This window comes from Caballeronia sp. LjRoot29, from assembly GCF_964252755.1.
In the GTDB taxonomy this organism is placed as follows: domain Bacteria; phylum Pseudomonadota; class Gammaproteobacteria; order Burkholderiales; family Burkholderiaceae; genus Caballeronia.
On the sequence record NZ_CAXUPU020000001.1, the window covers coordinates 402,476 to 486,109 of the forward strand.

The window sequence follows — 83,634 nt, forward strand, 5'->3', positions numbered from 1 at the left end:
TGACGGTGCAGATACGGCGCCTCGAAGAGACGATTGGCGCGCGGCTGTTCGACCGCAATAGCCGCAGCGTTGCACTGACGCCGGTCGGTCGGGACCTGCTGCCGGTCCTGCAAAGGTCGCTCGGCGACATGGAGCAGGTTCTCCACGACGCCCGCGCGCTCAGCGACGGCTCCGCCGGCACGGTGAGGCTGGCGTGCCTGCCGTCGTTCGCCGCAAGCTTGCTGCCCGACCTGATCCAGGATTTCAGGCGCGAGTTGCCGCACGCGTCGTTTCAAATCCGCGATGTGGTCGCGAGCGTCGTCAATACGCTGGTACGGAACGAGGATGTAGACGTAGGACTGACCGGCGGCGATGTCACCGATCCCTCGCTGGAAGTTCTGTACGCGGGTGAGGACCGGCTGTGCGTCGTGTGCCCGGAGGGGCATCCGATGACATCGGGCAAGCGGATCGGCCTGGAGAAGATCGTCCGTTATCCGCTGGTATTGACGGCGGCGGGAACGAGCGTGCGAGCGGTGGTTGACGCCGCGTTCGAACTCGCGGGCTACGCGCCCGTACCGACCTGCGAGCCGACCTACATGATGACGGCGGTGGCCATGGTTCGTGCCGGGCTCGGTGTGACCATCCTGCCGCGTTCAGCGCGCGAGGTGCGCGCTGAACCGGCGCTGGTGGCTAGGGTTATCGATGAACCGAGTTTCGTGCGGCCCATCGCGCTCGTGAAAAAACGCGGGCGTACATTGCCGCCGGTGACAGAGGCGTTTGTAAGCTTGATCGTGAAAGGGCTCGGGGAGCGTGAAGAACATAACTAACGCACGTAAGCGAACACCGCCAGCGCCGCCATGACCGTGATCGCGCCGCCAATGCGCGTCGCGATCTGCGCGAACGGCATCAGCTCCATGCGATTGCCACCCCAAAAAACAATACGGCGGCAAGCTTGCGCGTGCCGCCGTATGGTGCGCTTGAAACATGCTGTCTCCAGGCGCCGACCTTGAGGCCTTGCCGCTTACTGCGGCTGGCCCTTGTCGTTGGTACCCATGGCCGAAGCGGCTGCAGCAGCCGATGCGCCCTTCGCGTGCGATGCCTTGTCTTGCTGATGCAACGTCGTACCGCCTGTGCCCGACGCAGCCTTCTTATGCTTGAAATGCGGCAGATGCGGTTTCGGTTCTTTCGGGCTGACAGGAGGCTTGCTTTCGTCCGTCTTCGGACCGCCGCCGCCACCAGCACCTTGAGCCATTGCCGCACCAGCGAACGCGAAAGCGAGCGCACCAACCATTGCAATTTGCGAGAACTTCTTCATTACCAATCTCCCTGGAGTTGTGAATCGATTGCAGCACCGCATTGTTGTTCGAAATGCATGGAATTTCAACGAATTCAGAATATTCCTAGCGAAAATTGGTCTTGGCGAGTTCCACGATTTCGTCGCCGCGACCGTTCAGGATCGCTCGCAACATGTAGAGGCTGAAGCCTTTTGCCTGCGCCAATTCCACTTTGGGCGGCATCGCGAGCTCGTGCTTTGACGTGACGACATCGACGAGCGCCGGCCCCGGATAAGCGAAAGCCTTCTGCAGAGCCTCTGCGATGTCTTCCGACTCCTCCACCCGGATGCTGAATATGCCCGCTCCCTGGGCAATGGCCGCGAAGTCGGTTTTGGCCAGATCGACGTTGGTATCGAGGTAACCGGCGGCCTTGAGCTCCATCGAAACGAAGCCGAGCAGACTGTTGTTATAAACCACCACTTTGATCGGCAGATCGAGTTGGCGGGCGCTGAGCAAGTCGCCGAGCAGCATCGACAAACCGCCGTCGCCCGAGAGCGAGACCACTTGCCGCCCCGGATTTGCGCCCTGTGCGCCGAGGGCCTGGGGCATCGCATTGGCCATGGAACCGTGGTTGAACGAGCCGTGAAGCTGGCGTTTGCCGTTCATCGTGAGATAACGCGCCGCCCAGACGGTCGGCGTGCCGACATCGGCGGTAAAAATGGCGTCTTCCGATGCGGCTTCGTTAATCAGTTTCGTCAGGTATTGCGGGTGAATCGGCTTGCCGGGGCCGGACGGCGTGGCGAGTTCATCGAGTCCCTTTCGCGCCTCTGCGTAGTGCTTGCGGGCGGTATCGATGAACTTGCGGTCGGTCTTGCGCGTGAGTTTCGGCAGTACGGCCGCGATCGTCTCCTTGACCGTGCCGACCAGTCCGAGCGCGAGTGGTGCACGCGCGCCGAGCTTCGAGCCGCGCCAGTCGACCTGGATGATCTTGGCGTCGGTGGGATAGAACGGCCGGTAGGGGAAATCGCAGCCGAGCAGCAGCAGCGTGTCGCACGACATCATCGCGTGGTAGCCGGAGCTGAAACCGATCAGCCCCGTCATGCCGACGTCATACGGGTTATCCCATTCGATGAACTGCTTGCCGCGCATCGCGTGGACGACCGGTGCGCCGAGCGCGTCCGCGAGTGCGACCACCTCGTCGTGCGCGCCCGCAGTGCCGCTGCCGCACATCAGCGTCACCGCGTCCGAACCGTTCAGCATGGCCGCGAGACGGTCTATATCGATGTCCGAGGGCAGGATGGTCGACGGCCCCGTGGCCGACCAAGCCGGCTTTTCCGCGGGCGCGTCGCTCAGTGCCACGTCGCCGGGCAACACGATCACGGCAACGCCGCGCTCTTCGATCGCCGTGCGCATCGCGCGGGCGAGCACGCGGGGGAATTGCGCGGCGCTCGCCACCAGTTCGACGTAGTGGCTGCATTCCTTGAACAGCGCGGTGGGGTGAGTTTCCTGGAAATAGCCCAGCCCGATTTCCGTCGATGGAATATGCGCGGCAATCGCCAGCACCGGCTGCTGGTTACGATGGCAGTCGTACAAGCCATTGATCAGGTGCAGGTTGCCCGGGCCGCAACTGCCGGCGCACACGGCAAGCTTGCCCGTCGATGCCGCGTCAGCGCCCGCTGCGAACGCCGCCACTTCCTCGTGGCGGGTGTGCATCCAGCGGATGGAGCCGGCCTGGTCGAGGCTATAAGCGAGCCCGTTCAGGCTGTCGCCCGTCACGCCCCAGATGCGCTCGACGCCCGCTGCCGCCAGCGTCCTGGCCAAAAATTCCGCAACCGTGTTTCTTGCCATGTCCTGCTCCTTGGATGGATAAGCGAATCGGAGTGGTCGATCGGAGGCCGGGTCGTCAGCATCCTTTCGTCATACACGTGCAAAAACAGATCAAAACAGGTGCAAAGGGAAAAGCATAAACGTGATGGAGCGGATCAAATATGAAAAAACCTTAATCGACATGCTTTACGAATGGCCGACGACGGCGGTTGAAGGATGTTCGTGCAGCGTTCAGGCACGAAGGGACAAACGTCGAGCTCGGCGTTCTCCGCGCGGGATAGAAACACGCTGGTTGCTAGAATGTCCGTCCCCTCTCCCCGCCTGAGCCAAGAACCGCCCCGATGGATCTCGAACGCATTCTCTTCACGCAGGGCTTCGGCTCGCGCCGCCAATGCCGGGCGCTCGTCGCTGACGGCCGCGTGTCCATCGCGGGCTCGCCGTGTACGAATGCCGCCACCGATATCGCATCCGACGCGCTCCCGTCGTTCGAGTTTCAAGTCGATGGCGCTCAATGGCTGTATCGGGAAAAGGCATATCTGGCGCTGAACAAACCACCGGGCTACGAGTGTTCACGTGATCCGCAGCATCATCTGAGCGTTTTTCACCTGATACCGCCGCAATTAACGGAGCGTGGCGTGCAATGCGTGGGACGTCTTGATCAGGACACGACCGGCCTTCTGCTCCTCTCCGATGACGGCGCGTTCGTGCATGCGTTCACATCGCCGAAACGCAAGGTGCCGAAGGTATATCTCGCGACCACGCGCCATCCGTTAGACGATGCTCAACTCTCGGCGCTTCGCAACGGCGTGTTGCTGCATGGCGAATCACAGCCAATCGCAGCCGTTGGCGCAGAAAAGCGCGACGAGCGGGAACTCGAGCTCTCGGTGCTCGAAGGCAAATACCATCAGGTGAAGCGGATGGTTGCAGCGGCGGGGAACCGCGTGGAGCAATTGCATCGGGAGCGTATTGGCGGTTTTGCGCTACCCAATGATCTGACCGAGGGCCAATGGCGCTGGCTGGACGATGCAGACCTCGCGATGCTACGGCAAAGCTGACGCGCGTCGTGCGTCATGTTCGCAAGACCACGCGCTGCATCCATCCGATAGTGGCAAGCGTAAAGGTGGTATCCCTCTGTTTTAAATACCTATGCCCCAACAACAAAAACGCCGCATCGTGACATTCGGTCTTGCCAGTCTTGGCGCTGCGGCGCTCGCCGCGTGCAGTCCCGTGAAGCTTTTGAACGCCACGATTCCGTCGAGTGGCTACAAGAAAACATCAGCCATTGCGTACGGCAGCGATCCGCGTCAGGTGCTCGATGTCTACGTGCCCACCGCCGCGGCAAGTACTCAACCGCGTCCGGTCGTCGTGTTTTTCTACGGCGGAAGCTGGCAAACCGGCGATCGGGCCAATTACCTGTTTGTCGCGCAAGCCTTGACGTCGCGAGGCTACGTGGCGGTGCTGCCGGATTACCGCACGTATCCGGAAACAGCGTTTCCTGGTTTCGTTAACGATGCCGCGTCCGCCACGCGCTGGACACGCGACCACGCACACGAATTCGGCGGCGATCCGTCGCGGCTTTTTGTAATGGGCCATTCCGCAGGCGCTCATCTGGCTGCGCTGATCGCGACTGATCCGCGATACCTCGCTTCGCAATCGATGTCAAAAGCCGACTTGCGTGGGATGATCGGCCTGGCTGGACCTTACGATTTCCTGCCGCTCACCGATCGCACGCTATTCGATGTCTTCCCGGCAAACACGCGCGCCGAGAGCCAGCCGATCAATTACGTCACAGGCCACGAGCCGCCGATGTTCCTCGCCGCCGGCACCGCCGACACCGTCGTCGATCCCGGCAACACCGACCGTCTGGCGGCCGTGTTGCGCAAACATGGCGACTCGGTGGAAGTGAAGCATTACGACGGTTTCGGCCATGTGCGAATTGTCTCGGCGCTGGCGTTGCCGCTGCGGGGAAGCTCGACGGTGCTGGCGGATTTATCGTCGTTCATTGACTCGCAATAAGCGCCCGATGAGCGCCCCGATAAACGCCATGAATCGCACCGCGCCAATTCAATAGGTGTTAACACAATACGTTGGCGCTGCACTGCAGCATGCCTTTCTTACGACGGAAATCTATACTGCTTTCACGACTATTAAAAGAAGCAGGAGGGCCACCATGGCCGCTCACATGACCATTGCAATGATTGCGTTCGTGGCAGTCAGCGTGTTGTTTATCGTCGGATTGGGGGTGACCATGCATCTGCGCCATCGCTATCAGCCCAATCTGATTGGTGCGCTTATCGGGGCCTTGCTGTGCTTTATCCTGCTGGAGACGCTACCGGTTCTGATGTGACGGCGGAGTGAACGTCCTGCTTGCTCAGGAACTCGCGCAGGAAGTCGTCGATGCTCGGATAACGCAGCGCGTAACGCATCTCGTCTCGCAGCCGGGCGTTCTGCAAACGTCGCGATTCGCGCATGAACGAGAGCATCATGGGCTCGAGTTGCGCCTCTGCCTGCTCGCGTGAAACGCGAGGCGCGCGTGGCAATCCGAACGCATCGGCAACCAGGTCGAAATAATCGCCCATGCGCAAGTCGCTATCGTCCGATGCATGCACCACGCGCTGCGGCAGCGCCCGCCGGATCGCGAGCACGAGAATGGCGGCGAGATCGTCGGCGTGGATATGGTTCGTGTAGACATCGTCGGCAGGCGCCAGGGCCGGCGTTCCCTTCTGCAGCCGTGCCAACGGCAGGCGGTTGCCGGCGTAGATCCCGGGAATCCGCACAATCGATGCACTCATCACACCGCGCCGGGTCGCACCGCGCAATTGCGTTTCCGCCGATACCCTCCGTTTCGCGCGCGCGTTGTCCGGCCTGACCGGGCGAGTCTCGTCGATCCACGCCCCGCCGCAATCGCCGTAAACGCCGGACGTGCTCGCATAAATCAGGCGGATCGGCGCCCGGCGAGCGACGGCGCCCCAAACCCGGTCGGGTACAATAGACGCACTTTTTATGGGCCTGGCGTGCGCGTTGATACCCATTCTGGCCGCCGCTGGCATGCTGCTTTTGAAGGTCGCGCGAAACCATCCGCGCCACCCTCGCTGACGAGCCACGGCGCTGGTCGCTTCGCGCGCAACGGACCGTCGCGGCGCACTCAGCGCGGCAATCAGCGCGCGGGTCCTGCTGTCGTCGTCGCCGGTTTTCTGGGGTGGCGCGAGATGCAGCACCGTGGATGCAAGACCGGCCAGCCGTCGCAGGCTGCGGCGCTCGTCCAGGTTGCCGATCAACGGCGTTGTGCCGGCTGCGCGCAGCTCGGCGGCGCGCGCCGGTTGACTTGAAAGTGCGATCACGCGAGGTGCGTCAGCACGGTGTGCGAGAAGCGGCACGCAACGCAGGCCGACATCGCCGCAACCGGCAATCAGCACACGCGCGCGGCGTAGTTTTCGAGTGGCGATCATGCTGTCGATTGTAGCCGCGACAGCTTTTGCATTTGTTTCATTCAACTCATCCAGGATCTATGGCTTTCAACGTTACGCTCCGGCAAAGCGGCCGGCAGTTCCAGGTAGAACCCGACGAAGCGGTGCTGCTCGCCGCCCTGCGGCAGGGCATCGGTCTTCCCTACGGCTGCAAGAACGGAGCCTGTGGTTCATGCAAGGGCACGATCGTCTCCGGCGAAGTCGAGCAAGCGCCGCATTCGTCGTCGGCGTTGTCCAACGACGAAAAAACCCGCGGCATGGCGCTGCTGTGCTGCGCGACGGCCAAGGGCGACCTGACGGTCGACGTGCGCGAAGTGGCGGGCGTAGGCGACATACAAGTCAAGAAGCTGCCTTGCCGCGTGAATGCGCTTGAGCGCAAGGCCGCCGACGTCATTGAACTGAAGCTGCAATTGCCGGCCAACGAACGGCTGCAATACCTGGCCGGCCAGTACATCGAATTCATCCTGAAGGACGGCAAGCGCCGCAGTTATTCGATGGCAAGTCCGCCGCACCACGAGGGCCCGATCGAACTGCACGTTCGCCACATGCCCGGCGGCACCTTCACGGACCACGTGTTCGGCCCCATGAAAGAGCGTGACATCCTGCGCTTCGAAGGCCCGCTTGGCACGTTCTTCCTGCGTGAAGATTCAGAGAAACCTATTGTGTTGCTGGCTTCCGGCACGGGCTTCGCACCGATCAAGGCGATCATCGAACACGCGGTGTTCAAGAATTTGAACCGGCCGATGACACTCTATTGGGGCGGCCGCCGTAAGCAAGACCTGTACATGATGGACATGGCGGAGCAATGGGCGAAGGACGTGCCGAACTTCTCGTTCGTGCCGGTGCTGTCGGAACCCGATGCAACCGACGCCTGGACCGGCCGCACCGGCTTTGTTCATCGTGCTGTCATTGAAGATCTGCCAGACTTGAGCGCATATCAGGTGTACGCCTGCGGCGCGCCGGTGATGGTGGAATCCGCGCAGCGTGATTTCACGAGCCACCACCGTTTGCCGGAGGACGAGTTCTACGCCGATTCGTTCACCAGCGCGGCGGATCTCGCTAATCCGGTATGAATGCGCCGGTTTAAACGTACTTCCGCAAGTTGAGAGCGTGGCGGCTCGACAAAAAAATCGGGCCGCCATGGTTTACACGCAGGAACTTCGTATCGTATTCTTCGCGAATGCTCAAAATTTACGCCACTCTTCGACGTCGCTCGCCGCTCCCTTAGGGATGCCGCTGGCTCGTCACGGATTGGCGCTTGAGTTTTCGAACCAGCGCACACTTCGCCACTATGAAGCCACGGAATTCCGTGGCTTTTTGCATTGTGGGTTCGGTTTTTTATCTCGCCGCTTTTTTTACTTGCTGTTTTCGTGGAGCCCGCCGTCATGAATTTCCAAGAGTATCCCGTCGAATCGCTGATGTTCATCACGAACCGTCCTGAGATCGTGTTCACGCACGGCAAGGGTTCCTGGCTCTACGACAACAACGAGAAGCGATACCTCGACTTCATCCAGGGCTGGGCGGTGAATAGTCTGGGTCATTGCAACGACGGCATGATCGAAGCCATGGACAAACAGGCGCGCACGCTCATCAATCCGTCGCCGGCGTTCTACAACGCGCCGATGGCCCAGCTCGCCGGTTTGCTCACCGCGAATAGCTGCTTCGACAAGGTGTTCTTCGCCAACAGCGGCGCCGAAGCCAATGAAGGCGCGATCAAGCTCGCGCGCAAGTGGGGCAAGAAATTCAAGGGCGGTGCGTACGAGATCATCACGTTCGATCACAGCTTCCACGGCCGGACGCTGGCGACCATGTCGGCGAGCGGCAAGCCGGGCTGGGACACCATCTATGCACCGCAAGTGCCGGGCTTCCCGAAGGCTGACCTGAACGACATCGCGTCGGTGGAAAAACTCATCACCGATAAAACCGTCGGCGTGATGCTCGAACCTATCCAGGGCGAAGGCGGCGTGATCCCGGCCACACGCGAGTTCATGCAGGCATTGCGCGCGCTGACGAAGAAACACAACCTGCTGATGATCGTCGATGAAGTGCAAAGCGGCTGCGGCCGCGCCGGCACTTTGTTCGCGTATGAATTGTCGGACGTGGAACCGGACATCATGACCCTCGGCAAGGGCATTGGCGGCGGCGTGCCGCTGGCCGCGTTGCTCTCGACCAAGGAAGTGGCGTGCTTCGAACCCGGTGACCAGGGCGGCACGTACAACGGCAATCCGCTGATGACAGCAGCAGGCTTCTCGGTGATTTCGCAACTGACCGCGCCGGGCTTCCTCGAAGGCGTGCGCGAGCGTGGCGAATACCTGAAGGCGCAGTTGTTGCAGCTATCGGAAGAGCGCGGTTTCAACGGTGAACGTGGCGAAGGTTTGTTGCGCGCGTTGCTGCTCAATAACGACAACGGTCCGAAGATTGTCGAAATGGCACGTGACATGGGACCGGATGGTTTGCTGCTGAACGCCGCGCGCCCGAACCTCTTGCGCTTCATGCCTGCGCTGAACGTGACGAAGGACGAGATCGACCAGATGATGTCGATGCTCCGTTCCGTGCTGGACGCGCTGTGATTATCCGGGTCTTCGATGAGCGCGACACGCAGGACGTGCTCGCGCTCTGGGCACAAGCGTTTCCGGAATACGCCGCGCCTGGCAAACCACAGCGTGATCCGCGTTTATCGATTCGAAACAAGCTCGCCATGCAGCCGGAGTTTTTCTTCGTCGGCATGCTGGAGGAGCGTCTGATCGGAACGGTGATGGTGGGTTACGACGGGCACCGCGGATGGATGTATTCGCTCGCAGTTGCCGAGGATCAACGCGGTAACGGTTATGCCCGCGCGCTGGTCGAGCACGCGGAACGCGCGCTTGCTGCTATCGGGTGTCCGAAGCTGAATCTGCAGATCATGGCGAACAAGCCTGAAACGAAGGCGTTTTACGCGAAGCTCGGTTATCAGATGGATGAAGTGGTGAGCTTCGGCAAGCGGCTTTGATCACGCATTAAACTGAAAAAGCCGCATGCCCTTCTTCAAAGGCATGCGGCTTCTTCATTCATCAATCTACGATCCTACTCACCCAAGTAAGCAGCCCGCACCTTTGGATCGTCCAGCATGGTCTTCGCGTCACCCGACATGGTGACCAGACCCGAATCCATCACATACCCGCGATTCGCCGCCTGCAACGCCAGCCGCGCGTTCTGCTCAACCAGCAGCACCGTCAGTCCTTCGCCCGAAATCTCGCGCACCACTTCGAAGATCTTCTCGACCATTATTGGCGAGAGACCCATCGACGGTTCGTCGAGCAGCAACAACTTCGGCCGCGACAACAGCGCACGCGCCATGGCCAGCATCTGCTGCTCACCGCCCGACAACGTGCCCGCATACTGCGACGCCCGCTCTTTCAGCCGCGGAAAGAAGCCGAACATGCGGTCGGTGTCCTTGTCGATCTCGTCCTTGTCGTTGCGCAAGTACGCGCCCATCTGCATGTTTTCAAGAATCGACATGCGCGCAAAAATACCGCGTCCTTCCGGCACCATCGCGAGGCCGCGCTTGAGCAATTCATGCGACGGCACACCCTTGATCGACTCGCCCATATATTCAATGTCACCCGCCGAATACGCCTTCAGGCCCGTGATGGCTTTCATCGTGGTCGTCTTGCCTGCGCCGTTCGCGCCGATCAGCGTCACGAGTTCGCCCTTGCCCACTTCCAGGTCCACGCCCTTGACGGCGTGAATGCCGCCATAGCTGACCTGCAGTCCCTTGATCTTCAGCATTGCTGCGCCGTTGGCGCCATTCGTCGTAGCCATCAGTGAACCCCTGCCCCGAGATAAGCCTCGATCACCTTCGGATCCTTCTGCACGTCCTGCGGCAGACCCTCGGCGATCACCTTGCCGTAATCGAGCACCGTCATCCGGTTGCACAATCCCATCACCAGTTTCACATCGTGTTCGATCAAGAGGATCGTGCGGCCGTCGCTGCGAATCTTGTCGAGCAGGCGCGTGAGCTCGACCTTCTCCGTCGCGTTCATCCCGGCTGCGGGTTCATCGAGTGCGAGCAGCTTCGGATCGGTGGCCAGCGCACGCGCAATTTCCAGACGGCGCTGGTGTCCGTACGACAAGTTGCGCGACGTGTAGTCCGCGTATTGCAGCACGCCCACGTACTCCAGCAACTCCAGCGCACGCTCCTTGATTTCCTTCTCTTCACGACGCTCGGACGGCGTCTGCAACACCGCGCCGATCAGCCCGTGCTTCGTGCGCACGTGGCGCCCGACCATCACGTTCTCCAGCGCCGTCATGCCGCCGAAGAGACGAATGTTCTGGAACGTACGCGCAATGCCCGCCTTCGCCACCTGATGCACGGCGGTCGGCGTGTACGGCGTACCGTCGAGCACGAACGTACCCGAATCCGGTGTGTACAGACCCGTGATCACGTTGAAGAACGTGGTCTTGCCTGCGCCGTTCGGGCCGATCAGGCCGTAGATTTCGCCTTCCCTGATTTCCAGGCCAACTTCGGCCAATGCCTGCAAGCCGCCGAAGCGCTTGTTCACGCCCTTCACGGACAGTCGAATGGGTTTATCGCTCATTGTTTTTTCTCCGCTCTATCGGGGCTCAGGCGCGAACCGGCTTCTTGCCAGCGCGCTTCGCAATCTTCGCGATCTTGTCTTCATGTTTCGGAGACGGCCACAGGCCCTCCGAGCGATACAGCATGATCAGCACCATCGCGAGACCGTAGAGCAACTGGCGGATGACTTCGGTGTCCACGATCTGGTGACCGAAGATGAAGTTCTGCAGCGGACCCATGGTCGAGCGCAGGAATTCGGGGAACACGGCCAGCAGCACCGCGCCCAGGATCACGCCCGGAATGTGGCCCATGCCGCCGAGCACCACGCAGGCCAGCACCACGATGGATTCCCAGAACGTGAACGATTCCGGCGAGACGAATCCCTGGAACGTACCGAACATCGCGCCCGACAAACCGCCGAACGACGCACCCATCGCGAAGGCCAGCAGTTTCACGTTACGGGTGTTGATGCCCATCGCCTTGGCGGCGATTTCGTCTTCGCGGATCGCGGCCCACGCGCGGCCAATACGCGAATGCTGCAAGCGTACGCACACGAAGATCACGAACAGCGAGCACAGCACGAACAGGTAGTAATAGTTGTAGACCGAGGGGAAGTTGAACCCGAACAACGAATGGGACTTCGATAAATCGAAGCCGAACAGCGACACCGGATCCACCCCGGTAATCCCCTTCGGGCCATTCGTGATGTTGACCGGACGATCCAGGTTGTTCATGAAGATCCGGACGATTTCCCCGAAGCCCAAGGTCACGATAGCGAGGTAATCGCCGCGCAGACGCAACGTTGGTGCACCGAGCAACACGCCGAAGGTGGCCGCCAGCGCCATCGCGCACGGCACGATGATCCAGAACGGCGTGTGCAGGCCATTGGGAAACAGATGCGCGATCCACTCGAACTGCGTGGTCAGTTGCGGCGACGACAGCAACGCAGCCACGTAAGCGCCCACCGCATAAAACGCGATGTAGCCCAAGTCCAGCAGCCCGGCAAAACCCACCACCACGTTAAGGCCGAGTGCCAGCATCACGTACAGCATCGCGAAGTCGAGCACGCGGACCCAGTAGTTGCCGCCGGCCGCGCCGATCAGCATGGGCGCGAGGATCACGAGCGCGGTCACCAGCACCGTGACGGCGTAGTTCTTCGCGGTCTTTTTTTCAGGGATGAGCGTGGTCGACGGCTCGATCGGTTGAATTGAAGTCATGCTTGGTCTCCCTGTTTTAAGCGCGATCTGCGACACGTTCGCCGAGCAAGCCGGACGGACGGAACACCAGCACGATGATCAGCACGATGAACGCGAACACGTCCTGGTAGTTACTGCCGAACACGCCCCCGGTCAAATTGCCGATATACCCGGCACCGAGCTGTTCGATCAGGCCGAGCAGCACGCCGCCGACCATTGCGCCGCCCAGGTTGCCGATCCCTCCCAGCACCGCCGCCGTGAACGCCTTCAACCCGGGGATGAAGCCCATGTAGAAGTGCGCATTGCCGTATTCGGAGGCGATCATCACACCGGCGAGCGCCGCGAGCGCGGAGCCGATCATGAAGGTCGCCGAGATCACGAAATTAGGGTTGACCCCCATCAGGCTGGCGACGCCCGGGTTCTCGGCAATGGCGCGCATCGCGCGGCCGAGTTTCGTCTTGTGCACGAGCAGCAGCAGGCCGCCCATCACGATGAACGCCACCACGATGATCACGATTTCCGTCATCGAAATCACAGCGCCCGGACGATCGGCTGTGGCGGTGATCACGTTGATCGGATCGGTTGGCAGCAGCTGCGGGAAGGCCAGCGGATTGCGGCCCCAGATCATCATGGCGATGGTCTGGAGAAGAATCGATACGCCGATCGCTGTAATCAAGGGAGCCAGACGCGGCGCGCGGCGCAAAGGCCGGTAAGCCACGCGTTCGATGGTGTAGCCGACCAGCGCACAGACGACTGCGGCGACCAGCAGCGCGATGACCAATACCAGCGATAACGGCAATCCTGGAAAGTGGTTCTGCATGACGCCGATGGCGGACAGCGCGACCATGGCGCCGACCATCAGCACGTCCCCGTGTGCAAAGTTGATGATGCCGAGAATCCCGTACACCATCGTGTAACCCAACGCGATGATGGCGTAGACGCTGCCAAGCACCAGCCCGTTGATAATCTGCTGGATGAAGATATCCATTGAAGGCTCCTTAGCCCGTGCGACTAGATTTACGCTTTATCGCTGGCCGATAAACCGAAGGGAAGAAAAAAACGCAACCGCACCGCGCGTATTTGAAAAAAAACTCTAAAACGTCCGAAAGTAACTACGTATCGAGGGGTTGCTCAACCAAATGTGCATTCGCCGCACGGCGCTGCAGCACAGGTTTACGGCGTAACGACGTCAATGACGTTCTTCTTGTTATCCTTGAAATCGATTAGCGTGATTGCACCACCGCCTTTCAGATCGCCCTTGTCATCGAATGCAATGTGTCCTGTCAGGCCGTTGAAATCCGTCGATGCAATCGCTGTAAGCACCTTTGGCGCTTCAATCGAATTCGCGCGCTTCATGGCATCGACAATCACGTACACCGCGTCATAGGTGAACTGCGCATAGCCCTGAAGCGGCAAATGAAAACGAGCTTCGTAGCGCCCGGCGAAATCCCCGCCCTTGTCCAGTTTCGACACGTCAGTACCGAGTTCCGAGCACACCACGTTCGGCGCTGCGTCGGCCGCGAGCGTGGCGATGTCGGTGGAACACATGCCGTCGCCGCCCAGAATCTTTGCCTTGATGCCCATTGCCGCGGCCTGCTTGGCAAACGGTCCGCCGGTCACGTCCATGCCGCCGAACATCACCGCGTCGGGCTGGCTGCGCTTGATCTTGTTCAGGATCGCCTTGAAATCGCGCGCTTTGTCGGTCGTAACTTCGTGCCCCGTGATGTGGCCGCCGCCAGCGACCACGGCTTTCGCAAACTCGTTCGCGAGACCCCGGCCGTAGAGCGTGGCGTCATCGACGACCACGATTTTCCGCGCGTGCAACGTCTTCAGCGCGTAGGTCGCCAGCACCGGCCCTTGGCGCGCGTCCGTCGGCACCACGCGGAACGTCGTTTTGAATCCTTGCTGCGTGAACGTGGGGTTGGTCGTCGCGCCGGAGATCTGCGCCACGTTCGCGTCGCTATAGATCTTCGATGCTGGAATTGACACGCCCGAGTTCAAATGACCGACGACCGCCACCACGTGATCGGCCACCAGTTGCTGCGCCGCCGCGATCCCTTTCTTGGGATCGGCTGCGTCGTCCTGCGTGTCCAGTTCGAGATGGATCGCGTGTCCGTCAATAGTCAGGCCCTGCGCGCCTATTTCTTCGATAGCGAGCCGTGCGCCGTTTTCGTCGTCCTGCCCGAGATGAGCCAGCGGTCCGCTAACGGGCGCAACGTGGCCGATCTTGACCACCGTGGCGTTGCTGGCCGGTGCGGGCGCGGACGCCGCAGCCACTGACGCCGCCGACGCTTGCGAACCCGATACGGCCGGCGCACTTGCCCCAGCGCTCGACGACGCTGCCGCCGAGGCTTCCGACACCGCCGACGCCCCCGCGGCCGGCTCGTTATCACTCTTTTTGCCGCATGCCGTTGTCATCGCAACCGCAGCCGCGATGGTCACGGCAAAGCCAAACTTCATTCGCATTCAGTGGGTCTCCGGCGCCTTGAAAAGCTGGTGTTTCCAGCCCTTCCGGCTTGGAACGCGCGCATTGTAACTCGGTTTTTGAGACGTGCAATATTGTTCAGCGACAGGGGTTTTCCTCCATTGCAACCCGCTCCGCAGCCTCCGGCGGACATCTCGGAGCAACCCGGTTGCGCCCCGCGTCGGTGCGCAAGTTGCACCATCGGTTGGCATCGTGGGTAAACACCGATGCTTTGCATGGCCTAGGCGACGCCGCAAATTTCCGGAAACGCACTTTCATGGTGCGAGTGCAAAATCAGCCGGTCAATCCGGTGGTTCTCGTAGCGAGCTTCGGCGGGGCACGTGTGGGCGGGATTTTTTTGCGGCGCGTCGGCAGCGTTTTTGCCGCAGACAAAGAAAAGGCCGCGCCAACGTGAATTGGAACGGCCTTTAATACAATTTTTGGTTGTCGCCTCTATCAAGGAGCAACGTTCGACGCCTCGAAACCGGTCTGTCAGCCCGGCAGCGTCAGCCCACGCGGCAGCGGAAAGGAAACCGTCTCTTCGATCCCTTCCAGCGGACGCACGTTTCTCACGCCCAGCTCCCGCAAGCGCGCGATCACGGCCTGCGCGAGCACTTCCGGCGCCGATGCGCCCGCCGTCACGCCAATGCGCTTTTTCCCTTCCACCCATTTCGGATCGATTTGCGTGGGCGAATCAACCATATACGCTGGAATGCCGCGCTTTTCAGCGACTTCGCGTAGCCGGCTTGAGTTCGAACTGTTCGGGCTGCCCACCACGATCACCACATCGCATTGAGGCGCGAGAAACTTCACCGCGTCCTGACGATTCTGCGTGGCGTAGCAAATATCCTGCTTCTTCGGCTCTTTCACCGACGGATATTTCGACTTCAATGCACCGATGATCGCGGACGCATCGTCGACTGACAGCGTGGTTTGCGTGACATAGGCAATCCGGCCGGGGTCCGCAAGCGCGAGCGCTTCCACGTCCTCAATGTCTTCCACCAGATGCATGCCTTCGCCGCTCTGCCCCATCGTGCCTTCCACTTCGGGATGGCCCTTGTGGCCAATCATCACGATGTCGAAGCCTTCCTGGCGCATCTTCGCGACTTCCATATGCACCTTGGTCACGAGCGGGCAGGTGGCGTCGAACACGCGCAATTTGCGCGTTTCCGCTTCCGAGCGCACCGCCTTCGACACGCCGTGCGCGCTGAAAATCAGCGTACTGCCTTCGGGCGCGTCGGCCAGGTCTTCAATGAACACGGCGCCTTTCTTGCGCAAATCCTCGACCACATAGGCGTTGTGCACGATCTCGTGGCGTACGTAGATAGGCGCGCCGAACAGCGCGATGGCCCGCTCCACGATTTCAATTGCACGATCGACACCGGCACAGAAACCGCGCGGCTGAGCGAGGAGAATTTCGACATCGAGAAGGGTGTCAGTGGAGCTCATGGCTACAGAATTCCGATGATTTTCACTTCGAACGCCAGCGCCTGGCCGGCAAGCGGATGATTGAAATCGAACAGCGCGGAGGTCTCGCCGACCTCCTTGAGCACGCCCGCGTAGCGGCCACCGCCCGGCGCATTGAATTCGACCAGATCACCGGGAGAAAAATTCTCGCCGATCATCGCGTTCTGACGCAACGTGACCAGCGACACCCACTGCAGCATTTCAGGATTGCGCTGACCGAACGCCTGGCCAGGCATCAGCCGAAAGGTCGAATGGTGGCCCACCTTCAGACCAAGCAGAATGTCTTCAAGCGGCGGCGCGAGATGGCCGGCGCCTAACAACAGCGTAGCGGGCTTGTCGGCGAACGTGCTGACAATGTCCGATCCATTCTCAAGCGTAAGCCGGTAATGAAGCGTGACATGCGAACCGGGTTTCACCTCGGAAATATCAATGATGCTCATGTTTGATCGTGGTAGCCGTAAAAGCCTGAATTACCTTCTCAACCGGTTCCGCCGTCCGATAAAAGGCCGGGCGTCCGAACAGGACGCCGTCATGGCGAAAGCTTGGCCAGCAAACGGGCGCCGCATCGCCGGAACCAACAGCCTCGGGGCGCAAGCCGCCAAACGGGCGCTCAGGGAATTGCCAAACCGCCATTGTAAGCCACAGTGCGACCGCGTCGCCTCCCTCCCATCAACGCCTTGGCTCAACAGGGAACGGCGCAGTCAGCCGCCAATTTCGACAATCTTCCCGCCGTTGCACGCGAGCCGGAGCGTGACATGAACGCCCGACTCGAACTGGTGCTAAACAACGCACCCTATCCCGCCGATGCACTCCTCGCCGCGGAGCTTCACGCACAGATCGCGCCTGCCGTCATGCGCATGCTCGACTGGCCTGCGCGTGACCGTCCGCGGGAACGCCTGTTAAAACTGGGCGCTCAGACGTTATCGGACGCCGAGTTGCTGGCGCTGTTCCTGAATACCGGCCGCCCGGGCATGACGTCCGTTGACGTGGCGCGCGACCTTCTGATCCGGTTCGAATCTATTAGAGGCGTGCTGGGCACGACCGCGACGGAATTACGCAGGTTTGGCGGTATCGGCCCGGCCAAGGCGGCGCTATTGCTCGCGGTCTCCGAGCTATGCCAGCGTTCGCTCGCGGAAAAAACCCGCGACCGGCCCTTGCTGGACGCTCCGCAGGCGGTGGAAGACTATTTGAAATGGCTGATCGGCACGCGGCCCAACGAAGTGTTTGTGACCCTCTTTCTCGATATCAAACATTGCCTGATCACGGTGGACGAATCGGCGAAGGGATCCATCTCGCGTGTTGCCGTCTATCCGCGGGAAATCGTGCGGCGGGCGCTCACATTAAATGCGGCCAGCCTGATCGTCGCGCATAATCACCCCTCCGGCGGCGTCGAGCCGAGCGCCAACGACCGCAGGCTGACGCGGGTGCTGCAGGACTCACTCGCGCTGATCGACGTCCGGCTGCTGGATCATCTGGTGGTGGCATCGAACGAGGTTTTCTCTTTTTCGCGACAAGGATGGATGCCGGCTTAAGGCGAATCGCGGCGCGGCCGAAGCCGCTTCGCAACCTGGATTGCGCTGATTTAATAGCCAGCCAGCCGCAAAACCCGGCAAAACCAGCGCTGAATGGGGCTTCGCAAGCGGAAAACCGCATGAAACCTGCACCGGACCGGATAACCGGATACCTTGTCCGGTACCAAAAAGAGTTGATTTTGCTGGTTTTTTGCGGTTAGAATCTCGGTTTGCTTCTTTCAACCAACCTGTTCCGAGCGTACGCGGTCATCATTTCGGGCAAACCTCTCGGTAGCCCGAAGCGGTCCCAAATGTATCTGGCGTTCGAACTCAGAATTAAAGCGTATTAGGAGTGCTCTCATGGCACGTGTATGCCAAGTAACCGGGAAGGGGCCGATGAGCGGCAACAACGTTTCCCATGCGAACAACCGCACCAAGCGTCGTTTCCTGCCCAATCTGCAAAATCGCCGCTTCTTCGTTGAAAGCGAAAACCGCTGGGTTCGTCTGCGTCTCTCGAACGCCGGCCTTCGCCTGATCGACAAAAACGGCATCGACTCCGTGCTCGCAGATCTGCGCGCACGTGGCGAAGTCTAAGGAGCACGAACATGGCCAAGGGCGCACGCGACAAGATCAAGTTGGAATCGACCGCAGGTACGGGTCATTTCTATACGACCACGAAGAACAAGCGCAACATGCCGGAAAAGATGGCGATCAAGAAGTTTGATCCCGTTGTCCGCAAGCACGTTGAATACAAAGAAACCAAGATCAAATAAGATCCGGTCTCTTTCGCTACGGTTTTACAAAAAGCCTCGCTCACGCGAGGCTTTTTGCTTTTGCGCCGTCGTTTTTGGCACTCGGTCTGCCTGGGCCCGGGCTCGCCCTGTTCGCCCTACTGACCAAACGGCCAAGTGAGCGCATGACCTGACACGCGTTATCCTTACTGCCCGGACTTTCCCATGCCATCGGCGTGAATCCGTAAAGTCGCGGCGGACAACTATAAACGGAGACGTGGCGGGATGAATTTCGACGTGGCAATCATCGGTAGCGGGCTGGCAGGCTTGAGTGTGGCGCTGAATCTGGCGGACACGCGGCGCGTTGCCATCCTCGCCAAACGTGGCGTAAGCGAAGGCGCCAGCGATTGGGCGCAGGGTGGTATTGCGGCGGTACTCGACTCCGCCGATAGTATCGACAACCACGTTCGCGACACGTTGATTGCCGGCGGCGGCTTGTGCGACGAGGCGGCCACGCGGTTTATCGTGGAAAACGGGCGTGCGGCCATCGAATGGCTGATCGGCGAAGGCGTGCCGTTCACCAAGGACCTGTCCGCCGAGCTCGGTTTTCATCTGACGCGTGAGGGCGGCCATAGCCATCGGCGGATCATTCATGCCGCCGATGCAACCGGTCACGCCGTGGTCACCACCCTCAACGAGCGCGTGCGCAATCATCCGAACATCACGGTGCTCGAGGATCATCACGCCATCGACCTGATCACGTCCGAGCGGCTCGGCTTGCCCGGGCATCGCTGTCATGGGCTTTATGCACTCGATCTCACGAGTGGACGTACCGTCACCATTGAGGCGCCGCATACCGTGCTCGCGACCGGCGGCGCCGGCAAGGTGTATCTGTACACCACCAATCCGGATACGGCGACAGGCGACGGCATTGCCATGGCGTGGCGCGCCGGCTGCCGTGTATCGAACATGGAATTCATCCAGTTCCATCCGACTTGCCTGTTCCACCCGTACGCGAAGTCGTTCCTGATCTCGGAAGCGGTCCGTGGCGAAGGCGGCATCCTGCGCCTGCCTGACGGAACGCGATTCATGCCCGCCCACGACGAACGCGCTGAGCTTGCACCACGCGACATCGTCGCCCGGGCGATCGACTTCGAGATCAAGAAACGCGGCATTGACTGCGTGTATCTCGACATCAGCCATCAGCCGGAAGTGTTCCTTCAGGAGCACTTCCCTACCATCCTCGCGCGCTGCCGCGAGTTCGGTATCGATATCACGAAAAAGCCGATTCCCGTCGTGCCCGCCGCGCATTACACCTGCGGAGGCGTCGTCACGGACCTGGCCGGCCGCACCGATCGTGCGGGGCTTTATGCCGTGGGTGAGACATCGTGCACGGGGCTTCACGGTGCGAACCGGTTGGCGAGCAACTCTCTGCTCGAGTGCCTGGTGGTCGGGCGGGCAGCAGCGCAAGCCATGGAAGAGGACGGCTTCGCCGCCCGCGCCCATGCACCCTTGCCTGCCTGGGATGAAAGCCGCGTCTCCGATCCGGACGAGGAAGTCGTGGTCGCGCACAACTGGGACGAGTTGCGGCGGCTGATGTGGAATTACGTCGGTATTGTGCGTACCGATAAACGGCTTGCACGCGCGCAGCATCGGATAGCGTTGCTTCGTGACGAGATTCACGAGTACTACGCGAACTTCAAGGTAAGCCGCGACTTGCTTGAATTGCGCAACCTGGTTGATGTCGCTTCGATGATCGTGGAAAGCGCGTGTTCACGGCGCGAAAGCCGGGGTTTGCACTTCAGCCGCGACTGGCCGGAGACCTTGCCGAAGGCGTTGCCAACTGTGTTGACGCCGCCGGTTGTGAGGCGGCGGGAGATCTAAACTGCGCGCGGTCGATTGCGGTCAGGTCATGCCGAACGCACCACGTCCAGCGCGCATTGCACCAGTTCCCGCATCAAGGGCGTGACACGTGCGGCGCGAGCTTCGTCGTAGGCATACGGCCGCGTCTCTTCCATATACGTCACCTGCGACAACTCAAGCTGCACCGCGTGAATGCCATCCTGCGGCGCGCCGTAATGTCGCGTGATGTAGCCGCCCTTGAAGCGGCCGTTCGCCACCGCCGTGTAAGCGCCCTGCTTGACCACCAGCGCTTCGAGCCTCTCTGCCAGACCCGCTGCTGCGCTCTCTCCACCCGCCGTGCCGAAGTTGAAGTCGGTCAGTTTGCCATCGAAGAAACGCGGCACGTGCGAACGGATGGAATGCGCTTCCCACAACAACGCCTTGCCGTGCGCTGCTTTCAAACGCGCCAGTTCTTCGGTCAGCGCATCGTGGTACGGCTGCCAATATTTTTCCCTACGATTGGCGATCTGGGCTTCCGAAGGCGCAGCGCCCGCAGGATATAACGGCTCGCTGTTGAAAGTATCGACGGGACACAGGCCGGTCGTATCACGTCCCGGATAGAGATTCGCCCCGTCGGGCGGACGGTTCAAGTCGATCACGTAACGCGAATTCGCGGGCACGAGGATCGACGCCCCCATCTCCACGGCGAACGCGTAGAGACGTTCGAGATGCCAGTCGGTGTCGTCGACTTCACGCGCGATCGGCGTCATGGTGGCGGCTATGTCGGCGGGAATCTGCGTGCCGGCATGGGGAATTGAAATCAACAGCGGCGCGCTGCCGCGCTTCAACGTAAAAACTCGATCGGTCACAGGCTACGTCCTTTATTTGAGCAATCCGGCCAGCGTGTTTCGATACCGCCCGAACGACTCTCCTTCATCGCGATGCCGGCGCGCCTCGACCACGACCTTCCCGCCGACGCTCACATCGAGCACCGGCGTCTCGCCATGTTCGCAAAACACCACGCCCGATAACCACGCGTCCGGCGCATGCCCGGCGATCGCCGGATGGTCGGGATCGAGCACGATGAAGTCCGCCCGGCGCCCCGTCTCCAGCACGCCGACCGCGCGACCGGTGGCGCTGGCGCCGCCTTGTGTGGCGGCATCGAAGAGACGATCGGCGACATGCGTTTGTTCATTCGACGCCAGCACGTTGCGCTCGCGTCGTGTCAGCCGTTGTCCGTATTCCAGCAGGCGCAGTTCGGAGCGCCAATCGACTGCTATGTGGCTGTCCGAGCCGAGCCCAAAACGTCCGCCATCGTTGAGATATGCATGCGCGGGAAAAATGCCGTCGCCGAGATTGGCTTCGGTTGTCAGGCACAAACCCGCAACGGCGCGACTCGCGGCCATTGCGCGGACTTCGCCCTCGTCTACATGCGTGGCGTGTACGAGGCACCAGCGTTCGTTCACATCGAAATTATCGAGAAGCCAGCGCACGGGCCGCGCTTTCAGCGTGTCGAGACAGGCATCAACTTCAGCCGTCTGTTCAGCGATGTGAATGTGCACCGGCGCGTCGGGAAATGCGTTGTCGAGTCCGCTGAGCAAGCGGCCCAGCGACTTCTTCGATACCGCGCGCAGCGAATGCGGCGCAACGCCATATCGAAGGTTGCCATTTTCGGGCTGCATCGAGCGCAGTGAAACGAGGGTGTCGAGCAAACTTTCCGGCGTATGGACAAAACGCGCCTGGCCGGATGTTGGCTCACGCTCGCCGAAACCGCCGTATTGATAAAGCACGGGCAACATCGTCATGCCGATGCCGGTTTGTGCCGCGGCATCGACCACGCGAGCGGCCATCTCCGAAGGATTTGCGTAGGGCTCGCCATCGGGCGCGTGATGCACGTAGTGGAATTCGCAGACCGACGTGTACCCTGCCTTCAACATTTCGATGTAAAGCCAGCGCGCGATATCGCCAATACTGTCCGGCGAAATGCGCGCGGCAAACCGGTACATCAGGTCGCGCCAGCTCCAGAAACTGTCAGTCGGATTTGCACGATATTCGGTGAGCCCCGCCATCGCGCGCTGGAACGCGTGCGAGTGGAGATTCGGCATGCCGGCGAGCACCGGGCCTTTGGCTTTATTTACGCCGGCCGGTTGCGCGCTGTCCGGCGTCACGGCGACCAACGTGCCGTGATCGTCCCATTCGAGCAGCACGTCGCGACGCCAGCCATCGTGCAAACGCGCGTGCTCGGCGAACAAGCTATTTCGTGTCATCGGTTAGTCCGTTTATCGATAGTCACAGCGCCGTGGCGCACGACCAGCGCGCAGCGATCAAGGCCGGTCCAGTACGCCAGCTCCGCCAGCGAGCCGATATCCCACGCAACAAAATCCGCCTTCGCGCCGATGCTGATCTCGCCGTTCACATCGGCATGACCAAGCGCTTTTGCGCCATGACGCGTCACGCCCGCGAGCACTTCCGCCACCGATAAACGGAACAACGTGCAGCCCATGTTGAGCATAAGCAGCAGCGACGTGCTCGGCGATGTCCCCGGATTGCTGTCGGTCGCAAGCGCTATGGGCACGTCGTGGCGCCGCAGCAAGTCGATCGGCGGTAACTGTTTTTCGCGGATGAAATAGAACGCACCCGGCAGCAACACGGCGACGGTGCCGGCTTCGCGCATCGCGACTGCACCGGCTTCGTCGAGGAATTCGAGGTGATCGGCAGACAGCGCGTGATGCTTCGCCGCGAGCGCCGCGCCGCCCATCAGCGACAATTGCTCGGCGTGCATTTTCACCGGCAGATTCAGTGTCGATGCCGTGTTGAAAACGCGCTCGGCTTGCTCGAGCGTGAACGCAATGCGCTCGCAGAAGACATCGACGGCATCGACCAATCCTTCCGATGCAAGCGCCGGCAACATCTCTTCGCAGACATGGGCGATGTAGTCATCGGCGCGGCCGGCATATTCCGGTGGCAACGCGTGCGCGCCGAGGAACGTTGTGGCAATGGTAACCGGCCGCGCCGATGCAAGCCGTCGTGCGACGCGCAGCATCTTGCGTTCGGTGGGAATATCCAGCCCGTAACCCGATTTGATTTCCAGCGCGGTCACGCCTTCGGCAAGCAATGCATCCAGCCGACGCAGCGATTGCGCGAAGAGTTCGTCTTCGCTCGCGGCGCGCGTGTTGCGTACCGTCGACACAATGCCGCCGCCGGCCTTCGCGATGTCTTCGTAAGTCGCGCCCCCAAGCCGCATCGCGAATTCTTCCGCGCGATTTCCCGCGTAGACGAGATGCGTGTGGCAATCGACGAGACCCGGCGTCACGATCCGCCCTTCAAGATCGTGGCTGGCGGCTCCGGCAAACGCGGAAGGCATGTCAGCTTCAGCGCCGAACCATTCGATCCGTTCGTCGCGCACGACAATTGCCGCGTTTTCCAGCACATCGGCGGGATCGGCACGCGCCGCGAGACGCGCGTTGCGCCAGACCTGCACGCTGTTATCGGTCATGTCAGCGGTCCTTTGAAACGATACGAGCGTCGATCAAAACCGCGCCTTTCGAAACCGGTTCGACGTTTAACGAAGAAAGCTCACCAGCCTCGAAAACAAGCGCATCGCCCGGAGACAGACGCTCGCCATCAACCGCGAATTCGCCGAGCGCACAGACCAGCACAACGCTTCCCTGCTCCACGCTCAACGCTTCAGCATCACGCCGCACCGTCACGTTCCCCGACACACGATCGCGCCTCAACATCAGGTTGAAATCGCGCGTCGGACCGTGCGGCAACTCTGCCGCTATCTTCGTTTCACCCGCGAACGCGAGTGAATCCCAACGCGCAAGAACATGCCGCGGACCAACCGCATCGACGAGCACCATCTCCGTGCCCTCGATCAATGTCAGCACGCGATCAATGCCCTCGAACACCGAGAACGCCCCCGCCTCCGATACATCCGCCACGCTCACGCGCCAGTCGAATGCATCGAAGGCCGCACCGGGCGGCGACGCAGCGATCTCGCGCGTCGCGCCACCGCCGTTTTTCCACGGCACGGCCTTCAGATCGGCCGCGCGAATAATGCTGAAGGCCGCCGTCATGATCAGGTCGTGATGAACGGCAGATCGAGGCCGAAACGCTTCGCGCATTCGATGGCTTGCTCGTAACCGGCATCGCCATGACGCATCACGCCCGACGCGCAGTCGTTCACCAGCACGCGCGCGAGACGCTTCTGGGCTGCATCGGTACCGTCGGCAACGATGACCATGCCCGCGTGTTGCGAATAGCCCATGCCAACGCCGCCGCCATGATGCAAGCTGACCCACGTCGCGCCGCCCGCGGTGTTCAACAACGCGTTGAGCAACGGCCAGTCGGAGACGGCATCCGTGCCGTCCTTCATGCTTTCCGTTTCGCGATTCGGGCTGGCGACGGAACCCGTATCCAGGTGATCGCGGCCAATCACGATCGGCGCTTTCAGCTCGCCGCTCTTGACCATTTCATTGAATGCGAGACCGGCAACGTGACGCTCGCCGAGACCCAGCCAGCAAATCCGCGCCGGCAAACCCTGGAACGCGATGCGATCGCGCGCCATGTCGAGCCAGCGGTTCATGCCTGCGTTGTGCGGGAACAGCTCTTTCAGCTTGGCGTCGGTCTTGTAGATGTCTTCCGGATCGCCGGACAACGCAACCCAGCGGAACGGGCCCTTGCCTTCGCAGAACAACGGGCGGATGTATGCCGGAACGAAGCCGGGGAAATCGAACGCGTTTTTGACGCCATCGTCGAAAGCGACTTGACGCAAGTTGTTGCCGTAATCGACGGCGTGAATGCCCATTGCGTGGAAATCGAGCATGGCCTGGACATGCTGGGCGCACGAGCGTTGCGCGGCGGCCTTCAGTTCAGCGTGCTGGGAAGGATCGAGCGACGCTGCGCGCCACTTTTCGAGGCTCCAGCCAGCCGGCAGATAACCGTTGATCAGGTCGTGCGACGAGGTTTGATCGGTGACCAGATCGGGTTTGATATCGCCTGCTTTTGCGCGGCGCACGAGTTCCGGCAGCACTTCGGCGGCGTTGCCCAGCAGCGCGATCGAAATAGCCTCGCCAGCGGCGGTGTGCTGCTTGATCAGTTCAAGCGCGTGATCGATGTCCTTCGCTTGTTTGTCGACGTAACGCGTGCGCAGACGGAAATCGATACGCGTCTGGTCGCACTCAATATTCAGCGATACCGCACCCGCCAGCGTCGCCGCCAGCGGCTGCGCGCCGCCCATCCCACCCAACCCAGCGGTCAGGATCCAGCGGCCCTTCCAGTCGCCGTTAAAGTGCTGCCGCGCGGCTTCGACGAAGGTTTCGTACGTACCCTGCACGATCCCCTGGCTACCGATGTAGATCCAGCTGCCGGCCGTCATCTGGCCGTACATGAACAGGCCCTTGCGGTCGAGTTCGTTGAAGTGTTCCCACGTCGCCCATTTCGGCACGAGGTTCGAATTCGCGATCAGCACGCGCGGCGCGTCGGCATGCGTCTTGAACACGCCAACCGGCTTGCCCGACTGAACCAGCAGCGATTCATCGCTTTCCAGGCGTTGCAGCGTTTCGAGGATTTTGTCGAGACATTCCCAGTTGCGGGCAGCGCGGCCTATACCGCCATAGACCACCAGCTTGTCGGGGTTCTCGGCGACCTCGGGATCGAGGTTATTCAGCAGCATCCGATACGGCGCTTCGGTGAGCCAGCTCTTGCACGTAAGCTCGGTGCCGCGCGGTGCGCGCAGGGGACGCGGGTTGTGGTTTTTCATCAAAGCACTCCTCGGACAGGATGGTGAACATTCGGTATCTTGCAGCCAATTCCTCGGGGCGTTTCAGCCAGCGATGGAGCTCGGTCGGCGAGTTGTATATACAAGTCTGAATCAAAACAAATCGGAGTGCAAGCGGCGTGCAATCGATTCGGATAGGGGTTTACTTGAACGTGCCGCGTAGCTCGGTATAAAGCGGCTGGCAGAGGTCGATCCCGCGTAAAAGCTGCGGGATCGATGTCAACTGCGATTACCAAATCTGTCTATACAAGACCTGTTAATTAAAATTCGGCGTCGCTTCGTGGACGAACGCCCACGCCGCGGCAATATCGCCTGCCAGTGGCCGGTCGTCCTTATATTGGGAAATGACCGCCCGGACGCTCCTATAAATCGCGTCGGTTCGAGGCGCGCGCGACAGCTCGGCCGGCTGAAGGTCGTATGCCTGGGTCGCGGCCAGCAACTCGATCGCGAAGATGCGCTCGGCATTGGCGATGATTTCCAGCGCCTTCAATGCAGCCGGCGTCGCGTGGCACAGATGGTCCTCCTGCAAACCGGAAGTGATGCCGCCATCCAGGCTCGCGGGCATCGCGAGGCGGCGATTGTGGGCGACCAATGAAGCCGCCGTGTATTGCGCGATCATGAAACCGGAACACGTGCCGCCGCTGTCGGCGAGAAAAGCGGGCAAGCCGCTGACCAGCGGATTCACCAGACGGTCGATGCGCCGCTCGGCCATTGCGGCGACCTCGGCCACCGCCGTGCTCAGACTGTCCATGGCCAGGCCGATGGACGCGCCCACCGCATGCGCCTGCGAAAACACGCGCGGCGACGCAAGCGTGCCGGCGACCACGGGGTTATCGGTGACGGAAGCCAGCTCGCGATTCACCACTTCCGCCGTCGTCGCGAACACATCGCGCGCCGCGCCGTGAACGTGGGGAATGGTCCGCAAGCTCAACGGGTCCTGCGTCTTGCGTCCGAACGACGCCGCGATGATGCCGCTGTCGGCAAGCAGTGCCCGCAGATGCGCGCCCACCGTCGACAATCCCGCCGATATGCGCAGCGCAAGCGAATCGGCATCGAAGGCGGCCGCTTGACCGCGCAGGTTCTCGAACGACATCGCCGAAATGGTGTCGGCCCATTCGAGCAACCGCTCGGTGCGCGCCAGCGCCAGCGAAGCGAGTCCCGTCACGCAAGGCGTGCCGTTGACCACGCTCAAGCCCTCTTTCGCCTCGAGCACGAGCGGTTCGCACGCGAGGCGCTGCATCGCGCTGGCCGCGCTCATGCGGCTGGAGTCGTCGCGGACAAACCCTTCGCCGATCAGCACCAGCGCGATATGCGCCATATGGCTCAGATACCCGACCGAGCCGAACGCCGGGACTTCGGGTATCAACCCGCTGTCGAGCAACGTGACGAGCAGCTCCACGAGCTCAAGGCGCACGCCGGAATGCCCGTGCGCGAAGTTGTTCACGGCAGCCGCGATGATCGCGCGCGTCTCTTCGCGCCGCAGCGGCTCGCCCACGCCCACCGCGTGACTCATCAGGATATTGCGCGACAACGCGCGCTGTTCCGACGGCGACACGACCACATCGCACAGCGCGCCCACACCGGTGTTCACGCCATACGCGCGAATCCGGCGCTCGACGATCTGCTCGACCAGCGCGCGCGCATGGTCGATCCGCGAACGTGCGTCCGGCGATAAAACCAGCGGTGCGCCGTGCGCAATCTGCGCGACGCCACGCCAGTCGAGCGGTTTGTCGATACACACGGACGCGCGCGAGCGCTCGTTGCCGCAATCCTCACTCAAGTCCAAGCCGATGATGATGGGATTAACTGAATCAATCGATGGCGTTGGTGAAACTGAACTGGCAAGCACGTCAACCTCGCGGATTTAGTTAGCAGTACGGGAATGATGACTCGACACAAACTGCTGGAAGCGTTCCGAGCAGCGGCCGTTGAACAGGTCGTCGGGCGCGCCTTCGGCATCGACTTGTCCTTGGTGCAGGAACATCACGCGATTCGACACGTGCCGCGCGAAACCCATCTCATGCGTGACGACCAGCATGGTCCGGCCTTCCTCGGCGAGCGCGCGCATCACGCGCAATACTTCGCCGACCAGTTCCGGATCGAGCGCGGACGTGGGTTCGTCGAAGAGCATGACCTTGGGGTGCATGGCCAACGCGCGCGCAATGGCGACACGTTGCTGCTGACCGCCCGACAGATGCGCGGGATACGCATCGCGTTTCTCGTAAAGACCGACTTTCGTCAGCAACTGCTCCGCCTCTTCAAGGCACTCGGCACGCGTGCGTTTCTGCACGCGCAACGGACCTTCAATCACGTTCTGCATCACCGTCATGTGCGACCAGAGATTGAAACTCTGGAACACCATGCCGAGCTGCGAACGAATGCGATCGACTTGTTTGCGATTGCCTGGCTGCAGGCGGCCATCGCGGCCACGCTTCATTTCGATCGCTTCACCCGCGAGTTTCACTTCGCCGTCGTCGGGTGTTTCCAGCATGTTGATACAACGCAGGAAAGTGCTTTTGCCCGAACCGCTCGCGCCGAGGATGGAGATCACATCGCCTTCGTGCGCATCGAGGGAAATGCCCTTGAGCACGTGCGCGTCGCCGAAGGACTTATGGATGTTGGTCGCGGACAGCGCAATGGAGGTGCTGGTGTTCATGAGGTTTTCTCCCTTGGATTCAGGAATCGATGTGCTGGCTGTCGGGGACAGCCGCCGCTTTGAGCGTGACCGGGGACGAGGATGAACGCTTCTTCGGCGCGGCAGCGTTGCGATCGCGCAGATGCGGCGAAAGCTTCTTTTCGAGCATGCCGAGCGCCCGCACGATAATGAAATTCAGCACGAGATAGATAGCCGCCGCGCAGATGAAGACTTCCATCGTCCGATAGGTCCGCTGGATGATCTGCTGTGCGATGCCTGTCACATCCCAGACCGTGACAAGACTCGCGAGCGCCGTCGATTTGACGAGCAGCACGGCTTCGGTCGAGTACGCCGGCAATGCGTAACGCAGCGTGATAGGCGCAATGATCCGGCGCAACACGGTCCAGCGCGACATGCCAACGGCGAGCGCCGCCTCGATCTGCCCGTGCGGCACCGACTGCAAACCGCCACGAATAATTTCGGCGGTATATCCGGCTGTGCACAACGCAAGTGAGACAATCGCGCACACATACGGCACGCGCAAAAGCGGCCAAAGGAAGCTCTCGCGCACGGCTGGGAACTGACCCAGACCGTAATAAACAAGGAACATCTGGATCAGCAGCGGCGAGCCGCGGAACACGAGGATGTAGCCGCGCGCAAAACGGTTGAGCGCCCAGTTCGGGCTCACCCGCATCGCGACGATCACAAGGGAAAGCAAACCGCCCGCGATCAGCGAGGCGAAGAACAACCCGAGCGTGGTGGGGACAGCAGCTAACAGTTTCGACAACGTATCGCCGAGAAATTCGAAATCGATGTTCATGGTCGGATTCGCTTGGGGAACGTATTAATGGCTCAGAAGCTCAGTGCCGCGCGAGCGTGCCGCGAAATGATCGACCGATGCGTGCTTCGGCGCGGTCGAAAACGCGGTTCGACAGGCTGGTAAGGATCAGGTACATCGCCCCGCCGACCATATAAAACGTGAAGTATTGATGCGTCGATCCGGCCGCAACCTGGCTCGTGCGCATCAGCTCGGCGAGTCCGGTCACGGCGATCAACGCAGAATCCTTGAGACTCAGTTGCCAGACGTTGCCGATACCCGGCAACGCGAACCGTATGACTTGCGGGATCAGCACGCGGCGCCACAACGTTGCCGTCGACATGCCGATAGCCCGCGCCGCCTCGATCTCGCCACGCGAGACCGCGAGCACCGCCGAGCGATACACCTCGGCTTGATACGAGCCGGAAATCAGGCCAATGGCGAGCGCGCCGACCACGAAAGGCGGCACGCCGATGAACCCATCGGCACCAAAAAAGTGGCCGACGGCGGTCATCACCGACGAACCGCCGAAGTAGAAGAGATAGATGATCAGCAGTTCGGGGATGCCGCGAAAAAGCGTGGTGTAGGCATCGCCGATAATTCTTAGCGTGCGGCTGCGCGACAGCTTCGCGGCGGCGACCATTGCACCGAACACTGCGCCGACGGCCAGCGCGGCGATCGTCAGCACCACGGTCATGAGCAGCGCGAGCAGCAAGGTGGGGCCCCACCCTTGCTCGCCGAAACCAAGTAGTTGAACCAGACTCATCATTTATCTCCTGCGGTGATACATCGTCGAGCGCGTTCGATTTTTTGATTCGCGCTCGCCAAACATCAGTCAATCAGCAACGCATCAAGGCGTGGCGTCGACCTTCAGCCATTTCAGAGAGAGGCGCTTGACCGTGCCGTCGGCGAGTGCCGCCTGGATGCCCTGGTCGAATTTCGCCTTCAAGTCCTTGTCGGACTGACGGAATGCCAGCGCTTCGCCCGGACCCCAAACCGTTCCGGCAATCTTTGGACCGGTGAACGCGAGACCCTTGTTTTCCGGCTTGGTGAATGCCGAAGCCCAGTAGGTGCTGTCGTCGAACGCGACGTCGATACGGCCTGCGACCAGATCGAGGTCATGCTCGGGCGCAGTCTTGTATTCGCGGATGGTCGCCACGTCCTTGAAGTTCGTATCGATGAACTTGGTGTAGACCGTGCCCGACTGGATACCGATGGTCTTGCCCTTCAGCGCGACACGCAGTGCATCGACGGTGGCTTTGTCGTGCGCAGTGTCGCCCGTCAGCTTGACGGTCTGGCCTGCACCGGGCTGCTTGGCGAGCGCGGACGCGTTTTGGTCGGCTGACACGAAAGCGGCGGGCGTCGATGCATACGGTGTCGAGAAAGCGATGATTTTCTCGCGTTCCGGCGTGACCGAAATGGCGTCCATGAGCACGTCGAACTTGCCTGCTTGCAGGCCGGCGATCATGCCGTCCCAGTCTTGCGTCACCAGGTTGCACTGGATCTTGATGCGGGCGCAGACGTTCTCGATCAGTTCCGGCTCGAAGCCGCCGAGCTTGCCGCCGGGAAGCGTCAGGTTCCACGGTTCGTACGCGCCTTCGGTGGCGATCGTGACGGATTTCCAGTCTTTCGCCTGGGCGCTGGCAGCGCCGAGAGCGATTACACCAACGGCCACCGATGCAGCCAGCCGGGCGAGCAATTTCGTTTTGCCTGTCATTGTTGAGCCACTCTTTCCACGAAGGTTGTTGGACCAAGTGGCGAACGCCAACTTGTATATACAAGCATGGCGTGAACAAAAAGGACTGGCAACGGTTTTTTCGCCTAAGCGAGAGAACTTAGGGAAAATACCGAGACGCTTGATGGATATGGCTTACAGAGGTGTTACTGGGGTCAATGCGGGGAATCTGCTGAACGTTCAGTCAATTCTTTGAGAGATTTCTCAAAGTTGTCTAGACACGGCAGTTGGTGAGAAGGACGGCGATTGGGTACTTTGGGTCACACGGCCGCAGTCGGAAGTGCGCTTGAGCCAGCTATTCTTTTAATCATATTGGCCGGCTCAAGCAACCGTAAGTGGCGAAAGTTGCGCCGCGTTAAGGCTACGGCTTACTCAAGCCGCATCGAATAATCGGTGGCCCGCACATCCTTCGTCAGCGCGCCGATCGATATCCGGTCCACGCCGGTTTCGGCAATCGTTCTCACGGTATCGAAGTTCACGCCGCCCGACACTTCCAGCACCGCCCGGCCGCCGGTTAGCCGCACGGCATCGCGCATGGCATCGAAGGCGAAGTTATCCAGCAGGATCGATTCCGCCCGATGCGCCAGCGCCGTTTCAAGCTGTTCGAGCGTCTCCACTTCAATCTGGATCGGCACGCCGGCGTTCAACGCGAGCGCCGCGTCCATCGCCGCGCCCACGCCGCCCGCCGCGGCAATGTGGTTTTCCTTGATCAGGATGCCGTCGTAAAGCGCCAGCCGCTGGTTCGCACCGCCGCCCACGCGCACCGCGTACTTCTGCGCGAGCCGCAAACCCGGCAAGGTTTTGCGGGTATCGAGAATCCGCGCCCGCGTCCCCTCGATTGAATCCACATAACGACGCGTCGCCGTCGCCACGCCGGACATCATCTGCAGGAAGTTCAGCCCATTGCGCTCGGCAGTCAGCAGCGCGCGCACCGGGCCGTGCAGCACGACCACGGGCGTATTGGCGACCATCCGCGCCCCTTCGCGATACAGCCATTCCACGCGTATCGATTCATCCACCCGGCGCATCACCGCCTCGAACCATGGAACGCCGCATAACACCGCCTCTTCGCGGACGATGATGCGGGCCGTACGCCGCACGGTGGCGGGCACGAGCATCCCGGTCCGGTCACCATCGCCGACGTCTTCAGCCAGCGCGTCAGTGACGTTGCGCTGAAGCGCCTGATCGAATGCAACGCCGTACGACGCCCGGATTTCTTCGAGCAAGGGAGAAACCAACTGACTTGCCGCCACTGCCACCTTCTCCACCATCACGCCGCTCCTACGTTTGAAAACAACGAAACATCCCTCGCCAGGTCCCCGCTCGCCTGCACGCGCTTCTTGTGACGCGCGGCGAAATCGAGCATTCGGTCGATTGGCAAGCGTGCGCGCGCCGCGATCCGCGAATCAACGAAGATCTCGTTGTGGCCGCGTTCAAGCACCTCCGCCAGATTCCCCAGGCCGTTCATTGCCATCCACGGGCAATGCGCGCAACTCTTGCAACTCGCGCTGTTCCCGGCCGTTGGCGCTTCAATGAACTCCTTGTCCGGCGCCGCAAGCCGCATCTTGTGCAGGATCCCGAGATCCGTCGCGACGATAAACCGCTTCGCCTCAAGCCTCACCGCCGCGTCGATCAATTGTGTTGTGGAACCGACCACGTCGGCGAGCGCGACCACCGCTTCCGGCGATTCCGGATGAACGAGGATTTTTGCATCGGGATATTCGGCGCGCAGCAGATCGAGTTCGATGCCCTTGAACTCATCGTGCACGAGACATGAGCCTTGCCACAGCAACATATCGGCGCCGGTTTTCTTCTGGATATAACCGCCCAGATGCCGGTCGGGCGCCCAGAGGATTTTTTCGCCGCGCGCGTGGAGATCCGCAACGATCTCCAACCCGATCGACGATGTCACCATCCAGTCCGCCCGCGCTTTCACAGCAGCGCTGGTGTTCGCGTACACCACGACCGTGCGGTCGGGATGAGCGTCGCAGAAAGCAGAAAACTCGTCAGCGGGACAACCCAGGTCGAGGGAACAGGTCGCGTCCAGATCAGGCATCAACACGCGCTTTTCCGGGCTGAGGATTTTCGCGGTCTCGCCCATGAAACGCACGCCGGCCACGATCAGCGTTTGCGCCGCATGGTCGCGCCCGAAACGCGCCATTTCCAGCGAATCCGCCACGCAACCACCGGTTTCATCGGCGAGTTCCTGCAGCTCGGCATCAACGTAGTAATGCGCTACCAGCACCGCTTTCTCGCGGACCAGCAACGCTCGAATGCGCTCCTTCAACTGGCGCTTTTCCTCACGCGAAGGGGCGTCCGGCACTTTCGCCCACGCCTGTCCAATGCCGCACGTCAGTCCCTGCGGCCGATCGTACTCGACGCTTTTAATTGCCTGCTCCATCGCTGCCTCGTCTCCATGTCTTCCAAATACACCGCGAATTCTGCGTCCCAAAACGCAAAAACCCCGCCAGAGCGGGGTCTTGTGACGTCGTCAAATTTTAACGGATATCGATGACGAAGGTCGGTGCTGTAAAGCCGTCAGGCATAGCGACGCAGGCGTGAAGCAAAGTCCTGCAGCGCCTTGATCCCGCTTTGCTCGGCCCGATGACACCAGTCCTGCAGTTGCGCGAGCAGTTGTTCGCGCGACGCGTTGGAGCGATCCCACATGGCAGCCAGATCCTGACGCAACTCAATATACGTGCGCAGCTTGTGGTTGTCGGAGAAAAGCGCCGGCAGTTGCTGGCGTTGCGGCTCGTCCAGACCCGCCTCTTCCTTGTGCGCCCATTTGCGGGCACCGCGCATCAACTGGTACTTGTCCGCGGATCCGCCTTCTTTCAGCTTCGACAATTCCTGACGATACGCCCGCTTGAGCGCCTTGCCGTAACGCGCCATCACTTCGTAGCGATTCGACAGCACGGCTTGCAACGTGTCGTGATCGAGCACCGGCTTGGACGCCGACAGACGCGGCGTAGGCGCAATCTTCTTGACCTTGGCCAGCTTGAACGCCGACATGATGCGGATGTACATCCAGCCGATATCGAATTCGTACCACTTGTTCGACAGCTTCGCCGACGTAGCGTACGTGTGGTGATTGTTGTGCAGTTCTTCGCCGCCGATCAGGATGCCGAGCGGGAAGATGTTCGTGCTGGCGTCAGCGGAATTGAAGTTCCGGTAACCCCACCAGTGCGCCAACCCGTTCACCACACCAGCCGCCCAGAACGGAATCCAGATCATTTGCACGGCCCACACCGACAGCCCGACAAAGCCGAACAGCGCAACGTCGATCACCATCATGATGCTAATACCGAGAATGGGATAACGCGTATAGACGTTGCGTTCCATCCAGTCGTCTGGCGTGCCGTGACTGAACCTGCGCAAGGTTTCCTCGTTCTTCGCTTCCGAACGGTAGAGTTCAGCGCCTTGAAGCAGGACCTTCCAGATGCCGCGCGTTTGCGGGCTGTGCGGATCTTCCTCGGTCTCGCACTTGGCGTGATGCTTACGGTGAATCGCGGCCCATTGACCGGTCAGCATGCCCGTGGTCATCCAGAGCCAGAAGCGGAAAAAGTGGCTGACGACCGGATGCAGTTCCAGCGCGCGATGCGCCTGGCAGCGATGCAAATAGACGGTCACGCCGATGATCGTGATGTGCGTCATCACGAGAGTGAACACCACGATCTGCCACCACGAGAGGTTGAGCAGTCCGTTGGCGAGAAATTCAAGCGATGAATTCAGCAAGGCAATTTACCTGGAAGGCGGAAAAAATTAGCCGAACGAAAACAGGATCGACGGCTGTTGGGTACATGAAAGAAACATGCATCTGGTTCGACGGCATTTTACGCCATGCGTTCCAAGTCTTTGTGTCGATTAGGGAAAATTTTGATTTCGCGCAGGGTCAACAGGAAATTTGACCGCTAAATCGCGTCGCTGTTTAGTGCGGTAAACACGAATTTCCCGCTTTTGAAAGCTTTGGCCGGCGATTGAACGCGTTTCCACCGGCCAAAGCGAGCAGACTTTACTTATTCCTCAGTGGCTTCCCCAGACGCTTCCACAACTGCGGCTTCCTTGGCGGCAACCGGCAACCGTTCAAGTACGGCGGCAAAGAAACCGTCTGTGCCGTGCTTGTGCGGCCACAGTTGCAAATAGTCGCCTGTATCGAGGTCGATACGCTGCTCAGCCAGCACCTCACGTGCCGGAACCAGCTTGAAGCCGGGGTGCGTCGCGAGAAACTGATTGACCACGCCTTCGTTTTCCGCTTCCAGCATGCTGCACGTTGCGTAGACGAGACGGCCGCCCACCTTCACCAGCCGCGCCGCGCTGGTCAGGATGGACAACTGCTTCGGCGTCAGTTCGGCCACCGATTCCGGCGACTGGCGCCATTTCAGGTCCGGATTACGCCGCAGGGTGCCGAGTCCGGAACACGGGGCATCGACGAGAACACGGTCAATCTTGCCGGCCAGGCGCTTGATCTTGGCGTCGTGTTCGCTGTCGATCAACACCGGATTCACATTCGACAAACCGCTGCGAGCCAGGCGTGGCTTGAGTTTCGCGAGCCGGCGGTCCGACACGTCGAAGGCGTAGAGACGGCCCGTGGAACGCATCATTGCGCCGAGCGCCAGCGTCTTGCCGCCCGCGCCCGCACAGAAATCGACGATCATCTCGCCGCGCCGGGGCGCGACCAGCGAGCACAAAAGCTGGCTGCCTTCGTCCTGCACCTCGATCCAGCCATCCTGGAACGGCTGCAGACGCGTCAACGCCGGCTTGCCGTCTACACGCACGCCAAACGGGGCATACGGCATTTCGCCTGCATCAATACCCGCTTCGGTCAGCGTCTTGATAACCAGCTCGCGCGTGGCCTTGATCGGGTTCGCGCGCAGATCGAGCGGCGCCGGGTAATTCAGCGCGGCGGCGAGCAACGCCAGCTCTTCAGTGTCGAAGCGCTTCGTCATGGCGTCGTAGATCCACTGCGGCAAATTGGTCCGCACCCGCACCGGCAAGCTGCCCGGATCGATCTTCGAGACCTGGTTGAGCCACTGGTATTCATCGGCGGAAATGAAAGGCTTTACCGCCGACAGACCTGCCGTCTGCATCAGGCCCAGCAAGGCGAGACGCCGCGCGAGGTTGCCGCTGCCGCTTTCGGCGAGATGCGAAAACTCCATCTTCCGGCGCAACACGGCAAACACCGCTTCGGCGATCACGCCGCGTTCGTTGTGACCAAGCTTCGGATGCGCGCGGAAAAAGCGGCTGGTGGCCGCGTCCGCTGGGCCGCTGAAGCGCAAAACGTCAGCCAGCAACGTCTCCGTTTGTCCTATCAAAAATCCATGAAGCCTCATACGCCCTCCCCGGCAATGTCGGCAAAGAGCCATTGCGGCTCTGGTGGCGTGAGCACGACACGCTCGCCGTCGATGGCCAAACGCCCTTCGACGAACCAGCGCACCGCGCGTGGGTAAATAATGTGTTCGACCGCCAGCACGCGCGAAGCGAGCGCTGCGGCGTCGTCGCCGGCCATGACCGGCACCGCGGCCTGCGCGACGATGGGACCATGATCCAGCGTTGGCGTGACAAAATGGACGCTCGCGCCGTGCACGCGCACGCCGGCATCCAGCGCCTGCTGGTGGGTTTTGAGCCCCGGAAAGCACGGCAGCAGCGACGGGTGAATATTGATCATGCGGCCCGCGTAACGCTCGACGAAAGCATCGGTCAGTACGCGCATGAAGCCCGCGAGCATGACGAGATCCGGCTCGAAGCCGTCGATACTGCGTGCAAGCGCCTGATCGAAGGCATCGCGCGTGGTGAAATCACGGTGATCTACAACTGTTGCTGGAATCCCGTTCGCCGCCGCGAACGCAAGCCCGGCGGCGTCTGGGCGATTCGATATGACAGCGGCCACCTGCGCCCGCCAGCCTTCGCGCGCGCAAGCCCGCACGACGGTTTCCATATTGGTTCCCCGCCCGGAAATCAGGATGACGATTTTTTTCATCCACGGATTTTATCATTCGATGCTGTCAAAACCCGGCGAATCCGCCCGCCCCACAGTGCGCCCGGCCTCCGTCCTGTGCTGTGAGCGTTTATAATCGAACGCTTTGCGGCTTTGCCAGCCTCGCGCTGCGTGAGCCCTGCAAGACCGCATTTGGCTTGTTTTGAGCCCATTTAACCGCTAACCGCCGACCCAACCGATATCGTGAGAGTCTTTCGCGGCCTACCCAATGCCGAAAGCCGCGCGCCCTGTGCGCTGACCATCGGCAATTTCGACGGTGTCCACCGTGGCCATCAGGCGCTGCTCGCCCATGTGCGAGCCGCCGCGGACGCCCGCGGCCTGCCGGTCTGCGTGATGACCTTCGAGCCGCATCCCCGCGAATTTTTCAATCCCGCCGGCGCGCCGCCGCGCATCGCCATGTTGCGTGACAAGCTTGAAGCGCTGCGCACGAACGGCGTGGATCGCGTCGTAGTCGAACATTTCAATCACACCTTCGCCAGCCAGCCGCCCGATACGTTCGTCGAAAACGTGATCGTGAACGGGCTGCATGCGCGCTGGGTGATGATTGGCGACGATTTCCGCTACGGCGCCAAACGCGCGGGCGATTTTGAATCGCTGCAACTGGCCGGACACAAACACGGCTTCGAAGTCGAACAAATGGCAACGGTCGCGGACCTGAACGGCGCGCGTATTTCGAGTTCGGGCGTGCGGTCGTCGCTGGTCGCGGGCGATCTCGATGCCGCCCGCCTCGCACTCGGCCGCCCTTATGTGATTAGCGGCCACGTGGTCCACGGGCAAAAACTCGGCCGCGATCTGGGCTTTCCCACGCTCAACATGCCGATCGCCCACAAGCGGCCGGCGCTCGCGGGCATCTTCGTCGTGCTTGTGCATGGACTCGGACCCGACCCGCTGCCCGGCGTGGCGAGCCTCGGACTGCGCCCGACCGTCGACGATTCCGGCCGCGTGCTGCTTGAAACCTTCGTGCTCGACTGGCATGGCGACGCGTACGGCAAGCTCGTGCGTATCGAATTCCTGAAAAAGCTGCGCGACGAGGAGAAATACGTGGACCTCGAAACCCTGACGGCAGCCATAGCGCGCGACGTGACCAACGCCCGCGCGTATTTCGCTGCAGACGTGAACTCAAGTGGCCGCGACAGCGGTTTCGCCACCTCGGCCACCGACCGAATTAGGTGAGCGCGTGGCGCCGGGTGCTTGGCATTTTCATCAAGCCCCCGACGCGCCGCCCGCTGCCTCGCTAAACACGCACCTTCGAGCCCGTTCCCGAGCTTGTCCGCTTGGAACCGCCGCCTCACCGCCGCATCATCGAATAGATATCGAGTCATCCATGAGCAACAAGAAAGAAGCCAAGCCCCAGTCGAAGTATCCAGTCAACTTGCTGGATACACCGTTCCCCATGCGGGGTGACTTGCCCAAGCGCGAGCCGCAATGGGTGCAGGAATGGCAGGACAACAAGATCTACGAGAAGATCCGCGCCGCCAGCAAGGGCCGCAAGAAGTTCATCCTGCATGACGGCCCGCCGTATGCGAACGGCGACATCCACCTCGGCCACGCGGTGAACAAGATCCTGAAGGACATGATCGTGAAGGCGCGCAATCTCGCGGGCTTCGACGCGGTCTACGTCCCCGGCTGGGATTGCCACGGCATGCCCATCGAAATCCAGATCGAGAAGCAGTTCGGCAAGTCGCTGCCGGCACGCGAAGTGATGGAAAAAGCACGCACCTACGCGAGCGCGCAGATCGAAAAGCAGAAGCTCGGCTTCCGTCGTCTCGGTGTGCTCGGCGATTGGGACAATCCGTACAAGACGATGAACTTCACCAACGAAGCGGGCGAAATCCGCGCGTTGGGGAAAATCCTTGAGAAGGGTTATGTGTATCGCGGGCTGAAGCCGGTGAACTGGTGTTTCGATTGCGGCTCGGCGCTCGCTGAAGCTGAAGTCGAGTATCAGGACAAGGTCGATCCGACTATCGACGTGCTGTTCGCTTTTGCCGAGCCGGAAAAGACCGCGCAGGCGTTTGGCCTTGCCGCGTTGCCGAAGCAGGAAGGCGGCATCGTGATCTGGACGACGACGCCATGGACCATCCCCGCGAACCAGGCGCTCAACGTGCATCCGGAGATTGTCTATAGCCTCGTCGATACGGAAAAGGGTCTGCTGATCCTGGCCGCTGACCGCGTGGAAGAATGCCTGAAGCAATACGGCCTGACGGGTTCGACTATCGCGACCACGACGGGTGAGAAACTGAGCGGCCTGCGCTTTCATCATCCGCTGAGCGCGGCCCACCCTGGCTATAAACGCACCGCGCCCGTGTATCTGGGCGAGTACGTGACGACCGAAAGCGGCACGGGGATCGTGCATTCATCGCCGGCGTATGGCGTGGAAGACTTCGTGTCGTGCAAGGCGCATGGCATGACGGACTCGGACATCATCGGCCCGGTCATGGGCGACGGGCGGTATATCGAGTCGTTGCCGTTATTCGGCGGATTGTCGATCTGGGAAGCGAATGACCAGATCGTGGAAGCGCTGCGCGGCGCGAAGTCCCTGCTGAAAACCGAGCACTACAAGCACAGCTACATGCACTGCTGGCGCCACAAGACGCCGATCATCTATCGCGCGACATCGCAGTGGTTCGCGGGCATGGACGTGAAGCCCAACGATACGTCCCGAACGCTGCGCGAAACCGCGCTGGAAGGCATCGAGAACACCGCGTTCTTCCCTGCATGGGGCAAGCAGCGTTTGTACAGCATGATCGCGAATCGGCCGGACTGGACGCTCTCGCGTCAACGCCAATGGGGCGTGCCAATGGCGTTCTTCGTCCACAAGGAAACCGGCGACCTGCATCCGCGAACGCTGGAGCTGCTGGAAGAAGTGGCGAAGCGCGTGGAGGTGAGCGGCATCGAAGCGTGGCAAACGCTTGATCCGGCGGAATTGCTTGGCGACGAAGCCAACATGTATGAGAAGAATCGCGACACGCTCGACGTGTGGTTCGATTCCGGCACGACGCATTGGCATGTGCTGCGGGGCTCGCACAAGGATTCGCTGCAATTTCCGGCGGACTTGTACCTGGAAGGCTCGGACCAGCATCGCGGATGGTTCCATTCGTCGCTGCTCACCGCGTCCATGCTAGATGGCCGCCCGCCGTACAACGCGCTGCTCACGCACGGCTTCACGGTCGATGGCGAAGGCCGCAAGATGTCGAAGTCGCTGGGTAACGGCATCGATCCGCATGAAGTGTCGAACCGGCTGGGCGCGGAAATCATCCGCCTGTGGATTGCATCGACGGATTATTCGGGCGAACTCGCGATCTCCGAAGAGATCCTGAAGCGCGTGACGGAGACGTATCGGCGGATTCGCAATACGTTGCGTTTCCTCTTGTCCAATCTCTCCGATTTCGACTTCGAGCAGCACGCGCGTCCGCTGGAAGACTGGCTCGAAATCGATCAATACGCTGTCGCGCTCGCGCAGAACCTGCAAGACGATGTACTCGCGCATTACGAGAAATTCGAGTTCCATCCGGTTGTATCGAAGCTCGCGACGTTCTGCTCGGAAGATCTCGGCGGGTTTTATCTCGACGTGTTGAAGGATCGGCTCTACACCATGAAGCCCGATTCGCGCGAACGGCGCGCGGCGCAGACGGTGTTGCATCACATCGCGCATGGTTTGCTGCGGCTGGTCGCGCCGTATCTGTCGTTCACGGCGGAAGAGGCGTACAAGGTCCTGCAACCCGGCCACGACACCATTTTCACCGAGGTGTATCACAGCTATCCGCAAGTGCCCGAAGCCGGCGAACTGCTCGACAAGTGGACGCTGATCCGCTCGGCGCGCAGCGACGTCACCAAGGCGCTGGAAGAAGCGCGCACGGCGAATCTGATCGGTTCGTCGCTGCAAGCTGAAGTCGATGTCCGGGCAAGCGGCGCGCGGTACAACGCGCTGAATAGTCTCGGCGATGACCTCAGGTTCGTGCTGATTACATCGGCGGCGCGGTTGGTGAAGGTGGCCAGCGAAGCGGAAGAAGGCGTCGACGTGATTGCATCGACGTATCTGAAATGCGAGCGCTGCTGGCACTATTGCGCGGACGTGGGGGCATCGGCGGAACATCCTGGTTTGTGCGGCCGCTGTATCACCAATCTCTTCGGCAACGGCGAAACGCGGAGCGCAGCATAATGGCAAGAACGATGTCGAAACCCAGTCAAAGCAGTGGTTCACTCGCGCCGTGGTTGGGCGTCGCGCTGATCGTAATTCTCTTCGACCAGTTGTCGAAGATCGCGGTCGCGCGCGTGTTCACGTATGGCGAACCGCATGCGCTCACGCCGTTCTTCAACCTGTTCCTGATCTACAACCGCGGCGCGGCGTTCAGCTTTCTCGCCACCGCTGGCGGCTGGCAGCGTTGGGGTTTCACGGCGCTCGGCGTGGTCGCGGCTATCGTGATCTGCTACTTGCTGAAACGGCATGGCACGCAACGGTTGTTCTGCACGGCGCTGGCGCTGATCATGGGTGGCGCGATCGGCAATGTGATCGACCGGATTGCGTATGGTCACGTGATCGACTTTCTGGATTTCCACGTTAATGCGTGGCACTGGCCGGCGTTTAATCTCGCCGACAGCGCAATTACCATCGGCGCCGTGCTGCTCGTTTTCGATGAGTTGCGGCGCGTGCGCGGAGCGAAGTAACCAGCTTGACGGAGGCATCGTTGGACAACGCAGAACTCGCAGGAAAGCATCTCGTACTTGGGCTGTCAGGCGGTATTGCGTGCTACAAGATCGCCGAACTCACGCGTCTGCTGGTGAAAGCCGGCGCGACCGTGCAGATCGTGATGACCGATGCCGCCACCCAGTTCATCACGCCCGTCACCATGCAGGCGCTGTCCGGGCGTCCCGTGTACACATCGCAATGGGACGCGCGGATTGCGAACAACATGGCGCATATCGATTTGTCGCGTGAAGCCGATGCCATCGTGATCGCGCCCGCCTCCACTGACTTTATCGCCAAGCTAGCGCATGGCAATTGCGACGACTTGCTGTCCACGCTGTGCGTGGCGCGCGATTGTCCGTTGCTTGTTGTCCCCGCGATGAATCGCCAGATGTGGCAAAACCCGGCGACGCAACGCAACGTCGCGCAACTGCGTGCCGATGGCGTACAAGTGCTCGGCCCCGATTCCGGCGCACAAGCCTGCGGCGAAGTGGGCGATGGCCGGATGCTGGAACCATCGGCAACATTCGAGGCTATTTGCGCGTTCTTTCAGCCGAAGATTTTGCAAGGCCATCGCGTGTTGATTACGGCCGGTCCGACGTTCGAGCCGCTCGATCCTGTGCGCGGCATCACGAATCGCTCGTCCGGCAAGATGGGCTTCGCGCTCGCACGCGCGGCGGCCCAAGCCGGTGCAGATGTGCATCTCGTAGCCGGTCCGGTTTCGTTGGAAACACCTTGGGGTGTTTATCGCGAAGATGTGCAGACCGCGCAGCAAATGCACGACGCCGTGATGCATGCCACGCCGGATTCGGACATCTTTATCGCCGTGGCGGCAGTCGCGGATTGGCGCGTGGACCACTTGAGCGAGCACAAGATCAAGAAGACCGCCGACCAGCCGATGCCCTCCTTCACGTTCGTCGAAAATCCGGACATTCTCGCGACCGTCGCACGTCTGCCAAACCCGCCGTATTGCGTGGGTTTCGCGGCGGAAAGCGGGGACCTTGAGGTGCACGGCGAGGAAAAGCGCGCACGCAAGAATGTGCCCCTGCTGATCGGCAATCTTGGACCGCTGACGTTTGGTCTCGACGATAACGAGGTCGTCTTGTTTGAAGCATCCGGTATCACCCGCCTGCCACGCGCCGATAAAAAGCTGCTCGCGAAATTGCTGATCAGCGAGATTGCGAAGCGGGCGCCACGTGGCGGTTCGTTGCTGTCTTAGCTTTTTCCAGAGACCATGACGACGAAACTCTCCGTACTCGATCAAACGCCGGTCATTCACGGCCACAGCACCGCCGACGCAATCGCGGCCACGCTCGATCTCGCCCGTCTTGCCGATGACCTCGGCTACACGCGTTACTGGTGCGCCGAGCATCACGGTTTGCGCGGGGTATCGAATCCGTGTCCCGAGGTTTTGCTCGCGCGTATCGGCAGCATCACCCAGCAAATACGCATCGGCTCGGGCGGCGTCATGTTGCCCTACTACAGCTCGTTCAAGGTCGCAGAACAGTTCCTGATGCTCGAAGCGCTGTTCCCGAATCGCGTGGATCTTGGAGTTGGACGCGCACCCGGCGGCGATATGCGCACGGCGCAAGCGGTGGCCGCGGGCGACTACAATCGCGGCGATATTTTCCCGCAGCAAGTGGGCGAACTCGTCGGCCTGTTCGACGGCACGCTGCCCGAAGATCACCTCGCGCATGGCGTGTTGCTGCAGCCTGAAATTGCTACGCGTCCCGAGTTGTGGATGCTCGGTTCCAGCGATTTCGGCGGTCTGCTCGCGGCGCAACTTGGCATTCGTTTCGCGTTCGCGCATTTTATTAACGCGCAATATGGGCATCGGGTGGCGGAGGCGTATCGCGAGCGGTTTATATCGCGGAATGGGTCAACGCCTTATCTCGCCGCGGCTGTCTTCGTGATTTGCGCCGATACCGAAACGGAAGCAGCCGCACTCGAACGCGCGGTTGATCTACGCCGCGTGCAGATGGCGTACGGGTTGAACATGCCGATTCCATCGATTGCTCAGGGAGCAAATCAGGCGTTCGGCGAACGTGAACTGAGCGTGATTGCGCGGGAAAAAAATCGCAGCATTATCGGCACGCCGGAACGGGTGACCGAACAATTGCATGAACTTCAACAACGTTTCGACGCCGACGAACTGATCGTGCTGACCGTTGCAGGAAGTTATCCGGCGCGTTTGCGCTCGTATGAACTGCTGGCTGAAGCCTTCGAACTCAACAAACAGACTCCATGAAACTCGATATCAAGATCCTCGATGCGCGCATGCGCGACTATCTGCCCGCCTACGCCACGCCCGGCAGCGCCGGACTCGACCTGCGTGCTTGCCTGGATGAAGCCATTACGCTCGAACCTGGCCAGACCGTGCTGGTGCCGACGGGGCTGGCGATTCATATCGAAGATCCGGGTTATGCGGCGGTGATCCTGCCGCGTTCAGGGCTGGGTCATAAGCATGGTGTGGTGTTGGGGAATCTGGTCGGGTTAATTGACTCGGATTACCAGGGCCAATTGATGATTTCTACATGGAATCGCGGCGCGGCGGCGTTCACGCTGAACCCGTTTGAACGCCTCGCGCAACTGGTGATCGTGCCGGTGGTTCAGGCTACGTTTAATATTGTCGATGATTTCGCCCAGAGCGAGCGCGGCGCCGGTGGTTTCGGCAGCACGGGCAAGCACTGAGCTTCTAGCGCGGTATAAAAACCTTATGCGCGGCACGCCGCTGCGTACGTTCGAATGACCTGCCGCACGCGGTCCTGAACCAGCGCGAGCGGCTCGTTTTTGAGCAGACCACGCCGCACCGCCCAATACTGATCCGGCAAGGACTGGCTGAGCAAATTCTCCGGGATGTTCAAAGCGCTGAGGTTATCCAGCAGCTTTTCCGCGGCCGCGTTGATCTCTTGATCGGCCCAGTAATAACGCACGCGATCGCTATAACTGTACGTGCGTAAAACGTGTTGCTGCTCGGCATCGCCGTGATAATACTTTTCCCAGTTAGACGGCTTGCTCAGCATCACGCGCTCGACTACCGCTCGCAGATTGGATCGCTGACTCTCCGAAACCAATTGCGTTTCGATATCCGCTAAAGCGTACAACGCCTCGCGCAAGGCGAACGTCACGCCCGGGCCGACCTTGAGAATACGGAAGCCATCCCGCACCAAAACAGCCAATGCTTCAGGCGTCTGATAATCCGTGGAATGCGCCTCGAAAACCATGCCGGGTAAATCGTCCAGCGCGCTCTTCAACGACTCCGCACGCGATGGCACGTAATCGATCACCTTCGTGTGATCGAACTCAACGCCGGGTTGTACGACCAAAGCGACCACGCGCGACCACGCGTCTTGTATGCCCTGTTCTTGCCACGCTTTTTTGTGGACTAAAGCCGTTTCAATCGCCGCTTCACGCGATGTCGGCTCAACCACTTCCAACTCTTCCGCTGCACCGCCCGGCACCGGGACTTCCGTGCCGATCACATACACCGGACTCACGCTGAGACCTGCACGCTTCACAGCGGCCTCCGCAACCGCGCACAAACGCGCGGCCCTCGAAGCCACCACTGCATCCGACAGCCGCTCGGGGTCATCGGCGCATGACATGCTGGTATCGAGGTGAAGCTTCGTGAATCCCGCCGATGCATACGCATCGATCAACGCCTCGGCGCGTTGCATGGCTTCTTCGGCCGGAAGATGACGCCACGCGTTCGGTCCGAGGTGATCGCCGCCGAGAATCAGATGCTCGTGCGGGAAGCCAACACGTTCAGCAATCCCTCGCACGAAGTCGACAAAATCAGCCGGCTTCATGCCCGTATAACCGCCGTATTGATCGACCTGATTCGACGTCGATTCAATCAGCAACGGCGTCTCGTCTTCCAGCGCCTGCCGCATGGCCGCCTCGAGCACCCAAGGGTGCGCGGAGCAAATCGAATAGATCCCGGCAAGCCACGCCGACGCCGGATGCGCATTGCTCAAACGCGAGACGATCGAATTCATGACATCACTCCGTGGTTGCCGTTGCTAAAAATGCGTCCAGTTCGGCGAACGTCGCGGTGCCTTCCATTGGGCCCTTCACACCGACCGCCCGCGCGCCGCTTGCGCACGCGTATTTCAGCGCGCCATCCACGTCCATGCCCTGCGCGCGGCAACTGATGAACGTCGCGCCGAAGCAATCGCCTGCGCCAGTCGGATCGAGTTCCTCGACCTTGAAAGCGGGTCGATGCGTCTCGCCGTTGGTATCGAAGAAACTGCAGCCCTGCGCGCCGCGCTTGACCACCACTTCCTTTACGCCGCGCTTAAGCAATTCTTCGACAGCGCCCTGCTCCGTTTTAGCGCTCGCGAGCAACGTGACTTCGTGACCGCTCGGTAGAAAGACATCGGTGTAATCGAGGATGAAATCGAGCGCGTCGCGCATCTCCGGAATCCGCAGCATTTCCTTGCGGATATTCGGATCGAAACTCACTGTGCCGCCGTTCGTCTTCACCGTTTCGATAGCCCGCTTCATCGCTTCGATGATCCTGAACGAGAACAGCGACGACCCCATCACGTGAAAATTGCCACACGTCGCGAGCAGATCGTCACGCAAATTCGCCACCGACAACTGCGCCGACGCGCTGTTCGTAATGTTGTAGATGAAATCGCGATCGCCGTCTTCGCGATACGTGACGAATGCGCTGCCGGTAGTCGCGTCCTTCAGCACAGCAATGCCCGAAACATCCACGCCATCAGCGCGCAAGCGTTCGACGTTGAGCACGCCGAAATCGTCATCGCCTACGCAGCCGATCATCGCGCAGGGACTGCCAAGCTTCGCGACCTGATCGATGAAAATAGCCGGTGCGCCGCTCGCGAATGGACCAATGAGCGTGCCTGGTTCGCTAAATCGCTGGCCGATTTTAGTGGCCATGATCTCGACCAGAATCTCGCCCATCGCAACGATGGTGCCGGGTTTTCTGGAGGGAATACCGTTTGAGTTAGGCATGACGTTTCTTCGTTTGGACATCGATATAAAGCGCGATCGGATCACGATGCGTTGCCAGGAAAGCAAAACCAAGATCACTGATTGCGGAATTCAAGAATTCCTTCTTCCCGCCGATGCACGGCTAGTCCGGCTTTGAGAATCAGATCAAGTGTCGGCGGGTCGACGGCGTCATCGAGCACCAGTCCGCCCAGGCGGCTGACGTGACAGAAAGCCTCGCCTTCGCCTTGCAGCGCAGGTTGGTAAGCCACGACGGCACAGCGTTTGGCGTTTTTTAAAGCAGCTTTGAACACGCCTGCAAGACGTGGATCGGCGCACAGCAAATTGCCCTCGCGATCGATACCGGTCGCCTCAAGCACCGCCAGATCCAGCGACAGCGCAGACAGCGAACGTTCGGCGTCCGGGCCAAGCAGCACAGTGGAATCGTCATCCAGCAAACCGCCGGTGAGACGCAATTCGCAGCGCATGAAACGCTGGACGGTCGGCACCATCGCGATGTCGTTAAGCGTTAGCGCCAAGTTTGCGCGGTCAGCGAGCAGCGGCAACAGCTTGTGCGTAATCAATCCCGCGCCGATGAACACCGACGCGTGGTCATCGATAAAATCAGCCGCCATGCGCGCAATCGCCATGTCCGCAGCCTGCCGCGTCGCACTGGAAGCTACGGCCGCCAGCAAATTCTCGCCGGGCCGTTGAGCAACGTAGCGCGCCTTGCCAAACGCCCGGATCAGGTAGCGCTGCTGCTCCAGGTAGTTCAGGTCCGAGCGGATCGTGACGCTGGAAACGTCGAACGCCGTTGCGAGTTCGTCGACCGATACTTCGCCCCGCTTGCGGACAACTTCGACGATACGCAGACGCCGATGGAGCGAATTCTTGTTAGCCAGCACGGGCGACACCACCTTTGCACTTTCGTTTCGAAAGATTTTAGTTTCGAAACGAAAGACGCGCAAAGGGGTTCTGATCGGTGTTTACCCGTGCTTTCGATACCAAAGCAGATAGGTCGCGACAAGAACGACCATGAAGGCCAGCCCATAGACAAGCGTCATGCGGAATTCGCTCGTGAAGGCGGTGGTGATCATGATCGCCGCCATCAAACCCGCGCCGAGCAAACTGCCGAACGGATGCAGGACCATCCGGAAAGACAGCGCTGGTCCGTCATATCGAGCGCGGAAAAACAGGTGCGTGACGAAGATCATCAGCCAGGCGAACATCGCGCCGAAGATGGCCAGCGACATCATCAAACCGAACGCCATCGCCGGCCAGAACGCCGTCAGGATGGTGGCCAACGCAATCCCACTCGTCGATAACGACAGCGCCGCCGTCGGCACGCCGTTCGCGCTCAGGCGCCCGAAGCGCGCCGGGGCGTAACCGGCCCGCGAGAGGCTGAACATCATGCGCGTGGTGATATAGAGCTGGCTATTCATGGCGGAAAGCGCGGCGATCAGCACCACGAAGTTGATCACGCCCGCAGCGTACGGAACGTGCGTCGCGGCCATGACCTTGACGAATGGGCTTTCGTCGGTGCTGGCCTGCGTCCAAGGAACGATCGCGAGCATCAACGCCAGTGTCAGCAGATAGAACAGCACCAGCCGGAATACGGTCGATCGAAACGCCCGCGCCACGGCGCGCTGCGGATCACGCGCTTCGCCGGCCGCGACCGCGATCGTCTCGATGTTCAGATAACTGAAGATGGAAACAATGACCGCGAACCACATGCCCCTCACGCCGTGCGGAAAGAACCCGCCGTGCGCCGTGAAGTTATTCAGCCCGACGCCGGACGACACCGGCGCGCCGTACACGAACACCGCCCCGAGCAAGATGAACGCGACGATCGCCACGATTTTCAGCATCGAAAACGCGTATTCGATCACGCCGTACACCTTGACGCTAGCGGCGTTCACGCCGATCAGCGCGGCGGAAAAACCGACGATCCAATACCAGCCCGGGACGTTCGCGAACCAGTACTTCATGAACACGGCGACCGCGCTGACCTCGGTGCCGACCGCGAACACGACGGCCGACCAGTACGCGTATCGCACGAGATAACCCGCCAGCGGCCCGATATAAAACTCCGCGTACGCGCCGAACGACCCGGACGTCGGATGCGCAACGGTCATCTCGGCGAGCGCGCCCATCAGCAACAACGCGATCAGCGCACCGATCGCGTAACTCACCAACACGCTCGGCCCGGCGAAATCGATCGCGAAACCGCTGCCCAGAAAAAGCCCGGTCCCAATCGCCCCGCCGATAGCAATCATCGACATCTGCCCGGCGGTCAAACTCCGGTGCAGCCCCTTTTCCCGTTCGACGATGGTCTCGAACGATCCACGTTTAAAGCTCAAATCAACCTCTTGAAGTCAATATCCGCAACGAATGCGGACGCAAAAAAGCGAGGCGGCGCGGGAAACTTCCCCGCGCCGCCTCGCCGATGATGACACACCTCAAGCGCGTGTCACCTGACTTCAGTCATCGCTTCCAACCTGGTCACTCAACCTCGACCGCTTCCGGATTCGGATTGCGCGGCACCGGGCTTTCGTCGAACGTGAGCGCGACCTTGTCGTCCTCGTCCACGTCCACCGTTACACGCCCACCCGACATCAGCTTGCCGAACAGCAACTCGTCCGCCAGCGCACGACGAATCGTGTCCTGGATCAGGCGCTGCATCGGCCGTGCCCCCATCAGCGGATCAAAACCGTGCTTCGCCAGATGCGCGCGCAAGCCATCGGTGAAGACCGCGTCGACCTTCTTCTCATGCAACTGATCTTCCAGTTGCATCAGGAACTTGTCGACCACCCGCATGATGATTTCTTCATCGAGCGAGCGGAAGCTGATGATCTGGTCCAGACGATTCCGGAACTCAGGCGTGAACATCCGCTTGATATCGGCCATTTCGTCGCCGGTTTCCCGACGATTCGTGAAACCGATTGCCGACTTCTGCATCGCTTCGGCGCCCGCGTTCGTCGTCATGATGATAATGACGTTGCGGAAATCTGCCTTGCGACCGTTGTTGTCGGTCAGCGTGCCGTGATCCATGACCTGCAGCAGCACGTTGTAGATATCCGGATGCGCCTTTTCGATTTCGTCGAGCAACAGCACGCAATGCGGCTTCTTCGTGACGGCTTCAGTCAGCAAACCACCCTGATCGAATCCGACATATCCCGGCGGCGCGCCAATCAAACGGCTGACCGCATGACGCTCCATGTACTCGGACATGTCGAAGCGGAGCAATTCGATACCCAGCGTGAACGCCAGTTGCTTCGCCACTTCCGTCTTGCCGACACCCGTCGGACCCGAGAACAGGAATGCGCCGATTGGCTTGTCCGTCTTGCCGAGACCTGCCCGCGCCATCTTGATGGCGGCGGCCAATGCATCGATAGACGGGTCCTGGCCAAACACCACGCTCTTCAGGTCGCGATCCAGCGTTTGCAACTTGCTGCGATCGTCCTGCGACACGCTTTGCGGCGGGACACGCGCGATCTTCGAGATGATCTCTTCGATCTCGTTCTTGCCGATAGTCTTCTTCTGCTTCGACTTCGGCAGGATGCGTTGCGCTGCGCCCGCTTCGTCGATTACATCGATAGCCTTGTCCGGCAGATGACGGTCGGTGATAAAGCGCGCCGACAATTCAGCAGCCGCGGACAACGCACCCGACGAATATTTCACGCCGTGATGCTCTTCGAAACGCGACTTTAGACCGCGCAAGATGGCGATGGTCTGCTCGACGGTCGGTTCGGCGACATCAACCTTCTGGAAACGACGCGACAACGCTGCGTCTTTTTCGAAGATTCCACGATATTCCGTGAATGTGGTCGCGCCGATGCACTTCAACTGGCCCGACGACAAAGCCGGCTTCAGCAGATTCGATGCATCCAGCGTGCCGCCCGACGCCGCACCCGCACCAATCAGCGTGTGAATTTCGTCGATGAACAGCACCGCGTGCGGGCGTTCCTTCAACTCTTTCAGCACCGTCTTGAGGCGTTGCTCGAAATCGCCACGGTATTTAGTACCGGCCAGCAATGCGCCCATATCGAGCGAATACACCTGAGCGTCCGCAAGAATGTCCGGCACTTCGCCGCGCGTGATGCGCCACGCAAGCCCTTCGGCAATCGCAGTTTTACCCACGCCTGCCTCACCGACCAGCAGCGGATTGTTCTTCCGGCGACGGCACAGCACCTGCACCACACGCTCGACTTCCAATTCGCGTCCAATCAGCGGATCGATCTTGCCGTCTTTCGCGAGCTGGTTAAGGTTCTGCGTGAACTGCGCAAGCGGCGTTTCCTTTTGCGCAGCCGCGTCTTCCGCTTCGGGATTCGCGTCGCTGCTTGCCTTCGCCGCGTCGCCCGTATTCGTCTTCGCAATGCCATGCGAGATGAAATTGACGACGTCGAGACGCGTCACGCCCTGCTGTTGCAGGTAGTAGACCGCATGTGAATCCTTTTCACCGAAGATGGCGACAAGCACGTTCGCGCCGGTCACTTCCTTCTTTCCATTCGATGTTGACTGCACGTGCATGATCGCGCGTTGAATCACGCGCTGAAAACCAAGCGTCGGCTGGGTATCAACATCGTCCGTGCCGGGCACGGTCGGGGTGTTGTCGTGAATGAAATTGCGCAGGTTTTGACGCAAATCTTCAATATTTGCTGCGCATGCGCGCAACACTTCAGCCGCGGTCGGGTTGTCCAACAAGGCCAGTAAAAGATGCTCGACCGTAATGAACTCGTGCCGCGCCTGACGTGCTTCCATAAACGCCATGTGCAGACTGACTTCCAGTTCCTGGGCAATCATGCTTCCTCCATCACACACTGCAGCGGATGACCCGCTTGCCTCGCGTGGCTAACGACTTGCTCAACTTTGGTCGACGCGATGTCCCGCGTATAGACCCCACAAACTCCCCTGCCTTCGCGATGAACCTTCAGCATGATTTGCGTCGCAGTCTCACGATCTTTATTGAAATGTTCCTGCACGACGAACACGACGAATTCCATCGGCGTGAAGTCGTCATTCAGCAGCACCACTTTGTACATGGACGGCTGTTTCAGCTTTTGTTCCTGCCGCTCCAGTACGGTGCCATCCTGCTTGTTGGGATTGATCGCCATACGCCCATTCTAAACAACTCGGACAGGCTCGCCATCTCGCCAAAACTCCGTTCGCCATATAAGCCGAAACGGTGTCGCCGCACACTTCGCGCAACCTGTCGCTTGCTGAATTCTGCCGGCCCTCGTGACACAGGCCAGCCCTCTTGAAACATCGTTGAATCCAGTATCGCACAGCTCTCAAAAAAACGAATTGTCCACCTGGCCGCGGCCCGACTTGGACGCTCAACCCGCTGCGACTGACTGGGTGACCCTTATAAGAATCGCTCAAGCGAATCAACCGTTCGAAGCAATCGTGCGGCCTGAACTGCGAGCCGCGGCGGTCAAGGGTAATAACCGCCTGCTGCCTGTACTCCTCATGTGCGTCGATTATGCGACTTTTCAAGATGGCGTGCTTGTGCGGCGGGATACGCGCAAAGCGGGAAAAACCCTTGAAATGAGGTCTTTACAACGTCTTTACGACCATCTCAAAATTTTCTTGACACTTGATTTAAGAGATTAAACAATCAAATTGGCACTTTTTTCCGAAGCGTTTCAGGTGAAGAAAGGCCGCGGTGAGCTTGTGAGGAGGGGGCGGTCCACATTGTGGGTTGCCAAGCTTTTCGAGCGTGCTCGTGGTAGCGACGAGAGTGAGAGGGGAAGTGATGTCAACTGGTACGGTCAAATGGTTCAACGACGCGAAAGGCTACGGATTCATCACGCCCGATGAAGGCGGCGAGGATCTGTTTGCTCATTTCTCGGCGATACAAATGAATGGTTTCAAGACGCTCAAGGAAGGCCAGAAGGTCAGCTTTGAGATTGTCCAGGGACCCAAGGGCAAACAGGCATCGAACATCCAGGAATCTGCTGCCTGACCGTTCGATAGCGCGCTGTCCTCGAAACCGGCCGCATGCCGTGACATCGTTCAGATAAACGTTTCTGCGTTATTCGACGGTCGAATGCAACGGCGGGATTCAACGGCCCGAACGCACTTGCGGTCGGGCCGTTTTTCATTGGGACCAAGCCGTTGATGAACCCGGCTAACTACGGTTGCTCGTGGTCAGGCCGAACCTTGCGCGGGCGCCCGCCTTTCTTGCCATTTTCTCGCGACGATGCGGCCTTCGCATCCGACTTGACCGAACCAGCGCGGCTTGCCAAGTGTTTCATCCAGACCTGTGAACCGTAGATCCCGTCGAAAAGCGCGGGCGCATACAAGTCCACGTCGAGTTTTGGGAAGTGCAAGCCCCAACCGGCTGGGGAAATCTCGATCATCTTCAGCTCGGCATCGCTTGCGCCGTCCAGCCCCTGGATCAGGGCAATCGGGACTGCGAGCGTTACACCGTTGTCGAATTCGACCTCTATCTTGGCGATGGAACGACGGTAGCGCGCCTTGACCGCGCAAGGTCCGACGCCTTCCCCACGCTTGCGGGCCGCTGCCATGGACTCAATGGTAATTGCCATGAATATTTCTCCAGGCTCCGCACAGGGTAGGTAGGGACGGCGCGATCAATTTCGCCGTGTGGCGGACGCCGGCATCGGAAACTTTTCCTTTGATGCCGCGTACATCGAGAGGGCCGTCCGGACAGTTCAGATCGAACACAATCTCAAACCCTGCCCTGCACGTGAACGTGAACGTGCGCCGGTCGATGATCTGCGGGGTATATGACCACTCTGAGCCCATTCAGTAGAAGGATGGTGGGCATGGGAAGATCATAAACCTAACCGCTAGGTTTTTTACGTCCGGCCTTTGCCATCGTCAAAAATTTACACTTCAGTTTTCTGACATTGCTCAGCGAACACCGGACTCTCCATCGAAGATCAGTTCACGCCGATCTCATGAAAAAACCCCAGTGAGTCAAACTCAACCGGGGCTTTCCTTGAAGATTTATCCGAACCTACATGTTTTCGATCAGCACCTGCCCAAATCCCGAGCACGAAACCTGCGTCGCGCCTTCCATCAAACGCGCAAAGTCGTATGTCACGCGCTTTGTCAGAATTGATGCTTCCATCGACTTGATGATGATGTCCGCCGCTTCGGTCCAGCCGAGGTGGCGCAGCATCATTTCCGCCGACAGGATTTCTGAGCCCGGATTCACGTAGTCCTTGCCCGCATACTTCGGCGCGGTGCCGTGCGTGGCTTCGAACATGGCCACCGAATCCGACATGTTCGCGCCCGGCGCAATGCCAATGCCGCCAACTTGAGCCGCCAGCGCGTCCGACACGTAATCCCCGTTCAGATTCAGCGTGGCGATCACATCGTACTCAGCCGGACGCAACAGGATCTGCTGGAGGAATGCATCGGCGATAACGTCCTTTAGCACAACGTCGCCGCCCTTCGGGCTCTTGATCTTCATCCACGGGCCGCCGTCGATAAGTTCCGCACCGAACTCCTTCTGCGCCAGCGCATAGCCGAAATCACGGAACGCACCTTCCGTGTATTTCATGATGTTGCCCTTATGCACGAGCGTGACGGTATTGCGATTATGGTCAATCGCGTACTGGATCGCCTTGCGAACCAGACGCTCCGTGCCTTCACGCGACACCGGCTTCACACCGATACCCGACGTGTCCGGGAAGCGGATCTTCGTCACGCCCATTTCTTCGCGCAGGAACTTGATGACCTTCTTCGCCTCTTCCGACTCGGCCGCCCATTCGATGCCGGCGTAAATGTCTTCCGAGTTCTCGCGGAAGATAATCATGTTGACCTTTTCCGGCTCGCGCACCGGCGACGGCACGCCCTTGAAATACTGCACCGGGCGCAGGCAGACATACAGGTCCAGTTGCTGGCGCAGCGCGACGTTCAGCGAACGGATACCGCCGCCAACCGGCGTGGTAAGCGGCCCTTTGATAGAGACGACATATTCCTTCAGCACGTCCAGCGTTTCATCCGGCAGCCAAACGTCCGGGCCGTAGACCTTGGTGGCCTTCTCGCCCGCGAAGATTTCCATCCAGTGGATCTTCTTTTTGCCTGCATAGGCTTTTTCCACCGCTGCGTCGACGACCTTGATCATCACCGGCGTGATGTCCACACCCGTACCATCGCCTTCGATAAAAGGGATGATCGGCCGGTCGGAAACGTTGAGCGAGTAATCCGCATTAACGGTGATCTTGTCACCGCCCGTCGGAACCTTGATGTGCTGATACGGCATGGTCGACTCCAAAGATGGCTGGGCTAGCTAAAACAGAAATGCACAGAATGCGTTCGGAAATTCGGCGAAAAGGCGGAGGAGCGAACGGTGGCCCGGCGATCAGCGCCAATACCGGCGCGGCGCCCGGGCGACCTGAACGGTATTCTAGCCCACGGTGCGCAGGGCTCGCCCGACCCCGGCTTCGCCGCAGTGCAACAAAACGGTGCACGCGTGCGCCGGTCAAAGACCGCCGGTTGATGCCGTTGTCATGATCAGCTACCGTACGATTCATGTCCTGATTTAAGTCTTATATCTTATATAAGAGTTGGGACTTGATGTTTCGGATTATGCATTAATATCGCGCCATTCGCCATAGGCGGATTGCCGCGCTGCGCTTGAGCGGTGCCTCGTTTTTATCGCGTTTTCCTCATTGATCCTCGCCATGCCGCTGCTTGCCCTTAACAAACCATTCGGCACGATCTGTCAATTTTCGCCGCACGAGAAACACCTCTCGCTGGGCGAATGGGTGAAGACGCCCAGCGTTTATCCGGCTGGCCGGCTGGATACCGACAGCGAAGGCCTGCTTCTGCTCACCGACGATGGCGCGCTTCAGGCGCGTATTGCCGAGCCTCGTCACAAGTTGGTGAAACGGTATTGGGCACAAGTCGATGGCGCACCCGACGCGGACGCGCTCAAGCGTCTGGCCGCCGGCGTTGACTTGGGGGATTTCGTGACACGTCCGTGCACCGTGCAGCGCGTTGAACCCGTTGAACGGGTAGACCAGCTTTGGCCACGTAATCCGCCTATTCGATATCGCGCCGCCATTCCGACCACGTGGATCGAACTGTCGATCACGGAGGGACGTAATCGGCAGGTGCGTCGAATGACCGCAGCCGTCGGATACCCGACACTGCGGCTGGTGCGCGTGGGTATCGGTGCGCTGGATATATTCAGTCTCGGACTTGCGCCGGGTGCATCGATGGAACTGGCGCCGCGCGCACCATGGAACGGCATTGGTTAACAAGCAACTGCGAAACAAGCAACTGCGAAACAAACGACGAAGCAACGACGCAACTGCGTTCAACTGAAACAAAAACATTACAAAATCGATTCGCCTTCCAAACGATTATCTCGGCACGATTCCCAAAAACACGTCAACGGACTTCCGGCATGCGGCGTTATTCGCTGCAGATGCCTTAAAACCGCCATCCGGCATTAGCGAAGGACCATAACACCGAGCCAACTTACGAAGGCTTTATGTAAGGTTAAAGCGCTCGCAGCGGGATCGAAGTTTGTTCGAATCCCCTGTCAACCAAAAGGTGGATGGCTCGTTTACCGTCATGACTCCATCGACCGGGTCACAAGGTTAAATCAAACTAAAGCTGAGGATTTACAACATGAACAAATTGATCGCTGCTCTCGTCGCTGGCCTGTTCGCAACGGCTGCATTTGCACAAGCTTCGGCTCCGGAAGCATCGGCTCCTGCAGCAGCTTCGACCGCTCACAAGGCAACCCACAAGAAGTCGACGCATAAGAAGGCTACGCACAAGAAGGCAGCTTCGGCTGCAGCCGCTTCGGCCGCGTCGGAGTAAGTTGGTAATAGATCGCGGTAACGCGACGCTACACCAAGCAGTGCTGCCGCAATAGCGGCATTGAAAGGCAGACACCTGTAAAGGTTTCTGCCTTTTTCTTTGAGTCGTCCGGTTATGTCAACGCGGATCCACGCACGCTCACACAGGCACTTTTTGTCGGCGTGCGCGCGCTCAAGTAACATGCGCCAGTCTTCACTGATTCTTCAGCTAACCGGCTTCATCTCACCAGGAGTTTCGCCGTGCGTCTTCCATGGCCCTCGCCCCGTTCGGTTTCATCGTTTGATCTTGGACGTCTAGTGCGCCGCGCGCTGGTTGCGTTTTCCGTTCCGCTCGTCTCGTTGATTGCAGTCGCGCCGATGGCGGCACACGCCCAACCGCTCGCGGCAGAGCCGGGACAAATGCCACCGGGTGCAAAAAAGCCCGCCGATTTTCCCCACACCAAACTCACCGCGGGCATGTATGTGATCGACGCCGCCGTTGCCGCGAACGATGCCGATCGCGAACAAGGCTTGATGTATCGCACGAAGCTCGAGCCGAATGAAGGCATGCTGTTCGTCTTCAATGAAACGGCCGTGCACTGTTTCTGGATGAAAAACACGTTGATCCCGCTGTCGATCGCGTTTATCCGCGCAGACGGGACCGTCACGGACATCGATGAAATGCAGGCCGAGACGGAAAACAACCACTGCCCGCGCAACAATGGCGTGTACGCGCTGGAAATGAGCAAGGGCTGGTTTGCATCGAAGGGAATTCAGCCAGGCATGCAGATCAAGGGGTTGCCTGCAGCGCAATAACGAGGGCCTCGAGCGCGGGGTGGTTGATCCCCCGACACGCCTCATCCGAAGCCGGCCGCCCGCTCATGCGCGCGCCGGCTTTTTCCTTTTCGCGGCTGAAGGTGCAGCCCCGGTCACGGCCCGGAATGCCGCCCGCGCGTCATCAAAGATTCATCTTTTTCGCGGAGCTGGCAAGAATCCTGCAAAGACCTTGTCGACGCGCTATCCTAATAAACCAGCGAAGCCGTCACACAAGCACGACAAAGCTTCGCTCCGGAGCCGCCGGCCGGGCCATCGTGCCCAGTCCGGGCTGCAAAGCTCCATCCAATCAACAGGAGGTTCAAGTGCCCCGCAAGACTCCCATCGACCGCTATCGGAATATTGGTATCAGCGCTCATATCGATGCCGGTAAGACCACCACCACCGAACGCATTCTTTTCTATACCGGTGTGAATCACAAAATTGGTGAGGTTCACAACGGCGCGGCCACGATGGACTGGATGGAGCAGGAACAGGAGCGCGGCATCACGATCACCTCCGCCGCTACCACGGCCTTCTGGAAAGGCATGGCGGGGAATTATCCGGAGCACCGGATCAACATCATCGATACACCGGGACACGTCGATTTCACCATCGAAGTGGAACGGTCGATGCGCGTGCTCGACGGCGCCTGCATGGTCTATGACTCGGTCGGAGGCGTCCAGCCGCAATCGGAAACGGTCTGGCGCCAGGCGAACAAATACAAGGTGCCGCGCATTGCGTTCGTCAACAAGATGGACCGCGTGGGCGCCGACTTTTTCCGCGTGCAGCGGCAGATCGGCGAGCGCCTGAAGGGCGTTGCCGTACCCATGCAGATTCCCGTGGGTGCTGAAGAACACTTCCAGGGCGTGATCGATCTCGTGAAGATGAAAGCGATCATCTGGGACGAAGCCAGCCAGGGCGTGCTGTTCGAATACCAGGAAATCCCCGATAACCTGCTCGCCACCGCCGAAGAATGGCGCGAGAAGATGATCGAGGCCGCCGCGGATGCCAATGAAGCGCTGATGGACAAGTACATCGGCGGCGAAGACATCAGCGAAGACGAAATCAAGGAAGCTATCCGGGCGCGCACGCTCAGGAGCGAAATCGTTCCCATGTTCTGCGGCAGCGCGTTCAAGAACAAGGGCGTGCAGGCCATGCTGGACGCGGTGATCGACTACCTGCCGTCGCCGGCGGACGTGCCCGCCATCAATGGCGTGGACGAGTACGACAAACATGCGGAACGTCATCCGACCGATGAAGATCCATTCTCGGCGCTCGCCTTCAAGATCATGACGGACCCGTTTGTCGGCCAGTTGATCTTCTTCCGGGTGTATTCGGGCGTGGTGAATTCCGGCGATACGGTCTACAACGCGATCAAGGAGAAGAAGGAACGGCTTGGCCGGATTCTCCAGATGCACGCGAACGAGCGTCAGGAAATCAAGGAAGTGCGCGCCGGCGATATTGCCGCGGCCGTGGGCCTGAAGGAAGCGACCACTGGCGACACGCTCTGCGATCCCGCTCATCCGATCATTCTCGAACGCATGATCTTCCCGGAACCGGTGATCTCCCAGGCCGTCGAGCCGAAGACGAAACCCGACCAGGAAAAGATGGGTATCGCGTTGAACCGGCTGGCGCAGGAAGATCCGTCGTTCCGCGTGCAGACCGATGAAGAGTCCGGCCAGACGATTATTTCGGGCATGGGCGAGCTGCACCTGGAAATTCTGGTGGACCGGATGCGCCGTGAGTTCGGCGTCGAAGCGACGGTTGGTAAACCGCAGGTGGCCTATCGCGAGACCATTCGTATTCCCGTTGAAGATATTGAAGGCAAGTTCGTCAAGCAGTCGGGCGGACGCGGTCAGTACGGTCACGTGGTGCTGAAGCTGGAACCGCAAAAGCCGGGTACGGGTTATGAATTCGTCGATGCCATCAAGGGCGGTGTCGTGCCGCGCGAATACATTCCGGCGGTCGACAAAGGTATTCAGGAAACGCTGAAAGCCGGTGTGCTGGCGGGGTATCCGGTGGTGGACGTAAAGGTGACGCTGACCTTCGGTTCGTACCACGACGTGGACTCGAACGAAAACGCGTTCCGCATGGCTGGATCGATGGCGTTCAAGGACGGCATGAGGAAAGCCAAGCCGGTACTGCTCGAACCGATGATGGCCGTGGAAGTGGAAACACCTGAGGATTTCATGGGCAACGTGATGGGCGATTTGTCGTCACGTCGCGGGATCGTGCAGGGCATGGAGGACATCGCGGGCGGCGGCGGCAAGATCGTGCGCGCCGAGGTGCCGCTGGCTGAAATGTTCGGCTACTCGACCACGCTACGCTCGCTCACCCAGGGCCGCGCTACGTACACGATGGAGTTCAAGCACTACGCCGAGACGCCGAACAACGTCGCGGAAGCCATCGTGAGCTCGAAGGGGAAGTAGGCGTTGCCGGATTCGGAAGCCCGAGTCGGTGACTGAGCGAAGTCCGTTGTCGCCTCCCGGCGGCGACGGACTTTTTGCTTTTTACCTGGGCGACTGCAGCGTAAATTGACGACAGCTTTCCCATGGATACACCTGCATACACGGAGACAAACACAATGAGCGATGAACACGATCATGAGCACGATCATGACCACGAGCACACCGACTGGCGCGAGAACGGCGTCAAGGTGATCAAGGGCGATCAACTCGATACCAACACCCCGCAGACGCCCGGAATGAATCGCGCGGCCGCTATCAACGCAGCGCGCGTGGGTGCGCAGAAAATCTGGGCCGGCACGGTGACGATCCATCCGAACGCGAAGACCGGCGCGCATCATCACGGCGCGCTGGAGAGCGTGATCTACGTCGTGCGCGGACAAGCGCGCATGAAGTGGGGCAATCATCTGGAATTTACCGCTGAGGCCGGGCCGGGCGATTTCATCTTCGTGCCGCCGTACGTGCCGCATCAGGAAATCAATGCGCTCACCGACGAACCGCTGGAATGCGTGCTCGTGCGCAGCGACAATGAAGCGGTGGTAGTGAATCTGACTATCGATGCAGTGGAGGAGCCTGAAGAGGTCTTCTGGGTCGATCCGATTCATAAGCATCCGCACGAGCATTGATCCGATTGCATGAGCAGATACATGCACGGAATTTTCTACCGCCTTGCCGCCGCACACCCCGCAAGCTTTGCCATAGTGTCGCGGCTGTCCCACGGCACGGGTAATTAATTGCCACGCGAAACGGCCGCCGGGAATCGGAACACTATTTGCTCCGCTAAACTGAAAGCTGAACGCGCCTCCGATTCCGCCGCTGCCACCGTCCTTTGCCGGGACGCGCAGTATCGTCGAGTCAAAACAACAACCGAATCCTGAACCGGACAGCCCGATGAAAAAAACCGCAACCGATCTGGACTCGCTTTCCCCCTTCAATGCCGCGCTCGAACAGTCGAGGGGATCAGCGGGAGAACTCGGCAACCATGCCATCGATGAATTCAAAGCCGGCCGGCTCTCGCGGCGCGCGTTGCTACGGCACGCGAGTTTGCTGGGTTTATCGATGGCCGCCGGTGGTTTGATCGGCATGCCCCACGCACGCGCGCAAGCGCCCGCGGGCAAGCCGGGCGGCACGATCCGCGTGGCGCATCTGACGCCTTCGGGCCAGGTCGATCCGCTTACCGTCACCGACCCTGCCGGCCTCGCGCTGATCAATCAGACGGGCGAATTTCTCATCGACGATGACGGTCAAGCGCTCGTGCTCCGCCCTTCCCTCGCGCTTTCATGGAAGCCGAACGAGAAGGGCGATGTGTGGACCTTCAAGCTGCGCCCGAACGTCAAGTTCCACGACGGCCAGTCGATGACCGCGAAGGACGTTGCTGCGACGTTCAACCGGCTTGCCGATCCGGCCAGCGGTTCGGCGGCGCTCTCCGTGCTTAAGGGCGTGTTGTCGAAGGGATCGGTAAAGGTGGTCGACGACATGACGGTCGAGTTCCATCTGGACGCGCCGAACGGCAACTTCCCGTATTACGTTTCTTCGGATACGTACAACGCGGTGATCCTGCCGGCGAATTTCAGCGGCACCTACGAGAAGTCGTTCCCGGGCACAGGTCCGTTCAAGTTCGAAAAGTACACGCCGAAGGTGGGTGCATCGTTTGTGCGCAACCCGGATTACTGGGGTGAGAAAGCGCTGCCCGAGCGCATAACGTTCGCGTTCTACGCCGACGAACAATCGGAACTGCTCGCGTTGCAAGGCCGGCAAGCCGACGTGATGGGCGACTTCACCGTGCAGGGCGGGCTCAGCATGATGACGAATCCCGAGTTCAAGGTGCTCGGCGTGAAGTCGAGCGCGCATCGGCAGATGCATATGCGCACCGACACGGGTCCGTTCAAGGACAAACGCGTGCGCCAGGCGTTGGCGCTGGCGGTGAATCGCGAGGTGCTGGTCAAGGGGCTGTTCAAGGGACGCGCGGCGTTGGGCAATGACAGTCCGTTCTCGCCCGTGTTTCCATCGAGCGATTTGTCCGTGCCGCAGCGCAAGCTCGATGTCGCGAAGGCGAAGCAATTGCTCGCGGCCGCAGGCGTGCCGAACGGTTTCGACGTCACGCTCACGACCGAGAAGTACATGGAGATCCCCGATCTCGCGGTCGTGATCCAGAACGCAGCGAAGGCGGTCGGCATCCGCATCACGCTGAAGGTGGAAAGCCAGGAGCTGTATTACGGCGCGGGCACCTTTGGCAAGTCGGACTGGCTCGATTCGCCGCTGGGCATCACGGACTACGGACATCGCGGCGTGCCGAACGTGTTTCTCAACGCGCCGCTGACCAGCGGAGGCACATGGAACGCCGCGCATTTCAAGAATCCGCAATACGACAAGCTGGTGGCGGATTTCGTGGCGGCGCTCGACGTAGCATCGCAGAAAAAACTCTCGGGGCAAATCCAGGCCTTGCTGCTCGACGAAACGCCGGTCGTGATTCCCTATTTCTACGATCAGCTGATCGTCACGCGGGCTAACGTGAGCGGCGTACGCTTCAATGCGATTTCGCAGCTGTATTTCCAACGCGCGACTATCGGCGCGTAGCCGGTTCATTTTGAATCTCTTAGAGTTTTGCGCTCGTGAAGGTTGACCCGAGGATGCTCCGATCATGAACACGGTCTCTCCTTCCGCCGCGCCGGGCGCGCCGAAAATCAGCTCACGCAGCAACGCCGGAAGCGCCGCGCGCATTGCGCGGTTCGTAGGCGTGCGGCTGCTGCTCGCGGTCATCACGTTGTGGCTGCTGTCGGTGATCGTGTTCGCGGGCGGCCAGTTGCTTCCCGGCGATGTCGGCCGCGCAATCCTCGGGCCTCTCGCCGACGCGCGCGCGGTCGCCGCGCTCAATCATCAACTGGGCGTCGACCGGCCTTTGCTCACGCAATACGCCGGCTGGATCGCGCATTTCCTGCGCGGCGACATGGGCGAGTCGTATTCGTATCGCGCGCCGGTGGCGCCGTTCATCGGCAGTGCGCTGTTGAACTCGGCCAAGCTGGGCGCGCTGGCGTTTATCGTCGTCGTGCCGCTTGGTATTGCCGGCGGCGTTTATGCCGCGCTCCACGAAGGGCGCTGGATCGACCGGACGATCAGCATTGCGGGGTTATCGGCGACAGTCGTGCCGGAGTTCGTCTCTTCCATTGTGCTGATTCTCGTGTTTGGTATCTGGCTGCAATGGCTGCCGATTGAAGCAACGTTTCCACCCGGGTCGAATGTGTTCGTTCAACTGCAGCATCTGATCCTGCCCGTGTTGCCGCTGGTGCTGGTGTTCTTCGGCTACATCGCCCGCATGGCGCGCGCCGGCACCGTTGAAGCACTCGATGCCGACTACACGCGCACAGCGATCCTCAAGGGCCTGCCGCGCCGCGTGGTGATCATGCGGCACGTGCTGCGCAATGCGCTGTTGCCGACCGTCACCGTTGCCGCTACGCAGCTCGGCTACATGATCGGCGGGCTGGTGGTCGTGGAGACGCTGTTCCACTATCAGGGCATTGGCTCACTCATTTATAACGCCGCCAAAGGCAAGGACTTCCCGATGCTCGAAGCCGGCGTGCTGACCATCGGCGTGATTTATACAGCGGCGAACCTGATCGCGGATGCGCTGTACGTTGTGTTGAATCCGCGCTTGCGGGTGAGGAACGCGCAATGAGCACAGCGACCGTCGCGCCCGCACCGCGCAGGGCGCCGCGTTTTGAACGCAGCAAAGCGCTGCTGCGCTCACCCACGTTCGTGGTCGGCGTGCTGATCCTGCTGTTCTGGGTCGCGTGTGCGCTGGTCGGGCATTGGGTCGTGCCGCAGGATCCGTACGCATCCGATCCGTTGAACTCCCTCACCCCGCCCGACGCCACGCACTGGTTCGGCACCGATCAACTCGGCCGCGATGTGTTCGCGCGCGTGATCGTCGGCGCGCGCGACATTCTCACCATCGCACCGCTGGCAACGTTGCTCGGCACGGTGGCGGGGACCGCGGTTGGCTTGATCGTCGGTTACTTCGATGGATGGGTGGACAACGTGATTGGCCGGCTGATCGACGCGGTGCTCGCGTTGCCGCTGGTGATCGTTGCGCTGCTTGCGCTTGCAGCGGTCGGCGCCAGCAACGTCACCGTGATTCTCGTAATCGGCATCACCTTCACGCCGATCACCGCGCGCACGGTGCGCGCGGCCGTGTTCGCCGAACGCAATCTCGACTACGTGCTGGCGGCGCAATTGCGCGGCGAAAATGCGTTCTACATCATGTTCGCGGAGATCCTGCCGAACGTGCTGCAGCCGATCATCGTGGAAGCCACTGTGCGGCTCGGTTACGCCATTTTCGCGGTTGCCACGCTGTCATTCCTGGGCTTCGGCATTCAGCCGCCGTCGGCTGACTGGGGTCTTGCGCTGTCCGAGTGCTACACGCTGATGGCGGGCGGCGCATGGTGGACTGTTGTGTTCGACGCAGCCGCTATCGCTTCGCTGGTCGTGGGCGTGAACCTCGTTGCCGATGGCATCCAAGGAGTGCTCGAACGATGAACGGACCGCCGCCATCGGCCTTCCCTATCTTCGATGGATCGAAGAGCGCCGAAACCGACGCACTCACGCTTGTCGGCCTGACGGTCGCCTACCGTTCGCGCGGGCGCGACCGCGAAGTGCTGCAGGACATCTCGCTGCGGGTCAAACGCGGCGAGGCGTACGGGCTCGTCGGCGAATCCGGCTGTGGTAAATCCACGGCCGCGCTCGCCGTATTGCGTTATCTGCCGCGCAACGGCCGCGTGAAGTCGGGGAAGATTTCGATCGCCGGCCACGACATCGCTTCGATGAACGCCGACGCGTTGCGGCACATGCGGGCCAACGCGGTATCGATGGTTTATCAGGACCCGGGCCGCGCGTTGAACCCGTCGCTGACCATCGCGCGGCAGGTGTCGGAAGCGTTCGAGCTCGCGGGCGCGTCGGTGAGTGAAGCGCTGGAGCACACCATCGACATCTTGAAGCGCGTACGGATCTCGTCGCCTGAACGCGTAATGGATAGTTATCCACATCAATTGTCGGGCGGCATGCAGCAGCGCGTGGTCATCGCGATGGCGCTGGCGTGCAATCCGGCATTGCTGATCCTCGACGAACCCACTACGGGGCTCGACGCCACGGTCGAAGCGGAGGTGCTCGACCTGATCGCGCAACTGCGCGAAGAGCTTGGGACGGCGGTGCTTTTCATCAGCCACAACCTGGCGGTGATCGGCCGGATGTGTGATCGCGTTGGCGTGCTGTATGCCGGGAAGCTTGTAGAAGAAGGCACCACGCGCGATGTATTCGCGCGGCCGCGGCATCCGTACACAGTGGGCCTGCTGCGCTGTTTGCCGACGACGGGACGAAGCAAGGACACGGGCCGGCTCGACACCATTCCGGGCTCGCTGCCGCTGCCGGGATCGGTGACGCAGGGGTGCATCTATGCGCAACGCTGCAAGCTCGCCGATGACCGATGTCATCGTGAAGCGCCGCCGCCGTATCGGGTATTGGCCGCTCATGGCGACCAGATGGCCCGTTGCCATTATCACGAACGCGCAATCGACTTGCCGCGCGCAACGCCGGAGGTTCTAAGCGCGGCTGTCGACAGGACAGATGCACCTATTGCCCTGCGCGCGGAGAATTTATCGAAGACGTTTCATGTTGGCGGAGAGTCGCTGCGGGCCGTGCACGATGTATCGCTGGAACTGGCGCTGGGTGAAACGCTCGGGCTGGTCGGTGAGTCAGGCAGCGGCAAGACGACGCTCGCGAAGCTGTTGCTCGGGTTGCTCTCGCCCGATGCAGGCGGCTCCATAGAACTCGACGGCGCCACCCTGCCCGCGCGCGTGACAAACCGGAACGACGAACAGGTCAAGTCGCTGCAGATCGTGTTCCAGAATCCCGATTCGGCGTTGAACCGGGCGCATTCGGTGCGTCGGCTGATCGCGCGGTCGTTGTCGAAACTCGGCGCGTTGCGAGGGGCCGCGAAGGAAGCACGGCTGCAATCGCTGACTGCCGCCGTGCGATTGCCCGAGCGTTACCTGAGTTCGCGCACGCGGCAATTGTCGGGTGGGTTGAAACAGCGCGTGGCGATAGCGCGTGCGTTCGCCGGCGATCCTCGTGTGGTGGTTTGCGACGAGCCGACATCCGCCCTCGATGTGTCCGTGCAAGCCGCCATCCTGAACCTGCTTGCCGACCTGCAGCGTGAACGTGGCGTAAGTTACGTGTTTATCTCGCACGACCTGCACGTGGTGCGGTATTTGTCCGATCGCATTGCGGTGCTGTATCTCGGCCGGCTGATGGAGATCGGCCGCGCGACGGACGTGTTCGACGGGCCGCATCATCCTTATACCGAGGCGTTGTTGTCATCGATTCCGGCCGTTGGCGATGAACCGCAAGCGCGGGAGCGTATACGTCTTTCGGGTGAGTTGCCGAGTGCAGCGGACCCGCCGTCGGGTTGCGTGTTTCATACGCGCTGTCCGCGCAAGATAGGTGCGATTTGCGAGCAGGAGGAGCCGCCCTATGCGCACGCCGCCAATGGACACAGGATTCGATGCCACATTCCCGTGGCCGAGCTTAAGCGCTTGCAAAAGCCTGGCTGAACCGGCGCGCTGAAGTCGGGCTTGGGCCGGCGTTAAGTCGGCGCTAGGTCGGCGCTAGGTCAGGATTGAAGGAACCAATCGCCGCTCGTTCCCTCATATCGAGTTCAACGTTCGACATGAGGGATCACAATATGAAGCGAAATATCTCCGCGGCGTTCGCGTTTGCAGTTTTCTCCGCGTTGGGCTGCGCCTCTGCCGTCCGCGCACAGCAAACCATTCAACCGCCGCCGGTCGATCCGAGTTTCTCTGCCTATACGCTCGCGCAAGAATGCTCGCAGAGATCCGATAACACCGCGCAAGGCCAGTGCGTAGGCGCCGTGCGCGGCATTGTGCGCGGTTATCAATACGGTGTGCTGTTTCTGGCCCAGCGATCGCAATTGAAGGCCAATGAAACGCAGCGCGTGTCGCTATGCCTGAGCGATACGCCGGTCTCAACGCTGGTCGATGAATTTCTGGCCGACGCCAAGCAAGTCGATGACGCATCGCTCAAGCGCACGCCGGCGGAAGTCGCGGTGCTTGGGTCTGTGTATGCGCACCACGGGTGTGATTAGTCGCTCGCGCCGGTGGACGGGATGGGGTTCGGGGTTCGGGGTTCGGGGTTCGGGGTTCGGGGTTCGGGGTTCGGGGTTCGGGGTTCGGGGTTCGGGGTTCGGGGTTCGGGGTTCGGGGTTCGGGGTTCGGGGTTAGCGGTCGGGTTGATGCCGGTTGCTAGGTTAGCGGTCGGGGTCATTGCTGGGTTGCTGCTTTCCAGGTCTTCGCGAGTTTAGTGTTGGCTGATCTTTTTCGCTCTATTAGCCACTGCGCGTGGCGGCGCGTCATTTCTTTGTCCAAAGCGACAAAGAAACGAAGCAAAGAAAACGCTTTCACCTCCCTAAAAATTAAGTGTCCACAGCGTGCAGTTTTATTTCATTGGTACCCCAAAAGCACGGTGCTCGCCAGAGCGGAGGATGTTTGAACCCCTCCTTCTCGCGAATCCTGACACGAACACGCTTCGCCCCGTACGCTCTCGGGCAAGCACCTTTTCCAAGCAAATCCGCATGGCCTCACGCACTTTCCAAATTCCGTTCCTTTAAAGTTTGGTTGTGTGGTCTGGGCTGCAGAGACGCGTGGCCAGCTTCGCGGATTGCGGACCAAGGTGTACTACTGCTTCAGTTTTTTGCGAAGCGGCTGGTGGCTTGCAGTCATTTTGTCGGGTACGGCCTCACGCATTTTGGAGGCTTTGTTTCCCGAACGGGTTCGCGGCATGTTTCGGCATGCGAACAATTTGGTGGGTGGTTCCAGGCGGATAGCGCGGGGTGCCCCTTGGCAGGTTCAATCACTGGTGGCGAAGCGTGGGGTATCCGTGTTCGGAGAAAGAGGGGTTCACACATCCGTGGCTCTGGCGAGCACCGTGCTTTTGGGGCACCAATGAATGAAAACTGCACGCTGTGGACACTTAGGGTAGAGCGGTGAAAGCGTTTTCTTTGCTTCGTTTCTTTGTCGCTTTGGACAAAGAAATGACGCGCCGCCACGCGCAGTGGCTAATAGTGATAAAGAAAACAGCCAACATAAAACGCGCAAAGACCTGGAAAGCAGCAACCCAGCAATGACCCCGACCACTAACACAGGAACCTGGCACCTTGGCATTGACCCCGACCGCCAACCCCGGAACCCGCGCAACGCAGCACCAACCCTACCGCTAGCCCCAAAAACCCGCCCCTCCATCTCCAACATCTCAAAGCATTTCCAGCGCCCGTTTTGATCTTGGCGGTTTGAACTGAGAGTCGATAAGACTCATTTCTTCCCCCGACAAAGTCACCTCTCGCGCAGCCGCGTTCTCAATCACATGAGCGACAGTCCCCGCTTTCGGGATCGCAATAACCTGCGATTGCTGCAAGACCCACGCGAGCGCGACTTGCATCGCCGACAAACCGCGCGCCTTCGCAATATCGTTCAACACGCTTTGTTTCGGCAGACGCGCGTGATCTACAGGACTGTATGCCATCGCCGGCATATTGCGCTCGCGCATCCACGGCAAGAGTTCGAATTCGGGACCGCGTCGAGCGACGTTATACAGAATCTGGTTGGTCGCACACCGGTTGCCGTTTTCCAGCGCAAAGAGCTCGACCATGTCGTCGGTGTCGAAATTGCTCACGCCCCAATGACGAATCTTGCCCTGCGCTTTCAACGCCTCAAAACCGCCGATCACCCCTTCCAGATCTTCGCCGCCGCGCCAATGCAGCAGATATAAATCGATGCGGTCAGTCTGTAGCCGCTTGAGGCTTCGTTCACACGCGGCCTTCACGCCGGACTCGCTACCGTTATGCGGATAAACCTTGCTGACAATGAATAGCTCGTCACGCCGATCCTTCAAAGCTTCGGCGATCAGCTTTTCACTCTCGCCCTCGCCGTACATTTCCGCAGTATCGATCACGGTCATGCCCAGATCCACGCCTGTTTTAAGCGCCGCAATCTCCGCGCTGCGGGTTCTGGCGCTATCGCCCATTTCCCACGTTCCCTGACCCAACGCAGGGATCTGCTCTCCGCTCGGAAGATGAACCACTTTTTCCTGCGACGTCATGGGCGCTCCCCTTGCTTGCTGAACCGAATGTTGTTGGGCTCGAGTCTTCGGCCTCAGTTCAAACTTTTTTGAGCGCGCGTAAGTGTAATCACATGCACCCACGCACGCTCTGTCCTTCGTCAGACCAATCCCACCACTAGCGGACCCAGCAATGTCAGCAACACATTCGCTAACGCATAGGTGATCGCGAACGGGACCGTCGGCACCGCGCTTTCCGCCTTATCAAGCACGCCGCCAAACGCCGGATTCGCACTGCGCGAGCCAGTCAGGGCACCCGCCAAAAGCGCCGCGTTAGTGTATTTCAACACGTATCGGCCGAACAACATCGTGAGGACGAGCGGCAAGATGGTGACAACCGCGCCCAGCAGAAAGATCGTGAGGCCGCTGTTCTTCACCGTAACCACAGCCGCCAGCCCGGAGTTCAAACCGACAGCCGCCACGAACGCGGCAAGCCCGAAATCCTTCATCAATTGCGACGCCGCCGATGGCATCACGCCGTACATCGGATGCTTGCCGCGCATCCAGCCGAACAACAGCCCGGCCAGCAAGCAGCCCCCGCCGGAGCCCAGCGTCAACGGCACACCGGCTACGTCGACGACGATCAATCCGATCAACAAACCAAGCACAATCCCCACGCCCATGTAGATGAAATCGGTCTTGTTTGTAACCGGCAATTCATAACCCGCTGCATCCACCGCACGCTTCGTATCCTGCGGCGAACCGTAGAACGTGATGACATCGCCATGTTCGAGCTGGGTCTCGGGAAGGATCGGCAGCGGCTGGTCCGCCCGGCGAATTTCCTGCACGAATACGCCGTGGCGCAAATCGCGATCCACGGTCGTGCGCACCGCGGCAATCGTCATGTGATTCATGCCCTTGCGCGTGAACACGCCCTGCCGGTTCTGCATCACGACGCTGATGCCATCGGTATCCGCCACTTCTTCACCAATGTTCGACGCCGCCGTCACCATCACTTCACGCCGGCCGACGACCAGGACGATATCGTCGACTTGCAGCATCACGTCCGGCCGCGGCTCCAGCGCCTTGCCGGCCCGGCGGATTCGCTCGATCGTGATCATGTCGGACTCGGCCATCTCGATCTCGGCGACTGTCCGGCCCGCCGCACCGCTCAAGGCCAACCCTCCGGCATCGGCGCCACCTACGCGCGCCGCCGCACCTTTGCCGCCGGTCACGCGATAAGCGCGCCCGACGAGTTCCGGCATCGCCGCCGTCTGGCCGGCCCCATGCGCGACCGCGCCGCCGAGCAAACTTTTCTCCGCCTCCGCTGCGGCGTCCTTCAAACTCTGCCCCATGAACTTCGGCAAGATATTCACGCACACAATGATCGCGCCCAGCGATCCGAATACGTACGTCACGGCATAAGCGACGGCCACGTCGCCCTGAAGCGCCTTGGTTTCGGCAACCGGCAGCCCGAGCCGGGCGATGGCGTCGCCGGCCGTGCCGATGATCGCCGACTGCGTCAGCGCCCCGCCGGCCAACCCCGCCGCAATCCCCTTGTTCAAGCCGAACAGCTTCGCGCACACCAACACGGTCACGAGCGCCGATACCGCGAGAAACACCGCCATCGCAATCTCACGCAGCGTCTTGCGCGACAGCGAGTTGAAAAACTGCGGCCCCGAGTCGTAACCCACCGCATAGATGAAGATCGCGAACATCACGGACTTGACGCCGTTATCGATCTGGACACCGAACTGACTGATGACGACCGCCGCGAGCAGCGACCCGCCCACACCGCCAAGCTGGAACTTGCCGAAATTGATCTGGCCAATGAAGTACCCCACCGCCAAAGAGAGGAAAAGCGCAATCTCCGGTGACTTCGTGAAAATCTGATGTATCCATTCCATAGTGCCCTCGTTAGTTTCGTATGCGCTGCCCGGCCTGCTGAACCTGATTTCCCGCTGACGCTCCTGCCTATGCACCTATCCTGCTGCTACCACGTGATCCTGCTGCTACCACGTGATCCTGTTCACCCCACCTTCCCCGCGAGCCCGACGATTACGGGCCCCATCAACGGCAGGAGGACGTTCGACAATGCATACGTGATCGTGTAGCCGATCACGGGCGTCGCATTGCCCGTCACCCCCACCAGCGCGCTGATCGCGGGCGTGCTGCATTGCTGGCCGGCGATCGCGCCAAGCAGCATCGGTACTTCGAGTTTCAACAGCCAGCGGCCGACCGCGAGCGACACCAGCGCCGGGCCGAGCGTGATGACCACGCCCGCCAGCGGCAGCGCAACGCCGTACTCGCGGATCAGGCGGATGGCATCGGCCCCGGCCCCCAACCCGACCGCGGCGATAAACGTGCACAGCCCGAAATCCTTGAGCACTTGCGCCGCAGCTGAAGGCAGCGAACCGATCACGGGATAGCGCGAACGGATCCAGCCGAACAGCAGCCCGGACAATAAACAGCCGCCGCCGGTCCCCAAGGCGATCTGCACGCCGCCCATACGCGCGCTCAAATGCCCGACGAGAATCCCCAAGATCACGCCGATACCGAGAAACACGAAGTCGGTTTTCAGCGTCGCGCGGACCACGTAGCCGAGCTTCGCCGCGCCGCGCTGCACGTCCTCGGCTGCGCCGATCAAGGTCAGTACGTCGCCCCGATGCAGCTCCGTCCCCGGCAACGCGGGAATCGTGCTGTCCAGCCGCGTGACGGCCGAGATATAGATACCGTGGCTATCGGCGGGCGTCGCCCGGTCGCGCACTTGCGCGACCGTCAGGCCGTGTACTTCGCGCCGCGTGAGCATGACATCGACAGTGTCAGCGTAGACATCGGCGACATCGCCCCCGGCGACTTCCTCGCCAATGGATGGCAACGCCGCCACGAGCGCCGCGCGGCGCCCGCCGATCACGATCCGGTCCCCCGTCTTCAACACGAGATTCGGCTCCGCTTTGACGATCGAGCGGCCACGCACCACGCGCGCCACGGTAAGCTCGTTGCCATGGCGTTTTTCAAGGGCACTGATGCTCAGATCCGCCGCACTCGTGACGCGGACTTCGCGTGCGACGAGCGACGGCGCCGCCGGCCGCTGGGCCTCCGCCAGCGCGCTGTCGCCACCGAGCGCGCGCCACAGGCGCTCGGCTTCATCGCGCAGATTCACGCGCAGCATGAGCGGCGCGATCTGGCTGGTGAACAACACGATAGTGACGAGCCCGAAGAGGTAACTCACGCTATAGGCAGTGACGATATTGGCCTGCAGCCGGGCGATCTCGGCCGCAGGCAGCCCGAGCTTGCCGATTGCCTCGGACGCCGTGCCGACCACCGCCGATTCCGTCGCGGCGCCGGCAAGCAGACCGGCCGCAGTGCCGCGGTCCAGCTTGAAAAGCGCGACAGCCCCGAGGACCAGCCCAAGCACCACCACGAGTTCAACAACGGATAGCAGCCCATAGCGCCAGCCGCGCCCGATATTCGCGAAGAATTGTGGTCCGCCGGTGAAGCCCAGCGCAAAGATAAACAGGGCGAAAGCAATATTCTTCAAATCTGGTGAAAGGCGCGCACCGCTTTGTCCGAGAATCAGCGCCACGATCAAGGTGCCGCATACGCCGCCGAGCTGTATGGGTCCGAGCTTGAAAGAACCAATGAAAAAGCCGATTGCCAGACTCGCAAACAATGCGATTTCGGGTTGGCTCGCCAGCAAATTCCAGATCATGAAATTATCGCCTCCATTGATTATCTAAATGCAACTATCAAGCGCCCTGGAATGACTTGAATTAAGGATTCGATTAATTATGACCATGATTTTGAGATCGTTGAACAATGTACTTTTTAGACGCCAGTTTGCCAACCGGCAAGTCGGGACGGTAAGAATTTAACGCCCAACTTCATTTGGGCACTCCCCGGGATGGTTTCCGGTCAATAAAACATCTTTATTGGCAACGCCCGGCAGAGCTTATCGTGCCTCGCCGCAGGTTGGATCGCCAGTTTGCATGCAATAAGACAAGTGATATATCGATCTCCTCCAAAAGTCGAATGACTTAACACAACTCCTGAAACATAAATCTGCATAAATCAGACGATCCATTCCAAAATCCGGAGAAGTGTAATTTTTCATTTGCAATGAATTAGCAAATGTGAAAGTCTTGCGGTTAATGTGGAATGCAAACATGAAACGACTGAGATATTGCAATTCCGCATGAGTGTCAATACGCTTTTTGGCACTGATCTAAAAAAATGCCGTATGCGCGGTGATTCGCAATACGGTTCCACGCTGATTTGGACACTGAGAGGTAAGAGACAATGAATCAAATTCATGCCATGCGTGTGTTCGTGCGGGTGTCGGAAACCGAAAGTTTTCGGCGCGCCGCACAACAACTGGATGTATCAAACGCACTTGTGACTCGCGCAATTGCAATGCTGGAAGCGCATTTGCGCACCCGGTTAATCAACCGCACTACTCGCAACCTCTCATTCACAGAAGCCGGCACGCGTTATCTCGAAGGCTGCCGCGCATTGCTCGAAGAACTCGATCACCTCGAGTCAATGGTGGCGCATACCGAAGGCGACCCCAGCGGTACATTGCGCGTAGTGGCGTCCGGATCGCTTTCGCTCATGGCGCTGACGCCGCTGATCGATGGCTTCCGGCAGGTTTATCCGAAAGTGAATGTGCGGCTCACGTTATCCGAGCGTCACGTAGATCTGGTGGAAGACGGTTTCGATGTCGGTATTGTCACGGCATTCATGGTGACGAGCACGGCGTTGGTAGAACGCCCGGTCGCCACTACACGCTGATTCCCGTCGCCACGCCCGCTTATCTGGAAGAGCACGGCTCGCCCAGCACGCCAGCCGATTTGCTGCACCACGCGTTCGTGGCGCTCCCCAGCGAAATGCGCAGCGCCACCTGGCACTTCCGGCACCGCAACAACGGCAGCGCCGACCAGGTCACGCTCGCCCCCGTCTATACGGTCAACAGCGCCTTGATGGTCCGGCTCGGAACGCTTGCGCACATGGGCATTTCGATCATTCCGGAAGGCATTGTCGCGGCGGATCTGGAAAACGGCTCGCTGGTACGGGTGCTGGGTGATTACGCCATTGATGACCCGGACGTGAAGGTATCTATCGTTTATCCGGGACGGCAGTATCTGCCGGCCAAGACGCGCGCCTTCATTGATTACACGCTCGAACATATGGGCCCGGGCGGAGAAGTTGGATTGCCGCAGCCGGAAACCATTCTCTCCCGGCTTTCCATGGTGCCTCCGGCGAGCGCAGTTGCCAGTTGATTTAATTGCCTGCTGGCGGGAGATCGTTCGATGCCAATTCAGATGATCGTCTTCAGCAGCCGGCAATATGATCGCGACGTCTTCATTGAGGCTAACGCCGCGTTTGGTTATTCCCTGCATTTCCAGGAATCACAACTTGACGCGCAAACGGCGATTCTGGCCCACGGGTGCGCGGTGGTATGCCCGTTCGTGAATGACATCCTTGACGAAACTGTCCTGGAAACCCTTCGCGAGGGCGGCACGCAGCTCGTGGCGCTGCGCTCGGCAGGTTTTAATCACGTCGATCTCACGGCGGCAGTCAGGCTCAGGATCGGCGTGGTGCGCGTGCCGGCTTATTCGCCGTACGCAGTGGCGGAGCACGCCGCCGGACTGATCCTGACGCTGAATCGCAAGTTGCATCGCGCCTATGCCAGGACTCGCGATGGCGACTTTTCGCTTAACGGCCTGCTGGGTTTCGACCTGCACGGCAAGACGCTTGGCATTATTGGCACGGGCGTAATCGGGCGGGTATTCGGCCGCATCATGGCCGGCTTCGGCATGACGCTGCTGGCGTTTGATCCTGGAACGCCAGCAACCGATCTTATACAAGCCGGAGCACGTTATGGTTCACTCGATACGCTTCTGTCTGAGTCGGACGTCGTCAGCCTGCATTGCCCGCTTTTACCCTCCACTTATCACCTCATCGATGCCGCCGCACTCGCCCGCATGAAACACGGCGCCATGCTGATTAATACCGGCCGCGGCGGGTTGATCGACAGTGGCGCACTCATCGGCGCGTTGAAAAGCGGGCAACTGGGCCACCTTGGCCTCGACGTCTACGAGGAAGAGAGCGGACTCTTTTTCGAAGACCATTCGAATCACATGCTGCAGGACGACGTGCTTGCGCGCCTGTTGTCCTTTCCCAATGTTATCGTTACCTCTCATCAGGCGTTCTTCACACGCGAAGCGCTTAGCGAGATCGCCACTACCACGCTCGGAAATGTGAAAGCCTGGTTCGATGGCTCTCCGCTCCATCAGGTATTCCCGTAGACAATCCCCATTGCGAAGTTTATCGAGCGGAAGTTTTTATACTTTCCGCGCGATAAATCAGATTTTCGGATAATCTATCTATTCTTCATACAATTAATAATTACTAATTTATCAGGGTTTCATTCCTGTTCGACGGCATGCCGTTTGCTCTATCGCTCTCTTACTGTCGGAATCTCTTATTGCGAGCGAGGGACGGTTGGACGCATTGCAAGACTTGATCGTCGCGAGGCCGGAAGGCCTTTATTGCCCGCCGGGCGATTTTTATATCGACCCGTGGCGTCCCGTCGACCGGGCCATCATTACTCACGCCCATGCAGATCACGCCCGCTTCGGGCACGCCCGTTATCTCGCGGCTGAGCCGGGGGTCGGCGTGTTGCTGTCGCGACTGCCGGGCATCTTGTTGCAAGGCGTTCCCTACAGCGAACGCCTGGTCATCAACGGCGTCTCCGTGTCGCTACATCCGGCCGGCCACGTGCTCGGCTCCGCTCAAGTGCGCGTGGAACACGCGGGCAGGGTCTGGGTGGCCTCAGGCGACTACAAAGTCGAGCCCGATCCCACTTGCGTGCCGTTCGAACCGGTTCGCTGCGACACGTTCATTACAGAATCCACGTTCGGCCTGCCGATTTATCGATGGGAACCGTCCGGTGTGATTTTCGACGGCATCAATTCGTGGTGGCGGCATAACGCGGCTGAAGGACGCGCTTCCGTGCTGTTCTGCTATTCGTTCGGCAAAGCGCAGCGGGTTCTCGGTGGCGTCGATCCGGCCATAGGGCCGATCTTCTGCCATGGCGCCGTGGAGCCGCTGAATCGGGCCTATGTGCAAGCGGGCGTTGATCTGCCGCCGACGCGGCCGGTCAGCGACATCGCCACGAAAGACAAGACCGCGTTCCAGGGCGCGCTGATCATTGCGCCGCCGTCCGCACAAGGCAGCGCGTGGATGCGCCGCTTTGGCGACTACAGCGACGCGTTTGCGTCGGGCTGGATGCGGCTTCGCGGCACCCGGCGCCGACGCGGCCTGGATCGCGGTTTCGTGCTGTCCGATCACGCCGACTGGCCAGGATTACAGACAGCGATTGGCGCAACGGGCGCGGACCGGGTGATCGTCACGCACGGACAGATCGAGCCGATGGTGCGCTGGCTGCGCGAACAAGGTCTGGAAGCGGGCGCATTCACAACCGAATACGGCGATGACGCCATAGAAGCCGACGCGGCGGAAAGCGGCCCGGTGAGTCCGTCAGCGCAACCAGAGCAGCCGGCCGTTGAAGCCCCTCCTTCGCCCGGGGCCGACTCGCAATGAAACGCTTCGCCGCGCTCTACACCGCTCTGGACGGCACCACGTCGACAAAAGAAAAACTCGAGGCGCTGATCGCGTATTTTTCGGCGGCCGAACCCGAGGACGCCGCGTGGGCGTCGTATTTTCTTAGCGGCGGCAAACCTCGACAATCGGTGCCCACCCGCCTTCTCACCGAATTCGCCCGCGAGCGCGCCGGCCTGCCGGAATGGCTCTTCGATGAGTCGTATCAGGCGGTCGGCGATCTGGCCGAAACCATCGCGCATATCCTGCCGCCCGCGCAACGCACATCCGAACTCGGCCTCGCGCAATGGATCGAGGGACGCGTGCTGACCTTGCGCGGCCTGGAGCCGGGCGAGCTTCGAACCCGTTTGCTCGGCTACTGGGACGAACTCGACTGGAGCGAGCGTTTCTTGTTGACCAAGCTGATAGGCGGCGGTTTCCGAGTGGGCGTCGCACGGCAGCTCGTGGTGCGCGCGCTCGCCGAAGTCGCGGGCGTGGATCACAAACGCATCGCCCAGCGCATGGTCGGCTGGACCGACTCGCAGCAAGCGCCGGGCGCGGCGCGTTATTTGCGGCTGATCGCTCCCGAAAGCCCGGACGATGAAAACTCCGCCACGCCGCACGAAAGCGATCTTGGTTTGCCGTATCCATTTTTCCTGGCTCATCCGTTGCAAGCCGATCCGTCGACGCTCGGCGCGCCGTCGGATTGGGTGATCGAATGGAAGTGGGACGGGATTCGCGCGCAACTTGTGAAACGCGGCGGCCGGGTGTGGCTGTGGTCGCGCGGTGAAGATCTCATCACCGAGCGATTTCCCGAACTCGCCTCGCTGGGCGCCGCGCTGGCGGACGGGACTGTTATCGATGGCGAAATTCTCGCGTGGGAACCCGGCGGCGATGCTCCATTGCCTTTCGCGCGGCTGCAACCGCGCATCACGCGCAAGACCTTGTCGAAGAAAGTGCTCGCCGACTCGCCCGCCACGTTTCTCGCCTACGACCTGCTGGAAGCCGAAGGCCGCGATCTGCGCGTCACGCCGCTGATCGAACGCCGCGCGCAACTCGATGCATTGGCCACCGCGTTGGGCGAAACCTTGGCGGTGGACTTGCTGCGGGTATCGCCAATGGTCCAGGCGCCCGATTGGGAAACCCTCGCCACATTGCGCGACGAAAGCCGCGGCCGTGGCGTTGAAGGCTTGATGCTGAAGGGACGTGAATCGATGTATGGCGTGGGACGCACGAAGGCTTCCGGAACATGGTGGAAGTGGAAGATCGAGCCTTACGCCATCGACGCCGTCTTGCTTTACGCGCAACGCGGCCACGGCCGGCGCGCGAGTTTATACACGGATTTCACGTTCGCCGTGTGGGACGAAGCCGATGGCGTGCGCACCCTCGTACCCTTCGCGAAGGCGTATTCCGGCTTGACGGACGAAGAGATGCGCAAGGTCGACGCGGTCGTGCGCAAGACGACCATCGAAAAGTTCGGGCCGGTGCGCAGCGTCACGCCGACACTCGTATTCGAGATAGGCTTTGAAGGAATTCAGGCGAGTCCACGTCATAAGTCCGGCATTGCAGTGCGGTTTCCACGCATGTTGAGATGGCGCACGGACAAGCATATTGACGACGCCGATACGCTCGACATGCTCAAGGGTTTCCTCGAAGGAGCGACGCCATGAGCGCGCCCTCGGACGAAGACGATAGAGACCGTCAGGATACCCAACCAAGTAGCGATGCAAAACGCCGTTCGCCTCGTCCGCGCCGGGTGCCGAAAACACGTGCCGCGCAAGCGAAGGCCGATGCGGTTGCCGAACTATTCCGGCCCGTGCCGATAGTCATCGATCAGGACGCGGCGAACCTGCCGTTCGAAGCACGTCTCGCTGCGTGGTTCGATCGGCACGGCTGGCAAGCGTTTCCGTTTCAACGGGAGGTGTGGAAGGAGATTTCGGGCGGCGCGAGCGGCCTGCTCCACGCGACCACCGGCGCCGGCAAGACGTGGGCGGTGTGGCTGGGCGCGCTGGCCGCCTATTCCGACAAGCTCCCCAGCCGCAACCTGCCCGCGCCGTTGACGGTGCTGTGGATCACGCCCATGCGCGCCCTCGCCGCCGACACCGCCCGCGCGCTGCAAACTGCCGTGACAGAACTTGCCGTGCCGTGGAGCATTGGTATGCGCACCGGCGATACCCCGTCCGCCGAACGCGCGCGGCAAAACAAGCGCATGCCGAGCGCGCTGGTCACCACGCCCGAAAGTCTCACGCTAATGCTCACGCGCGCAAACGGCGCGGAGGAGATGAAGCACGTGCGGCTGGTTGTCGTCGATGAATGGCATGAGTTGCTTGGGAATAAACGCGGCACGCAGACGCAACTCGCCCTCGCTCGTCTTGCGCACTGGCGGCCCGATTTGCAGGTGTGGGGGTTATCGGCGACGCTCGGCAATCTCGATCTCGCTCGCGATGCGTTGCTCGCGCCGGTCAAGACGCCGCGCGTCGTGGTGCGCGGCGCGCAGCCGAAAACGCTGATCGTCGATACGCTGATTCCCGACACCATCGAACGTTTTCCATGGGGCGGTCATCTCGGCACGCGTCAGGTAAGCCCCGTTGCTGCCGAGATCGACCAGGCGCGCAGTTCGCTCGTCTTCACCAATACCCGCTCGCAAGCGGAAGTCTGGTATCAGGCGCTACTTGAAGCGCGTCCCGACTGGGCGGGATTGATCGCGTTGCATCACGGCTCGCTCGATCACGAAGTCCGCGAGTGGGTCGAACTCGGCCTTAAAAACGGCCAGCTGAAAGCGGTGGTCTGCACATCGAGCCTTGATCTCGGCGTCGACTTCCTGCCGGTCGATCGCGTATTCCAGATCGGTTCGCCCAAAGGCGTCGCGCGCCTGATGCAGCGCGCCGGACGCTCGGGACATGCACCGGGACGGGCATCACGGGTCACCATCGTACCGACGCACGCGCTCGAACTCGTGGAAGCGGCCGCGGCGCGCTGGGCCGTCGAGCAACGGCGCATAGAAGGCCGCGAGATGCCCGGCAAGCCGCTCGATGTGCTCGTCCAGCATCTGGTGACTATCGCGATAGGCGGCGGCTTCACGGCCCGGGATCTCTTCGATGAAGTCCGCACGACATATGCGTATCGCGGCCTGACGCAGCAAGAGTTCGACTGGGCGCTGACGTTCGTCGAACGCGGCGGCACGTCGCTTGCGGCGTATCCCGACTTTCATCGCGTGACGCTCGATGCTGACGGCGTGTATCGCGTGCCGCGTGAAGATCTGGTCCGGCGTCATCGCAACAATGTCGGCACGATCGTGGCCAACGCGACCATCAACATTGCGTACATGACGGGCGGCCGGATTGGTGCGATGGAAGAGTCGTTCGTCTCGCGTCTGAAGCCCGGTGATGTATTCACGTTCGGCGGCCGCGCGCTGGAACTCGTGCGCGTGCGCGAGATGACCGCGTACGTAAAACGCGCGACGTCCTCACGCGGCGCGATGCCGCAATGGGCCGGCAGCAAGATGCCGCTCTCGTCCGAACTCGCCGATGCCACGCTGATGATGCTCGCGCGCGCCGTGAACGACATCTACGATGAACCCGAGATGCAAGCCGTGCGGCCGCTGCTCGAACTGCAAGCGAAGTGGTCGGCGTTGCCCGAGCCGGGCGTGTTGCTGGTCGAGCTAATTCGTTCGCGCGAGGGGCATCACTTGTTCTGTTATCCGTTTGCGGGACGGATGGCGCACGTCGGGCTTGGGTCGTTGATCGGCTGGCGCGTGGCGCGCGACCGACCGAGTACGTTTTCCATATCGATGAACGATTACGGCTTCGAGTTGTTATCGGCGCAACCGTTCGACTGGGAGGCGCTCATACAGGACGGACTTTTTTCGCCCGATAATCTCGAACACGACATTCTCGCCAGCCTCAATTCGTCCGAGCTTGCCGCACGGCGCTTTCGCGAGATCGCGCGGGTGTCCGGGCTGATCTTCCAGGGTCATCCGGGACAACAAAAAAGCGCGCGGCAACTGCAGGCATCGAGCGGACTTTTCTACGAAGTTTTTCGCCGGCACGACAGCGGCAACCTGCTGCTTGCGCAGGCCGAGGAAGAGGTGATGTTGCAAGAACTGGAACTCGACAGAATACGGGCCGCGCTCAAAAGCATGAGCGCGAGCCGGCTCGCGCTGACGCGACCGAAGAAGCCGACGCCCTTTGCGTTTCCGCTGATTATCGCGCGGTTGCGGGAGAAGGTGAGCACCGAGAAGATGTCCGATCGCGTCTCGCGCATGCTCGCCGATCTGGAAAAGGCGGCGCGCGCATGATGCTCGAGGCATTGACGGTGGATATTGGCGGGCATGCGCTGGTGTTGTCGGCGGCACGGGCGGCGTTCGATCCGGTGCGGCAGGCATTGTTCGTCGCCGATGCGCATATCGGCAAGGACGCCGTGTTTCGCGCCCGGGGCATTCCGGTGCCGGAAGGTTCGACGGCGGAAACGCTTGCGCGCCTGGACGCCTTGATCCTCATGCACCGGCCGGCGACGATCGTATTTCTTGGCGACTTGCTGCATGCCCGTGAGTCGCACGCGTTGACCACGCTCGGCGCGCTGGCCGAGTGGCGCGAGCGGCATGCCGGCTTACGGCTGATTCTGGTGGAAGGCAATCATGATCGCCATGCCGGCGGGCCGCCCGACGCGCTCGCGCTCGACGTGGTCGACGAGCCGTACAGGTTCGGGCCTTGGGCGCTGTGTCATTACCCGCAGCGCGTGGCGAATGCGTATGCGTTGGCGGGGCATGAACATCCGGTGTACCGCGTCGCCACGCGACGCGATAGCGCGAGATTGCCGTGTTTTCGTTTTGGTGCCGATGCCGGCGTGCTGCCTGCGTTCGGTGCGTTTACCGGCGGCTTTGAGGTGAACGAAAGCGCGCGCGGCGAGCGGATCTTCGTGGTTGCGGGGGAACGCGTGATGGCGGTCCGAACTCAGTGATAAGTCATCTTCGATGACGTCAGCTTCGTCAGCGTGCCGCGCTGGAACCTGTACCAGCCATCGGTACTTCTCAGCACCACTTCGTCGCGCTGCCAGAAAACCCCGGTGAGTTTCATGCGCTTTGTCATGCGCTCAACCGTGGGCGGGCGCTTGGTGAAATCGTAGAGAACGAGTTCCGGCGCGCCGGTATCGAATGCTTCGACAAGCATCCGCGCCCCCGACGGCTCCTCGAAATGCGCAATGCGGCTAGCGTCCAGCTTGTCGAACGGTTTGCCATCGATTTGCGCTTCGATCGTGGCGCCTTCTTGAACGAAGACCACGCTCCCACCCGTGGTTCGAATGGGTCCCGCGCTCGCGTCGGCTTCCTGAGCAAACACCTCCGGCATGACCGCGAACATCAGCAGCGCGGCAACCATCGACGGGAAAAAATGCCGGAACGCGGTCATGAAGGTCCTTGGTTGAAAGGCAGAACCCGCAACCTAGTCCGCCCGATGGCAAAAAGCAACACCGAACGGCTCGGAGCAGCCTGAAAACCCAACTCGTTGAATCAACTGTACAAATCTCAGGGTTTTCACCAAGCAAACCCGACAGCGTTCGGTACAATTTGATCCCTTCAGCTTGCCCGAGCCTGCGTTCTTCACTCCGATAACGCGCGACCGGCCAGCACAGTCATTGCTCACTCCATGCCTCTGCCCCTTCTCGCCCTCGCCATCGCCGCGTTCGGTATCGGCACATCCGAATTCGTCATCATGGGCCTGTTGCCCAACGTCGCGCGCGATCTCGGGGTGTCCATCCCCGCGGCCGGCATGCTTGTGTCGGGTTATGCGCTGGGCGTGACTATCGGCGCGCCCATTCTCGCTATCGTCACCGCGAAAATGCCGCGCAAGAAAGCGCTGATGGGCCTGATGGGTGTGTTCATCGTCGGCAATCTGCTGTGCGCCGTCGCGCCGGGTTACTGGATGCTGATGATCGCGCGCGTCCTGACCGCGTTTTGTCACGGCGCGTTCTTCGGCATCGGCTCGGTGGTCGCCGCGGACCTGGTCGCGCCGAATCGTCGCGCGCAAGCCATTGCGCTGATGTTCACCGGCCTCACGCTCGCGAACGTGCTCGGCGTGCCGCTTGGCACGGCGCTCGGTCAAGTAGCCGGCTGGCGCGCGACCTTCTGGGTAGTCACGCTGATCGGCTTGGGCGCGGCCGGTGCGCTGGCCGTGTGCTTGCCGAAGCACATCGAGATGCGGGAATCGAGTATCTTGCGCGAATTCAATGTGCTCAAGAATCCGCAAGTGCTGATGGTGCTCGGCATCAGCGTGCTGGCATCGGCGAGTCTCTTTTCCGTGTTCACGTACATCACGCCGATCCTCGAAGACGTCACCGGTTTCTCGCCGCATGCGGTCACGTTGGTGCTGCTGTTGTTCGGGCTTGGATTGACGGTGGGGAGCACGCTTGGTGGCAAGCTCGCGGACTGGAAGTTGTTGCGCTCGCTGCTGACGTTCCTTGTATCGATCATCGTGGTGCTGGCCATTTTTGCCGGCACGATGCACGCCGCCATTCCCGCGATGATCACCGTCTTTGTTTGGGGCGTGCTCGCTTTCGCGATTGTTCCGCCGTTGCAGATGTTGATCGTGAATCGCGCGAGTGATGCGCCGAATCTTGCGTCGACGTTGAATCAGGGCGCTTTCAATCTTGGCAACGCGATAGGCGCGTGGCTCGGCGGGATGGCAATCGGCGCGGGTGCAGCGCTTAGCTCGCTGCCTTGGGTAGGGGTGCTGATGGCGTGCTGCGCGTTTGGATTGACCCTGCTGTCTGCGTCGATGGATCGACGGGCGCGGCGGGCGAGTATCGGGGTGGTTTAGTTCGCTCGCGCCGGTGGACGGGGGGCAGGTTCTGGGGTTAGCGGGCGGGGTTAGTAGTCGGGGTCAATGCCGGGTTGCTGCTTTACAGGTCTTCGCGCGTTTAGTGTTAGTTGT

Annotated in this window: 72 protein-coding genes and 2 pseudogenes (1 of these 74 running past the window's edge); 36 read left to right on the forward strand and 38 right to left on the reverse strand. The window is 60.6% G+C overall.

Features of this window, described 5'->3' with window-relative positions; translation table 11 throughout:
* Positions 1-806: the 3' portion of a LysR family transcriptional regulator gene (locus tag ACSQ83_RS01760; protein WP_414951008.1), read on the forward strand. Its footprint begins 100 nt before the window's first position; 806 of the gene's 906 nt are visible here — the last part of the coding sequence; its start codon lies beyond the left edge, outside the window; it ends in the stop codon at positions 804-806.
* Here ACSQ83_RS01760 and ACSQ83_RS01765 read toward each other — a convergent pair.
* From ACSQ83_RS01765 to poxB, 3 genes and pseudogenes are all read right to left on the reverse strand, one after another.
* Positions 803-916, reverse strand: a pseudogene (locus ACSQ83_RS01765) (2-hydroxycarboxylate transporter family protein); the annotation flags it as partial. The gene ACSQ83_RS01760 and the pseudogene ACSQ83_RS01765 overlap by 4 nt on opposite strands.
* A gap of 84 nt (positions 917-1,000) precedes the next feature.
* Positions 1,001-1,294, reverse strand: a complete 294-nt coding sequence (locus ACSQ83_RS01770) for a hypothetical protein (protein WP_414951007.1) — start codon at positions 1,292-1,294, stop codon at positions 1,001-1,003.
* 85 nt (positions 1,295-1,379) lie between these two features.
* Positions 1,380-3,101 (reverse strand): ubiquinone-dependent pyruvate dehydrogenase, encoded by a 1,722-nt coding sequence (poxB, locus tag ACSQ83_RS01775; RefSeq protein WP_436227036.1) that lies wholly within the window; start codon positions 3,099-3,101, stop codon positions 1,380-1,382.
* Between the two features lie 320 nt (positions 3,102-3,421).
* Here poxB and ACSQ83_RS01780 point away from each other — a divergent pair, with 320 nt between their 5' ends.
* From ACSQ83_RS01780 to ACSQ83_RS01790, 3 genes are all read left to right on the forward strand, one after another.
* A complete protein-coding gene (locus ACSQ83_RS01780) occupies positions 3,422-4,135 on the forward strand; it encodes a pseudouridine synthase (RefSeq protein ID WP_436227037.1) in 714 nt (237 codons plus the stop codon).
* A 91-nt stretch (positions 4,136-4,226) separates the two neighbouring features.
* Positions 4,227-5,096 carry an alpha/beta hydrolase gene (locus ACSQ83_RS01785; RefSeq protein ID WP_414951003.1) on the forward strand — a complete coding sequence of 290 codons (870 nt, stop codon included), beginning with the start codon at positions 4,227-4,229 and terminating at the stop codon, positions 5,094-5,096.
* A 154-nt stretch (positions 5,097-5,250) separates the two neighbouring features.
* On the forward strand, positions 5,251-5,427 hold the full coding sequence (locus tag ACSQ83_RS01790; protein WP_414951002.1) for a hypothetical protein: 177 nt from the start codon (positions 5,251-5,253) through the stop codon (positions 5,425-5,427).
* Here ACSQ83_RS01790 and ACSQ83_RS01795 read toward each other — a convergent pair.
* Complete coding sequence (locus ACSQ83_RS01795; RefSeq protein WP_436227038.1) at positions 5,393-6,529, reverse strand: NAD-dependent epimerase/dehydratase family protein; 1,137 nt, start codon at positions 6,527-6,529, stop codon at positions 5,393-5,395. The genes ACSQ83_RS01790 and ACSQ83_RS01795 overlap by 35 nt on opposite strands.
* A 59-nt stretch (positions 6,530-6,588) precedes the next feature.
* Here ACSQ83_RS01795 and ACSQ83_RS01800 point away from each other — a divergent pair, with 59 nt between their 5' ends.
* The 3 genes from ACSQ83_RS01800 to ACSQ83_RS01810 all read left to right on the forward strand — a co-directional run bounded on the left by ACSQ83_RS01800 (position 6,589) and on the right by ACSQ83_RS01810 (position 9,536).
* Positions 6,589-7,620 carry a CDP-6-deoxy-delta-3,4-glucoseen reductase gene (locus tag ACSQ83_RS01800; RefSeq protein ID WP_414950999.1) on the forward strand — a complete coding sequence of 344 codons (1,032 nt, stop codon included), beginning with the start codon at positions 6,589-6,591 and terminating at the stop codon, positions 7,618-7,620.
* A gap of 312 nt (positions 7,621-7,932) precedes the next feature.
* Positions 7,933-9,117, forward strand: coding sequence for an acetylornithine transaminase (locus ACSQ83_RS01805; protein ID WP_414950998.1), 1,185 nt, complete (start codon positions 7,933-7,935; stop codon positions 9,115-9,117).
* Entirely contained in the window at positions 9,114-9,536 is a 423-nt protein-coding gene (locus ACSQ83_RS01810) for a GNAT family acetyltransferase (RefSeq protein ID WP_414950997.1), read from the forward strand. Before ACSQ83_RS01805 ends, ACSQ83_RS01810 begins: the two co-directional genes overlap by 4 nt.
* Positions 9,537-9,610: 74 nt before the next feature.
* Here the strand turns inward: ACSQ83_RS01810 and ACSQ83_RS01815 are convergent, their stop codons facing one another.
* From ACSQ83_RS01815 to ACSQ83_RS01845, 7 genes are all read right to left on the reverse strand, one after another.
* Positions 9,611-10,315, reverse strand: a complete 705-nt coding sequence (locus ACSQ83_RS01815) for an ABC transporter ATP-binding protein (protein WP_097265852.1) — start codon at positions 10,313-10,315, stop codon at positions 9,611-9,613.
* A 32-nt stretch (positions 10,316-10,347) separates the two neighbouring features.
* Positions 10,348-11,124: an ABC transporter ATP-binding protein gene (locus tag ACSQ83_RS01820; protein WP_414950996.1), complete on the reverse strand. Its 777-nt coding sequence runs from the start codon at positions 11,122-11,124 to the stop codon at positions 10,348-10,350.
* A 25-nt stretch (positions 11,125-11,149) separates the two neighbouring features.
* Entirely contained in the window at positions 11,150-12,319 is a 1,170-nt protein-coding gene (locus tag ACSQ83_RS01825; protein ID WP_414950994.1) for an ABC transporter permease subunit, read from the reverse strand.
* A 16-nt stretch (positions 12,320-12,335) separates the two neighbouring features.
* Positions 12,336-13,286, reverse strand: a complete 951-nt coding sequence (locus ACSQ83_RS01830; RefSeq protein WP_414950993.1) for a branched-chain amino acid ABC transporter permease — start codon at positions 13,284-13,286, stop codon at positions 12,336-12,338.
* Positions 13,287-13,471: 185 nt separating this feature from the next.
* Positions 13,472-14,764, reverse strand: a complete 1,293-nt coding sequence (locus ACSQ83_RS01835; protein ID WP_436227039.1) for a branched-chain amino acid ABC transporter substrate-binding protein — start codon at positions 14,762-14,764, stop codon at positions 13,472-13,474.
* 490 nt (positions 14,765-15,254) lie between these two features.
* Complete coding sequence (gene ispH, locus ACSQ83_RS01840; protein ID WP_436227040.1) at positions 15,255-16,211, reverse strand: 4-hydroxy-3-methylbut-2-enyl diphosphate reductase; 957 nt, start codon at positions 16,209-16,211, stop codon at positions 15,255-15,257.
* Between the two features lie 2 nt (positions 16,212-16,213).
* Positions 16,214-16,669 (reverse strand): FKBP-type peptidyl-prolyl cis-trans isomerase, encoded by a 456-nt coding sequence (locus ACSQ83_RS01845; protein WP_436227041.1) that lies wholly within the window; start codon positions 16,667-16,669, stop codon positions 16,214-16,216.
* 411 nt (positions 16,670-17,080) lie between these two features.
* Between ACSQ83_RS01845 and radC the strand changes: the two genes are divergently transcribed.
* The 4 genes from radC to nadB all read left to right on the forward strand — a co-directional run bounded on the left by radC (position 17,081) and on the right by nadB (position 20,355).
* Entirely contained in the window at positions 17,081-17,761 is a 681-nt protein-coding gene (gene radC, locus ACSQ83_RS01850) for a RadC family protein (protein ID WP_436227087.1), read from the forward strand.
* A 339-nt stretch (positions 17,762-18,100) separates the two neighbouring features.
* On the forward strand, positions 18,101-18,334 hold the full coding sequence (gene rpmB, locus ACSQ83_RS01855) for a 50S ribosomal protein L28 (RefSeq protein WP_031359861.1): 234 nt from the start codon (positions 18,101-18,103) through the stop codon (positions 18,332-18,334).
* An 11-nt stretch (positions 18,335-18,345) separates the two neighbouring features.
* A complete protein-coding gene (rpmG, locus tag ACSQ83_RS01860) occupies positions 18,346-18,513 on the forward strand; it encodes a 50S ribosomal protein L33 (protein WP_006478046.1) in 168 nt (55 codons plus the stop codon).
* A 243-nt stretch (positions 18,514-18,756) separates the two neighbouring features.
* Positions 18,757-20,355 carry an L-aspartate oxidase gene (nadB, locus tag ACSQ83_RS01865; protein WP_436227042.1) on the forward strand — a complete coding sequence of 533 codons (1,599 nt, stop codon included), beginning with the start codon at positions 18,757-18,759 and terminating at the stop codon, positions 20,353-20,355.
* A 26-nt stretch (positions 20,356-20,381) separates the two neighbouring features.
* Here the strand turns inward: nadB and hutG are convergent, their stop codons facing one another.
* From hutG to purN, 15 genes are all read right to left on the reverse strand, one after another.
* Positions 20,382-21,182, reverse strand: a complete 801-nt coding sequence (gene hutG, locus ACSQ83_RS01870; RefSeq protein ID WP_436227043.1) for an N-formylglutamate deformylase — start codon at positions 21,180-21,182, stop codon at positions 20,382-20,384.
* Positions 21,183-21,194: 12 nt separating this feature from the next.
* Complete coding sequence (locus ACSQ83_RS01875; protein ID WP_436227044.1) at positions 21,195-22,580, reverse strand: formimidoylglutamate deiminase; 1,386 nt, start codon at positions 22,578-22,580, stop codon at positions 21,195-21,197.
* Positions 22,577-23,809 carry an imidazolonepropionase gene (hutI, locus tag ACSQ83_RS01880; RefSeq protein WP_436227045.1) on the reverse strand — a complete coding sequence of 411 codons (1,233 nt, stop codon included), beginning with the start codon at positions 23,807-23,809 and terminating at the stop codon, positions 22,577-22,579. The genes ACSQ83_RS01875 and hutI overlap by 4 nt, the downstream gene beginning before the upstream one ends.
* 1 nt (position 23,810) lies before the next feature.
* Entirely contained in the window at positions 23,811-24,392 is a 582-nt protein-coding gene (locus tag ACSQ83_RS01885; RefSeq protein WP_436227046.1) for a HutD/Ves family protein, read from the reverse strand.
* A gap of 2 nt (positions 24,393-24,394) precedes the next feature.
* Entirely contained in the window at positions 24,395-26,077 is a 1,683-nt protein-coding gene (gene hutU / locus ACSQ83_RS01890) for a urocanate hydratase (protein WP_414967211.1), read from the reverse strand.
* A 274-nt stretch (positions 26,078-26,351) separates the two neighbouring features.
* Entirely contained in the window at positions 26,352-27,836 is a 1,485-nt protein-coding gene (locus ACSQ83_RS01895) for an HAL/PAL/TAL family ammonia-lyase (protein ID WP_436227088.1), read from the reverse strand.
* Between the two features lie 123 nt (positions 27,837-27,959).
* Positions 27,960-28,751 carry an ABC transporter ATP-binding protein gene (locus ACSQ83_RS01900; protein ID WP_436227047.1) on the reverse strand — a complete coding sequence of 264 codons (792 nt, stop codon included), beginning with the start codon at positions 28,749-28,751 and terminating at the stop codon, positions 27,960-27,962.
* Positions 28,752-28,770: 19 nt separating this feature from the next.
* Entirely contained in the window at positions 28,771-29,550 is a 780-nt protein-coding gene (locus ACSQ83_RS01905; RefSeq protein ID WP_436227048.1) for an ABC transporter permease, read from the reverse strand.
* 40 nt (positions 29,551-29,590) lie between these two features.
* On the reverse strand, positions 29,591-30,313 hold the full coding sequence (locus ACSQ83_RS01910; protein WP_414951107.1) for an ABC transporter permease: 723 nt from the start codon (positions 30,311-30,313) through the stop codon (positions 29,591-29,593).
* Between the two features lie 84 nt (positions 30,314-30,397).
* The gene (locus ACSQ83_RS01915) at positions 30,398-31,264 is read right to left on the reverse strand and encodes a transporter substrate-binding domain-containing protein (protein WP_436227049.1); all 867 of its coding nucleotides are present in this window, start codon (positions 31,262-31,264) and stop codon (positions 30,398-30,400) included.
* Between the two features lie 386 nt (positions 31,265-31,650).
* Positions 31,651-32,553 (reverse strand): carboxylating nicotinate-nucleotide diphosphorylase, encoded by a 903-nt coding sequence (gene nadC / locus ACSQ83_RS01920; protein ID WP_436227050.1) that lies wholly within the window; start codon positions 32,551-32,553, stop codon positions 31,651-31,653.
* On the reverse strand, positions 32,553-33,683 hold the full coding sequence (nadA, locus tag ACSQ83_RS01925; protein WP_436227051.1) for a quinolinate synthase NadA: 1,131 nt from the start codon (positions 33,681-33,683) through the stop codon (positions 32,553-32,555). Before nadA ends, nadC begins: the two co-directional genes overlap by 1 nt.
* A gap of 137 nt (positions 33,684-33,820) precedes the next feature.
* Positions 33,821-35,017 carry a DesA family fatty acid desaturase gene (locus tag ACSQ83_RS01930; protein WP_414950974.1) on the reverse strand — a complete coding sequence of 399 codons (1,197 nt, stop codon included), beginning with the start codon at positions 35,015-35,017 and terminating at the stop codon, positions 33,821-33,823.
* A 281-nt stretch (positions 35,018-35,298) separates the two neighbouring features.
* On the reverse strand, positions 35,299-36,612 hold the full coding sequence (locus ACSQ83_RS01935) for an RsmB/NOP family class I SAM-dependent RNA methyltransferase (RefSeq protein WP_414967216.1): 1,314 nt from the start codon (positions 36,610-36,612) through the stop codon (positions 35,299-35,301).
* Positions 36,609-37,259, reverse strand: a complete 651-nt coding sequence (gene purN, locus ACSQ83_RS01940; RefSeq protein WP_414967217.1) for a phosphoribosylglycinamide formyltransferase — start codon at positions 37,257-37,259, stop codon at positions 36,609-36,611. Before purN ends, ACSQ83_RS01935 begins: the two co-directional genes overlap by 4 nt.
* Positions 37,260-37,460: 201 nt before the next feature.
* Between purN and ACSQ83_RS01945 the strand changes: the two genes are divergently transcribed.
* The 6 genes from ACSQ83_RS01945 (at position 37,461) to dut (ending at position 44,652) form a co-directional block, all read left to right on the forward strand.
* The gene (locus ACSQ83_RS01945; protein ID WP_414950971.1) at positions 37,461-38,450 is read left to right on the forward strand and encodes a bifunctional riboflavin kinase/FAD synthetase; all 990 of its coding nucleotides are present in this window, start codon (positions 37,461-37,463) and stop codon (positions 38,448-38,450) included.
* A gap of 151 nt (positions 38,451-38,601) precedes the next feature.
* Complete coding sequence (gene ileS / locus ACSQ83_RS01950; RefSeq protein ID WP_436227052.1) at positions 38,602-41,436, forward strand: isoleucine--tRNA ligase; 2,835 nt, start codon at positions 38,602-38,604, stop codon at positions 41,434-41,436.
* Positions 41,436-41,942, forward strand: a complete 507-nt coding sequence (gene lspA / locus ACSQ83_RS01955; RefSeq protein WP_436227053.1) for a signal peptidase II — start codon at positions 41,436-41,438, stop codon at positions 41,940-41,942. The genes ileS and lspA overlap by 1 nt, the downstream gene beginning before the upstream one ends.
* Positions 41,943-41,962: 20 nt before the next feature.
* Positions 41,963-43,180, forward strand: a complete 1,218-nt coding sequence (gene coaBC, locus ACSQ83_RS01960) for a bifunctional phosphopantothenoylcysteine decarboxylase/phosphopantothenate--cysteine ligase CoaBC (protein WP_414967221.1) — start codon at positions 41,963-41,965, stop codon at positions 43,178-43,180.
* Between the two features lie 15 nt (positions 43,181-43,195).
* The gene (locus ACSQ83_RS01965; RefSeq protein ID WP_414950966.1) at positions 43,196-44,209 is read left to right on the forward strand and encodes an LLM class flavin-dependent oxidoreductase; all 1,014 of its coding nucleotides are present in this window, start codon (positions 43,196-43,198) and stop codon (positions 44,207-44,209) included.
* The gene (gene dut / locus ACSQ83_RS01970) at positions 44,206-44,652 is read left to right on the forward strand and encodes a dUTP diphosphatase (RefSeq protein ID WP_414950965.1); all 447 of its coding nucleotides are present in this window, start codon (positions 44,206-44,208) and stop codon (positions 44,650-44,652) included. Before ACSQ83_RS01965 ends, dut begins: the two co-directional genes overlap by 4 nt.
* 23 nt (positions 44,653-44,675) lie before the next feature.
* Here the strand turns inward: dut and ACSQ83_RS01975 are convergent, their stop codons facing one another.
* The 6 genes from ACSQ83_RS01975 to clpS form a co-directional block, all read right to left on the reverse strand.
* On the reverse strand, positions 44,676-45,959 hold the full coding sequence (locus ACSQ83_RS01975; RefSeq protein WP_436227054.1) for a D-tagatose-bisphosphate aldolase, class II, non-catalytic subunit: 1,284 nt from the start codon (positions 45,957-45,959) through the stop codon (positions 44,676-44,678).
* Positions 45,960-45,963: 4 nt separating this feature from the next.
* Positions 45,964-46,941 (reverse strand): tagatose kinase, encoded by a 978-nt coding sequence (locus tag ACSQ83_RS01980; protein WP_436227055.1) that lies wholly within the window; start codon positions 46,939-46,941, stop codon positions 45,964-45,966.
* A gap of 74 nt (positions 46,942-47,015) precedes the next feature.
* Positions 47,016-47,822 (reverse strand): DeoR/GlpR family DNA-binding transcription regulator, encoded by an 807-nt coding sequence (locus tag ACSQ83_RS01985; protein WP_436227056.1) that lies wholly within the window; start codon positions 47,820-47,822, stop codon positions 47,016-47,018.
* A gap of 81 nt (positions 47,823-47,903) precedes the next feature.
* Positions 47,904-49,277: an amino acid permease gene (locus ACSQ83_RS01990; protein ID WP_436227057.1), complete on the reverse strand. Its 1,374-nt coding sequence runs from the start codon at positions 49,275-49,277 to the stop codon at positions 47,904-47,906.
* A 142-nt stretch (positions 49,278-49,419) separates the two neighbouring features.
* A complete protein-coding gene (gene clpA / locus ACSQ83_RS01995; RefSeq protein WP_436227058.1) occupies positions 49,420-51,720 on the reverse strand; it encodes an ATP-dependent Clp protease ATP-binding subunit ClpA in 2,301 nt (766 codons plus the stop codon).
* Entirely contained in the window at positions 51,717-52,031 is a 315-nt protein-coding gene (gene clpS / locus ACSQ83_RS02000) for an ATP-dependent Clp protease adapter ClpS (protein ID WP_031359828.1), read from the reverse strand. Before clpS ends, clpA begins: the two co-directional genes overlap by 4 nt.
* Before the next feature lie 124 nt (positions 52,032-52,155).
* Here clpS and ACSQ83_RS02005 point away from each other — a divergent pair, with 124 nt between their 5' ends.
* Positions 52,156-52,530: a hypothetical protein gene (locus tag ACSQ83_RS02005; RefSeq protein ID WP_436227059.1), complete on the forward strand. Its 375-nt coding sequence runs from the start codon at positions 52,156-52,158 to the stop codon at positions 52,528-52,530.
* Between the two features lie 142 nt (positions 52,531-52,672).
* Positions 52,673-52,882, forward strand: coding sequence for a cold-shock protein (locus tag ACSQ83_RS02010; protein WP_031359827.1), 210 nt, complete (start codon positions 52,673-52,675; stop codon positions 52,880-52,882).
* Between the two features lie 169 nt (positions 52,883-53,051).
* On the opposite strand, the gene ACSQ83_RS02015 is transcribed toward ACSQ83_RS02010, so the two are convergent.
* Positions 53,052-53,468 (reverse strand): DUF2442 domain-containing protein, encoded by a 417-nt coding sequence (locus ACSQ83_RS02015; RefSeq protein WP_436227060.1) that lies wholly within the window; start codon positions 53,466-53,468, stop codon positions 53,052-53,054.
* Between the two features lie 434 nt (positions 53,469-53,902).
* Positions 53,903-55,156: an NADP-dependent isocitrate dehydrogenase gene (gene icd, locus ACSQ83_RS02020; protein ID WP_436227061.1), complete on the reverse strand. Its 1,254-nt coding sequence runs from the start codon at positions 55,154-55,156 to the stop codon at positions 53,903-53,905.
* Between the two features lie 421 nt (positions 55,157-55,577).
* Here icd and ACSQ83_RS02025 point away from each other — a divergent pair, with 421 nt between their 5' ends.
* The 10 genes from ACSQ83_RS02025 (at position 55,578) to ACSQ83_RS02070 (ending at position 67,139) form a co-directional block, all read left to right on the forward strand.
* Positions 55,578-56,156, forward strand: a complete 579-nt coding sequence (locus ACSQ83_RS02025; RefSeq protein ID WP_414969986.1) for a pseudouridine synthase — start codon at positions 55,578-55,580, stop codon at positions 56,154-56,156.
* A gap of 376 nt (positions 56,157-56,532) precedes the next feature.
* A complete protein-coding gene (locus ACSQ83_RS02030; protein WP_031359822.1) occupies positions 56,533-56,727 on the forward strand; it encodes a hypothetical protein in 195 nt (64 codons plus the stop codon).
* Positions 56,728-56,966: 239 nt separating this feature from the next.
* Positions 56,967-57,521: a DUF192 domain-containing protein gene (locus ACSQ83_RS02035; RefSeq protein WP_414950953.1), complete on the forward strand. Its 555-nt coding sequence runs from the start codon at positions 56,967-56,969 to the stop codon at positions 57,519-57,521.
* Between the two features lie 323 nt (positions 57,522-57,844).
* Entirely contained in the window at positions 57,845-59,950 is a 2,106-nt protein-coding gene (gene fusA / locus ACSQ83_RS02040) for an elongation factor G (RefSeq protein ID WP_414950952.1), read from the forward strand.
* Between the two features lie 155 nt (positions 59,951-60,105).
* Positions 60,106-60,612, forward strand: coding sequence for a cupin domain-containing protein (locus ACSQ83_RS02045; protein WP_436227062.1), 507 nt, complete (start codon positions 60,106-60,108; stop codon positions 60,610-60,612).
* Positions 60,613-60,877: 265 nt separating this feature from the next.
* The gene (locus ACSQ83_RS02050; protein WP_436227063.1) at positions 60,878-62,563 is read left to right on the forward strand and encodes an ABC transporter substrate-binding protein; all 1,686 of its coding nucleotides are present in this window, start codon (positions 60,878-60,880) and stop codon (positions 62,561-62,563) included.
* Positions 62,564-62,627: 64 nt separating this feature from the next.
* On the forward strand, positions 62,628-63,659 hold the full coding sequence (locus ACSQ83_RS02055; RefSeq protein WP_414950949.1) for an ABC transporter permease: 1,032 nt from the start codon (positions 62,628-62,630) through the stop codon (positions 63,657-63,659).
* Positions 63,656-64,519: an ABC transporter permease gene (locus ACSQ83_RS02060; protein ID WP_414950948.1), complete on the forward strand. Its 864-nt coding sequence runs from the start codon at positions 63,656-63,658 to the stop codon at positions 64,517-64,519. The genes ACSQ83_RS02055 and ACSQ83_RS02060 overlap by 4 nt, the downstream gene beginning before the upstream one ends.
* On the forward strand, positions 64,516-66,588 hold the full coding sequence (locus tag ACSQ83_RS02065; RefSeq protein ID WP_436227064.1) for an ABC transporter ATP-binding protein: 2,073 nt from the start codon (positions 64,516-64,518) through the stop codon (positions 66,586-66,588). The genes ACSQ83_RS02060 and ACSQ83_RS02065 overlap by 4 nt, the downstream gene beginning before the upstream one ends.
* 131 nt (positions 66,589-66,719) lie before the next feature.
* Positions 66,720-67,139, forward strand: a complete 420-nt coding sequence (locus ACSQ83_RS02070) for a hypothetical protein (RefSeq protein ID WP_436227065.1) — start codon at positions 66,720-66,722, stop codon at positions 67,137-67,139.
* Between the two features lie 1,163 nt (positions 67,140-68,302).
* Here the strand turns inward: ACSQ83_RS02070 and ACSQ83_RS02075 are convergent.
* From ACSQ83_RS02075 to aspT (ACSQ83_RS02085), 3 genes are all read right to left on the reverse strand, one after another.
* Positions 68,303-69,148: an aldo/keto reductase gene (locus tag ACSQ83_RS02075; RefSeq protein WP_436227066.1), complete on the reverse strand. Its 846-nt coding sequence runs from the start codon at positions 69,146-69,148 to the stop codon at positions 68,303-68,305.
* A gap of 119 nt (positions 69,149-69,267) precedes the next feature.
* Positions 69,268-71,013: an aspartate-alanine antiporter gene (gene aspT / locus ACSQ83_RS02080; protein WP_436227067.1), complete on the reverse strand. Its 1,746-nt coding sequence runs from the start codon at positions 71,011-71,013 to the stop codon at positions 69,268-69,270.
* A 122-nt stretch (positions 71,014-71,135) separates the two neighbouring features.
* A complete protein-coding gene (aspT, locus tag ACSQ83_RS02085) occupies positions 71,136-72,818 on the reverse strand; it encodes an aspartate-alanine antiporter (protein WP_436227068.1) in 1,683 nt (560 codons plus the stop codon).
* 605 nt (positions 72,819-73,423) lie between these two features.
* Here aspT (ACSQ83_RS02085) and ACSQ83_RS02090 point away from each other — a divergent pair.
* The 6 genes and pseudogenes from ACSQ83_RS02090 (at position 73,424) to pdeM (ending at position 81,667) form a co-directional block, all read left to right on the forward strand.
* Positions 73,424-74,385, forward strand: a pseudogene (locus ACSQ83_RS02090) (LysR family transcriptional regulator).
* Between the two features lie 36 nt (positions 74,386-74,421).
* Positions 74,422-75,414: a 2-hydroxyacid dehydrogenase gene (locus ACSQ83_RS02095; RefSeq protein WP_436227089.1), complete on the forward strand. Its 993-nt coding sequence runs from the start codon at positions 74,422-74,424 to the stop codon at positions 75,412-75,414.
* Positions 75,415-75,610: 196 nt separating this feature from the next.
* Positions 75,611-76,711 (forward strand): ligase-associated DNA damage response exonuclease, encoded by a 1,101-nt coding sequence (locus ACSQ83_RS02100; RefSeq protein ID WP_436227069.1) that lies wholly within the window; start codon positions 75,611-75,613, stop codon positions 76,709-76,711.
* The gene (locus ACSQ83_RS02105) at positions 76,708-78,378 is read left to right on the forward strand and encodes an ATP-dependent DNA ligase (RefSeq protein WP_414950940.1); all 1,671 of its coding nucleotides are present in this window, start codon (positions 76,708-76,710) and stop codon (positions 78,376-78,378) included. The genes ACSQ83_RS02100 and ACSQ83_RS02105 overlap by 4 nt, the downstream gene beginning before the upstream one ends.
* A complete protein-coding gene (locus ACSQ83_RS02110) occupies positions 78,375-81,005 on the forward strand; it encodes a ligase-associated DNA damage response DEXH box helicase (RefSeq protein ID WP_436227070.1) in 2,631 nt (876 codons plus the stop codon). The genes ACSQ83_RS02105 and ACSQ83_RS02110 overlap by 4 nt, the downstream gene beginning before the upstream one ends.
* Positions 81,002-81,667, forward strand: coding sequence for a ligase-associated DNA damage response endonuclease PdeM (pdeM, locus tag ACSQ83_RS02115; protein ID WP_414950938.1), 666 nt, complete (start codon positions 81,002-81,004; stop codon positions 81,665-81,667). The genes ACSQ83_RS02110 and pdeM overlap by 4 nt, the downstream gene beginning before the upstream one ends.
* Here the strand turns inward: pdeM and ACSQ83_RS02120 are convergent.
* On the reverse strand, positions 81,661-82,113 hold the full coding sequence (locus ACSQ83_RS02120; RefSeq protein WP_436227071.1) for a hypothetical protein: 453 nt from the start codon (positions 82,111-82,113) through the stop codon (positions 81,661-81,663). The two genes, pdeM and ACSQ83_RS02120, sit on opposite strands and share 7 nt — an antisense overlap.
* Positions 82,114-82,350: 237 nt before the next feature.
* Between ACSQ83_RS02120 and ACSQ83_RS02125 the strand changes: the two genes are divergently transcribed.
* Positions 82,351-83,520 (forward strand): MFS transporter, encoded by a 1,170-nt coding sequence (locus ACSQ83_RS02125; RefSeq protein ID WP_436227072.1) that lies wholly within the window; start codon positions 82,351-82,353, stop codon positions 83,518-83,520.
* The last annotated feature ends 114 nt before the right edge of the window (positions 83,521-83,634 follow it).

Excerpts from the sequence above, each read along its gene's own strand:
- ACSQ83_RS01770 (WP_414951007.1), bottom strand. The coding sequence starts at position 1,294 with ATGAAGAAGTTCTCGCAAATTGCAATGGTTGGTGCGCTCGCTTTCGCG.
- poxB (WP_436227036.1), bottom strand. The coding sequence starts at position 3,101 with ATGGCAAGAAACACGGTTGCGGAATTTTTGGCCAGGACGCTGGCGGCA.
- ACSQ83_RS01780 (WP_436227037.1), top strand. The coding sequence starts at position 3,422 with ATGGATCTCGAACGCATTCTCTTCACGCAGGGCTTCGGCTCGCGCCGC.
- ACSQ83_RS01785 (WP_414951003.1), top strand. The coding sequence starts at position 4,227 with ATGCCCCAACAACAAAAACGCCGCATCGTGACATTCGGTCTTGCCAGT.
- ACSQ83_RS01790 (WP_414951002.1), top strand. The coding sequence starts at position 5,251 with ATGGCCGCTCACATGACCATTGCAATGATTGCGTTCGTGGCAGTCAGC.
- ACSQ83_RS01795 (WP_436227038.1), bottom strand. The coding sequence starts at position 6,529 with ATGATCGCCACTCGAAAACTACGCCGCGCGCGTGTGCTGATTGCCGGT.
- ACSQ83_RS01800 (WP_414950999.1), top strand. The coding sequence starts at position 6,589 with ATGGCTTTCAACGTTACGCTCCGGCAAAGCGGCCGGCAGTTCCAGGTA.
- ACSQ83_RS01805 (WP_414950998.1), top strand. The coding sequence starts at position 7,933 with ATGAATTTCCAAGAGTATCCCGTCGAATCGCTGATGTTCATCACGAAC.
- ACSQ83_RS01815 (WP_097265852.1), bottom strand. The coding sequence starts at position 10,315 with ATGCTGAAGATCAAGGGACTGCAGGTCAGCTATGGCGGCATTCACGCC.
- ACSQ83_RS01820 (WP_414950996.1), bottom strand. The coding sequence starts at position 11,124 with ATGAGCGATAAACCCATTCGACTGTCCGTGAAGGGCGTGAACAAGCGC.
- ACSQ83_RS01825 (WP_414950994.1), bottom strand. The coding sequence starts at position 12,319 with ATGACTTCAATTCAACCGATCGAGCCGTCGACCACGCTCATCCCTGAA.
- ACSQ83_RS01830 (WP_414950993.1), bottom strand. The coding sequence starts at position 13,286 with ATGGATATCTTCATCCAGCAGATTATCAACGGGCTGGTGCTTGGCAGC.
- ACSQ83_RS01835 (WP_436227039.1), bottom strand. The coding sequence starts at position 14,764 with ATGCGAATGAAGTTTGGCTTTGCCGTGACCATCGCGGCTGCGGTTGCG.
- ispH (WP_436227040.1), bottom strand. The coding sequence starts at position 16,211 with ATGAGCTCCACTGACACCCTTCTCGATGTCGAAATTCTCCTCGCTCAG.
- ACSQ83_RS01845 (WP_436227041.1), bottom strand. The coding sequence starts at position 16,669 with ATGAGCATCATTGATATTTCCGAGGTGAAACCCGGTTCGCATGTCACG.
- radC (WP_436227087.1), top strand. The coding sequence starts at position 17,081 with ATGCGCATGCTCGACTGGCCTGCGCGTGACCGTCCGCGGGAACGCCTG.
- rpmB (WP_031359861.1), top strand. The coding sequence starts at position 18,101 with ATGGCACGTGTATGCCAAGTAACCGGGAAGGGGCCGATGAGCGGCAAC.
- rpmG (WP_006478046.1), top strand. The coding sequence starts at position 18,346 with ATGGCCAAGGGCGCACGCGACAAGATCAAGTTGGAATCGACCGCAGGT.
- nadB (WP_436227042.1), top strand. The coding sequence starts at position 18,757 with ATGAATTTCGACGTGGCAATCATCGGTAGCGGGCTGGCAGGCTTGAGT.
- ACSQ83_RS01875 (WP_436227044.1), bottom strand. The coding sequence starts at position 22,580 with ATGACACGAAATAGCTTGTTCGCCGAGCACGCGCGTTTGCACGATGGC.
- hutI (WP_436227045.1), bottom strand. The coding sequence starts at position 23,809 with ATGACCGATAACAGCGTGCAGGTCTGGCGCAACGCGCGTCTCGCGGCG.
- ACSQ83_RS01885 (WP_436227046.1), bottom strand. The coding sequence starts at position 24,392 with ATGACGGCGGCCTTCAGCATTATTCGCGCGGCCGATCTGAAGGCCGTG.
- hutU (WP_414967211.1), bottom strand. The coding sequence starts at position 26,077 with ATGAAAAACCACAACCCGCGTCCCCTGCGCGCACCGCGCGGCACCGAG.
- ACSQ83_RS01900 (WP_436227047.1), bottom strand. The coding sequence starts at position 28,751 with ATGAACACCAGCACCTCCATTGCGCTGTCCGCGACCAACATCCATAAG.
- ACSQ83_RS01905 (WP_436227048.1), bottom strand. The coding sequence starts at position 29,550 with ATGAACATCGATTTCGAATTTCTCGGCGATACGTTGTCGAAACTGTTA.
- ACSQ83_RS01910 (WP_414951107.1), bottom strand. The coding sequence starts at position 30,313 with ATGAGTCTGGTTCAACTACTTGGTTTCGGCGAGCAAGGGTGGGGCCCC.
- ACSQ83_RS01915 (WP_436227049.1), bottom strand. The coding sequence starts at position 31,264 with ATGACAGGCAAAACGAAATTGCTCGCCCGGCTGGCTGCATCGGTGGCC.
- nadC (WP_436227050.1), bottom strand. The coding sequence starts at position 32,553 with ATGGTGGAGAAGGTGGCAGTGGCGGCAAGTCAGTTGGTTTCTCCCTTG.
- nadA (WP_436227051.1), bottom strand. The coding sequence starts at position 33,683 with ATGGAGCAGGCAATTAAAAGCGTCGAGTACGATCGGCCGCAGGGACTG.
- ACSQ83_RS01935 (WP_414967216.1), bottom strand. The coding sequence starts at position 36,612 with ATGAGGCTTCATGGATTTTTGATAGGACAAACGGAGACGTTGCTGGCT.
- purN (WP_414967217.1), bottom strand. The coding sequence starts at position 37,259 with ATGAAAAAAATCGTCATCCTGATTTCCGGGCGGGGAACCAATATGGAA.
- ileS (WP_436227052.1), top strand. The coding sequence starts at position 38,602 with ATGAGCAACAAGAAAGAAGCCAAGCCCCAGTCGAAGTATCCAGTCAAC.
- lspA (WP_436227053.1), top strand. The coding sequence starts at position 41,436 with ATGGCAAGAACGATGTCGAAACCCAGTCAAAGCAGTGGTTCACTCGCG.
- ACSQ83_RS01965 (WP_414950966.1), top strand. The coding sequence starts at position 43,196 with ATGACGACGAAACTCTCCGTACTCGATCAAACGCCGGTCATTCACGGC.
- dut (WP_414950965.1), top strand. The coding sequence starts at position 44,206 with ATGAAACTCGATATCAAGATCCTCGATGCGCGCATGCGCGACTATCTG.
- ACSQ83_RS01975 (WP_436227054.1), bottom strand. The coding sequence starts at position 45,959 with ATGAATTCGATCGTCTCGCGTTTGAGCAATGCGCATCCGGCGTCGGCG.
- ACSQ83_RS01980 (WP_436227055.1), bottom strand. The coding sequence starts at position 46,941 with ATGCCTAACTCAAACGGTATTCCCTCCAGAAAACCCGGCACCATCGTT.
- clpA (WP_436227058.1), bottom strand. The coding sequence starts at position 51,720 with ATGATTGCCCAGGAACTGGAAGTCAGTCTGCACATGGCGTTTATGGAA.
- clpS (WP_031359828.1), bottom strand. The coding sequence starts at position 52,031 with ATGGCGATCAATCCCAACAAGCAGGATGGCACCGTACTGGAGCGGCAG.
- ACSQ83_RS02010 (WP_031359827.1), top strand. The coding sequence starts at position 52,673 with ATGTCAACTGGTACGGTCAAATGGTTCAACGACGCGAAAGGCTACGGA.
- ACSQ83_RS02015 (WP_436227060.1), bottom strand. The coding sequence starts at position 53,468 with ATGGCAATTACCATTGAGTCCATGGCAGCGGCCCGCAAGCGTGGGGAA.
- icd (WP_436227061.1), bottom strand. The coding sequence starts at position 55,156 with ATGCCGTATCAGCACATCAAGGTTCCGACGGGCGGTGACAAGATCACC.
- ACSQ83_RS02025 (WP_414969986.1), top strand. The coding sequence starts at position 55,578 with ATGCCGCTGCTTGCCCTTAACAAACCATTCGGCACGATCTGTCAATTT.
- ACSQ83_RS02030 (WP_031359822.1), top strand. The coding sequence starts at position 56,533 with ATGAACAAATTGATCGCTGCTCTCGTCGCTGGCCTGTTCGCAACGGCT.
- ACSQ83_RS02045 (WP_436227062.1), top strand. The coding sequence starts at position 60,106 with ATGAGCGATGAACACGATCATGAGCACGATCATGACCACGAGCACACC.
- ACSQ83_RS02050 (WP_436227063.1), top strand. The coding sequence starts at position 60,878 with ATGAAAAAAACCGCAACCGATCTGGACTCGCTTTCCCCCTTCAATGCC.
- ACSQ83_RS02055 (WP_414950949.1), top strand. The coding sequence starts at position 62,628 with ATGAACACGGTCTCTCCTTCCGCCGCGCCGGGCGCGCCGAAAATCAGC.
- ACSQ83_RS02060 (WP_414950948.1), top strand. The coding sequence starts at position 63,656 with ATGAGCACAGCGACCGTCGCGCCCGCACCGCGCAGGGCGCCGCGTTTT.
- ACSQ83_RS02065 (WP_436227064.1), top strand. The coding sequence starts at position 64,516 with ATGAACGGACCGCCGCCATCGGCCTTCCCTATCTTCGATGGATCGAAG.
- ACSQ83_RS02070 (WP_436227065.1), top strand. The coding sequence starts at position 66,720 with ATGAAGCGAAATATCTCCGCGGCGTTCGCGTTTGCAGTTTTCTCCGCG.
- ACSQ83_RS02075 (WP_436227066.1), bottom strand. The coding sequence starts at position 69,148 with ATGACGTCGCAGGAAAAAGTGGTTCATCTTCCGAGCGGAGAGCAGATC.
- aspT (WP_436227067.1), bottom strand. The coding sequence starts at position 71,013 with ATGGAATGGATACATCAGATTTTCACGAAGTCACCGGAGATTGCGCTT.
- aspT (WP_436227068.1), bottom strand. The coding sequence starts at position 72,818 with ATGATCTGGAATTTGCTGGCGAGCCAACCCGAAATCGCATTGTTTGCG.
- ACSQ83_RS02105 (WP_414950940.1), top strand. The coding sequence starts at position 76,708 with ATGAAACGCTTCGCCGCGCTCTACACCGCTCTGGACGGCACCACGTCG.
- ACSQ83_RS02110 (WP_436227070.1), top strand. The coding sequence starts at position 78,375 with ATGAGCGCGCCCTCGGACGAAGACGATAGAGACCGTCAGGATACCCAA.
- pdeM (WP_414950938.1), top strand. The coding sequence starts at position 81,002 with ATGATGCTCGAGGCATTGACGGTGGATATTGGCGGGCATGCGCTGGTG.
- ACSQ83_RS02120 (WP_436227071.1), bottom strand. The coding sequence starts at position 82,113 with ATGACCGCGTTCCGGCATTTTTTCCCGTCGATGGTTGCCGCGCTGCTG.
- ACSQ83_RS02125 (WP_436227072.1), top strand. The coding sequence starts at position 82,351 with ATGCCTCTGCCCCTTCTCGCCCTCGCCATCGCCGCGTTCGGTATCGGC.